The following is a 115,343-nucleotide window of genomic DNA, read 5'->3' as shown; positions in this document are numbered from 1 at the left end:
CAGCGTTTCGAGTAGAGCGCTGTTTACTTGTTTTATTTCGCCGACGAAGCCGTATAATGCTTCATCTAAAATCGTACATGCTAGTAAATTGCCGTCGTATCCGCTTAAGCCGATTGCTGCAATACCGTTTTTATTGAGCTGGTGCACGAGTGCAGGATTGACTTGGCCGACAAGTGTGGACTGGGCGATGCTGATTGCTTCTGCGGAAGTGACGCGGAAGCCGTTAATCGTTGTAGAGGTGACGCCATTTTTTTCGAGTGCTTTATTAATGGCAAGGCCTCCCCCGTGGACGATGATCAGTTCATTGCCAGCAGCTTGAAGTTCCTTGAAATTGGCGAAAAAGTTTTCATTTAGCCCCTCAAGCATGCTTCCACCTAGCTTGATGACGATGCGTTTAGGAGCGGTATGTTGCGTTGATTTGGACGTAGTCATATGTCAAATCGCACCCCCATGCAGTTCCTTGGCCGTTGCCTTGGTTTAATTCGATGACGAATTTCACTTCTGCTTGTTTTAAATAAAGATGGAGTTGCTCCTCCGAAAAGTAGACTGGCTCTCCATTTTCTACGACAGGTGTTGTGCCGATTAGAATTTTGATGGCGTTTGGATCGAGCGTTGCCCCACTATAGCCGACAGCTGCAATAATTCTTCCCCAGTTTGCGTCGCTTCCGAAGACGGCCGTTTTGACAAGTGGTGAGCCGACAACGGTTTTAGCAATCATACGCGCTTCCGCATCTGTCATTGCTCCTTGCACTTCGACTTCAATAAGCTTCGTTGCGCCCTCTCCGTCCTTCGCAATCATTTTGGCTAGATCCTGTGACACAACATGTAAGGTATCGACGAAAGCATCCCAGTCTGGGTGAGCTGGCGTGAGTGTTTTATTTTCCGCTAAGCCATTTGCCATAACAACGACCATATCGTTTGTGGATGTGTCACCGTCGACTGTGATGGCGTTGAACGTTACGTCCGTGATCGATTTGAGCGCAGCTTGGAGATGGTCGGATTCAATGTTCGCGTCGGTTGTAATAAATGCGAGCATCGTCGCCATATTTGGTTCAATCATGCCAGAGCCCTTAGCAGTTCCAGCGATCATGATTTCTTTGCCGTCGATAATTGTTTTGTAAGCCGTATCTTTCGTCACCGTATCTGTCGTCATGATTGCTTGGGAGAATTGGATTGCGCCTTCCAGCTCGTCGATTGGGTGGAGTTCTTTGATTCCTGATAGGACCGGTTCCATTTTCATCGCTTCGCCGATTACTCCCGTGGATGCCACACCGACTAGAGCTGGTGAAATGCCAAGGTGTTGTGCTGTTTTTTCTTGCATGGTATAGGCGTCTATTACGCCTTGCTTGCCTGTGCACGAATTGGCGATGCCAGAATTGATGATGATTGCCTGCATTTTTTTCGTTGTGTACACGACTTCCTTTGTCACAACAAGTGGAGCCCCTTGAATAGCATTTGTGGAGAAAACGCCTGCGACACTTGCGGGCACTTCACTTATAAGTAATGCTAGATCTTTTTTCTTGTGCTTTACGCCGCAATGGATGCCGGTCGCTTTGAAACCTTTTGGTGAAGCGATGTTTTTATATGTGATTCGCTTCATCGTAGTAGTTGCGGTTGTCAAATTGGTTTCCTCCTTGTTTTAAATGAATAGTGGGACGTGCTTGAGACCAGTCGTTTGGTCTAGGTTGAACTGGACGTTCATGTTTTGGATTGCCTGCCCGGCAGCACCTTTTACGAGATTGTCAATAACGGATACAATAGTCGCGCGGTTTGTGCGCAGATCGACTTTGACATGGATATCACAGAAATTGGAACCGTACACCTGGTTTGTTCCGAATTTATTTGTATCTTTAATGATCCGAACGAACGGGTGATTTGCGTAAGCTTCCTGTAGTACGTTGGTGAGTTGTTTTTCAGTTACGCCTTCGTTGACGGGGGCATAGCTGGTTGCTAGGATGCCTCTTGTCATCGGTACGAGATGTGTCGTGAATGTGATTGGTGATGTTTGATTCGCAAAGGTTTGAATTGCTTGCTCAATTTCGGGTATATGTTGGTGTTGATGTAGTTTGTAAATGGCTGTGTTTTCATTCGTCTCGCTGTAATTTGTCATTTGGTTTGGCTTGTTTCCTGCACCTGAAATGCCACTTTTTGCATCGATTACGAGTTGTGTTGCGTCGATCAAGTTTTCTTTGATGAGTGGTAACAATGAGAGCAGAACCGCTGTCGGATAGCATCCTGGGTTTGCGATTAAGGGTGCTTGTACGATTGCGTTTTCATTCCATTCTGTGAGACCGTATTCAGATTTTTCGATTGCTTCCGCTGGAGCCGGTGTTTTTTTGTACCACTGCTCGTATTCAACTGCATCTTTTAAACGAAAGTCACCAGATAAATCGATGAGTTTCGGACCTTTTCCAATTAGAGGTGGTAAAAGTTCAGTAGAAACCCCTGAGGGCGTACTAGTGAAAAGCACATCGTAATCTGTCAGTCTATCATGCTCGATTTTAAGAAGAGGCTCGTCATGGATATTCAAAAGATGTGTATATTTATTCGAAAAGACACTTCCTTCATCAGAAGATGTAAACAGGTCAAGCCTTTCGATTTCAGGATGATTATGTAGAAGTCTTATTAATTCAAGGCCGCCATATCCTGTTGCGCCAATAATACCAACTTTCATATCTATCACCTCTTCACTAAGATAGAAATTAGTATAATACTGCATAAATATAAAGTCAAATGTATTTTTATATATTTATTTAATTTTATAAATACATATTGCAGGTGTGTTACGGGTGCCAGGCACCAGTAACACACTTGTAATTTAGTGGGATGTTTGTCGTGTTCATCGGTGGATTTGTCGTGTTCGTGGCTTGGTTTGTTCCTTTCGTGAGCAGGTTTGTCGCTTTCAGCCATTTTTTCACAAAAAAAAGAGCGATTTGATATCGCTCTTTTGGTAGTCCTATTATTTGATTGGGTTATTACCGTTATTGTTATCTTTGTTGCTGTGCTCGTTTTTGTTTCCGCCGTTGTCATTATTTTTGTTATTACCTTTGTTATTGCTGTTGACGTTGTTATGATTTTCGGATTTCTCTTGGGAAGCTGGTGATTTATTTTGATTCTTATTTTCTTGTTGTTTTTCATTATTGTTATTTAATTGTTTATTAGCTGGAGTTGATTTTTCTTTATTATTATTCGGGTTTGGCGTGTTCTTTTCTTTATCTTTTTCTTTTTTGTTTGATTGGTCAGGTATTTTTTGTTTTTCTGGCTGATTTTTGGTAGCAGGATTTTCAATTTTTTGCTCTACTGCTGGTAGATGCTGTTCTTTTTGCTTGAATTTTTTTATAGATTTGTTATTTTTGTTTGCTTCTTTTCTTTCTTGCACAGTGCTTTCTTGTATACTCCACTTTTTCTCTGCATGGTCATTGCTGATTTTATTCACAGCTTGGTCTATCCGTTTTTTTAATTCCGCCTGACCTTGCTTCTCATACACTGTTGTTACTGCAAGTTCATCATTTTTTGGTGCTATTTCTTTCACTACTTTTGCTAATACGATGCCAATAGGAAGTCCTTCCCAATCTTGAAGCTCTAAATTTGGTGCTTCATCTAGTGATCGTAGCGACACGACATTGCCTTCTCCATCCACGCCAAATTCGATTGCCTGGTCACCTTCTACTTGTACGTATGCGTATGCACTATTCGTTTGAGGAATCAATGATGCTACTAAAAATACCAGTAGCACTGCTGCGATTAGAGCTGGCCCAATGAAAAAGGGTTTCATTCGTTTTCGTCGAAGGTTGGTAGTTGTTACTAAATGGAACTCCACTTCTTCGCCCACTTCTGGATCAGTGACTAGCGGAATGCCATGAACAAATTCTCCTTCGCTCGTCAGAAAAATCATATCGTTAATATTCTTTTCGCAAACAATGCCTCTGTACGCGCGCATCATATGATTTCTCCTTTAACATAGTCTTTTATATAAACGAAGTCACTGTTTAACAGTAGTACAACAGCAATCATATATTTCCGATGCCGCTCCAATGTCTTTCGTGATACCTCAACCAATGCTTCGATTTCTTTCAAAGGTAATCTTTTATTTATCATTAAATAGTTATAGAGTTCTTCCGATTCTGCAATAATTTGAGCTATTTGAAATGCAGTTTTTCGTGCATCTACATGCTTCGGAGCTGCGCGTGTTAGTTCTTCAAAGGACAAGTTAAATTCCTTTAGTGAGTTGTTGTAAACTGAAAGTTCTTCTCTTCTTGCTGCAGATATTTGTTCTTCTGTGTATGTATGAATCGATTTTTCATCGAATAAATAATGTTGCGTTGACGAGGATTCTTCATTCTCCAGGTGAAGTAACATAACTTTTTCATTTCTTACGGATTCTTTCCGAATGTAATCTACTAATCTTCTTTTTATTATTAAGTGAGCGAATGTTTGAAGAGAGGCGTTTTCGTTTGCATCGAAAGCCATAACTGCTTCATGAAATCCATTCATTGCCACACTAAATTCTTCATCGTGTTCATCAATTGGTCGTTTACAAACAAAAGACGCTGTTTTTTTCATAAAAGGAGTATTGGCAAAAAGGAGGTCATTAAGAACCTCCTCATTGCCTGCTTTCGCCTTTTTAGCAAGCTCGCTCATATTTGTTTTTGTTTTGTAAAAACCATGAATAATGGACAAAAGCATACATACCCTCCGTTCTCACTTCATCCGAATGCCTTTTGATTGTATACGGCTTTGCGGAAAATGAAAAGCGGTTCTATATATTTAATAATTATTTATCTTCTTTATTGTTCTTTTTATTTTCGTGTTTTTCAGCTTTGTATTCTTCTTTAAGAGCTTTTCTTTCTTCCTTATGCTCTTCTTTTAGAGCTTTAAGCTCTTCTTTTTGCTCTGCTTGAAGGGATTTGCGTTCTTCTTTTTCAGCAGATTTTTCTTCTTTCTTAGTTGTAGCTTTTGGAGCTTCTACCTTAGCTGGTTCTTCCACTACAGGTTTTTCTACTACTGGTTCTTCTGTTTTTGGTTCTTCTGTTTTTGGTTCTTCTACTTCTGGAGTTTCTGTTTCTTGTTGTTGAGAAGCTTCAAATTTAGCGATAGCTCGTTCAGCGTTTCGTTTAATTGCTGCTTTTGCTGTTTCACTTCCTGCATTTTCATATGCTTTTGAAAGTGCTTCAAGATTACCTGCAGGATATCCTTCAGGAATTTTAATATCCAATCCTACAGAATCTTCTGTTGTAACAACGGATTCAGTGTCTCCAGTTGTTGCTACTGGCGTTTCTTCCGTCTCTTTTTCATTTTGATTCATTACATCTTTTAAATCTACTGTATCAAACAAATTTTCATCCGCCCAAGCGTAACCTGCTCCTGTTAACGTCATTGTCGCAACTAATAAAGCTGCACTAGTTTTCTTGAATTTCATGTTCATTTCTCAATCACCTCGACTAATATTTGTCCTCTATATCTCCGGACACCTTATTATTCGTGGGACAACCACATCTTCTGGGGGTAGAAAGTAAAAAGTATTATTACAGATGTATTACGGGTACCAGGCACCAGTAATAACTCTGTAACAATGAGCAATTCTGTGACTCAGTTTGTAACCACAAAAAGACAAAATTAAAAGGATTAATTCCGGTACAGTACCGAACTCAATCCTTACGAGCCATTTACATTTACTATTAATCTAAAAAATGAGTTATTTTTTTACTTCTCTAACTTCCGTATAAACTCCATTCAAATAGCTTTACCGGTTTTCTAGTTTTTCATTTTTGACTTTTGCTCTTTAAGCATATCATTTTTACGGTGAGTAAAATAACCTACTACCAATCCTACAAATAGAAAGAGGGCAAATTGGAAATAGAAAGAAGTATCGTATAGTAAGGAAACAATTTCTCTACCTTCCAATAGTTTTTCAACGACAAGTAACCCTACCGATAATCCTACCGCTATAATCGATTGTCTGTTTCCGTATATAACCCCTATAACAACGATGTAAAAAATTCCAACATCAAAAGTATTTAGAGTACTTACTTGGTTCGTTAATGTAAGCCACGTGATAAATAAAAATGCTAATAGATTTTCAATATAAGGTTGGATTTTTCGATAGATGGTAGACCTCTTCTTTGTTGTAATAATCGGTTTAGTACTTTCTTGTACTGCTTGCTTCTCCATCGCCCATTTATACGTATTTTCTAAACCTGTTTCCATATCATATGTCGGGCTCCAATCTAATTCGCCCTTCACCTTTTGATTACTTAATACCGATTTGGCAATATCACCATCTTTAGCTGGGAAGGTTTTTACTTGGAATTCCCCATGCATGTTTTTCAACATTCCTAATAGATGATTAATACTATGCTCTTGATTTGTCGATAAATTAAATATTCCCTCTATGTTAGATTTAGAAGCTCTAAAAATAGCATTTGCAACATCTTCTACATAGATAAAATCTCGTGTTTGCTCTCCGTCACCATAGAGTTCTAATGGTTTGTTGTTGATAATTCTATTAAGAAAGATGGAGACTACCCCACCTTCTCCTTCATTACTTTGTCTAGGTCCATATACATTCGAAAATCGAAAACAAACACTCTCAAAATGATGTATTTCCTTCCATTTTTGGCAGTATTCTTCCCCCATCCATTTACTTATTCCATAAGGGGAGATAGGATTGCATCCTTCTTCCTCCTTCAATGGAAGATGATCATTTATGCCGTATACCGCTGCGGAGGAAGCAAAAATAAATTTTTTCACCAGATATTTATGAGAAAGCGTTAGGATATTAACTAGCCCAACAACATTTGTTTCTATATCTTCTCTTGGATTTAAGATTGATCTTGCAACACTTACCTGTGCAGCTAAATGAACAACTACATCAAAACGATACGATTTGAAGATTTCTTCGCATTTTGGATCATCCACTGATAACTCGTAATTTTTATGTTTAAATGAAATATTTTCTTTTTTCCCTGAAGAAAAATCATCGATAATAAAAACTTCATATCCTTCTTTGTAATACTTGTCTGCAACATGAGATCCAATAAAACCGTACCCTCCAGAAATTAATACCCTCATCCCACTTACCTGCCTATTCACTTTTTTTATTAATCACTTTTCTTTTCATCGGACAGGTTCTTTATTTTGGTTGTAATCATTTTGGCTAGAGAAGGTTTTTTGGTAAATGAATAAATGCGATTGTTTATAAATAAATTGCTTCTTCCTTTTTGTTATGACTGTAAATTACGTTATTTATAAATTGATTTTATTATGTATTTGAATGAAGGGTTATTTCTCCATAACCTTCCTTTAATTGATCGTTAAAGTTAAGGATATGGCATTAGTGTATCGGCTGCTTTTTGAATTGTTTTCCATGGAGACTCTAAGGTTCCATCATTTGAATCATTGCCATTTTTGGATACGTAATAAATACTCTTTTCCATATTTGCTGCATTAGGGTGCAATGAGAATGATAAAAATGCATATATGCTAATTAGCACTAATTTAATCTTATGCCAATTGGATTAAAAAGTTTCCTTTTGTGTTCAATTCACATAACCTCTTTCCTATTGTTTACTAGATGAACAGAGTGTTTTTGCATTATAGATGTATAGAGATATTCCAATTTAAAACGCCTGTAAAATCCAATATATGAATTTTACAGGCGTTTCTTTTCCACATTATATAAAGTTTTATACTTTAAGTTGACGACATGTTCGCTTTTCTTTTTTTCCACATATCTTCCGCTGCTCCGGATCCGAGCATAACACCGGCTACGATGAGGATGAGGCCGATGAAGTGGCGGATGTTTAGTATTTCACCTAAGAAAATGGCGGAAAGAAGTAATGAAAATATTGGGTTAAGGTTCATAAAGATGGCCGCTTTTGTTGCGCCAGCTTTACCGACCGCATAGTTGTACATGAGATGCCCAACAGCTGTACAAACGATGGCCGATATTATAAATAATCCCCAGAAGAATGGCGTTGTTTCTGAAAATGCATATACTCCCCCAGGTTCTTGCACAAAGCTGATGACAATTAAAACAATGGAGCCGATCATCATCATATAGGCTGTCAACAGTCTTGGATCAAGCGTTCTTGCAGCTTTACTCACGACCATATAGCTTAGTACTTGCGCTAAAATAGCGAGGAAAACATAGAAATCCCCAAGGTTTGCTCCGCTGGATTCTCCTCCGCCCACTAATATGGACACGCTCACTCCGGAAAGACCCAATACGAGTCCAAGCCACTGAATCCGTGTAGGAGAGTATTTCAATATAAATGCCGCAGAAATAGCCGTTAACATTGGACCTGTCCCTAATATAAGTCCTCCGTGGGTTCCACTTGTAATGGCAAGTCCCATGTTCAGAAAATAGTGATGAGCAACTACATTCGTCAGCGCCCCTAATAATATGTATTTCCATTCTTGTTTTGTTGGCTTACGCAGTAGTTTCATTTGCCATAAAATCACAAGCACTACTAAACCAGCAGTAAGAATTCGAAATGCTGTTAGTGTGACAGGGGGAACTACTGATACTAAGTATTTAAGGATCGGTAGGTTTGCTCCCCAAACGAACATGACAAACACGAGCATTATGTAAATATTTAATTGCTTCATCTGAGGACCTCCTTGTTAGAATACGTATTTTGTTTTTTTGATTAATAAACTGCATATCACATATGCGATAAGCGATAAGATAACTGGTAAAACAACTGTGTGCACACCGAATAGGTTGCCATTTGCTTGATTATAAAAATGTATTGCAATATAAGACATGATACCTGTGACCATCGATGCAATTGCACCGTATTTATTGCCATAAGACCAATAAAGACCAAGCACGACTGGCCAAATAAAGGCCGCCTCTAAACCACCGAACGCAAAAAGATTTAAGAAAATAAGCAGATCAGGAGGATTCAATGCTAATAAAAAGACAACGGAACCTAAAAGAGTCGTCACCCCAAAGCTGAGGCGTTTCACCTTTTTCTCGCTTGCATTTGGATTAAGATAATTGATATAGACATCCTTTACGATAGAAGAACTTACTAAAATTAGGAGTGAGTCGACCGTCGACATAATTGCAGCTAATGGCGCTGCCAGGACAATACCCGCAAGCCATGCAGGAAGAACCTTCAGTGCGACAAGCGGAATGACTGTATCTGCCACTTCCACTCCAGGTAAAATTGGTCGAGCAAAGATTCCGATCAGATGCATGTTCAGCATAATGAAACCAGTGACAATTGTTCCAATTACAAGTGCACGATGCATTGAGCGTGTGTTTTTATACGACATCGCACGCACTGCCATTTGCGGAAGCCCGACAACACCTACTCCGACAAGTATCCAAAAGGAGGATACATATGCAGCGGATAAATTTCCTTCATTGCCGTATGGCGTCACAAGATTTGGATTTTCCGCAAGAAGATCCTGCATAATATTCGGTACCCCGCCACCAGCAATAATAACTGCGATCAATAGAACGAGTGTCCCGACGACCATAACTCCACCTTGCACAGCGTCTGTTACCGCAACCGCGCGGAAGCCTCCGATCACTACATACACCAAAACGGAAACCGCGAAAATAAATAAAGCTGTTGTATATTGCATCCCTGTTAACGACTCGATCAAGCGGCCGCCGCCAACCCATTGTGCCGTCATAGCGGAAAATAAAAAGATAATCATACTAGCGGCCGCAAGTAATACGACTACTGTGCTGTTATAGCGCACTTTTAGAAAATCAATTAACGTGATGGCATTGTACCTACGAGCTAAAATCGCAAACTTCTTACCTAAAATCAGCAACACGAAATAGCCCGTGACAACTTGTGTCATCGCAAGTAAAACCCAGCCAAAGCCCATCGTATAGGCTGTACCAGGCCCACCTAAAAAGCTAGATGCACTTCCATACGTCGCAACCATCGTCATTGCTAGAACAAAACCACCAAGTTCTCGCCCACCTAAAAAATACTCTTGTAGAAATCCGCCAGTGGACTCCTCTAGTTTTTTACTAGACCAAAAGCCAATGAAAAAAATAATTGCTAGAAAAATAATGAGCGGTATAATCACACCGATATTCATAGCTCATCTCCCTCCTCTTCAAACGAAACATCCTTCAACACAAATTTCGCAAGAATAATAACGGTCACAGATACTAAAATGAATCCTATGATACAGCTATAGAAAAACCAATCTGGGAAACCAAGTATATAAGTATACTCCTCTACTGGTCGTGAGCCAAGCCCATAAGCAAAACCAAACCACCAAACAAAATGAACAATCGCAAGTCCTACCCCAATTAGCGCCTCTCGATGTGCAATTTTAAATCCATGATCCATCTTTCATCCACCCTTGTATTTTATAATGATTCCTTTAGTATAACGAAGTTAAATTGACTTGTTAATAGTAGTCATAAAAGTATTATTGGCACCAGGAGTGTTACAGAAGTATTACTGGTGCCAGGCACCAGTAATACTTCTGTAACAAATAGAAAAAACAATCGGGAGCGGTTCGGCTCCCGATTGCTTTCGATGGAACACTATTCTATTTATAAGTTAAGTATTTCATATAGTCCTTCCAGCTGACTGCTTTGATGCTACTCCATGATGGTAGGTCTAGTGGGAAAGGTAGGAATGCTGGAGCATCTACGTTTTTGGGATCGGCGTTTAATACGACACTTTCACTCTGCAGTCCATCTGATAAAATGGCATATTGTTTTACATCGAATGGGACAGTGACAGGTGAGCGCATGATTCGACCTTCATTTGTTAGTGTGTATACTTCTGCTAATTCTTTTGATCGATTTAGAAGCCACTTTGTTTTTACGCGCACTGCTTTCTCTGCTTCATCTGTGATGATGACGGAGTTTATGTTAGCGCCGAATGGTAATGCTATGCGTTGCTCTTCTAATGCGATTTGCATTTCGTATACAGGTTCCTCGGTTTTATTTCCGAATTGTTCGTATGCTGTTAGCCATTTGGACGCGTTCGCTGGTACTTCTGCTTTGGCGAGGATGCTTCCTTCAACAACACCTTCTAGATGGGACGAGTAGTTTTTCACTTGCAGGCCATCTTTGATTTGATGCCATTCAACTTCATTTGCGAACGTGATAACAGATTTTTCATTGCCGTAAATGTCAATGAAATACTTTCCATTACGTTCTTCAATGGCTGCTATGCTGCCTTCTATTGGGCTAAGTAGCGCAAGCTCGCCTGATTCCTGACTTAGTTGGGCGCTGACGATTTGCAATTTTCTAGTTACTTCCGCCAGTTTTTGTTCCGCCTCAGCAATTGCATGTGCAAAGTTACCTTCTTGTGAAACGTTCACGTCTACTTGGACATTTACATCTATCACCTCATCTTCTGTGTTACCTGTTGTCGTGCCATTATTAGATGAGGTAGAGTTTGCTTTCGCGCGCTCTGATTCAAGATTCCCAATGATTTGATTTAGCTGAGATTGCTCTTTCATATATGCTTGTTGCTCCGTTTGCCAAAGCATTCGTTGGTCATCGGCAGATTCTGTTTTTAGTTGGACAAGTTCTGTGCCTTGTTGCACACTGTCTCCTGCTGCGACGAGGATATCATTTACCGCGTCTACATCAATCGTGACCGTGCTCTCATTTACTGGAACGATGACCGATTCTTTTTCTAGTTCTTTTGTAAAGGTGTTTTCGTACACACGATCGTACTCATTCACATAATAAGATCTAGTAATCTCGCTTTTATTTGAAAATAACATTACCGCATTTGCTGCAATGAAGATCGAGACGACAATTGATATACCGATTACAAGCCATTTATTCATCCAGTTGTCCCCCTTTCGAACCATGATGCAATCGGGAGTACTTCGATACCCGCGGTCATGCATGCGAGTAGAAGCTGAATTACTATTAACATAATAAATAGATTGCGAGCCGATATTGTAGTGAATGCACGTAGAAAACGAAACTGAATTGCAATGATTACCCCTGTAATAATCGTTAATTCATTAAAAAAGTAAATAAAGAATTCATTACTTAGAAACGTTGCTGCAAGCGGACCAAAGGATAATATAGAAAAATCCGTTGTGTAGCCGACGATTGCATATAGGAAAAAGGTAAATGCTTTTTCCATCAAGAATAGTGCGACTACAAAAAGTTGTACTACGGTCACTTTTGATAAATCGACACTAGTCATTTTATGTAATAAAAAGGCCATTCCGAAGAAATGAAACACCATATAAAGAAAGGAGCCGATAACTGCCCCTATCAATGATGTAATTCTTGCAATAGTAAATGTATCGTCATAACCGTTGACGAAAATAGATGTGAGATCTTCTGTATGCATCCCCCACATATCTCGGAGTGCAAAAAGAATAACACCACATAACGCGACGAACCATACGCGTTTTTCAAAGTGGCGCATCGTACTGTCCTTCAGCGATACGATTAAGTCATTTTGGCTAAAAAGATATTTCCAAAAGCGAAATTCAAAAAACATTAATTTGTTCCCCCTCTTATGGTTGAACAGTTACTTCCACATATGCACCAGTTTTCATCATCGCTCCAGTTTCCGATTGGAAAGTTGGATGAATGAGTAGTAAGTATGCTGCTCCTTTTTCAAGTGGTGCGTTTGGTGTTGCAATGAACTGGTTGGAGGATTTTTGTTTTATCGTTACTGGAACGCTACTCGTGCCTCCAAGCTTTACTAGCTCCATTTTTTGTTTATTATTGTTTTGTATTTTATTTGAAAATGTTACTGTAAATTGTTTAGTTGTCGGTACGTCTACAAGAGCGGTTAGTTTTTTATAGGTTTTATTTGCTGCGATTAGCGTGTCTAGATGCGCTTTTGTGAGTTCTCGACCTGTTTCTGTAACGATTTGTGGTTTAACACCAGTTTTATGGATAATCGTACCTTTTGGACCAGTAAAGTTGGCAACTGTCAGCTTTAAATAGGAACCATCCGATAAATGATAAAAGGTTTGCATGGAGCCTTTTCCATACGTAGTTTGTCCATAAAGTTTCGCTGACTTTTGGTCTAATAACGCTGCAGCAGTCATTTCTGACGCACTCGCACTGTAGCCATTAATAAGTACTTTTGTATCTTTTGGAAATAAAGAAGATTGTTTTGTAGCTTGTACTAACCCATTCTGATCTCTCGTTTGAAGAATATAAGCGTTTGGGCTATTTGGAAATAATCCAATAAGTTCTTCTGCGGTATGGACATAGCCACCACCATTATTTCGTAAATCTAGAATAAAGGACGTAGCCCCTTGTTTTAAAAGTGCATCTTTAGCTTGTTGCACGAGCGTTGCGCCATTATCCGAAAATGAATTAATACCGATATACCCGACATTGCCGTATAAAAGTTGCTTGGACACAACAGGAACGCTGAATTTCTTGCGAGTTAATGTGTACGTTTCTATTAAATTAGTATTTTTTAAAACTTTTACGCGAACCGTCGTACCTTCTTTTCCAATAATAATAGAAGAAGCTTGCTGAATCGACATATTTTCAGTAGGCACGCCGTCGACTGATAGAATAATATCGCCTGGTACTATACCTGCATCCCATGCAGCCGCTCCTTCAAAAGTACTGACGATTTCTATACCTTTTTCATGTTCCTCAATAACTATCCCAATACCAGTCGTCGTGTTGTTAATAGAGCTTGTATATGATTCAAATTCTTCCTTCGTAAAATAAGTAGAATATGGATCGAGCTGCTCCATGATTGCATCAATCGAATTTAAGTCTTGTAAATTGGATGGAAGCTCGCCTTTATAATTCTCACTAACAAGTTGCTTCACCTCATCGAGAGGCGCAGCCAATGCTGAAACTGGAACCAATAACATTCCAAGTGCTAATAAAATGGACGCTAAAACGGATATCTTCCTCATTCCAATTCCCCTTTCTATAGTATATAAACCTATCTTAACCCAAAAATCTCCATAACGCAGAAAATTCTTCACAATATTTTAATACATTTATAGCAATATAGCCATATCAAAGAAAATTTTATGTGCATTATTAGTAATACTAAAGTGACGATTTGTTACAGAGGTGTTACTGGTGCCAGGCACCAGTAACACCTCTGTAATTAAAATGGATAATTTTGGTTTTATGTATATTTTGTTGCGTTTCAGGGAATGATGATGGTAACTTTTGGATGAATTTTAGTTCAGACCATTAATCGAGTTATTTCCTGGGAAATTTACATGAAGGGGGTTTTGGTACATGAAAATCGACAAATTAGGGTTGAATTGGGGAGACATTTTGTTTGGAGTGCTCGGGTCAAGTGGATTTGTTTTGTTTCTTTACTTTATTACCTCTTCTTAAAATTTGGCTTTGTTAAATTAGGCTGTTGTTTTTTAGAAGAATATATTTTGTGACGAAAATCAGCGAAACTCCTGCGGAAAGCGAGCGTATTTTAGACTGGTAACAACATGATCGTTAACAGAGCCAAAATTTTAAGCACATAAAAACACCTATCGAAAATTGGTTTTTCGTTAGGTGTTTTCTATTTATTGATTTTCAACTTGATAGCCTCCGTTAGAGTCTTTTAATTGTTGTAGCTCTTTAAATAAAGCTGCATTTTTATGAAGTAATGCGTAGTCAATCATTCTCTCATAGTTTTCTTGCTCTAGTTGTCGGATTATTTCTTCGGTACTTTCCAAAAGGATAACACCTGACTCATTCTGATCATCGGCTCCTATTATTGTTTGAAGATGTATATGAATGTCGGAAACGAGTAGTAATTGATATAGTGGTAGACGGATGAATCGATTTCCATTTTGGAATACAAAAACTTCCGATAGGTTTTCTACTTGTAACGACTGTGCATTCACAATAATTTCTTTTCCTTCCACTGGAATAAAGTGAAAGAGATCGTTGTCTTTTTTTATGGAGAAGTATTGATATGCAAACACTAGCTTTATCCGATTTCCTTCAATCTTTCGGCAAAAAGGTTTCATTAACTGAACTTGTAACATCTCATTCCCTCCTCAGTGTTTGAATTTTCTGATTATTTATAGTATATCACAATTCTATTATTTCGTGTAGTGCATTCAACACAAAAAAGCGAAGGCCAACTGCATTCGCTTTTATTATTTATTTCTTTATTTCCTCACATAATTTGGTCTATTTTTCCCTTCCGCATAAAGAAAAAAACCAATTTTATTGGAACTATATCTGACAGCAAACGTTTGAAAAACTTTTTGTAAAATCTCAGACTGCGTATATTCTGTTTCACATTTTAGATAAAAAGAAATAGTCTTTGCATGAAAATCGAGTTTTATATCATAAAGCGCAAAATCCTCTGCCACAATCTGATCGATACAAGTTATTTGTTTTTTGGGATACTCTTTAAAATACTTTATGTTACTTCCTTTTACCCCTACTACTTTTACTTCATCAAGCCCTAATTTTGAATGTTGATCTATTGAGTCCAACAAGTTAGGTATATAAAACTGTATTTTCTCCACATTAACCACTCCATTCTAACTATATATTTCCTAAAAATTACTTATATGTAATAGTAATTATATATTCTATATACACTATAAATCATATAATTATATTAAAATCTCCATTTTGGCGATTTTAATTATTTCCTCCTATTATTTCGATATCCTTGATTGAATATCGAAGGGAAGTGGATAGGATGGCCTTTTACGAGCATATTCGTGCATATCGGGAACAACTTGAAATTACGCAAATGGAAGCTGCCAAGAGCCTAGGTATTGATCATTCCGTCTTGTCGAAATATGAAAGAGGCGATTTGGCAATACCAATTGATTTATTAATGAAATTTGTGGAGGTTTATGCCATCCCACAAGACCTCTTTTTTAATATGCTGAAGGACATTCCTTTTAAAAGTAAAAATCCCGGACTTGAAGCAAGGGAAAGTCGAACAAGGTATATAGAGTCTTTTCAAGAGGAGTACGTCTCGCAAGTAATACATTTGAAAGAATATCGAGACTTCACCATGCAGGTAGTATCCACTTCAACAGATGATAAAGAACGTAAACGCTTCATTACTAATAATATGAAAAAGGATTAAAGCTTTTGCTAATGCTACGTTGGGGTATTTCCTCCAACTTAGGATGGGTAAAAGCTTTTTCGTTTTCCACCGTTTAAGATAAGCGCTGTTCTATTAATTGGCATTGCTAAGCCATTTATAATATGAAGCATTGTGGACACCATCCGTTTTTTTTAAGAAGGATTCGACGTACGGCTTTTATTCGTGACCGTTTATACGTATAATGGAAGGAAAGCCTTTTTTCTTAGGAGAGATCCGTTTGAATCTTACATCATACCAAAAACTTGCAACACATTATAAAAAGTATATCGATGAGTCGATGAAGACAATCGAAAAGAAGCTACATCCTGCTATTATAGAGGATGAGGAGCTCGTTCGACGTGCAACTTTCTTTGTTCGAAATGGTGCTGTTTCTATCACGAATTACTATCCGCAGGATCACAGTGTTGATTTTTCGATTCGTGATGTAAGCAATATTGATGTTACGTATAATTTATTAACCGATTCATTTCACTGCCCTTGCCCAATGCACAAGCCTTGTCGACATATTGTGGCGGCAGTTTTTTATTTGTATCAACAAAATGATTCGTTGTCGAATTGGATTTCAGCTTGGCGTTCCAATGCAGACCACGCCCAGTTGAGCTTACTAAGAGATGAGCGTAGTCCTAGAAGCTGGAATATTCTTGTCGATAATTTTTTCCGTAAGTTTATTTCAAATTACCCACCTGCTAGTTTCTATTTGTTAGAGTTTGCAGTCCATGATTTAAAAACACAGATACGCAAGTCTCGCCCATTTGAGCGCGAATGGCAACCTATCTTTGACGTGTATATAGACCTTTCTATATTAATAAAAATATGGCCGTATTTAGAGCCATTCGCTGAATCTAATATGCGCAACCGAGTCTTCCATTTTCTAAATGAATTTGTAGAAGAAATGGATGATCACTTGTCCCAACTCGCTTCCAAACCTAGAATGTTTGCAGCAGATCCCTTCTACGACGAAATGATGGAACAAGTTCGTACATTTTATTTGGAGACGGAGACGCTTATTCGCTATCGAAAGCATGTGTATTTGTCTTTTTGGGATGCACTTGTGACCGACAAAGCAACCCGCGAAAAAGAAGTGGCATACTTACAACAGCTTGATAAAACAGAAGATGATATCCCTTTAAATATGGTGTTACCGTATTTCTACCTTACCTTGTCTAAGACAGACGAACTGCTGGAAGCGGCTGAACGTATGGAGAGAGAACAACTGCTGGAATGGGTAGAAGTCTGTGAAAAGGCGCTTCATTCCGCTAATAAAGAATTAGTGAATGAACTTGCAAGAAAGCTATTGCCTCATATTTCGTACTATTTAAATGAAGTGATTCAAAACCCATCTCGTGTCATGCTTATACGCAGATTAGAATTATTGTTTGATTCTATACGATTAGAGCCTGAAGAACTTGAAAACCTATACAAATCCTTTGGGCTGTACGGCATACAGTCTTATTCGAATTTGTTGTTAAAAGAGAACCGTTACCGAGATTGGATGGCGCTTCATCAGTCAGCGAATTCTTCTCTTGAATATGCAGAGGCATGTGGACTTTCCATCGTGAAGGAAGAAGCCCCTGAAGTATTGCTTCCGCTTTATCATCATTACGCGATGCGTTTTATCCAAGAAAAAAACCGATACAGCTACAAGCAAGCGGTACGAATTTGGAAGAAAATGAAACAGGTAGCGAAAAAATCTAATGAAACGGAATATTGGAATGCTTACGTCGAAAATGTCCGAGAAAAATATCGCCGTCTTCGTGCATTACAACAAGAAATAGAGAAAGGAAACTTGCCACTATGACTCAGCCTTTATCTATTACAAAAGAATTTTCCCTAACTATTCATAAAACCGAGAACGGAAGCTTCCACTTAACATCTGCTGCCACTCCAGTAGAACAGTGGGTTCCCTCTTTATATATAGACCATCGCGAGAGTTTTTTCGGACTAACCGCGCAAATGGAAGAAAATGCACTAATCGCAACACCCGTTGAAGTGGTTGAACTATTTTCAGGAAAAGCACATCCTTTTATTTCATTTTCAGGAGCAAATGATGATTCAGAGGGATGGATACAGACGTTTAAAGAAACTGCGAGCGTGTGGTCTAATCCAGAATTATGGAGTGTATTACAACTCGATGGAAACATGATTCAAGTAAATGCCGACATAGATGAAAAAGCGAAAGTGCTTATTGAAAATGCAGTGAAACAAAAGCTATTCCAAGCAGGTCTTACGATGGAGGACGTTCCAGCACTTGTACCATTTTTTCAACAAGGTGGTTGGCCAATTAAATCACAATCTACTCACCCTAGTTTGTTAGTCGCATTGCGTTTATCTGAACCAGAGGGACTTGATGATACATGGTTACTAGAAACAGTCGTACGTGGGAAAAAAAGCAGTGTATACTGGACGCCAGCATTTCGGAAAAAATCATTACCAATTAAAGAAGCATTACCAGACAAATGGAATGAATTCGGTAGCTATATTGAAGAAACCCAAGCAAAAATATTTTCACTTATTTCTTCCATTGACCCATCCAATCTTGATACATTCTTCTCATCTACATTAACCGATGAGGAAGTACGAATGTTTCTTCGTGATGACTTAATAAAATTACAAGCACTTGGTTTTGAAGTTGTCCTTCCTGCATGGTTAAAGGCCGTTAAGGAAACGAAAATGAAGGTCAAAACGATTGCCAAAACAGCTAATACGTATAAAACGGCAGCTGGGCTCAACGAGATTTTGCAATTTAACTGGAGCTTCTCTTTAAACGGTCAAGAAATTTCTGCGGAAGATTTTCAGCAAATGGTGAATGAAAATCGTTCTTACATTCAAGCAGGTAATGAGTGGTTCCGTATCGACGCGGCTTGGATGCATCAGATTCGTGAATTAATGAAGAAATCAGAAGATGAAAATTGGACAGTGAAAGAGCTTCTATTCCGAGAAATTCCAGAAGAAATCGCGCTCGCATTAGATGACGATAACGAACAGTCTGAAGAAGATCCGCTATTCCAATTTGAAATGCAGAAATCTCTTCAATCACTTATGGAACAGCTTTCCGAGAAAAAAGGATTTCCAACTGTCGAAGTTTCACCAAATTTATTGACAACCCTTCGACCTTATCAGCAGCTCGGTCTCGAGTGGCTCGTATTCATGCGCAATGAAAAATTTGGCGCTTGTTTAGCGGATGATATGGGACTCGGCAAGACAGTTCAGTTAATTTCTTATTTACTACACGTACATGAAGGTGAACAACAGCAATCACCTTCACTTATCATTTGCCCAACTTCCGTTTTAGGGAACTGGCAAAAAGAGTTAGCCAAATTTGCTCCTTCGCTGAAAGTGCATACACATTATGGATCTGCTCGTACGAAAGAAATAGATTTGACTGCGGATGTTGTTATTACAACGTTTGGTACAGCGATGCAAGATATTGAATCTCTTCAAGAGATTGTGTGGTCTAGCATCACACTAGACGAAGCGCAAAACATTAAAAATATGCATACGAAGCAATCTCGTGCTATTCGCAAGCTAACCGGAGGGCACCATATAGCTTTAACAGGAACACCTGTAGAAAATAGATTATCGGAGTTATGGTCCATTTTCGACTTTATTCATAAAGGCTATCTAGGATCATTCCGTAAGTTTCAGGAAAATTACATCGCACCAATTGAACGCGATGATGCAGATTCCACCAAGCATAAGTTACGCATAAAAATTCAGCCTTTCTTACTGAGAAGAACGAAGCAAGATCCTGAGTTACTGCTTAACCTACCTGAAAAGCTGGAGCAACGTGAATATTGCGCATTGACTACGGAGCAAGCTGCTTTGTATGAATCGCTTATTCAGGAAACAGTGAGCAAGTTGGATACGCTTACTGGATTTGAGAAGAAAGGGCTTATCTTGAAGATGCTAAGTAAGTTAAAGCAACTATGTAATCATCCTGCCCTTTATCTGAAAGAACCATTTGATGACGCAGAGGATATGCTAGAACGCTCCGAGAAGCTTGCACGTATTGTAACTCTAGCTGGAGAAATTGCAGCCCGTGGAGAGCAATGTCTGATCTTTACGCAATACATTGGCATGGGACATCTGCTACAACATTGTCTAGCTGAACTTTATGACATTGATACACCATTTTTAACAGGTAGTATGCCAAAAAATCAGCGTGATCATTTAGTAGAAGCTTTTCAAGCAAAAGAATTCCCTATTTTCCTTCTATCTTTGAAGGCAGGTGGAACTGGCTTAAACTTAACCGCTGCAAGCCATGTGCTACATGCCGATCGCTGGTGGAACCCTGCAGTAGAAAATCAAGCAACCGACCGTGCCTATCGGATTGGACAAACGAATTTTGTCCATGTGCATAAATTCATTACCATTGGGACGATAGAAGAGAAAATTGACAAGCTGCTTGTAGAAAAACAAGCGTTGTCGGAAGAGCTCATTCATTCTAGTCAGTGGATAACTGAAATGTCGGATACAGATTTAAAAGACTTGTTGACGTTATCGATTTGATACTGAGCCACTCTCCAATAGAATAGAACATTTTACGGTAGAATCCGCACAGATTCCTTCCCGCGGAAAACAAACGGATTTTACCAAATAGAAACAATGTAGTTTAACAGCTCCACATAAAAAACCTGGCCGCGCTTCATCGGTCAGGTTTTCCTCTCGTGTTCAGCATTAAATTGGTTGCGGCCATTTAATATTTATACTGGAAGTTGATTGGATTGTGTTGTTGGAAATTCAAAATCGCTCTCCGTTTTCTTGTCTTGTTCCTGTCTATCTTCTTCCTCTTCCCGTTTCTTCGTTGCTAAAAATCGGATATCCTCCACAACTACTTCTGTTACGAATACTCTTGTTCCTTCGCCTTTTTCATATGACCTCGTATTAAGCCTGCCTGTTATCCCAACAAGCGAGCCTTTCCCACAATACTTAACGGTCGTTTCTGCGAGCTTTCCCCAAATCGTGCATAGCACAAAGTCCGCTTCATCATTTTTATAGGCTTTACTGACGGCGACTACAAAACTTGTTTGTACCCTCCCTTCTGATAATTGTTTGAGTTGCGGAGATTTTGTCATTCGTCCGATTATTGAAACTGTGTTCACCATGTCACCTCCTTTTCTTTGATTAGCATTATCATAAAGCCATTGTAAATTGTTAGCAAAAGCCAGCAATTTCATTTTGAAGCGTTTTTACTAGTCAAAATTCCATTTTTGCACGCTCCTTTTTAACTAACTCTTAGAAAACTGTGCAATGGAATAAATCAAGAATGCAATTTTAGTAGTTTTACAATTATTTTTTTCCAAAGTCTCACTATGCTATAATTAGTATTAATTAGTCCTTAAAAGGTGGATTGCCCATGAAAACGTTTAAAATGATTTCGGTTAATCTGATTCGGGAAAACGAAGAAGTACCAATTGCCATTGAAGATGGCATTGTCATTAACCAAGAAAATAGCAGTCGTTCTTGGATTTTAGAATTATTTATTGATCAAAAATTCGAGGATTTTTTTAACGAATTAAAATCAACAAACGAATTGTTTAGAGCAAAAGTTGTCATTTCTTATCCAGAAAACGAACCTGCTCATTTTGAAGTCGCTACCTATTCGGTCAAACGGATTGGAAATCATCTATCCGTATTGCTTCGTGGGACATTGAAGCGGGCTAGAAGACAATATGCAGAATCTCTACTTGCAGACTTAATTGAGGATGGATATACAGGAGAAGAACTTTTAGCTAAATTTGAGCATGACATGAAAACAAGACCTTCTTTAAAAAAAGATTAACGGATATCTTCAGTTTTTTTGCAGCAACTTTTTCTTCATCCTATTTATCACTTTGTAGATTGAAGCGACAGGCGGCGACTCCTGCGGGATGAGTGAGACAGATAAGCCATCACAAACGACGCGTAGTGGCGGTGATGACTTATCGCTCACTCCGCGGAAAGCGTCCGCCTACAGCGGAAATCAACTATACATATATTCCTTTAGTATTTGTTCGTGTATTTTTCATGTAAATTGGAATGATGAAATTGATTCAAAAAAAGAAGAAATTCACCAAAGAAAATCCGGCACTTCCTGTTCAAACTTGAACAAGAAGTGCCGGATTTTTGTTTAAAAAGAATTTACGGTTTTAAAAACGTAAGTTTTTCTCTAACTAGGGTCAGCTTTTTTAAATTTCTATTTCATCGTGCCGTCATTTATAACTTCATCTTTTACGTTTGGCTCTTTAATCCATTTGTTCTCCGCATTAGGAGTTATATTTTGGTTAGTTCCATTTCCATTTATACCATTGTTGATTGTTCCATCATTTACACCATTGTTGGTAGTTCCGTCATTTACACCGTTTACACCGTTATTATAGTTGTTGACATCTCTACCATTATTCGGTGAAGGTGTATTTACATCCGGAGTCGTCACGTCCTCCACGTCTCTCTTAATGTCCTGCATTGGGGTTTCATTATTCGACGGGACGGTATTATCATTGGTGTTACAACCGACTAATAAAAGTGAACATAAAGCCACAGCTGGAACGGTTTTTTTCCACATAAAAAAAATTCCTCCTTTCTTGGTATCTTCATCACCTCTTAGTGACTTACGATAGGTTATCCAAGAAAAGAAGGAACTATCCTCTGACAATTATGCCTGTTTTTCCAATTCTTTTAATACAGATTCAACGTATAATGCTTCCGCTTTACATCCATATTTATAATGAGTATTTAATTTATTTTGCATCACTTCTATAGATGCAATTATATCTTCGTGTACTGGTTCTGTTAAGATTTTTTCAATAGAAGCATTGATTTTTTTAGCAATTTCTTCATGAAAATCTGTACTTTCCTTTACTTCAAGAGGAACTTTGTCGTACCATGAAGCGGATTCCGTTATATACTCCTGCCAACTCTTGACAAAATCCTCCATTGTAAACGAATCTTCATTCCAGCCGATTTTCGCCATATATAATTCAAATGCCTTTGATATCGATCTAGTAATACTACTTTTTATCCCTGATGATAAATCATTATACATGAAGATTTTAATCCTCCCTACATTTAAAAAGCCAATATACCCACTTTAGAATAATTGCTCATACTATTTTATATTATGTAACCAAATATTGCAAATTAGATTTTGTCTTCTACAACTGGTCCTAATGCAAATAGAATGTCAGTTTCGCAAACAAGTTCACCATCAACTGTTGCTATCCCATGACCTTTTCCCATTGGTCCACGAAGCTTAGTAAGTACTACTTCTAGTCTTAATTGATCGCCTGGCTTCACTTGACGTTTGAAACGACAGTTGTCGATTCCTGTAAAGAAAGCAAGTCTTCCTTTATTTTCAGGAATTTGCAAAACAGCTACTGCTCCAACTTGTGCGAGCGCTTCCACAATTAGAACGCCCGGCATTACCGGATATCCTGGGAAATGGCCATTAAAAAACTCTTCGTTTATCGTTACATTTTTTAATCCTACTGCACGTTTACCTTCCTCTACTTCCAACATTCGGTCTATCATTAAGAATGGGTAGCGATGTGGTAAAATCGCTTGTACTTGTTCTGTTGTTAACATGTTATGGTCCTCCAATAGCTTTATTTGCCATTTTTTATATCTAAAATATGCTGATAAGTTTCCCATTTGAGCGCATCTTTTGGTGATCCGTCTCCCAAAACTCCGTAGCCAACCATTAGTCCTAAAGCAGCTGCTCCAGCAAAAAGCACGATGATTAATAGTATGCGTAGCCAAATAGGGAACATGCGAATCTGTACCCACTTTGTTGTTTTCACATCGGTTGCCTGTTCTTTTTCTAATCTACGCTGTTGTCTGCCAGAAATTTTTCCTTCTTCGGTCATAAAGATAACTCCTTTTACGGGAATGATTATCGTATTCCATTTATGAGACCCATCATTTGGTCCGCAATTGTAATAGAACGAGCATTAAATTGATACGATCGTTGTGCCGTCATAAGATCGGTCATTTCTTTTGATATATCTACATTAGACATTTCAAGCACTTGGTTTGTAAGAGCGATTTCGCCTCGGTCTGCACCTTGCAAGTTTTTCATCACGTCTTGTTCATTCACACCTAATGCAGCTAAATTCTCAGGCATCCCAATATACGTCCCAGAAATATGTTCCATCAACTCTGGCTTTTGTAAAACAGAAACTGCTAACTCTCTTTGAACTGTTGCCCCGTCTGAGTAGGTTGCCGTAAGGATGCCCGTTTCATTTACAGAAAAGCTCGAAACGTTTTCCGGAATCGTTATTGGTTGTCCCGTCGAGTCAGCAACTGGATATCCATCTCCGGTTACGAGCATTAATTGTCCGTTTTCAAGTGGAGACACATAAAAAGCTCCTTGGCGAGTATAAGCTGTTTGTTGCCCATTTTCACCGTCTGGCATTAATATATTAAAGTATTGTTTTGGTTCTTGAAAAGCGAAGTCTAAATCACGATCTGTCGATTGAATACTTCCTTGTTTCCAGTTCATCTGCGCTTGAGCAAGTGATGCACCTACTCCGTAACGAATCCCTGTAGGAGATTGTCGATCGACTTTATCTAACTTATCATTATTATATTGCTGATAAAGAAGCTCTTGAAACTTTACATCTTTTGCTTTAAAGCCGTGTGTATTGGAGTTGGAAAGATTGTTTCCAATTACATCTAATTGACTTTGCAGTTGGGACATTGTGTTCGTTGCGGTGATCATTGTACGTAACATTCGAAAGAACCTCCTTCTTAATTAGTTGATGCGCCCAACTTCATTTACTGTTTTTTGCATGCTTTGATCGTATGCTTGCAGTACTTTTTGGTTCGCTTCAAATGCACGGTATGCTGTTAGAAGGTCCGTCATTGTTCTTGCAGAATCGACGTTCGAACGCTCGATAAATCCTTGTTGCATAGAAAAGCTTACGTCAGCAGTGTTGTATGCTGATGGTAAATCTGTGCCATCAGCTGTACGAAATAATCCATTGTCTTGTTTCATTAATTTCTCAGGTTGTGCTGCAAATGATACTCCAATTCGTGCAACGGACGCATCATTTACAAAGATTTGTCCATCGTCCGCAACTCGGAAATCGTCATTCTGTAATTGAATACGTTGCCCTTCTGCATCCAACACGTATAAGCCTTGTGCGTTCGTTAAGAACCCTTCTGCATCGAGCGTGAAATTCCCATTGCGAGTGTATGCTTCCCCTTGTCCAGGATGTTGTAAACGGTAAAATAATGCACCTGTTTGCCCAGTTTCCTCGTCCACTGGAAGACTACCATCTATTAAAGCAATATCCGTATTAAAATCGGTTTGTTGCAGTTGACCTTGTGTTAATAAAGCAATTGTTTCTTGCATATACACACCCGTGCTTAGTCCCCCAACTTCTGTAGCATACTTCCCGTTTATAGGGTTTTCAGTCGGTATTTTTGTTGGTCCAACGCGTGACAAAAGCATTTCTGGAAATGAACGAATTGTTGATTGGTCCGCCTTGTATCCGGGTGTGTTTGCGTTCGCCATATTATTTGTCAGCAATTCCGTTCTACGCTGTTGCGCTATCATACCCGATGCAACTGTATTAAATCCACGAAACATGAGAAAGCCTCCACTCTATAGTTGTTCAGCTTCAGAAAAAGGTGGTCGCAGTAATAAAACCGCATCACACGCTTTTCTTATTTATCTTCGAGATATTTTATCAATATTGTCTAACATTATCCCTGTACCAATCGCAACACAATCCATAGGGTTTTCCGCTACAAATACAGGTACTTTCAATTCTTCCATGAGAAGGTGATCCATTCCATGTAAAAGTGCTCCTCCACCGGTAATAATGACACCACGGTCAATGATATCAGCAGATAATTCGGGTGGTGTTTTTTCTAGTACATTTTTTGCTGATTGTACAATAACGGAAACAGATTCACGTAGTGCTTTTTCTATTTCATCTGATTTAATCGTAATCGTTCTTGGGAGTCCTGTTACCATATCACGTCCACGAATGTCCATTTCTTCATGACGGCTATCAGGGAAAACTGTTCCGATCGTTATTTTAATATTTTCAGCTGTGCGTTCACCAATTAATAGCTTATACTGTTTTTTTATGTATTGTAAAATATCGTTATCAAAAACATCACCAGCTACTTTAATAGATTCAGAAGTTACGATATCACCCATAGAAAGAACTGCAACATCTGTCGTACCTCCACCAATATCCACTACCATATTACCGCTCGGTTGAAAAATATCCATACCAGCACCGATTGCAGCTACTTTTGGTTCTTCTTCTAAATACACTTTTTTCCCACCAGATTTTTCTGCTGCTTCTCTAATTGCTTTTTGTTCAACACTTGTAATATTAGTAGGACAGCAAATTAATATGCGAGGCTTAGATAAAAATCCTTTTACGTTCAATTTATTTATAAAATGTTTTAGCATTGCTTCCGTCACATCAAAATCAGCAATAACTCCATCCTTTAGAGGACGAATTGCTATAATGTTACCAGGTGTTCTACCAAGCATTTGGCGAGCTTCTTCTCCAACTGCAAGCACCTTATTTGTATTTCTATCTATTGCAACCACGGAAGGTTCATTTAAAACAATTCCTTTGCCTTTTACATGAATTAATACATTTGCCGTACCTAAATCGATTCCAATATCCTTAGCAAACATTAACAGTGTTTCTCCTTCCCTATTAAAACCTTTTTATATGTACGTTTCTAACTTTTAATTTTAGCATAGTTTTGTCATAAATACACTGTTTTTAGTGTTAGAATATGTAGAAAAATGGGATAAATTTTAGAAATAAATGGATTAACAGAACGAATATAGTCGGATATGCGAAATGCCTAGTTAATACAGCGATTAATACATTTCTAGACAATAAGAAAAAGTCGTGATTTGTTACAATTCACGACCTTTCCTATCTTCCTTTTTGGTTTTCCATTTTCTTTTCGTAGCTTCTCCACCTCGCAAATGCCTCACTGATTTGTGATACGCAAGTATTTCTTTGACTTCTCTTGCTAACTGCGGATCTACTAAATGGAGTCTTTCCGTTAAATCTTTGTGAACCGTACTTTTGGAATGCCCGGTTGTGCTCGCGATGGCACGAACGGTTTTTTTTGTTTCAATAACCATTTCACCTAAACGTATGCATCTATGACGAATCGTTTCGTGCACTAACTCTTCCTTTCGTTAGTAAAGGAACACTTTCCATCACTTTATGCATACGTATAAGGTATTATGAATTAAAAAGCTAGTAATGATTCCGGATTGATTAGTACTCCGTTTTCAAGTACTTCGAATTGCAAGTGAACTCCTGCATTTGGATTCCATTCATTTTCAGCAGCGGTTGCAAGAGATTGACCTTGTTCTACTACATCCCCAACTTTTACTAGAATGCCAGTGACTGAGCGATATTTTGTTTGCATACCATTTGCATGAGATAAGACGATTTCATCCCCTTCAAATGGGTCTAAATTGACTTCTTCTACTTTTCCACTTAATGCAGCGACAACTTCAAAAGGCTCGCTATTCATAGACAGAGATACACCTGTACTCATGATGTATGATTGTTTGAATACGACTAATGATTTCTCACGTGTCGCTTCATCAGCTTCCATGTCATAATAATGCTGTACAATCTCGACGTTATCTAACATGGTCTCTTTGAAAGGATATTTCATTGACTCTGCTTTAGCGTTCGTCTCAATTGTTACCTTATCGGTTTTACTCGCATCGGTCCATTCTGACTCTTCTGCTGAATCTGTGCTAACAAACACATTGTAACCCCAAATCATTCCTACAAATACTACCGAAAAACCAACATATACTACTGGCCAAAACCAAGGTTTCTTCGGGTCGTTCTTTTTCTTCTGAGAAGGCTTGTTTGATTGTTCTTCTCTCATTTTCATCACCTCAATTGCTATTCTTAGCAAATCATGGAGATTTTAAACATGGAGAAAAACTTTTTATTACTGTTCCTTTATAGTAATGAATTAAAATGTCATGAGCCTCTACAGAATCATTGGCTAAAACCTCTGCTCCATACTGACTCATCCCTACTCCGTGCCCATATCCTACGGTATCGACTACGACTTTATTAGATTGAAAAGATATAGAGAAATCGGTAGAGGGTAGTTCAAGTAAAGTACGCACTTCTCTGCCTGTCCATATTTTTCCGTTCATTTGTATAGACTCCACTCTATTAGAATCCGACTTCTTGACTTCTAGCGTATTTGGTATAGAAGACGACCACTTTAATCCAAATGCGTTCGCCCATTCTTTATTCGTGAATTCAAACTGTTTATTCATATTTTGCGCGTAAAGTTCTTCCTCTTCACTTGGAACGGAAACTAAGTAAGGAATGGCATAGCCACTGTAGTTCTCAGCACTTTCTGTCTGTCCGTTGCTCGTGGAGAAGAACATTGCAGTAATAAGTTGGTCTTTATATACAATGATTTCGCCTTCTGTGGACGCGATAATCTTTTGGAGTTTTGCTTCATATTGCTCGAAGGAACCCCCCCATTTTTTCTTCCGATCTTCTTCACTCGCATACACTTGCTTTTGCACCGTTTTGTCGATGGTTTTTTCTCCGTAATTTGTTGCTTTCAGCACATATGTCCTCGCAGCAATCGATTGTGCCTTTAATGCTTCTTCATGGAAGGTAATCGGCATTTCGGCAGCAACTACTCCTAATACATACGTTTCGAGAGGAATTTTCTCTTTAACCCCTTTCACTTCGATTAGTATTGGACAGGCAATTTCGAGTTTCGGTGTGATTTCTGGTACAGGTTTTACTACTTGCTTTTCTTTGATCAGTAAAAACGGTAAGAACAAGAGGCCAATGCAAAGGATTAATAAAAGGATATTTTGTTTCATAGGGGTACTATATGCTAGCAAGTAGATTCTAATGATTAAGTAGTTTTGAATTAATAGAATTTTTCTGTTGGAAGTAGTTTAGGAGAATTGGTTAGGGAGCCGAGACCATCTCATCCCAAAGCGATAACAATTATATTTTGAATACATTCATCCACGAGCTACTAGAGGTATTATTTTACAATAAATGACTTTATATGGCTTAATGAGACCAATATGTATGTAACCACAACCAATTGACTTCTAACCGAGATCAAATGACGACTAACCGAGACCATTTCATCCCAAATCGAGACCAATTATATTTTGAATACATTCCACGAGCTTCTGGAGGTATTATTTTACAATAAATAACATTATATGGCTTAACGAGACCAATATGTATGTAACCACAACCAATTGACTTCTAACCGAGATCAAATGACGACTAACCGAGACCATCTCATCCCAAAGCGAGACCAAATATGTTTTAAAATGCCAAAATTGAATTTTGAAGCATAAATAAGGATCAGAATTCAATTTTCCCATCATTTTTGTGCAATCTACCGTATAAAAATCGCGTTTTCATCGTTTTATTACACTAATACTATTATGGTATTCTAGCGGCGAGGTGATTTGATGATAGCAAAAAAATATTCCACCACTCTATATGTAGAAGCACTAAAAGCACTGTATAAACGTCTGCCAAGGAAGCATCCAAAGCTTAAATTGATTCAAGATGAATACCATCAAAAGGTTGCAGGTGATTTAGGTGAAGAAGTTGTGATGAAAGTGTTGGAGCAAGTACAATTGCCGTATAAGTTTTATGTATTCCACAATATTTCGTTATACACAGAATCTCTTTTTCAAATGGATATATTAATAATTTCCCCTTATTATGCGGTTATTTTTGAGGTGAAAAATATAAAAGGAGAAATTTCATTTACAACAAATCCCCTACAGCTTGTGCGAAAACTCGAAACTGGCGAAATCAATACATATGATAGCCCAGTTCTTCAACTAGAGGAATACGTATATCACTTAAACCAATTATTACGTGGCAAGCACATTCATTTGCCAATCTATAGTGCCATTGTCTTTGCTTTCAATAGTTATATAAAAACCTCTCCAAGTAATACAATTGTTTTGTCACGAAAAGAAATCAAATCTTTTTTAAGAAAAATCAAGATAGACAAACCTCTCCTTTCAAGTGAAGATCTAGATAAACTCAAAGACTGGATTCTAAACTCTAATTATGATTTTCTTCCCTTCCCTATATGCAACCACTTCTCTATATCACCTGAATCCATTTTAAAAGGAGTAGAATGCGTTCAGTGTGGTTTAATTGGCATGAGAAAGGTAAGTCATAATTGGTTTTGTCCACGCTGTAAAATCTATCACAAAAAGGCTCACGAACAAGCATTGAGGGATTATTTCTTTATCTATAAAAATACGATGACTAACAAGGAATGTCAGCAATTTTTAAAATTAAATAACAAGCATGAAGCAACAAGAATTCTGAAAAACAGCATGCTAATGAAGACCGGTCAATCTCGGAACGCTAAATATAGCATCTTGTTTTCGAAATTAAATGACTTAACGAGAACAATTTAAACTAAACCACAACTTACTCTGAAATTCGACACCATATTTCTTTCTAAGCTTAATCTTTACGAATAACGATTATTGTCTAATCGAGACCAATCACATCGCAAACACACCAGTCACAACCATTCCCTCTATCCTTAAGCAATTGATAAAAGCACTATCCATGTATACTTGGATAGTGCTTTACATATATTATTATACGAATTGTACTGTTTTCTCTGTGCTTTCGCTTCCGATGCGTTCGATATCTGCACCAAGTGCTGCAAGCTTCTTGTCAAAATCGACATAGCCGCGATCTAAGTGATATAGCTCTGTAACACGAGTTATACCTTCTGCGACTAAACCAGCGATGATTAATGCTGCTGCAGCGCGTAAGTCCGTTGCTGCAACTTCTGCACCTTGTAAATTAGATGGAGACTCCATGATCACAGAGCGACCTTCAATTTTCATATTACCATTCATGCGTCTGAATTCTTCCACGTGCATAAAACGATTTTCGAAAACTGTTTCCGTAATGATACCTGTTCCGTGTGCTGTCATCATTAATGCCATCATCTGCGATTGCATATCAGTAGGGAAACCAGGATGTGGCATTGTTTTAATATCTACAGATTTTAAATCGCCTGTAGATCGTATACGAAGACCTTCATCCTCTTCTGTGATTTCGATACCCATTTCTTGCATTTTAGAAATTAGAGCCGTCATATGCTCAGGCACGGCGTTTTCAATCAGAACATCGCCTTTTGTAATCGCTGCTGCTACCATGAAAGTACCAGCTTCGATGCGATCCGGGATAATATGGTGTTCCGTACCGTGAAGTTCAGTTACACCCTCAATTCGAATTGTATCCGTACCAGCACCTTTTACACTGCCGCCCATTTCATTGATAAAATTAGCTAAATCGACAATTTCCGGTTCCTTAGCAGCGTTTTCGATTACTGTCGTACCTTCTGCAAGTGCTGCTGCAGTCATGATATTTTCAGTAGCGCCAACACTTGGTACATCTAAATAAATTTTTGCACCTTGTAAGCGACCATTTGTTTTTGCTTCTACAAAACCATGTCCGAATGAAATTTCTGCACCCATTGCTTCAAAGCCTTTTAAATGTTGATCGATTGGTCTTGATCCGATTGCACAACCGCCTGGAAGAGCTACACGAGCAAATCCATTACGCGCTAAGATTGGTCCCATAACAAGTATAGAAGCACGCATTTTACGTACATACTCAAATTGTGCCTCACTAGAAAGTCTTTGTTGTGAATCAATGATCACTTCATTTTTCTCGGGACTATAGGTTATTTCTGTATTTAAACTTTTTAAAACTTCATTTATTGTCAAAACATCTGCAAGAGTCGGTACATCTTTAATAATATTTTTTCCCTTTGTCGCAAGTAAAGCTGCTGCTAGAACTGGTAGAACAGCATTTTTAGCTCCTTCTACTCGCACTTTACCTTGTAACGTTTGGCCGCCTTTAACAACGATTTTATCCACTTCGTTCCCTCCGAGTTCATTATCCTCATTTGCTTTTATATAAAAGAAATATGTATGATGTCATATTTTAGGTTTACAAAACATTATCATCATACAACGTATTTCGACTATATACAAGCATCTAAAACACTATTTTCAATGGCTTTATTGGTAAATTTTCTTGTTCTATTATACGTAATACCCTGTCTTTTCGTGTAGATAATTATAAATTACCCTACAATGTTTCTCCTAAAACCTATTAGAAAAGAAATTTCCCAGGAAATATGAGGAGATTCTACATGCTCATACAAACTTGTCCATAATTTGCATGAGCATATAGGATCTAATTAAATAGATACTGTAATTGACTTGACCATGCAGTTAGATTTAAGAAAAAATTTGCAACGCTAGAGCCAATCATAACACTAGCTAAAATATAAAAAAGCTGAGCTTGAAACACGTGATTTTTTTTAATAAGCTTGTCTACCATTAATGATTGTAACGCATAAAAGGCAATACCTATAAAGAAAATATTGGCTAAAATTGCAATCACTGCTTGCTCCCCATTCAATAAGCCCATTATATTTCCCTCTCTTTCTATTTCTTAAAGATAAAAAACGGACAGAAATAAATCTGCCCGTTACATAACCATTCAAATTAAATGTTACCCTCATAAACGTTGATACGATTCATTGCACGTTTCAAAGCAAGGTCAGCACGATTGAAATCAATCGAATCTTGCTTAGTTTGAAGACGTTCTTCTGCACGTTTCATCGCTTCTTTTGCACGAGCTAAATCGATCGTTGAAGCAACCTCGGCTGATTGTGTTAAAATCGTAACCTTTTCAGGACGAACTTCTACAAATCCTCCGTTTACTGCAACGTACTCGGTTTTCCCATCTTTTTTCAACTTAACTACACCAATAACAAGTGGCGCAACCGTTGGAATATGACCAGGTAAAATACCGATTTCACCGGATGCTGTTTTAGCGATAATCATGTCTACTTCAGAATCGTATACCGGGCCGTCGGGAGTGACAATATTGACTGTAAGTGTCTTCATATTTTTACCTCCAGGTCCGAATTATTATACTTCTACGCCCATGCTTTTCGCTTTTTCAACAACTTCTTCAATGCGTCCTACTAGACGGAAAGCATCTTCTGGTAAGTGGTCATATTTTCCTTCAAGAATTTGTTTAAATCCTTCAACAGTTTCTTTAACTGGAACGTATGAACCTTTTTGACCTGTAAATTGTTCTGCAACATGGAAGTTTTGAGATAGGTAGAACTGAATACGACGAGCACGGTTAACCGTTGACTTGTCTTCGTCACCTAATTCATCCATACCTAAGATTGCAATGATATCTTGAAGCTCTTTATAGCGTTGTAATGTAGATTGTACTTGACGAGCTACATTATAATGCTCTTGACCTACGATTTCTGGAGAAAGCGCACGAGAAGAAGAAGCTAAAGGATCCACGGCTGGGTAGATACCCATCTCAGATAATTTACGCTCTAAGTTTGTTGTTGCATCTAAGTGAGCAAAAGTTGTCGCTGGAGCTGGATCCGTATAGTCATCGGCTGGTACATAAATCGCTTGGATTGATGTTACAGAACCAGTATTAGTTGACGTGATACGCTCTTGCAATTGACCCATTTCAGTAGCAAGTGTTGGTTGGTAACCAGCTGCAGATGGCATACGACCTAAAAGAGCCGAAACCTCAGAACCTGCTTGTGTGAAACGGAAGATATTATCGATGAATAAAAGTACGTCTGCACCTTGCTCATCACGGAAATATTCAGCCATTGTAAGACCAGTTAAAGCTACACGCATACGTGCGCCAGGTGGCTCATTCATTTGACCGAATACCATTGCTGTTTTCTTAATAACGCCTGAATCGCTCATCTCGTGGAATAAGTCATTTCCTTCACGCGTACGCTCACCAACACCAGCGAATACCGAAATACCACCATGTTCTTGAGCAATGTTGTTAATAAGTTCTTGGATAAGAACTGTTTTCCCTACGCCGGCACCACCGAATAGACCGATTTTACCACCTTTAATATATGGTGCTAAAAGATCTACTACTTTGATACCTGTTTCAAGAATTTCAACTTCTGTTGAAAGGTTTTCGAATGTTGGAGCTTGACGGTGAATTGGATCACGACGGTCTTCCGCTGAAATCTCTTCCCCTAAGTCAATAACATCACCTAGTACGTTGAATACACGTCCTAATGTTACGTCACCAACTGGAACAGAAATTGCTGCACCAGCATCGATTACCTCTGTACCACGCTTAAGGCCGTCAGTTGATGCCATAGCAATAGTACGAACAGAGTCATCTCCTAAGTGTAAAGCTACTTCTAATGTTAACGTTGAAGGCGCTTGGTTTGGACGTTCAATCGCTACAGTTAATGCATTATAGATAGCTGGTAAATGGCCATTGTCAAACTTTACGTCAACAACTGGACCCATTACTTGTAGTACTTGTCCTTTGTTCACTACTGTTCCCTCCTGTCTTACTTTTCTTCACTATTCTAGAGCCGCTGCGCCGCCTACAATTTCTGTAATTTCTTGCGTAATTGCTGCTTGGCGTGCTCGGTTATAAACTAATGTTAAGTTGCTAATTAAATCAGCTGCGTTGTCTGTCGCACTCTTCATGGCGGACATACGTGAAGCATGTTCACTGGCTTTACCATCGAGTAATGCACCAAAAATTAGGCTTTCCGCATATTGAGGAAGTAACACTTCAAGAATTGCTTCAGCTGAAGGTTCAAATTCATAAGAAGCTGTTGTGCCTGTTTCTACTGCAATATCCGTAAGTGGCAGTACCTTTTTCTCTGTAACTTCACTAGAAATGGCACTGACAAAGTGGTTGTAGTACATATAAAGTTCATCATATGTACCATCCGTGAACATACCAACAGCTTTGCGCGCTATTTCTTTAATATCAGAAAAAGCAGGTTGATCTGGTAAACCTATAACTTCTCCGATTACATTCGAACCACGTTTTTGGAAGAAGTCACGTCCCATACGACCAATTGCTAAAACTACATACTCATCTTTTGACGAATGTCGCTCCGCTATAGCATTTGCAACAGCACGTATAACGTTACTGTTGTAAGCTCCAGCTAAACCACGATCTGAAGTAATGACAAGATATGCTGTCTTTTTCACAGGACGAGAAGTTAACATTGGATGTCCACTATCACTTGTACCTGATGCAATTGCACCTACTACTTCTTGAATTTTCGCCATGTAAGGAACATATGCTTTCGCATTTTCTTCCGCACGGCTCAATTTAGATGCAGAAACCATTTGCATGGCTTTCGTAATTTGACTTGTTTTCTTTGTAGACGTAATTTTACTTTTAATGTCGCGTAATGATGCCACTGGTATTTCACCACCTTATCGTTTTTTTCACTTAGACAAAAGAATTATTCAGATTTAGCGAAAGTCTTTTTAAACGCAGTAATTGCATTATTCAAGTCTTCTTCTGAAGGAAGATCTTTAGTCGTGCGAATATGATCTAAAACGTTTGTGTGGTTTGAATCTATCCAGCTGTTTAATTCAGCTTCAAAACGAGTAATATCTTTAACTGGAATATCATCTAAATGGCCACGTGTTAGAGCGTATAAAATAAGTACTTGTTTTTCCACTTTAATAGGGCTATTCAAGTCTTGTTTTAATACTTCTACTGTACGTACACCACGATTAAGTTTTGCTTGAGTTGCAGCGTCAAGATCTGATCCAAATTGAGAGAATGCTTCAAGTTCACGGAATGCAGCTAAGTCAAGACGTAGTGTACCCGCAACTTTTTTCATTGCTTTAATTTGAGCTGAACCACCAACACGAGATACAGATAAACCAGCATTGATTGCTGGACGTACGCCCGAGAAGAATAGATCAGATTGTAAGAAGATTTGACCATCTGTAATAGAAATTACGTTTGTTGGAATATAAGCAGAGATATCTCCAGCTTGCGTTTCAACGAACGGTAATGCTGTGATAGAACCAGCACCAAGTGTTTCATTTAACTTCGCAGCGCGCTCAAGAAGACGGCTGTGTAAGTAGAATACATCCCCTGGATATGCTTCACGACCTGGAGGACGACGAAGTAGTAATGAAAGTTCACGGTATGCAGCAGCTTGTTTTGATAAATCATCATAAACGATTAACACATGCTTGCCTTCAAACATGAACTCTTCAGCCATTGTTACACCAGCATAAGGAGCTAGGTAAAGTAATGGAGCTGGTTGTGATGCAGATGCAGTTACAACGATTGTGTAATCTAAAGCACCTTTTTTACGAAGTGTTTCTACAACGTTACGAACAGTCGATTCTTTTTGACCGATAGCAACATAGATACAAATCATATCTTGGTCTGCTTGGTTAAGAATTGCATCAATCGCAACAGATGTTTTACCTGTTTGACGGTCACCGATGATTAACTCACGTTGCCCACGTCCGATTGGTACAAGAGCGTCAATTGCTTTAATACCTGTTTGAAGTGGCTCATGTACTGATTTACGCGCCATAACTCCTTGTGCAGGGCTTTCGATTGGACGAGATTTAGTAGTTGCAATAGGACCTAGTCCGTCAACTGGTTGGCCAAGTGGATTGACAACGCGGCCAATCAATTCTTTACCAACAGGAACTTCCATAATACGGCCAGTTCGACGTACTTCATCGCCTTCTTTGATGTCTGTGTATGGTCCAAGGATAACGATACCAACGTTATTCGCTTCCAAGTTTTGTGCCATACCTAACACACCAGTTGAGAATTCTAATAATTCTCCAGCCATGACGTTGTCGAGGCCATGAGCAAGAGCGATACCGTCACCAATTTTAATGACTGTACCAACGTCGCTAACTTTCATCTCAGATTCATAATTCTCAATCTGCTGTTTAATCAAGACACTGATTTCTTCAGCTTTGATGCTCATGTATGTCACCTCTCTAAATTCATAATATTAACCGATCAAGTTACGTTTTAAGCGATCTAGTTTTGTACTTAGACTGCTATCGTAAATGCGGTTTCCGATTTGAACACGCATTCCACCAATGATTGATGGATCTACAATGTTTTGAATACGTAAAGATTGTTTCCCTACATTTTTTGCAAATACAGTAGAGACGTTTGCACGCTCTTCTTCTGTTAATTCACGTGTAGTATATACTTTCGCTTCTGCAACACCTTGTGCATCGTACGAAAGTGCCATAAATTCAGTAATAATGCCTGAAACTTCACCTAATCTTTTCTTATCAATAAGCACTAAAAGTGTATTAATAACAATTGGATTAGCATTGTTGAAAACTTCGCGGATTAACTCTTTTTTCTTGTCTAATGAAAGCTTTGGAGATGTGAATAAAGTTTTCAAATCTTTATTGCCATTCCAGACAACTTTAAGTTCGCGTAGATCATTTTCTACTGATTGAAGCTCATTTTTTTGTTGTGCTAATTCGAATAAAGCGATTGCGTAACGTTTAGCTGCAGTTGAATTACTCACTTAGCTTCCCCTGCCTTCGCAATCGTTGCCTCGATTAGCGCACGGTTATCTTCTTCCGAAACTTCTTTTTCAAGAACTTTGGACGCTGCAAGTACTGAAAGTGAAACTACTTCTTCACGTACTGCTGCAATCGCTCTTTCTTTTTCTGTATCGATTTCACGGATAGCAGATTCTTTCAAACGCGCTGCTTCAGTACGAGCAGTTGTGATAATTTCTTCACGAGATGCTTCGCCTTGCTTTTTCGCATTTTCTACAATCGCTAATGCTTCTGTACGCGCTTCTTTTAATAAGTCACGTTGTTCTTCAAGTAATCGCGCTGATTCATTGCGGCTATTTTCTGCTGCTTCGATTTCGCTTGCGATTAACTCTTCACGTTGATTCATAATACCCATAAGCGGGCCCCATGCTACTTTCTTCAATAAAAACATAAGTAGTGTAAAGAAGAATAAAGTAGCTAAGATATCCCATATATTCAAGCCATGGCCACTCGCACCAAGTACAAGGTAATCAAAAGACACGATTGTTTCACTCCTTTCAAACGCTAATAAGAGATCTTACTTCTATAATGTAATGTTATACTCATTGTTTTCTAATTCATAAAGAGAATGGCGGAAATGTTTCCGCCATTTCATCCTGTTGAAGTTGTTCTTATTTGTTTAATACGATGAACGCGATAACTGCTGCGATGATTGGAAGTGCCTCAACTAATGCTACCCCAATGAACATAACTGTTTGTAAAGATCCACGCGCTTCTGGTTGACGAGCGATACCCTCTACTGTTTTTGAAACGATTAAACCGTTACCGATACCTGCACCAAGTGCACCTAAACCGATTGCTATAGCTGCTGCTAAAAGACCAACTGAACCTACCATTGTGTAATTTCCTCCTTGGAATGTTGTTTTATTTATTTCTGCTTAGTAATACTGAGCAGTTATATTAATGGTCAGACGACACTTTATGTGACATATAAACCATTGTTAACATAACGAAAATGAATGCTTGGATTCCACCGATAAATAGTGAGAAACCTTGCCATGCCATTGCTGGAATAATTGCTCCAACAAAGCCAAAAATATTAGATGTTGCTAAGCCTGCAAGTAGTCCTAAAAGAACTTCCCCTGCATAGATATTTCCGTAAAGACGTAGACCGAGTGTCAACGTATTTGCGAATTCTTCCATTACTTTTAAAGGAGCTAAAAAAGGAAGTGGTTTTAAGTAATCTTTACCATATTCTTTTATGCCCTTCGCTTTGATACCATAGTAGTGCGTTAATAGAATAATCATTACTGCAAGTGTCATCGTTACCGTCGGATCTGCTGTTGGAGATTTCCACCAAAGCACACCATCATACGATATCGAAAATGGTAGACCTAACACGTTTGCTACAAAAACAAACATGATTAATGTGATACCAAGAATATGGAATCTTCCACCTGTTTGCCAGTCAAAGTTACTTTTAATAATGCCTTTTACGAAGTCCATAATCCACTCCATGAAGTTCTGCATACCAGTTGGCTTCAGCTTCAAGTTTCTTGTCGCTATAAAAGCGATCAAAAATACGATGAGTGTTGTGACTGCAAGCATCAGGATATTCGACCAGTTTCCGTGCATCCCTAAAAACTCAAAAGTGGGATTTTTATGTTCCACGATTAATTCACCTCACTTTCACAATCTCATTGTTGGTGTCTTGCATAATACATAATTCGTTCTACTAAAAGCAGAACATAGGGAATCATTAATCCAATGACTGTGCTTATAACATGAATATACTGTGGAAGTGCAAGTGCTATTGCAACAGCTGCAACGCCAGATGCGAAGCGGAATGTTGTACCGAGACCTGCTCGTCCTTTTCCATTTGTTAACACACGGTCAAATTTCTCCATTCTACGTACTAGAATCCAGAAATTATACAGACCAAACAAAGAACCTAGTGCTAAGCCTGCAAAAATTGTCGAATACGGGGTAAACCCCCAACCTAGCGCACATACTGCGAGCAAAAAAAATATGTACTTTTTCTGCTTTTTATAGATATGTTGCATTTCATGCATTGGTCTTTAGTCTCCTGAATCATATTTTCGAATGGTAGCAATAAGTGCTATCACGCCAACCGAGAGGCCGAGTAATAGGCATATTACTAAAAATACTGGAGTGGTTCCATAAGTATTGTCAATCCACATTCCTGTGAATGTACCTATTAAGATAGAACCAACAAGCTGTGAGAGAATCGCTGAATACATAGCTATCCCTTGTAACGGACGTCTTATTTGACGCATAAAAGTTTCCTCACGTTTTTCCTGTTAAAGTAAAAACTGTGAATCTAGTAGAAAGTTGATACATCAAGTGTTTCAAGCACGAAACACCTATATTGATTATCCTTTGTAAGCATACAATAGGGCCAATTTGATGTCAATTAGTAGAAGTGAAAAACTTCACAAATACTTCTCATTTGACATCTTATCGACAAATTTAAAAAATTATTTTTGTTTTAAATATTCTTTTAAAGCATCCACTATCTTTTCTGAAGCTTTGCCATCCCCATAAGGATTACTCGCTTTCGCCATTTCGTTATAAGCAGTTGGGTTAGATAAAAGCTCATTTGCTAATCGGAAAATAGTTTCTTCTTCAGTTCCTGCTAGTTTCAACGTTCCAGCTTCAATTCCTTCTGGTCGTTCTGTTGTATCGCGAAGAACGATTACTGGTTTCCCTAACGAAGGCGCTTCTTCTTGAACTCCACCAGAATCCGTCAGAATAATAAATGATCTAGCCGCGAAATTGTGAAAATCTAATACTTCTAACGGTTCGATTAAATGAATACGATCATTTTCTCCAAGAATGTCGTTTGCTATTTCTCTTACCGCTGGGTTCATATGAACCGGATACACTACTTGTACATCCTCATGTTCTACTAATAATCGATTAATAGCTCGGAACATATTGCGCATTGGCTCTCCCAAATTTTCTCGACGATGGGCTGTTAAAAGAATTACTCGACTATTTTGTAGCTTCTCTAAAATAGGATGCGTATAATCTTCTTTTACAGTTGTTTGAAGTGCATCAATCGCTGTATTACCAGTAACAAAAATCCGATCACTTAGCTTATTTTCAGCAAGTAAATTTGCTCGAGATTTTTCCGTTGGCGCAAAATGTATATCTGCCATTACTCCCGTTAGTTGTCTATTCATTTCTTCAGGAAAAGGAGAATATTTATTCCATGTACGAAGTCCTGCTTCTACATGACCGATTGCAATTTGGTTATAAAAAGCCGCTAGACTAGCAACAAATGTTGTAGACGTATCTCCATGAACGAGCACGATGTCTGGTTGTGCTTCTTTCATGACTGCGTCAAGACCTTCAAGTGCTCTAGTTGTTATATCAACTAAAGTTTGACGATCCTTCATCATATTTAAATCATAATCCGGCTTTATATTAAATGTTTCAAGCACTTGGTCAAGCATTTGACGATGTTGAGCCGTCACTGTAACGATTGATTCAATTTCTTCTTGATGTTTTTGAAGTTCAAGAACAAGAGGAGCCATTTTTATCGCTTCTGGTCTCGTTCCAAATATCGTCATTACTTTCCATTTACGCATGAAATTTATACACTCCTTTTATTTCGTACCGAATAAACGGTCACCAGCGTCACCTAAGCCAGGCACGATATAGCCATGGTCATTTAGTTTTTCATCAAGTGCAGCAATATAAATATCTACATCTGGATGTGCTTTTTGAAGAGCTTCTACACCTTCTGGAGCTGCGATTAGACACATAAACTTAATACTTGTTGCTCCGCGTTTTTTTAGTGAATTAACAGCTTCTATTGCAGAACCACCCGTTGCAAGCATTGGATCCACTAGAATGAAATCACGATCTGCAACGTCTGCAGGAAGTTTTACGTAGTATTCTACTGGTTGCAATGTTTCTGGATCACGGTAAAGACCAATATGCCCAACTTTTGCAGCAGGAATCAGTTTTAATATACCATCAATCATTCCAATTCCAGCTCGTAGTATAGGAACAATCCCTAATTTTTTCCCAGCTAATACTTTCGATTTTGTGGTCTGTACAGGTGTTTCTACTTCCGTTTCTTCTAATGGAAGATCACGAGTAATTTCAAAGGCCATGAGTGTAGCTACCTCATCTACAAGTTCACGGAATTCCTTTGTTCCAGTGTTTACATCACGGATATATGTAAGTTTGTGTTGAATAAGCGGGTGATCGAATACAAATACTTTTGGCATATTGCATAACTCCTTTATCTTTTAATTTAAATTCTATTAATTATAACAAAAAAAGCAGTTCACATACTAGTAAACCCAAGTTTTAATATTGCGTCTATTTCTCCAGAGTTCCTCGTTTGTAAAAACATACCTAAAGAAGAAAACAAAGTATGGCTTCACAGTGGATAATACAAAAATCAGTGTTCCTTTTAAACTCCATATTATGCATTTAAGGTTATTATTTTTTTCCAATGTATTGATTTCCGTTCCAGACGGACGCTTTCCGCGGGCATGGCTTCAGTCTCCTCAGGCCAACACGATGTTGGTCACGAAGGCGTTGAGGCCCAAAGGATGTGGGTCATGCAATCGTTGCCGCAGGACGCGGCGAACTTAGATTGCCTTCCATTGGAGGTGGCGTTCTTAGCCTTTGTCCCTTTGTTCGCTCCGGCCTTCAGCTCACGCTATTCCCGCTGGAGTCGTCGTCTTTCACTACAATCAATTGCCTACAAAAATAGTAGTTTAATAAAAAGTATACAAAAAACAGGTGTAGAAAAAGACTCGTTTTTCTACACCTGTTTCAATTTATGGGCTTATTGGACAACCCCCATTTAAATTATTCTATTAGATATATAATGGGTATTTATTTGTTAAAGCTTCTACTCTATCTTTTGATTCTTTTAATACAGTAGCATCTTCATGGTTTTTCAATAGTTTTGCAATAATTGAAGCAATTTCTTTCATTTCTTCTTCTTTAAACCCACGGGAAGTAACAGCTGGTGTACCAATACGAACTCCAGATGTAATAAACGGACTAGAAGTATCGAATGGAATCGTGTTTTTATTCACGGTAATACCAACCTCATCTAGTACATGCTCCGCAACTTTACCAGTTAAGCCTAAAGCAGAAACGTCTAGCAGCATTACATGGTTATCCGTTCCACCAGAAACGATACGAATGCCTTCAGCCGTTAAACTATCAGCTAATGTTTGAGCATTTGCAATTACTTGCGCTTGATATTCTTTAAATTCAGGTTGTTGTGCTTCACCAAAAGCTACTGCTTTTGCAGCGATAACGTGCATTAATGGGCCACCTTGAATTCCAGGGAAAATTGTTTTATCAATTTTCTTCGCAAACTCTTCTGTTGTTAAGATCAACCCACCACGTGGTCCGCGTAATGTCTTATGTGTAGTAGATGTAACGAAATGTGCATATGGAACTGGGTTAGGATGAAGACCCGCAGCCACTAAACCTGCGATATGAGCCATATCTACAAATAAGTATGCTCCTACTTCATCAGCAATTTCACGGAATTTAGCAAAATCAATAATACGAGAGTATGCACTTGCTCCAGCAACGATCATTTTTGGTTTGTGTTCTAACGCTTTAGCACGAACATCTTCATAATCGATCATTTCTGTTTCTTTGTTTACTCCATAATCAATGAAATTATATTGAATTCCACTAAAGTTTACAGGAGAACCGTGTGTCAAATGCCCACCATGGGACAGGTTCATACCTAAAATCGTGTCACCTGGTTGTAAAGCAGTCATATATACAGCCATGTTCGCTTGTGAACCAGAATGTGGTTGTACGTTTGCATGCTCTGCTCCAAAAATTTCTTTCAGACGATCACGAGCAATATCTTCTACTACGTCTACATGCTCACAGCCACCATAGTAACGTTTACCAGGGTAACCTTCTGCATATTTGTTTGTCAGTACAGAGCCTTGTGCCTCCATTACTGCTTCTGATACGAAGTTTTCTGATGCGATTAACTCAATATTCGCTTGTTGACGTTTTTTCTCGGCAAGCATTGCCTCGTAAACTGCTAGATCTTGTGATTGAATTTTTTCCACTTTAGTTCCTCCTCTAATATCATCCATAAAATGCACGCGTCCCGCCAATGAGCTTTGGACGCGTTTTCGCAATCGTTACGACTGCTTCCCCAATTTGCTTAATAGACACACGAATTGGCACAGCTACAGGTTGTAGCTGCATACCAATCATAGTTTGTCCTATATCAATGCCAGCCTGTGCTTGAACATGCTCGACTACTACAGGGTCTTGAAATTGAGTGTATGCGAAAGCCGACATAGAGCCGCCCGCTAGAACAACCGGAATAACAGAAACTTCCGATAGTCTATATAGTTTTTGTGTTTTTCTTTCCATTGTAATAGCCCGATTAATATGTTCACAGCCTTGAAAAGCAAGATGCACCTTATTACGCTCTGCAAATACTCTTAATGGATCGAATAAAACTTCCGCTATTTCTAAACCACCAGCAGTTCCTATTTTCTGTCCTTTTACTTCAGAGGTCGAACAGCCAATGACGAAAAGATCATCTTCATGTAAGTCTATTTGCTGCTCCACTTCCAGGAGAAGCTGTTCGATTTGTTGTTGCCACAAATTTTTTGCTTCCATCTGAAATCCCCTTTACTTTAGACTGTTTTTTTATTAATTAATTTTCTAATGCTGAAATTTTTTCCACACGGCGTACATGACGACCACCTTCGAAATCTTGTGCAAGCCATGTTGCTACAATTTCTCTAGCAAGGCCAGGACCTATAACTCGTTCGCCCATTGCAAGAACGTTCGAGTCATTATGACATCTTGTAGCTTTAGCAGAAAATACATCATGTACTAAAGCGCAACGAATGCCTTTTACTTTGTTAGCAGCAATCGACATACCAATACCTGTACCACAAATTAAGATTCCACGATCAAACTCCCCACTAACTACTGCTTCAGTAACAGGTATTGCATAGTCGGGATAGTCAACTGAATCGTCGGTGTTTGGACCAAAATCCTCATAAGAAAGTCCAAGCTCTTCTATCTGTTGAATAATTTCCTTACGAAGATTATTACCTCCGTGGTCGGAAGAAATTGCAATTTTCAATTTGTTCCCTCTTTTCTGTTTAGTACTCCATCTTATCATACCATTTTTCTGCATAAAAAAATACAATTCACACAAAGTGAATTGTATTTAAATGAACTATTTTGACGAATTTCTGTCAAATTGCGAAATAACCTTGAATAATTCTTCCGATTGACGCTTTAATCCGAACGATAATTGATCTATTTGCTCAATTGATCGTGCTTGTTCATCTGTTGCACTTCTTACCTCTTCTGCTCCAGCAGACGTTTCTTCTGCAATTGCCGCTACGTCTTGTGATTGACGAGCAGTACTCTCTATATTCGTCAGTTGTCTTTCAATGAGCGTAGAAATCTCAACGACAGATTCAGCCATTTCATGTATTTTATTAGACATACCTTCCACCGCTGCATTTGTTTCTGAAACGCGTTTTGCTTCTCCCACTGCGAAGCTTACCTGATTAGTCATTTGTTGCACCACTGTCTGTACATCCGTTTGAATAGCCAGTATTAACTCTGAAATACCTTGAACTGCTTTCGCACTCTCATCTGCTAGTTTACGTACTTCTTCAGCTACCACTGCAAAGCCTTTACCATGTTCGCCAGCACGAGCGGCCTCAATGGAAGCATTTAATGCTAGTAAATTTGTTTGCGCTGCAATATCCCCTACTAGTTGAATAATACTTTCCACTTTTCTTGCATTTTCTTCTAATTGATGGACATTCCCTAATGCAGATTCACTACCAGAAGCAATTTTTTGAATCCCGTTTACAAGCGATTGGATGACATCTGTTGTTTGTGCAAGTCCTCTAATCATCTCTTTGGATTGAACGGAAGATCTTTCCGCACGTTTATTAACTTCTGACGCAAGCACACGTACATCTTCTACTGATTCTGCAGTTTCTTGAACTGCTACAGCTGATTGTTCTGCACCTTCAGATATTTGAGCTATCGTATGTGCAATCGCTTCTGCTTGCTCTGAAGCAACCGAAGATTCTTTTGAAAGGCTTTGCACTGTATTATTTGTTTTATCAAAATTTTCTTCTATACTTTGAACCACTTCTCTTAAGTTCACTAGCATTGCTTGGAATGCAACTGCTACTGATTGAATTTCATCTTTTGACTTTGGTACTTCCACGTCCACACCAATTTTTCCTTCTGAAGCAAGTATGGCAACTTTTTCTAAATTAAATAAAGGTTTTATTATAAGACCACTGAATATATAAGCTAATAAACCAGACCAAAAAACTCCCGCAGCATAAGTTAGAATTTCAAATGTGATAGACCCTGTTGTCTTATCTAATAAAAAAGGTTGTACATAATTAATAAACAATGCACTTGTAGAGTACGTAATTACTGCTAATACTGTTACAAATAGCACAATCTTCTTTTGGATTCCAAAAGCGTGCTTCTTTTTCTTTTCTTTCATCGCTGTTCCCCCTGAAGTTTTTTTACTAGTTCATCTGTTAATGCAGATAGTTCTTTAAACGTGTGTTCATATGTACGTAAGCTTCCACCATATGGATCGGTTACATCTTGCGTATTTCCAGGTACTACAAATTCTTTGTACATATACACTTTCGATATCGCCTGTGGAAATGCCTGAATAATTGTATGTTTGTGAGATCCAGTCATCGTTAAAATGAGATCCGCCCAATCTATTAATGATTCATTTATAGAAGTTGATTTATGAGCGAAAGATATAGACTCATTTTCCAAGACTATTTTCCCATTTGAAGACATATTTCCTCCATCCATCGCATAGATACCTGCCGATCGAACCTCTACGCTCTCTAGTTTTCGGTCTTTCAGTATCGCTTCTGCTATAGGGCTTCTACATGTATTTCCAGTGCAAACAAATAAAATATTCATAGCTACATTTCCTCATCTCTAGTATATATTAATTAGTCTGATAAAAGTTTGAAAATTTCTAAATATTTTTCAACGTAATGATTCCCATTAGTAAAATTAACAAACCAGCTACTTTCATTAAGATACCCCTACCCATAAATGCATGTTTAAAAATAAATTTTTGCGCAAAAATAACTCCAAAAAAGGAAAATAAACCTGCGCTTAATATAAACATGACTTTTTCCACTCTAAGCATACCAAATGAAATACTGACTGAAAAGGTATCAAAGCTCGCGACAACCGCAAGAATATATGGAGATAATAGTGGAACTTGTTTTGGAGATTGAGTCAGAATCATTTGTAGCCCAACTAAAGCTAATAGCACTCCAGATAAATAAGGACTTGCATTTTGCAAATAACTTTGCACGAGAATACCTGCATAATACCCTATTAAAGGGAAAAGCATATGTAAGGATGCCACCCATGCTGCAAGAGTTAATAGTTGTTTTCTATAGGATACAAGAGAAAATAATATTAATACATCTACTGACATTAGTCCGCCTGCCAAAATTTCACGCCACAAAAAAATCTCCCCCGTCTATTCGCATAATTAAATGTATGCAAAAGATTAGGAGAGAATACAATCTAATATTATCAACCGTGTTGATTAACCAAAAGTACCCAGTAAATTGCTTATTAAAATGGCGATAACACACTAGACCCTCTAAGTATAGGTGCTTTTGCAGTGCTTGAACTAAACGAGTTCTACACCATTAACTGGATTTCTTGATGCGAAATGGGCTGTCCCTAAAGTCATATAGTGACTGAGAGATGGTCCCTTTTCCAATGTATTGATTTCTATTCAAGACGGACGCTTTCCGCGGGCATGGCTTCAGTCTCCTCGTCGCTTTCGCTCCTGCGGGGCCTTCAGCTCATGCACCTGCCGCTTCGCTTTCGGTGCAGAAAACATCTGCTATTCCCGCTGGAGTCGCCGTCTTTCACTACAATCAATTGCCTACAAAAAATAGTAGTTTTAATAAAAGTATACAAAAAACAGGTGTAGAAAAAGACTCATTTTTCTACACCTGCTTCAATTTATGGGCTATTGGACAGCCCCTCCGTATTTTTTCGATAATCGTGTGGTAGTCGTTCGTCCGTCATTCTCCAGCTACACTAGCCCTGGGTACTGATGCAGTAACCATTTCGTCCAAAGCGAACCAAAAACGTACAAGGGGAAATTGGATAATCAACAGCCGTTTAATATTATTTATATGTTAGTTGAAAAATAGTTACCATTCGCAGCTTTCTCTAGACGATTCATAATTGCAGTACCGACACCTTGTTTGGAAAAGGTTGGTACTAATACGATGTCCGCATCTGTTTCGTCACAGCTTCTAAGCGCTTCGTATAATAGCTGAGCTGCATCTTCTAATTGATGCTCTTTTCCTAATGAAAAGAAGTAATCGACGTGAGTAGTTTTAAACTGTTCTGTTGCGATTAATGCTACTTTCTTCTGTTCGCTATGTATACTTTCAATTGCTAGCTGTACTTTTTGTAGGCTCGCTTCAATTAAATAAACAGGTGCATTTGGTGCATAATGAGCATACTTCATACCTGGTGCACGAGGTGCTTCTGCATGATCTGTCAGTTTGGATTCATGGACTGGTCCTATCACTCGTTCAAGCATTTCTTTCGTTACTCCACCTGGGCGTAGAATAGTTGGAATTTCAGAAGTAAAATCTAAAACGGTCGATTCAAGCCCCATTCCCGTTGCTCCACCATCTAATATAAATGGCACTTTTCCATTTAAATCGTGGAAGACGTGAGATGCTTTTGTTGGACTAGGCTTACCACTTCGATTTGCACTAGGAGCAGCAACTGGTTGTTTTAAACGACTTAGTAGTTCTAGCGCTACTGGATGATCAGGCATTCGAACACCTACTGAATTAAGTCCAGCAGTAACATTTTTTGCTAAAGATCCTTGCTGTAATGGTAATACAAGCGTCAGAGCACCTGGCCAAAAAGTATCCATACACACTTTCGCTAGATTGGGAACATTATGGGTGAAGGCTTGTAACTCTTCTTTTGAACCAATATGCACAATTAGCGGATTATCTTGTGGTCTACCTTTTGCTTCAAATATTTTGGCAACTGCGGATTCATTTGTTGCAATAGCACCTAAGCCATAAACTGTTTCAGTTGGAAAAGCAACTGTATCTCCAGCAATCAATAAATTAATAGCCTGTGTATAACCTATCTCTTTTGTGGAAAAGTTATCCACCAAAATAATTTCCGTTTTCACGCTTATTCTCTCCTTTCTATTGTGTTTATCCACAAATTGTTTATAACTTTCTGAAAATTGTGGGTAACTATGTGGAAAATTTCTTTTTTAACCATTCCCATACCCAAAATTTCGGCTTTTCTTCTTTTACTTCTTTCGCTTCTTCTTTATAACAAACTTTTGGAAATAGAGCGCACCACCAATTATCTCCTCGACCTTTTCCGATTGTAATAACAATGGATTCTACATTTGTTTGAGAAGTGATTCCTTCATTCCACATTTTTGGTGGAAAAATAGCTTGTCCCTTAGTTATCGTAATCTTCTCATTTAGCGAATGTGATAATTCCCCCACAGCTTTTTCCAGTTCCTCGTACGTTTGGTGCGGATCATTTTGATATTCTAATAAAATTGGTGCTATATTGTCTTTCACTTCATTTTTAATTCGCTGATCTTGCACCGTATTGCTATTTGCAATTAGGCGAAAGCGCATCCCTTCTGCTGCATCTGATTCTTGAAATAGGAAAAATAAAACCGTTTGCATCATAAGTAGCATCCATACAAAAAGAATAATAGAATCTATTTTTCGGCCAATACTTGGCACTCTCTTTATCTCGTAATCTGGTAACATGTAACATTCCTCCTTAGGAACATTATTACCAATAGATTCATAACTTATTCAGTTATTGTACAAAAAACAAATCTATTTTTTTGATTAATATCTTTCACAATTTCCACTGTTGCATTTGGAAATGCAGATTGTAGCATATTTTCAACAGCTGGACCTTGTTCATAGCCAATTTCAAATCCAATAAAACTTGGAACATTCATCATATGTGGAAGCTGCTCCGTCATTTTTCGATAGAGTTGCAGCCCATCTTCCTCTGCAAATAGAGCAAGATGTGGTTCAAAATCAATTACTGTGTCTGAAAGAGATTCAGCTTCGTGCTGTCCAATATAAGGAGGATTCGATAAAATAATGTCCCATTTTTGATCGGCTATTGGAGCTAGTAAATCTCCTTGTTTAAATTGGATTTCTGCTTCTAGAAGCTGTGCATTTTTGCTTGCTACTTGAAGTGCTTCCTTTGAAATATCAGTTGCCGTAACAACAGCATCCGGTATTTCTTTTTTTATCGTTATTGCGATTGCACCGCTTCCTGTTCCAATGTCTGCAATCATTAAGCGTTTATTGGGTTCAAAAACAGTGTTCATGCGTTTTTTTACTTCTTCTATTAACTCTTCTGTTTCTGGACGAGGAATTAAGACATGTTCATTGACGACAAAATTTCGATCGTAAAATGTTTCCTGTCCAATTATATATTGATAAGGCCTACCTGTTGTATGCTCTTCCACGTAATTCCAAAATATTTGGAAGTCTTCTTTGGATATTTCATCATACATGGCCATCATTAATTGTGAATAATTTTTCCCAAGCACGTGCTGCAGTAAATAACGAGCGACTTCTTTTTCCCGATTATTTTCCTCTAAAAAAGAAGAAGCCCGGTTTAGGGCCTCATAAATTGTCTTACACATTGGTGTCATTCAATCTTTCTAATTTTTCCGCTTGATCTTCTACGATTAGTGCATCGACTACTTCATCTAGCTTACCTTCCAAAATTTGGTCGAGTTTTTGTATCGTTAAGCCAATCCGGTGATCCGTCACACGATTTTGCGGATAATTGTAGGTGCGAATTCGTTCAGATCGGTCTCCAGTACCTACTGCTGATTTTCGTACAGCATCATATTCTGCTTGCGCTTCTTGACGGAATTTATCAGCAACGCGCGCTCGAAGAATCTTCATTGCTTTTTCTTTGTTTTTAATTTGCGATTTTTCATCTTGCATCGAAACCGTAATTCCGGTTGGTAAATGCGTTAAACGGACAGCAGACATGGTTGTATTAACCGATTGTCCACCTGCACCTGATGATGCAAATGTATCGGTACGAATATCCTTGTCATGGATTTCCACTTCTACTTCCTCCGCCTCTGGAAGTACTGCAACTGTTGCAGTTGACGTATGAATACGGCCACCAGATTCTGTTTCCGGAACGCGTTGTACACGATGTGCACCATTTTCATACTTCATTTTGGAATAGGCATTGCTTCCATTAATCATGAAAATGATTTCTTTGAAGCCCCCAAGTCCTGTTGGAGAGGAATCCATAATATCAATTTTCCAGTTTTGCGTTTCAGCATAGCGACTGTACATACGGAATAAATTACCTGCAAATAATGCTGCTTCGTCTCCTCCAGCTGCTCCGCGAATCTCCATGATAACGTTCTTATCATCATTAGGATCTTTTGGAATCAATAAAACCTTGAGACGTGCTTCCAGTTCCACGATCTGAGTTTCCAAATCATTTACTTCTTCTTTCACCATTTCACGCATATCCGCATCTAGCTTATCATCTAGCATAATCTTCGCATCTTTATACTGGCTTTTTACTTCTTTGTATTCGCGATAGGCATCTACTGTGTTTTGTAGGTCCGATTGTTCTTTTGAATATTGTCTCAGCTTATTTAAATCATTAACCACATCTGGGTCACTAAGCAATTCATTTAATTTATCATAACGATCTTCTACCGATTGTAATCGATCAAACATCGAGCTCACCTCGTTCGTTTAAGTGTCTAATAGTACTATTATAAAGAAAAAGTGATGTCACCGCTACTTTTTCTGAGTGATTACTTAAGTGCATGTCATTAATTCTACCTATTTTTACGTAAAATGGCTAAACACTACTTATTTCATTCCAATCGAGACCGATTTACAAATCTAGACCTCGACCATTGATCCGCATGAAAAAATTCACTAACCCCTATAGAAATTAGTGAATTTTTGCATGGCATTTTTATAATGGTGGGTTGGCATGGCACTTCCGACAAACCGGATAGTAAGCATCATTGCCGCCAATTTGAATTTGTTCACCAGTATAAACTGGCTTCCCATCTTCATCTACCCGTAAATTCATAATCGCCTTTTTATGGCAGAACCAGCAAATGGTCTTCATTTCTTCAATCTTATCTGCGTAAATTAACATATAGCGACTTCCTTCAAACATTTCATTTTGAAAGTCATTTTTTAATCCAAAGCCCATTACTGGTATATCTAATTCATCTACTATTTTCGTTAATTGTAAAACATGTTCTTTTTTTAAAAACTGTACTTCGTCGATGAGAACGCAGTATGGTTTTGGCGAATGCTCTTCTACGAGATCATATAAATTAGTCTCATCGAAAATTGCAGTAGCTTTTCTTTTTAAGCCTATTCTACTGGAGACATGTCCCACTTCATCTCGAGTATCAATTCCAGGTGTAAAAATAATGACGGGTTTATTTTGTTCTTCATAATTATGTGCCACTTTTAGAATTTCAATAGATTTTCCACTATTCATTGCACCATGCTTAAAAAATAATTGCGCCATTATATATATATCCCCTTATAAATCGTTTATGTAACTTTCATTTTCCTCTATCTATTTATAACATATGGTGCTGTCTAAATGTAAGTAATGTCGAAGTGAGATCAACTGAAACATCTCATCATGTATGACTTTTAAACAAAAATACCTGTAAAGCACAAAGTGCTCTACAGGTATTTTGCTTTTAGTTTTCTTCTTGAGTTCCGTATTTTTTGTTGAAGCGAGCGACACGGCCATCCGCTGCTGCGAATTTTTGACGTCCTGTATAGAATGGGTGACAATCGTTACAGAACTCGACTTTAATGTCTGATTTTACAGAACCAGTTGTGAATGTGTTACCACATGAACATGATACTGTTGCTTCTTTGTAATCGGGATGAATTCCTGCTTTCATCTCTATCTCTCCTCTCGCCCTGAACCATCTGGAACAGAGTTGGTTATGAAACTGATACCTTACACGATCCGATTGATGTCAATCGCATATGTAGCAGAAATGTATAAACTTACGTTAAATATAATAACATGTCTATCTTGGATATACAAGTCGTTAGTTTTTAATTCCTTTTCTGACTTGCTAAAAATTAGTACAAAGACGTAAGAAACCACACGTGTTGATTAACCAAAAGTACCAGTAAATTGCTTATTAAAATGGTGATAACACACTAGGCACTTTAGTATAAGTGCTTGGAACTAAACGATCTCTACACAATTACCTGGATTTCTTGATACATAGGGATGCGACAAAGTCTCATCCCTACGCACTTTTTCGATAATCGTGTGGTAGTCGTTCGTCCGTCACTCTCCATAGTTACTTGTAATAGAAAGAAGTGCCAAAGCTTTTGGAAATGAAAAAATAGCCACTTTCCTATTTATACAGTAAGCAGCCAAAGAGTCCAATAAGCTCATAAATTGAAGCATGTATAGAAAAACGAGTCTTTTTCTACACCTGTTTTTTGTATACTTTTCATTAAACTACTATTTTTTGTAGGCAATTGATTGTAGTGGAAGACGGCGACTCCAGCGGGAATAGCAGATGTTTTCTGCACCGAAAGCGAAGCGGCAGGTGCATGAGCTGAAGGCCCCGCAGGAGCGAAAGCGACGAGGAGACTGAAGCCATGCCCGCGGAAAGCGTCCGTCTGGAACGGAAATCAATACATTGGAAAAGGGACCATCTCTCAGTCAATATATGACTTTAGGGACAGCCCCTCCTCTTCTAAATTCATCTATAATGAATATCGAATTTAAAACTCACATGTAGATTACAGCGTTACTTTTCCACTACGGTGTGCTTTCATTTCTACAGCTAATTGTTCAAAAAATGCTTCGTTTGTTTTGCTTTGGCGAAGCTTTTTCAAGAAACGTTCCGCAAAATCGGATGAATCGGAAAATGTTTTGCGAATTGCCCATAATTTGTCGAGCTGGTCTTTTGGAATAAGAAGTTCTTCTTTTCTCGTTCCAGAACGACGAATGTCGATTGCAGGGAAAATTCGGCGCTCTGCAAGATGTCTATCTAAATGAAGTTCTAAGTTACCTGTTCCTTTGAACTCTTCATAGATAACTTCATCCATACGTGAGCCTGTATCAATTAAAGCAGTCGCAAGAATTGTTAAACTTCCGCCTTCTTCAATATTTCGTGCTGCTCCAAAAAATCGTTTAGGACGGTGGAATGCAGCGGGGTCAATACCCCCAGATAATGTACGACCGCTTGGTGGAATTACTAAATTGTATGCACGTGCAAGGCGTGTAATAGAATCCATTAGAATGATAACATCGCGCTTATGCTCTACTAAGCGCATCGCTCTTTCTAACACTAGCTCTGCTACTTTCACGTGGTTTTCTGGTACTTCATCAAATGTTGAACTTACTACATCTGCTTTAACTGAACGTTCAATGTCTGTTACTTCTTCAGGACGCTCGTCTATTAATAGCACAATTAGTTCTGCATTCGGATGATTCGTTGTTATCGCATTTGCAATCTCTTTAATTAATAAAGTTTTACCTGCTTTTGGAGGCGCAACAATTAAGCCACGTTGTCCATACCCTACTGGTGCTACTAAATCCATTATACGTGTTGATAATTTATCTGGTGTTGTTTCAAGCGTTATATGACGATCTGGATATAATGCTGTAAGTCCTGGAAAATGCACACGTTCTTTTGCAATTTCTGGGTCTTCACCGTTTACCAATTCTACATGTAGAAGACCATAGTAACGTTCACTTTCTTTTGGTGGGCGAACTTTTCCTGTTACTTTATCTCCGTTACGAAGGTCAAATCTTCTAATTTGAGATGCAGAAATGTAAATATCCTCGGAACTAGGAGAATAGTTGATTGGTCGTAAGAAACCGAAGCCTTCTTGTTGGATAATTTCTAGAACGCCTTCCATGAAGAAAAATCCTTCTTGTTCTGCACGAGATTTTAAAATAGCAAAAATAAGTTCTTTTTTTGATAACTTACTATAAGCAGCAACTTTATATTTGCGCGCTAGTGTATAGAGCTCTTTCAGCGTCATATTTTCTAATTCGTTAATTGTTGTTTGTGTCATAAGCAACGCACCACTCTTTATTATATTTTATTGTTTACTATTTTCAGGATTTATAAGGGAAAGAAGTTTAATAAGAGGATACCCGGCAGTATTTCACCGGGTATACATTAGGAAGTTTCACTATTATAGAACTAAATTCGGTTTTTTGTTTAAGCTATGACGTCCTTCTACAAATCGAATAGTTCCTGATTTTGCACGCATAACGATGGAATGTGTAGATCCAAAAGCGCCTTTAAATTGTACTCCGCGAAGAAGTTCTCCGTCAGTTACTCCAGTTGCCGCGAAGATTGCATCGTCACCTTTTACTAAGTCTTCCATACGTAAAACTTTATTCACATCTAGACCCATTTTAAGACAACGCGCAAGCTCTGCATCATCTTGTGGGACAAGCTTCCCTTGGATTTCTCCACCTAGACATTTTAAACCTACAGCTGAGATTACCCCTTCAGGAGCTCCACCCATACCAAATAAAATATCAACACCCGTGTTATCAAATGCCGTATTAATAGCTCCTGCTACATCGCCATCCGTAATTAGCTTGATGCGAGCGCCAGCGGCTCTAATTTCGTCGATAATTTTTTGGTGACGTGGACGACCAAGGATTGTTGCTACAACGTCTTCGATATCTTTGTTTTTTGCACGAGCTACTGCTCGTAAATTATCAAGTACGGATGCGTTAATGTCCACTAGACCTACAGATTCAGGACCTACAGCAAGTTTTTCCATATACATGTCAGGAGCATGAAGAAGATTTCCGCGATCTGCAACCGCAAGAACTGCTAGTGCATTCCATCCACCAGAAGCCACGATATTTGTACCTTCTAACGGATCTACTGCTACATCTACTTGAGGTCCTCCAGATCCATGTCCAAGCTTTTCTCCGATATATAACATCGGTGCTTCGTCCATTTCACCTTCCCCAATTACAACGACACCTTCCATTGGGATTGTGTCAAATACTGTACGCATTGCAGTAGTTGCTGCGTCATCTGCTTCATTTTTTAATCCGCGTCCCATCCAACGTGCAGATGCAATTGCTGCTGCTTCTGTTACTCGGACTAATTCCATTGATAAACTACGTTCCATCTAATATGTGCCTCCCGTTTTACGGTTTATATATTCTAGAATGTGTTTCTTCCTGTATCATTGTAGCATATTTGTCAAATAGGATTTACTGGTATATTATTCGTTATTTACTTCGACTTCTTTTATTTCCACTCTGCGAATGTCTGCTCCAATTCCTTGAAGCTTTTCAATAATGGAACTATATCCACGCTCGATATGGAAGATATCTTGAATTTCTGTTTCGCCATCCGCAATTAATCCTGCAAGAACTAATGCTGCGCCCGCTCTCAAATCACTTGCACGAACTGTGGCTGATTCTAGCTTTGCCGGACCTGTAATAATCGCTGTTCTACCATCTACACGCCCGTTAGCACTCATCCGGCGCAATTCATCAATTTGTTTAAAACGTGCCGAATAAATCGAATCCGTAATGACAGATGTTCCTGCCGCTTGCGTCATTAATACGGAAAAAGGTTGTTGTAAATCCGTTGGAAATCCAGGATAAACAAGTGTTTTAACATCCACAGCCTGTAAATTCTTCGGCTTTGCAATGTAAATTTTTTCTTCAAATTCTTCTACTTCGACACCCATTTCACGAAGCTTCGCAGTTAATGCTTCCACATGAAAAGGGATGACATTATCGATCGTAATGCCGTCTCCAGCAACCGCAGCCATAATCATAAATGTTCCAGCTTCAATACGATCTGGAATAATTGTGTGCTTCGTGCCATGCAGTTCTTTCACACCATCAATTCGAATGACATTTGTTCCAGCACCTTTAATATTCGCACCCATATTACTTAAAAGGGTTGCAACATCAATGATTTCTGGCTCTTTTGCCGCATTTTCGATGATTGTTCTACCTTTTGCTAGGACTGCAGCTAGCATAATATTAATGGTAGCTCCCACACTTACGACATCTAGGTATATTTTGGAGCCGACTAATTCGTCTGTTCGCAAATAAATAGCTCCATGTTCATTGGTTACAGATGCACCTAATGCTTCAAAGCCTTTAATATGTTGGTCGATTGGACGTGGACCTAGATGGCATCCACCTGGTAGCCCAATCGCCGCTTTCTTAAATCTTCCAAGTAAAGCACCCATTAAATAATAAGAGGCCCGAAGCTTTTTAATATTCCCGTTAGGAAGCGGCATATCCACTATATGTGTTGGGTCAATCGTCATCGTACCGTTTTCAAATGTAACGGTTGCTCCCACTTCTTCTAAAATCTCTTTCAATGTCCATACGTCTAAAATTTCTGGTAAGCCTTCAATTGTAACAGGAGAGTTCGCCAATAAAGAAGCGGGAATAAGCGCTACTGCGCTATTCTTCGCTCCACTTACTTTTATCGTTCCTTGGAGGCGATTACCTCCTTTTATTTTATAAACTTCCATAAAGTTTCTCCTTCATCTTGTTACTCGCTTTTACGATTGTTCCAATCTGCTAGAAATCCTTCAATCCCTTTGTCTGTTAGAGGATGATGAAAAAGTTGTTTTAATACTTTAATAGGCGTTGTAGAAATATGCGCACCATTTAGTGCTGCATCTGTAATATGTTGAGGATGTCTAATCGAAGCGGCAATAATTTCTGTATCGATTTGGTGGATATCAAAGATTTGAGCAATTTTTGCAATCAATTCCATTCCATCATGACCAATATCGTCTAGGCGTCCTAAGAAAGGAGATACATATGTTGCACCTGCACGGGCTGCAAGTAGCGCTTGGTTTGCACTAAAAATAAGTGTGACATTTGTTTTAATTCCTTCTGAACGGAATACTGAACATGCTTTCAGGCCTTCTGGTGTCATCGGGAGTTTCACTGTAATGTTTGGTGCAATTGCAGCAAGTTCTCTACCTTCTTTAATCATGCCTTCAGCGTCTAATGCAATTACTTCTGCGCTGACAGAACCATCTACTAGTGCTGTAATTTCGCGAAGGCGATCATGAAATGAAATGTTTTCTTTCGCAACAAGTGATGGATTTGTCGTTACACCTGATAAAATCCCCCAAGCGTGTGCTTCTTTTATTTCGTCAAAGTTAGCTGTATCGATAAAAAATTTCATATTAATAATATCCTCCTCATAATGGAAAAACAGGAGAAGGTTCTAAACTGAACACTTCTCCTAAGACTGTTGATAAATAATGTTTTAAATGCACTCTTGCACAAAGCTCGTCACAGAAAAACGGTAAAAGTTCCGGCAAGAATTTCTTTAACTTAGGTTACCTCGACTGCCCAGCGTTTTCAAGACAGTCTAAAGTGGCACTTTCGAAGTAATATTTGTCTATATTCTAAGAAGAAGGTTTTAATTAAAATACTCCTCCTTGTATCTATTTATATTGCATTATGCTCTATTCGAACTTCCAAATACACGCATTTTGCCCATAACAGTTGTTTTAATTGCATCTCGTGCTGGAATTAGGTATTTGCGTGGATCATATTGGTGTTCATTTTCCGCCAAATACGCACGAATTGCATTTGTCGCAGCAATTTGGTTTTCAGTGTTTACATTAATTTTAGCTGTACCTAGAGAAATAGCACGTGTAATATCATGCGTTGGAATTCCTGTACCACCATGTAGAACTAGTGGAAGTTCTGCTAATTGAGAGATTTCTTCCATTTCTTTAAATCCTAAGTTCGGTTCACCTTTGTATGGCCCATGAACAGAGCCTAGTGCTGGCGCTAAGCAATCAATAGCTGTGCGTTTTACTAGTTCGGCACATTCTGCTGGATCTGCATATATAACACCATCAGCGATTACATCATCTTCTTGTCCGCCAACGGTTCCAAGTTCAGCTTCCACAGATACATTGCGTGCATGTGCATATTCTACAACTTTAGACGTAATTTCTACGTTTTCTTCAAATGGATGATGAGAAGCGTCAATCATAACAGACGTAAAACCTGCGTCAATTGCAGCTTTACATTTTTCAAAGCTAGAGCCATGGTCTAAGTGAATTGCCACTGGTACAGTCGTTTGATAGTCTTCCATCAAACCTTTTACCATATGTACAACCGTTTTGAAACCACCCATGTATTTGGCTGCACCTTCAGAAACACCTAAAATTACAGGTGATTTTTCTTCTTCAGCAGCTTGTAATATAGCTTGTGTAAATTCTAAATTGTTAATGTTGAATTGTCCTACTGCATAGCCTTCTTTTTTCCCTTTTTCAAGCATTTCTTTCATAGATACTAAAGCCATTCAAATGGACCTCCTCTATTCGCTTTTTCACTCATTTATTTTCTTTTTATACCTCTCTTATCATAACAAAAACAGGCGATGTTTTCCACTGCCTGCTTGCGAGGTACTTATTTTATTAAATTATTCACAGCATCCCGTACTTCAAAGATATCAAATGGTTTTGTAAAATAATGACTGGCACCTAAATTCTTTGCTTCTTGGATTAAATTGAGTTCTCCATATGCTGTCATCATCATGACTGGTAAATCGGGATGACTTATTTTTAACTTAGTTAAAATTTGAATCCCATCCATGCCTGGAATTTTCATATCCAATAAAACTCCGCCAATCTCTCTTTCATTTACAATTTCTAATGCTTCAAACCCATTAGAAGCTAGACTTACTTCGTATCCTTCCTGCGAAAAAACTTCTTTTAAGAGCATTCGTATGCCAAGCTGGTCGTCTACAATTAAAATGTGCTTCATGATGAACAAACCCCTTTTTAAAATTTTCCCCATATATCCCTACTACTATATCTATTCTATACTCCCCTTCACATTCCTGCTAAAAATTCGAATTATTTTCCATTTATAAATATTTAGAGATAATTATTCCGTTTATCAGGGACTATCTTACGTAATACTCACTAGTAACTATGTATATATTGAACTTTCTTATATAATAATACCGAGGTGAATTTACTTTGAAAATGCTAACAACACAACTTTCTGGACTATTACAACGTATTGCAACTTCAGAAGAAGAAAATATGGAAGAAACAGCTCGACTGCTAGCGCAAGCTGCTGCAGGCCAAGGGAATATTTATTTCGCAGCGTTTGGAGAAATGAAAAGTATTTCTATTAATGCTCAATTTGCTGCAGAACCATTTCCAAGTTTCCAGGTGTGGACATCAGATGTCCAACTAACTAGTGCTGATCGTATTTGGATAATAACTAGATCTTCTGCAAACTCAGAAGCCATTACTTTAGCAGAAAAGTTAGCGGCCGACTTTATTCCATTTAGCGTGCTTGCAAGCGAGCCTGCTAGTGAAGAAAATAAGCTTTCAACCCTTGCTTATACATATATTTCACTAAAACTAACGAAGGGGTTACTTCCTGCTGAAGATGGTTCTCGGATTGTCTTACCGTACGCATTGAGTACGATGTTTGTTTATGAAGCTGTGAAAATGAAGCTCGACGAAATACTTTTTGGTGAAGAATAAAGAGAAAATCGAAAAAGCACAAGGAAATTTGAAATTTCCTTGTGCTTTTTTAATTTGGTTGCGGTTGCTTGTGAATTGGTCTCGGTTGCTTGTGAATTGGTCTCGGTTGCTTGCGAATTGGTTGCGGTCGCAAGTGAATTGATCTCGTTTAGCCGCTTTCTAACATATTATGAATAATAATTACAGTTAATTATTATACAATCCGGCCTGTCCAGTATCATTCAGTCATTTATCCTCTTATAAAACATAAAGAAAAAGCAGCTCGACGAGTCGAACTGCTTTTCACTATTTATTCACCTACGGAAGCTTTGATGAACTCACGGAATAATGGTTGTGGACGTTGTGGACGTGACACAAATTCCGGGTGGAATTGAGAAGCTACGAAGAATGGATGTTCTGGAAGCTCGATGATTTCGATTAAACGACCATCTGGGCTTGTACCAGAGAACACAAATCCTGCTGCTTCGAATTGCTCACGGTATTCGTTATTGAACTCATAACGGTGACGGTGGCGTTCATACACAAGCTCTTCTCCGTATGCTTGGTGTGCTTTTGAGCCAGGAGTTAACTTACATGGATATAATCCAAGGCGAAGTGTTCCACCTAAGTCTTCTATGTCTTTTTGTTCTGGCAATAAATCAATAATTGAATGTGGAGTAGTTGGGTCTAACTCTGTAGAATGAGCACCTTGAAGTTCTAGAATTGAACGTGCAAATTCAACTGTTGCCAATTGCATACCTAAACAAATACCTAAGAACGGCACGTTATTTTCGCGAGCAAATTTAGTAGCAGCAATTTTCCCTTCTACACCACGATCTCCAAATCCGCCAGGAACAAGGATTCCATCGACATCAGCAAGAACTTCTGCAACGTTTGCATCATTCACATGCTCTGCATTTACCCATTTCACTTCTACGTCTGCATCAAATTTATAGCCGGCATGCTTCATCGCTTCTACTACAGAAATGTACGCATCTTGAAGCTCTACATATTTACCAACTAAACCAATACGAACTTTTTTCGATAATGATTTCACTTGATCCACTAATACTTTCCAATCTGTCATATCCGCTTCTGGAGTTTGCAGTTTGAAATGATCTACTACGATTTGATCTAAATGTTGTGCTTGTAGATTCAATGGAATTTCGTATAAAGAATCTGCATCAATACATTCGATTACTTCTTCCGGTTTAATATCACAGAATAGCCCGATTTTATCTTTCATATCTTGAGGAACTGGCATTTCCGAACGAAGTACAATAACGTTTGGTTGAATACCTAGGCTACGAAGTTCTTTTACACTATGTTGTGTTGGTTTTGTTTTCATTTCACCAGCAGCTTTTATAAATGGAACTAATGTACAGTGAATGTACATTACGTTATCGCTACCTACGTCACGTTTCATTTGACGAATTGTTTCTAGGAATGGAAGAGATTCGATATCTCCTACTGTTCCACCAATTTCTGTAATTACGATATCTGCATGTGTTTCTTTTGCTGCTAAAAATAAACGTTGTTTAATTTCATTTGTGATATGAGGAATAACTTGTACTGTCCCACCGTTGTAATCACCGCGACGTTCTTTTCTTAATACAGAAGAATACACTTTTCCTGTTGTAATATTCGAGTATTTATTCAAGTTAATATCAATGAAGCGCTCGTAATGACCTAAATCTAAATCCGTTTCTGCACCGTCATCTGTTACAAAAACTTCCCCATGTTGATATGGACTCATTGTTCCTGGGTCTAAGTTAATATAAGGATCAAATTTTTGAATCGTTACATTTAGCCCTCTGTTTTTCAATAAACGACCAAGTGACGCCGCTGTGATACCTTTACCAAGTGAAGATACAACTCCACCAGTAACAAAAATAAATTTAGTCATTGTTAGTTCCTCCTAATGTAATATCAAATTCGCCTTGGCGTATTGCGTCCAGATTTACAAAATCTATGGCATCCGCCGGAGGCTTTGGGCCAACAGGATGTTGGTTACTGTGGTGTTGCCGTAGGACGCGGCGATCTTAGCCAGAGTTCTACGATTCAGCAGGTAGTTGTGTGTACACAATAGGATGAATCATTTGCCTTCATCTTACCACTTATAAAAGTGGGAAACTTTCGCTCCTACTCAAGTTCCTTCCAAAAATACAACTGCTTCTATTGTTTCACTTTCATAGCAAAAACCTTTTGCTGAATAAGGTTAAGCAATAACAAAAAGCGCTCCTCCTGCTGTTTTGCAGGGGAGCGCATATGCACATAAGTAATGTCTCTTTAAAAAGAGCCCAATAAAATCTTATAGCGTTTAGATTTAGAAGTCAAGAATTATTCTTCGTCTTCTAAATCTTCATCGTCCAAATCTTCATCAATAATTTCAAATTCATCCTCATCTTCGTCGATTAAGTCTTCTTCAATCACTTCATCGATTTCTGCTCCAACAAAGTCAATGACTGCTTCATCTTCGTCATCTTCGTCTTCGTCGTCGTCTTCATCAATAAATTCATCAAATTCTTCTTCGAAAATGATTTCATCCTCATCAAGATCATCTAGCTCATCATCTACGACTTTAGCTTTCTTTTTACGTACCTTCACCGTAGGGGCTGATTCTTCTTCGATTTGTTCCACTGGGTACCATTCTCTTAGCCCCCATTGGTTTTCTGCAATCGCTAAAAAGCGACCATCGATATTCATATCTGTATAAAATTGAGGTTTGCGGGACGCCATTTCTTCATCTGTAAATCCGTTTAAATTTTGGATTTCATCAAATAGTTCTGTTAATGTTAGTGAGTTTTTCTTATCTTCTAAAATCGCAAATCCGATATCGATTAACGATTCTTCTTGTAGTTGTGCTGTTGTCATTTCACGAAAATTCAAATCGTGCACGTCCTTTCTATGTCCGTTTGCATACTTACCATTATATACAAACAATTATGTAATATGCTACATTCATTTATTCTTTTTGAAAAGAGAAATTTTCCTACCTACTATTGAAAATAAATAAAAAGATAGCAGGAGTAATGGAATAGATGCCAGTCTTCTATTATACAGAAAAGTGGCCAGTAGTAGGAGTATTATAATGACCATTATGTGAATTGATTTTTTCATGCCATTGCTCCTTTATTACATAATCAAATTCGCCTGGGCGCATTTCCGTCCAGATTTTGGAATGAGTATACACAATCAATTCCTGTCCAAAATCTGTAACATCCGCCGGTGGCACTAACCTTATTCAGCAAAAGTCGGGACTTCCGGTGAATAAGGTTAGTTTCATTATACAAAAAATTAGGAAAAAAGTGTCCCATTTTTACATGGAGACACAGTTTTTTTTAAAAGTATTTCTTTTCTATTTTTTACATGTTTCGTCTATATTGCCCGCCAACTTCGTATAAGGCGTTCGTAATTTGCCCAAGACTTGCTTTTTGAACCGTGAACATCAATTCTTCAAAGATGTTGCCACCTGTTACGGCAACTTGTTTCAAACGATTGAGTGCTTCGGTTGTTTCTGACTTATACTTAGCTTGGAAGCTTTGTAGATTCATAATTTGTGTTTCTTTTTCTTCCTTCGTTGCACGTGCAATTTCCATATTGTCAATGTCCTCTGCAGAAGCAGGTGTTGGATTTAAATAGGTATTCACACCGATAATTGGTAGCTCTCCCGTGTGTTTTTTCATTTCGTAGAACATCGATTCTTCTTGAATTTTACCACGCTGATACTGTGTTTCCATTGCACCAAGCACTCCGCCACGATCGTTAATACGATCAAACTCAGAAAGCACTGCTTCTTCCACTAGGTCTGTCATTTCTTCTATTATAAAAGCCCCTTGTAGCGGATTTTCATTTTTTGATAGTCCATGCTCTTTTGTAATAATCATTTGAATCGCCATTGCACGGCGTACAGATTCCTCGGTTGGTGTTGTAATTGCTTCATCGTATGCATTTGTATGAAGCGAGTTACAATTATCTTGCAATGCCATTAATGCTTGAAGTGTTGTGCGAATATCATTAAAGTCAATTTCTTGTGCATGTAGACTTCTTCCTGATGTTTGCACATGGTATTTCAGTTTTTGACTGCGATCATTTGCGCCATATTTATCGCGCATGACAACTGCCCAAATACGACGAGCCACTCTACCAATTACGGTATATTCTGGATCCAAGCCATTGGAGAAGAAGAATGATAAGTTTGGTGCAAAATCATCTATATGCATACCGCGGCTCAGATAGTACTCCACATAAGTGAAGCCATTTGAAAGCGTGAATGCAAGTTGCGAAATTGGGTTAGCACCGGCTTCTGCAATATGATAACCAGAAATGGAAACCGAATAATAATTGCGAACCTTTTGGTCAATAAAATATTGTTGAATATCGCCCATCATACGTAGTGCAAATTCGGTTGAGAAAATGCATGTATTTTGACCTTGATCTTCTTTCAATATATCTGCCTGCACGGTTCCTCTCACAACTTGTAAGGTGGTAGCCTTTACTTCTGTGTATTCTTCTATTGTAAGTATGCGTCCAAGCTTCTCTTCCTGCAGACGTACTTGCTGATCAATCGCCGTATTCATGAACATCGCTAATATAATGGGAGCAGGTCCGTTAATGGTCATAGATACAGACGTAGAGGCTGCACATAAATCAAACCCTGCATACAGCTTTTTCATATCATCCAGTGTACAGATGCTTACTCCAGACTCCCCAACTTTCCCGTAAATGTCCGGTCGATAATCTGGATCTTCTCCGTACAGTGTTACCGAGTCAAATGCGGTAGAGAGACGTTTTGCATCGTCATCTTTCGATAAATAGTGGAACCGTCGATTGGTACGTTCTGGCGTTCCTTCTCCAGCAAATTGACGTTTTGGATCTTCCCCTTCTCGTTTAAACGGAAATACACCTGCTGTGAATGGGAATGAACCAGGTATATTTTCTTTGTACACCCATCTTAAAATTTCGCCATAATCAACGAATTTCGGAAGTACTACTTTCGGTATCTTCAACCCTGAAAGACTTTCTGTACGAAGGATCGTACGAATTTCTTTATCACGTATTTTCGTGATAAACTCATCTCCAGCATACGCTTCTTTTAAAGCAGCCCAGTTCTCCAGTATGCGCTTTGATTCTGCAGTTAATTCATTACGAACTCCAGTAGCTAAGGATTCCAATGATTGTACTAAAGCGTCATCAGCCGCTTTTTCTTTCACTGCCTCCATTGCACCTTCTAATTGGAACAGTCTTCTCGCGAAAGCCACTTGCTCTTCAGACTTTTTATGGTATCCACGAACTGCATCTGTTATTTCACGCAGATAATAGCGTCGGTCATTCGGAATAATTACATTTTGCTTTTGTGTTTTAACAAAATGTTCGTACGACGTTTCCCAGTCAGTACCTGTCTTTTTATTCAACACAGCTACTAATGCTGCGAACAAAGAATTTGTTCCTTTATCATTAAATTGACTAGCAATCGTTCCGTAAACTGGCATCGTATCCAACTCATCATGCCAAAGTTCACGGCTACGTTGATATTGCTTTTGCACTTGGCGAAGTGCGTCTTCTGAGCCTTTTCGTTCAAATTTATTGATAACAATTAAATCTGCATAGTCAATCATATCGATCTTTTCTAGTTGAGATGGCGCACCGAACTCGCTTGTCATTACATACATCGAAACGTCCGATACATTGGTAATTTCCGCGTCCCCTTGCCCGATACCACTTGTTTCAACCATAATTAAATCGTATCCTGCTACTTTGACTACATCTAGTACATCAGCAAGCGCCCCAGATAATTCCGTACGAGATCCACGTGTTGCTAAACTCCGCATGAATACACGCTTGTTAAAAATAGCATTCATACGAATACGGTCACCTAGCAATGCTCCACCTGTTTTTTGCTTCGTAGGATCGATCGAAAGAACCGCGATTTTTTTGTCTGGTAGCTCCTGTAAGAAACGGCGAATTAATTCATCTGTTAAGGAACTTTTCCCCGCTCCTCCCGTTCCAGTAATTCCAAGGACAGGTGTGCCTTTCGACAAGCTTTTCGCTTGTTCGATCATGGCTTTTGTTTCCGCATCTCCAGTTTGAAGAGCCTCTTCCGCTAACGTAATTAAATGCGCTAACTTCTCTGGATTTTCCGTGGAAACATTAGCAATCTCATCTCCTGCTCCCGACGATTTCGTTGGCACATCACATTCCATTAGTATTTGATTGATCATACCTTGAAGCCCAAGTTTACGGCCGTCTTCCGGCGAGAAGATTCCTGAAACACCGTAATCTTGCAGTTCTTTTATTTCTTTCGGAATGATTACTCCGCCGCCTCCCCCATATATGCGAATATGAGGTGCACCCCGTTCTACCAGTAAATCCTTCATATATTTAAAATACTCAACATGCCCTCCTTGATAGGAAGATATTGCGATCCCTTGCACATCCTCTTGAATAGCAGCGTTTACCACTTCTTCTACGGAACGATTGTGTCCTAAGTGAATAACTTCCGCACCACTTGCCTGTAAAATACGACGCATAATATTTATTGACGCATCATGTCCGTCAAAAAGACTGGATGCGGTTACAAAACGAACATGATTTGTTGGACGATATACTTCTACCTTAGACATGTTGTTCCCCCTTTGTTTGTTAGCAATCGAAACTATTTCTTCATCCCATAGAGTAATACTTGTATTTGTAGTTCTGTAAATTGTTCGATTGAATATTCCTTGCTCAAAGCCCATCTTCTAAATGCCCACATTTGTCCTTGAACGACAAGTGTATGTGCATAGAGTTTAGCTTGTGCCTCCGTTAGCTCAAGTTCCCCAGCTTGTATACAACCAACGAGAATTTTATGAAAGATCTCAACCATTTCTAGTTCTTTTTTTAGTACATATTCAAGTGCGTTTTTCGGTAAGGACTTAGATTCTTGGTACATCACAACAAACTCATCCGACATGTCATCAATTACACCGTAATAATGACGTACTGCATTTTCCAAGTCCTCTAATGTCCCACTTTCAGGTGTAAATTCTGATAGTTTTGTGTGCACTTCATTGTAGATACTATCGCAAACTAAATAGAGGACATCTTCCTTTGTACGAATATATTCATAGAGTGTCCCAATGCTAAATCCGGCTTCCTTTGCAATTTCTCTTGTTGTCGCTCGGTGAAAGCCTTTTACCTTGAATAGTGAAACAGCTGCTTGAATCATTTGCTGACGTCTTTTTTCAATGAGATTTTCATCTTTTACAGTAGTCAGTACTTCATGCTTTTTGTCCATATGCATCTATTATTTTGTCAGCATACGAGAAATAACAAGACGTTGAATTTCTTGTGTTCCCTCGTAAATTTGAGTTATTTTTGCATCGCGCATATAACGCTCTACTGGGTAATCTTTTGTATACCCGTATCCACCAAATACTTGCACTGCCTCTGTTGTCACTTTCATCGCTGTGTCTCCAGCCATTAGTTTTGCCATAGCAGATTCTTTTCCATATGGAAGACCATTTGACTCCAGCCATGCAGCTTGATATGTCAGTAAACGAGATGCTTCTATGGAAGTTGCCATATCCGCTAGTTTGAAGGATACCCCTTGGTTTGCAACGATTGGTTTTCCAAATTGGACACGATCTTTTGCATAAGTCACAGATGCATCCAGTGCACCTTGCGCAATTCCTACTGCTTGCGCAGCAATCCCGTTACGTCCGCCATCTAATGTTTTCATTGCGATAATAAAACCTTCTCCTTCTTCCCCAAGAAGGTTTTCTTTCGGAATTCGGCAGTTATCAAAAATAATTTCTGTAGTTGGTGAAGAACGAATTCCTAGTTTCTTTTCTTTTTTCCCAACAGAGAATCCTGCAAAATCTGCTTCTACGATAAATGCACTTGTCCCTTTATGTTTTGATTCTGGATCTGTTACTGCAAACACTACATAGATGTCAGCAATCCCACCATTTGTAATGAAAATCTTAGAGCCGTTTAATACGTAGTGATCACCATCTAATTTAGCAGTTGTTTTCATTCCACCTGCATCCGAGCCTGATCCCGCTTCTGTTAAGCCATAACCACCAATTTTTGTTCCCTCTGCCATTGGACGAAGGTATTTTTGTTTTTGCTCTTCATTGCCATATTTAAAAATTGGCCATCCAGCAAGTGATGTGTGTGCTGAAAGTGTTACGCCAGTCGACGCACAAACACGAGATAGTTCTTCTACTGCGATGCAATACGCAAGATAATCGGAACCGATTCCACCGTATTCTTCTGGCCAAGGAATACCTGTTAAACCTAGCTCTGCCATTTTGTCAAAAATCTCACGGTCAAAGCGTTCTTCTTCGTCACGCTCAGCAGCTGTTGGACCTACTTCCTTTTCTGCAAAGTCACGTACCATTTTCCGAATCATTTCATGTTCTTCTGATAGTTGAAAGTTCATTGTTTATCCCGCCTTTTTTGGTAGTAGTGTTTTGGTTTTTCGCTTGTTCTCAGATGAATTGTGATTGCTCTCGTATGGCTGGTGAGTGCTCTCTTATTGAGTCGATTTTGTCACACTTAGCCATTTGTTTGAAATTTATTTGATCAAATGCTTGCTTATAACGATTCGTTGGATTTCGCTTGTTCCTTCGTAGATTTCTGTAATTTTAGCGTCTCGGAAATAACGTTCTACTGGATAATCTTCTGTATAACCATATCCGCCAAATACTTGAACTGCTTCAATTGCAACGTCTACAGCTGTCTTCGAAGCAAATAGCTTTGCCATCGACGCTTCTTTTCCACATGGAATTCCCTGATCTCGTAGGCTAGCTGCACGGTAAATAAGTAGTCGTGCTGCTTCTACCGCAGTGCCCATATCTGCAAGCTTGAAGCCGACCCCTTGATTTGCAGCAATAGGCTTACCGAATTGCTCACGCTCTTTTGCGTATGCAACTGCTGCCTCAAACGCCGCCTCTGCAATGCCTAGCGCCTGCGTTGCAATTCCAATACGACCTGTATTTAAGTTGGCCATCGCTATTTTAAAGCCTTCTCCTTCTTCACCAAGAAGGTTTTCAACTGGAATTTTCATATCTTCAAATGTCATTTGCACAGTTCTCGAGCCGTGTAAGCCCATTTTATGTTCATCTTTCCCGATAATAAAACCCGGAGTGTCTTTCTCCACAATAAAAGCAGAAATCCCTCTAGATCCTTGTGATGCATCCGTAGAAGCAAAGACGATATTCACATCTGCTTCACCACCATTAGTAATAAATACTTTGGAGCCGTTCAGTATATAATGATCACCTTGTTTAACGGCTTTTGTTTTCAATGCACCCGCATCTGATCCTGCTGACGGTTCCGTTAAGCAAAATGCTCCTAAATATTCGCCCGAAGCCAGCTTTGGTAGGTATTTATTTTTTTGTGTATCATTCCCAAAATAAAGAATTGGATTTGTTCCAACAGATGTATGAACAGATAGAATGACACCGATAACTGCACTCACTTTTGACAGTTCGTTAATCGCGATAACATAGCTTGTAAAATCCATCTCAGAACCGCCATATTGTTCCGGAACTGTAATTCCCATTAACCCAAGTTCGCCCATTTTTTTAATAATTTCACGAGGGAACTCCCCTTGTTCCATTCGTTCAATAAATGGTTCAATTTCTGTTTTAGCAAAGTCTCTAACCATATTGCGCATCATTAGTTGTTCTTCGGTGAATTTCAATTCCATCCTAATTACCCCTTTATCCCGTATTAACGGTCTGGCCGACTAAATTCGGTTTATTCGTAGCTGTAAAATCCTCGACCTGATTTTTTCCCCATCCAACCAGCCTTTACATATTTTCTAAGCAGTGGACACGGACGATATTTACTGTCTCCAAATCCTTCATGTAGGATTTCCATAATGTATAAGCAGGTATCTAAACCGATAAAATCTGCTAACTGAAGTGGTCCCATTGGATGATTCATTCCTAGTTTCATCACATCATCGATTGCTTCTTTTGTTGCGACCCCTTCATAAAGCGTATAAATGGCTTCGTTGATCATCGGCATCAATATACGGTTAGAAACAAATCCTGGGAAATCGTTTACCTCCACTGGTACTTTGCTCAATTTTTTCGTCATATCTTCAACTGATGTATACACTTCGTCGGATGTTGCTAATCCGCGGATGATTTCCACTAGCTTCATTACTGGAACCGGGTTCATGAAATGCATTCCAATTACTTGCGCTGGACGATTTGTGGCAGCAGCAATTTCTGTAATTGGAAGCGATGATGTATTGGTTGCTAAAATCGTATGCTTTGGTGTAATTTCATCTAGTTGTTTAAAGATAGATTGCTTGATTTCCATATTTTCAATAGCAGCTTCAATGACGATGTCTACATCTTTCGCATCTTCGATTGACAGTGACATTGTAATATTTTTTAGTACTGCTTGTTTTTCATCTTCTGTCATACGACCTTTTTCCACTTGGCGTGAAAGGTTTTTGGTGATTGTTTGAATTCCGCGATCGTAAAATTGTTCTTCTCTGTCATTTAGCTTTACTGTGTATCCTGCTTGTGCACAGACCTGTGCAATTCCTGATCCCATCTGTCCTGCTCCGATTACCATTACTTTTTGAATTGTCATACGTTACTTCCCCCTGTTTTTGGAACTTCAATCATAATAGCGTCGCCTTGCCCGCCACCTGAACAAATTGCTGCTACTCCAATCCCACCGCCACGGCGTTTCAATTCATATGCAAGCGTTAAAATAATACGGGCTCCAGAGGCTCCAATTGGATGACCTAGCGCTACTGCTCCGCCATTTACATTTACCTTTTCCTCTTCTAACCCTGCAATTTGGCTACTCACCAGTGCTACAGCTGCAAAAGCTTCATTAATTTCAAATAAATCAATATCTGCAAGTGTTTTCCCTGCTTTATCAAGCAATTTATTAATTACTATACCGGGTGTTTGAGGGAAGTTTTCCGGCTCAATTGCTATTTCAGCGTGACTCAAAACATAAGCAAGTGGCTCTTTACCAAGTTCTTTTGCTCTTTCTTCATTGGTTAAAACGATTGCGCAAGCTCCGTCATTAATACCAGGTGCATTCCCTGCTGTAATCGTCCCATCATTTCCGAATGCAGGCTTTAGCTTTGCAAGTGATTCGATAGAAGTATCACGGCGTGGCGCTTCATCTTGATTTACAATGACTGGATCTCCTTTTCGCTGTGGTATCTCCACTGAGATGATTTCCACTGCAAAAATACCGTTATCAATTGCTTTTAAAGCACGATCGTGACTTCTATAAGACCATTCATCCTGCTTTTCACGTGATAACTCGAACACCTCAGCAGTAGAATTTCCGTATGTCCCCATATGCACATGCTTTGGATGGAAGGAGCAGGAAAGCCCGTCATATACCATCCCGTCTACCATTTGGGCATCTCCCATTCGAAGTCCAAATCTACCTTTAGGTAAATAATAAGGAGCATTAGACATCGATTCCATTCCACCTGCAACAATGATTTCTTCATCCCCAAGGCGAATTAATTGATCAGCCAACGTGACACTACGCATTCCAGAAGCACACACTTTATTGATTGTTTCTGTTTTCACAGACCAAGGAATTCCTGCTTTTGTTGCCGCCTGTCTAGAAGGAATCTGACCTTGCCCTGCTTGTAAAACTGTCCCCATAATTACTTCGTCAACCTGATCAGCTAGTACGCCTGCACGATTTAATGCTTCTTTTATTGCTACCCCACCAAGATCCGAAGCTGTTAAACTACTAAATGCTCCACCGAACTTACCAAAAGCTGTACGTGCCCCATCCAAAATTACTGTCTTTTTCAACACAGCCACCCCTTTGTTTTGTATACGCTTTCATTGATTGTAAAATAAAAAAATTAGTTGACTGAACGCTCGCTCGACTTCACTTGTTAGAAAAAAGGGAGTACTTTTACTCCCTCTCTTGTTACTTTTAGTTTACTGAATGTTCTTTTTTTAATCAATAGCTCTGTTAAAAGAAAAGATTGTTATCTTCCGAAAACCCGCTCGCTTTCCGCTGACGAACCGCAAAATATTTTCTTCTAAAAATCAACAACCTAATCTATCAAAGCCTAATCAATAGAGATACGTCTATTTATTGAACGTTTACCTCGATTTGCTCTTCTACTGCCTCTTCTACTGTTGGAGTTTGTTCTCCAAAAATAGATTTCTCTAGTAGTTCTGCGATATCGTATGTTCCAACCGTACCCTCTACTTCTTTTGCTTTCGTACCATCGGATAGCATAGTTAAACAGTATGGACAACCTGAAGAAATAACGGTTGGATTTACTTCTAATGCTTGTTCTGTTCGAGCAACGTTAACACGGTTTCCTACATGCTCTTCCATCCACATTAGTCCCCCACCTGCTCCACAGCACATCCCTGATTCACGGTTACGGTTCATTTCCACTAGCTTAACGCCAGGTATTGCTTTCAGTACTTCACGTGGTGCATCGTATACATCATTGTATCGACCTAAGTAACAGGAATCGTGGAACGTAATTGTTTCTTCCACCGCATATTGTGGTTTCAAGCGACCTGATTTTACTAAATCGTATAGCATTTCTGTATGGTGAAGCACTTCGCCATTCCAGCCAAAATCACTGTATTCATTTTTAAAGATATTGTATGCATGTGGGTCAATTGTTACGATTTTTGTTACGCCAGTTTTTTCAAATTCGGAAATATTTGCAGTAGCCAGCTCTTGGAATAAAAACTCATTTCCTAGGCGACGTGGTGTGTCTCCAGAGTTTTTTTCTTTATTTCCAAGAATCGCAAATTTTACTCCAGCCTTGTTCATTAAGTTTGCAAAGGATAAGGCGATTTTTTGTGAACGACTATCAAACGATCCCATCGAACCTACCCAGAATAGGTATTCAAACTCTTCTCCAGCCTTAGATACTTCTTTCACTGTTGGAATATGGACCTCTGGAAGAGCATCTCTCCAGTTCTCTTTCTCTTTACGGTTCAAGCCCCATGGATTTCCTTGACGTTCAATGTTTGTCATTGCGCGCTGTGCATCCGGGTTTACTTTTCCTTCGGTCATTACTAAGTAACGACGAAGGTCAATAATTTTATCGACATGCTCATTCATTACTGGACATTGGTCTTCACAGTTACGGCAAGTCGTACATGCCCAAATTTCTTCTTCTGTGATAACATCTCCAATTAATGAAGGGCTATAAATATCTTCGATTACTGCGCCTTCTGCTCCAGCAGCCATCGCAAGCTGGTTCCCCTTTGTCCCTTGGAAAGCAAGTGCAGGTACCCAAGGCTTTTTCTTCGTTTCAACTGCTCCAGTCATTGTTAAATGATCACGAAGTTTAACAATCAAGTCCATCGGTGACAGCATTTTACCTGTTCCCGTTGCAGGACACATATTTGTACAACGTCCACATTCTACACATGCGTAGAAGTCGATCATTTGCGCTTGTGTAAAGTCCTGAATGCGACCTACACCAAATGAAGGCATTTCTTCTTCATCCGCGTCTTCCTCTTCTGCCTCTTCAAAATTGATCGGACGTAGTTTACCAACATTATCTAAACGATGGAAATAAACGTTTGCTGGACCAGTGATTAAGTGGAAATGCTTGGATTGTGGTACATACACTAAGAATGTGAGTAGGAATAATAAATGCGCCCACCACATGATATAGAATACAGCTACTGCCGCCGTTTCCGGTAAGAATCCAAAAATAGTTGCAATAGAAGATGCAATCGGCTCCGTCCAAACTGCTTCATGGCCATGCCAAATCATTCCCATACCGTTACCAACTAATACAGAAACCATTAACCCACCGATGAAAATAAGCACAAGCCCATTTTTCCATCCTCGTTTTAATCGAACTAACTTCTCTACGTAGCGGCGATAGAATGCCCATACAACTGCTACCAAAATAACTAATGTCACGATTTCTTGGAAGAATGTAAATGCCGGATATAGCGGCCCAAGTGGTAAATGCGAATCCGGTGCTAATCCTTTCCAAATAAAATCGATTGCCCCAAGTTGGACAAGTAAGAACCCATAAAAAAACATAACGTGGATTGTTCCACTTTTCTTATCTTTTAAAAGTTTCTTTTGTCCGAATACATACACCCAAATTTTGCGAAGTCTTTCCTTCACATTGTCTTCAAATTCAACTTTTTTCCCTAATTTAATATATGCATACCTCGTTTTTAACAAATATGCGAATAAACCAATTGCATACAAAGTAACTGCTATAAACATTACCCAGTTTGCTATTAACAATGGACCCATCTTATTCTCCCCCTCTAAGATGTAAAATGATTATATGGATAGAATACCATTATATAAATAGAATTATAAGAATTAACTATAATATTAGAACTGAGTGAGCATTCAGTCAACAATTATTTATTGGAATTGCTAGAATTTTATTTCATGAAAACTGAACTTATTTTCTTTTATTAGTTTGGATGAGGGGTAGAGAGGTTACAGGAGGAGATGTAATAAATTTGCAGGTTATCGAGAACAGAAGGATGTTAACCGAGATGTCATCTCACAATAAAGAGCTATTTCTTTTGTAGATAAGCCTTTCTTCACTGGAATATGAATCTTTCAGATGGAATTATTATACATAATTAGTTAGAATACGGCTTAACGAGACCAGTTCGCTCGGAATCGCAACCAATTTACTCACAACCGCAACTAGTTGTCCATGAATCGAGACTAATTTACATGAAACCGAGACCATTTCTCACAATAAAGAGTTATCTATATGCGAGATAACTCTTTCTTCATTAGTATATGAATCTTTCAGTTGGAATTATTATACATAATTAGTTAGAATGTGGCTTAACGAGATCAATTCGTCTGAAATCGCAACCAATTTACTCACAACCGCAACCAGTTCTCCATGAACCGAGACTAATTTACCTGAAACCGAGACCAGTTCCAACAATAAAGAGCTATCTCTATGCGAGATAGCCCCAATCCCTTACTTTATTGCTTCAAAGTATTGCCCAAAGTGCATTTTTGCTTCTTCAATTCGATCTAGTGGGATGCCTAGTAAAACAGAGGTTGCTGGTCCCGCAGATTTCCCTAAGTCCCAGCCATCTACTTCTCCGAGCAATCCTAGTCGATGGCATTCCTCTAATATTCCAGTAGAGCCGACTGGCCAAACACGATGGACTAGTCCGTTGTTAATGCCATTCCATATTTTTTTCATGTTAGCAATTTTCTCTGCTTCCTCGAGAACTTCATTGCCAACACAAGGTTTCCCATAGATAAACCAGTCGTATGAATCGAGTCGTTCTTCTTGTCTCTCACCGATCATCGTGACGGCCATTGCTGATTGCAACGTTTCCATGTTGGTTTCGCTACTCCCCGTAATGACTGGACCCTCTACCTCAATCTCTTGAAATAATCTCTCTATGCCTGCAATATACTGGTCCCAGCTTTTATTACCAGAAAAATTATGCACAATAATGGAAGATGGATATGCCAGGGCTGCCCACTGCTCTAGCAACGTTACTCGAGCTGCAAAATAGGAAACTATGTCATCAGCAGCAGGAACGATATCATGTTCTTTTTCACCGATACCAGCAGAATTATCCGTTGTTAATACAAATCCATTTGGCAATAAAACTGCATTACGCATGGATTTTCAAACGCTCCATTACTCGCTCGACCATTGGTGAGACAATCATTGCGATTCCCGCATTCAAAACAGTTGCAATCGTAATTCCTGGTAGTGCTCCTACGAAAAATGCTGGTGAGATAATCCAGTAAAATGGAAGTGTTGCAAGAACACTGTTCGCAAAAATGAAAAATACCCACTTCAGCACTTTACGTCCTGCTTGATGAAGCTTAGTAAATACGAATAATATAATAAACATCTCCACCGCAATGATGATATGCAGCGGTCCCAATGGGAAGCCTACATAAAGAGACGATGATAAATGACCGATTAAAGATGCTGCCCCCGCATAAACAGGGGGTAAGAATGCGGCTGAAACAAGTGCTGGCACCGTATCCAGTGCCGCGCTTCCGATACCAACTGGAATTTTAACGAATGCGCCGATTGCACAAAGTGCTGCAAACATTGCTGAGAGTGTTAGTAAACGAAGCTTCATCGTTCTTACTCCCCCTCTTTCTTCACACTTCCTACGTTTTTAAATACTTTTGCACTGCGTACGTATTCTACATCTGACACATTTTCACGTGAATTTGCTACGCGTGCTGCTGCGAATAAATAGTCGGATAAGCGATTCAAATAGCGTTGCACAACTGCTGGAACATCTTCTTCCGTTTTCATCAATGTCACCATTTGTCGCTCTGCACGTCTTGTAATCGTACGCGCAATATGAAGTGTTGCCGCTGCTGGTGTTCCACCAGGTAAGATGAAGCGTTCTAGTAATGGGCCTTCTTCTACCAGCACATCAATACGTTTTTCCATTGCTTCAATTGGTTCGTCCGTCATTTTATACACTCGACGATTGGATACGTTTGCTAAATCTCCACCGCAGTCGAATAATTCGTGCTGAATCGTTTCTAAATCCTCTAACATATCCGCAAAGATGGCTGGATCTAGTTCGGTCACTGCTTTTCCGATAAATGAATTTACTTCATCAATCGTTCCGTACGTTTCTACGCGAATATCATCTTTGTCTGTTCTTCCACCTATTAATCCTGTTTGCCCTTTGTCACCCGTTTTTGTGTAAATCTTCATTCCAATCATCTCCCTTTATCGTTTGTGGAATTCCGTACCAAATTCGTGTTACATGGTCTGCCCTTGTAAAAAGCTGTTGATAAAACCTTCCGACATCATCTCGCAATTTGCGCATGCTTGCTTCAACAGGGACTATGCCACGTCCAATTTCTGTTGCAATGACTATTACTTCTACTGTTTTGTTCCACTGTTCTAATCGTTCGTGTAACTTACTGAGAGCTGGTTCCAAAAGGTTCTCCACTCCAAAAACAACGATTACTTCCGTTGCTGGCAATAAAACAACGGCATCTGCTGCGGCATCAACCCACTGCACACTTCGCCTCTGGACATACTTTTCTACATACGCTCTTTTTCCATTAAATGCTCCACCGAAAATGACGTGCACCGTTTCCCCTCCAGTACGTCTTTTTTATCTGCCCATTGCAGCTTGTAGCTACTACCATGGGGAACTTCCCAATCCCAAAAATTCTTTTCAATAGGTCCAAATTTTGTTAATAAAAATCGAATAGGTCCACCATGTGTTACCATAATTGGCTGTTCAAAATCTTTCACCACATCATAAAAAGCCTGTAATACTCGCTCTTCCATGTCGACTAGTGACTCTCCGTTTGGAGGTACTACTGCTCGAAAGTCATTTAGCCATTCCTTATATAAAGGAACTTCTTTTAATTCATTATATGTTTTTTCTTCCCAATCACCAAAGGAGCATTCTCGCAGTTGTCTATTTGGAATATAAGGAACCTCTTTGAATATTTGTTTTGCCGTTTGCTTACAACGTAGCAGATCACTGCCGATAACTTGTTTCATTTCCTGTGAAAGGAATTTCGTTTTTATTCCAGAAATGATCGGTTCATCGGTCCAGCCAATATACTTTTTCTCACGATTACCTTGTGTCGGCAAGTGCCTTATGAGAGTAATAATAAAAGCGTCAGCCATAGTGCCACCTCCGAAACTTCCACACTCGCACCAAGCAGATCACCTGAAACACCGCCGAAGTTTTTCATGACCCAATTGCGGAATACACAAATAAATAATACGAAGACGACCGCAAAAGTAAGTGCAATCATCCCATTTGTCAGCCATCCTAGTACGAAGAGACCGACAAATAAATTACATGCAGTTGCTAGTAGGACTATGTTCGCATGCATCTTCTGTTTAAAAAAATATGCCAAGCCACTTTCCTTTGCACTTCTAGTTAACCCAAATAGCATCACCAGTGTAGCCCTTGAGAAAAAAGGAATAAGTAATACAAAAACCCAATGAAACGTGTCAGTTGCCAGCACTTCCGCTACAATAATTACTTTACCTACGATTAATAAAACCACTGCCATCACACCAAAAGCCCCGACTCGTGGATCGTCTAAAATTTCAAATCGTTTCACTCGATCTCTGTAGGAAAAGAACGCATCCGATGTATCAATAAACCCATCCATATGGAGACCTCCAGAAAAGAGTATCCCTAGAAGTACAATGCCGAATCCCGTCATTAATGGACTCCATTCGAAGTAGAGCAGTGCACAAGTAATCGCCCCTATGCTAGCACCTATCCATGGAAAAAAACTGTACATGCCTGTAATTTGTCGCTTTTCCATTGGTAAATTTTTATGAACAGGAACGATGGTGAAAAATTGAAGTGCTAGTAAAAGGCTTGTCATTTATTCACCTTATCGCCCTCTAAAATAGCTACTATTTCTTCCCACTTTACGTGCTTTTTAAAATGATTTGCCCAATCATTTATTTGTTCATCGGAGGAAGCTTTAGTACCTTTTGCTACACCGTCTTCTTCCTCCAGTTCATTCGGAAAATAAGGGACAACCCCTAATACGTCGACTCCTGTATACGATTTGATGTAGTCAATGCCATCTTGGAATAGCGAGATATCTCCTTGAAACTTATTAATAATAATCCCCTTCACTCGGTCTCTCTGTGCTTCTGGCAGTAGGGCAAGGGTACCAACGATGGATGCAAACACACCACCATATTCGATATTTGCTACTAATATAACCGGAACATCTGCCAAATCGGCAACCCGCATATTGACTAATTCTCGATCTTTTAAATTCATTTCAACAGGACTGCCTGCACCTTCTAAAATGAGGTATTCATAGGAATCGGATAGCTTTCTTAAACTGCTTTTTATAAGCTGTTGGCCTTCTTCAAAAAACTGTTCGCGATAGCGCATTCCATTCATTCTATTTTCTTTTTTCCCAAGGATAATTAGGTCTGTTTCCATATTCCCAGAAGGTTTTAATAATATCGGATTCATGTCCGTTAAGTAGGGAGTTTTGGCAGCTCTAGCCTGCAATGCTTGCGAAACACTAACCTCAAAGCCTTCTGCTGTATGAATGCTTAAGCTGGACATATTTTGTGATTTAAAAGGTGCCACTCTTTTTTCTTCATTTGCAAGCAGTCGACAAATAGCCGTACAGACCAAGCTTTTCCCTACACTAGAAGCGGTTCCTTGCACCATTAATCCTTTCACGTATATCCCTCATTTCCACTGATGGCTTATGCCGTATTCCATTTCAAATGCGTAATCTGCTTTTGCCACAAGCTGCTGATGAATTTGGCCAATCCACTTTTGATAGAGGACGACACTTTCATAAGTAGACAATGGTTCATCGAGCACTTCATTCGAAACGATGACGACTACCTTAGCTTTTTCTAATAATTGATCGATTGCATGGTAAAGTTGTTTTTCCACTTCTTCCATATTGCTTTCGTAAAGTTCGTTGGCAAGCCATGTAGTAACACAATCCCAAAGGATGCCGTCTCCTACTTGAATTTGCGAAACGATTTGTTCGAAGTGTCTTGACTGCTCGATTGTCATCCATTTGACTGGATAATTTTCACGATCCTCCTGATGTCTTTCAATTCGTTTCGCCATTTCACCATCTACCGCAACTCCAGAAGCAACATACACATTTCGCCTTGCTTGCTCGTTCATCAAATAATGTTCGGCGAAGCTACTTTTTCCACTCCGCACACCACCCGTTATGAAGACAAGTTTTCCTCGAACCATGCGGTCATCTCCTTTTGCAATTGCTCCATTTGCAGCTTCTCTTTCATGCCAACACGAAACCATTTCCCGTCTAAACCTTTAAAATTCTCGGTATGGCGAAGGACACAGCCCTTTGCTAATAAATATTCGAAAAACCCTTTCGATCGCGCAGGATTAGGAAGCTGAAAACAAATAAAATTCGTCTGAGATGGAAGAACAGTACAGTTCCACTTTTCAAGAAATACTCTGGTTTGCTCTCTCATTTCTTTCGCAAAGGTAATTGTCTGCATTCGATATTCTTCTTCCTTTAAGCAATCGGCACCAATCGTCGTTGCAATAGCATTACTATTCCAGTGCGGCATTCTGCTGCGAATTTCTTTAATGATTTGCTCGTCCGCAATAGCATATCCAAGTCGCAAACCAGGAATCGCATACATTTTTGTCATCGAACGCACGACAATGACATTCGGGAAATCCTTTAAATACGGTATAAATGATTCGCTTTCATCAATAAAATCTAGAAACGCTTCGTCTAAAATAACTTCACATTTATATCTTCTCGCATACTCTGCTATTTGTAGGATCTCTTTTAACGGGATCAAGTAGCCGGTTGGATTATTCGGTCTGCATATATAAATAACTTCTGCAAATTCTACTTCATCTAACACTTCGTCCAAGGGAAGAGCTTGTGGTGCAATTATTTCTTTTATGTACACATGATAAGGTGTAAGCGTGGCTGCGTATTCCGAAAAAGTTGGGTGAATCAACACAGCCCGCTTGTTTTCATATCGTTTTGCAAGGCTTGCGAATATTTCTGCTGCACCATTTCCTACTATCACCTGATTGACATCTACTTGATGGTATTGTCCAGCTGCAGATAGAAATGGTTCTCCATGCGGATCTGGATATTTAGTTATTAACTCTGCATATGTGGACCATTTTTCATTTACAAATGCAGGCGGCCCTAATGGATTGACATTTTCACTAAAGTCAATCACCATTTCTGGTATTTTCATACCTAGACGTTCATATACGTGATGCGCGTTTGCCCCGTGATTAGGTAATGACAAATAAAACTCCTCCGATCACCATCATCCAAAGCCAAAATAGAAATACAGCTGTTTTTAGATGGGAGATGGCCCCTAAAATATGGCTAGGATTTAGCGGAACTTCTCCAACTCCCATTAAAGCTCGATTGGATACGATTCCTTTATATGTATTGATTCCACCGAGTTGTATACCTAGCTGATAGGCTGTAGCAGCTTCTAAGTAGCCGCTATTTGGACTTGGGTGCTTTTTCGCATCAAGCCACCAGCCTTTCATTCGCTGTCTAAAAGGTAATGCACTTTCTTTCTTGCCCCATAGCATAATAATATAGCCCGTCAAACGGCTCGGAATGTAATTTGCAATGTCATCCAGCTTTGCAGATGCATAGCCAAATTCTTCATATTTCTCGTTTTTGTAGCCAACCATAGAATCGAGCGTGTTAATGGCTTTATAAAGCCACAACCCAGGTGCACCTGCTAAAAGAAATGCATAGAAAAGTGGAGCAGTAATCCCGTCACTAATATTTTCAGATACCGTTTCCACGACACCTCTCGTAATCTCTTTTTCGTCTAGTTTTTCTGTATCTCGTCCAACAATCCACGAAAGTTTTTGTCTCGCAGCAGGTAAATCTTTCTTGATTAAAGGTCTATACACATCCATTGCCGCAACCTGCAAGCTTTTTTGAGCAAGTCCTGATGCGATGAGAATACTTTCCACAGCAATTCCAACGCCCATATGCATCGAATAAGCTCCAATTAAAATGGCTAATATAGCGAAAAATGTGATACCTACTACAATAAAAACTAGTAGAAATCCTTTTGCTTTCCTTGCTCTTCCTTTATTCAACCGAGCGGTTAGCTTTAAAATAAGCGATCCGATCCATCGGACTGGATGCGGCCAATTCGGCGGGTCTCCGATGATTCGGTCCAGTAATAGGCCAATTGCTATGGCAATAATATGCGGACCCATCCTATACCCAACCTTTTGCTATTTTGTATATTTGAATTGCTTCTACTGTGCACTCAAATACGCCTAATCCAATTTTTTTACCGATTTCCGTAATTGGACCAGCGTATGGAATATGCGTTCCTTTTTGAGTCGCAGCAACTAAAACACTATCCGTGGATGTTCCAGTTGCAATTGTACCTGTCCGTGGATCTTTTACTTCTTCAAAAGCTAGCGCTTTCGTTTTTGCTTCCGTTGCAGTAATAACAGACTGGATAAATGCTTCATCGGAAAGTTCTCCGTTGATAATAATCCATGTATTAATCGTACCGATAGCAGGCAGCATCTCAATTTCATGTGCTCTTGAAACATCTACCGCATTTCCGACTCCGGCAGTAACCATGATGACAATACTTCCAAATGGCGTGTCATACTCTTTTATAACTGCGTCTTTTGTTTGGACCGCAGTCATCATTCCAATGGTATCTGCTTCCGAAAACCCCTTATCAGCTAAGTACGCTAACATTTCTTCTTGCACATTGTCGCAAGCATAATTAGCAACCACTCTTCGATTGACGAAGTTTCTATACCAGCCACTTCCCGCATTTATTACGGCAGAGGACCATGTTTTTAGCTGCGTTTCCGCTTGAAATACGACCAAATCTCCCGTGACTTGAAAGTTTTCTGTTGTAATGAGTTGTTCATCCTTCTGTTCCTTCACGTCTGGAAGAATTGTAATTTGTGGTTTTGGTCGCTCAGGATGTGGATTTGTGCTAACTCTAGCTTTGTACACCGTTTCAACCTGACTTTTCTTTACTACTTCATGTGGCTCACCGATTGCTTTTATTTCCCCTTGATCCATTAATAACAATCGATCACAGTATAGAGAAGCAAGATTTATATCATGAAAGACACTAATAATCGTGATGCCTTTTTCAATAGCTTGCGTTTTAATCGTATCGAGTAATTGCTTTTGGTGTGCAATGTCTAAATGATTCGTCGGTTCATCTAGTAATAAAATAGGAGCTTGTTGTGCAAGCGCTTGGGCAACAAATACGCGCTGTTGCTCCCCTCCTGACAATAGGTCTAACAACTGATGCTCATATCTTTCTATTGCGGTCAGTTTCATTGCCTCGGCAACTGCCGCTTCATCTTCACCCGACCACGAGGAAAACCAGCCACTTTGATGAGGATACCTCCCGAGTGAAATGGTATCTCTAACTGTGTGTGAAAATGCATGACTATGTAATTGTGGAAGAACCGCCATTTTCCTAGCTAGTTCTTTGGGAGAATAAGATTGGAGAGATTTCTCGTCGATCAGAACGTCTCCTGATTTCATCGGTAAAATTCCACTCATCACTTTCAGTAAAGTGGATTTCCCGCTTCCGTTAGGTCCTAGGATGCCTAGCATTTCTCCTTTTTCAACTTCGAAGGAGACGTTTTTAACGATTAGTTGGTGGTCGTAACCACCAGATAATTTTTTTATTTTCAACATATTAAACGCCTCCTTTTTTCCGTTGTCTAAAGAAAATAAATGCAAAAACTGGCGCACCAATAAATGCTGTTATGACACCAATTGGCAACTCGGTTGGCGAAATAATGGTGCGAGACACTAAATCACAAATGATTAATAACGCAGCTCCATTAATGAAGCTTAACGGTAACACATGTCTGTTATCTGAACCAAATAAAAGCCTTGTCATATGCGGAACGACAAGTCCCACAAATCCTATTGTTCCAGACACAGCAACCGCCGTTCCCGTTAGCATCGATCCTCCGATTAGTATCATCATTTTTCGCTTTTTCACATCGACTCCTAAATGCTTTGCACGCTCTTCTCCAAATAGCATCGCATTTAATTCTCTTCTGTTCCATGCTAATAAAGCCGAGCCAATCACAACAAATGGTAAAGCCATTTGCACAAAATCCCACCCACGCATCGATACACTACCAAGCAGCCAACCAATAATTTGGCGAAGCTCTTCCCCAGTTAGTGCAATCATCAAGGAAATAACCGAACCTAAAAAGGAACTAACAATAATCCCAGTTAAAATAATGGTCTCCATCTTCATGGAACGGTCGACCAGTTTAGCAAATGTAATAACAAGGAGCATCGTAAGGAATGCACCAATCATACTAAAAACAGGTAATGTGTATATTCCTAAAAAGGGTACCGAAATACCGAAAAAGAGCGTAGCCACGGCACCTACTGAGGCACCGGACGACACTCCTAACGTATAAGGATCTGCAAGCGGGTTTTTTAATAAACCTTGAAACGCGGCACCTGCAATGGCTAGTGAGGCACCAACTAGCCCTGCAAGTACAACCCGTGGCATACGAATTTTCCAAACTATATTGGTCGCGATTTCATCTGCTCCCGTATTCCATAATGTGCTGATCGGTACCTGTACGGATCCGACCGATACACCGAGCCAAATTGCTACTAATAGAGCAGCAATCGACAGGATGTAGCCGATCATGACTTTACTCACCAAATGCCTCTGGATAAATTGCTTTTGCTACTTCTTCTAATCCTTCTGCAAGACGTGGACCTGTACGACTTGTTAAGTTTTCATCTACTTGAACAACTGCATCATTTTTCACAGCAGAAATAGAAGCGAATCCATCACGAGCTTTTACGCTCTCTACAATTCCAGGTACATAGCTATACATAACAATAATCACATCAGGATTGCGGCTTACGATTTCTTCTGGCTCAATTTTGAACCAACCTTCTTGATCTGCTGCAATATTTTCAGCATTCACCATATCTAAAATCTCTTGCATAAATGTTCCTTTACCAGGTGTGTAAATTTCAGGAACATCCGATGTTTCTACGAATACTGTTTTCTTCGTTTCTACTTTTGCAACTTTCTCTTTTACTTCTTCTACTTTTGCTTTCATATCTTCTACAATTTTTTGTGCTTCTGCTAATTTACCAGTAGCACGACCAATTTCTTCGATGGTTGTATAAGTTTCATTGAAATCTACTGCATTTTTTACAACGAAAACTTTCACACCAGCGTCACGGATTTGTTGTAATCCTGCTTCGCCCATTCCAAGGCTTGACTCATGTGCGAATACGATGTCTGGATTCATGGATACGATTTTCTCAACATTGAATTCCATACCGCCAATTTTCTCTTTTTCAAGTGCTTCTTCTGGATAGTTATCGTAATCATTTACACCAACAATTTCTTCATTTAATCCAAGTGCAAACAAAATTTCTGTATTGCTTGGCATCATTGAAACGATTGTTTTTGGTGCTTCTTCTAATGTAATATCATTGCCAACTGCATCTGTGATTGTGATCGGGAATTCTGTTTCTTCTACCGCAGTTTCTACTTGTGGACTTTCAGTGTTTTCAACAGGTTTTGCTTCTTCTTGTCCACATCCTACTAATAGTAAAACTGCTAATGCGGATGCCATCCATAATTGCCATATTTTCTTCATTTGTCATTCCTCCTAAGTTTTTGCAACAAAAAATCTCCCATCCATAGAATGAGAGATAGATATAGGTATAAATCTGCGAGGAAAAAATGGCCAAGCCGATCTACACCAAACCTATCCTCGTAGGCAGTGGGTGTAATTTCATAAAGGCAGGTTTTCTGACTCATGATACAACCGTATCATTTACAGTGGCGGGACCGCGCTGGACTTTAACCAGCTTCCCTTTTAACTCTAGTAATCCGTAACTTGAGCACCTCTATGCAATAAAATATGTATTGTGCAATGCACTTATTATACCTTAAATTAAATGGTTGTCGACAGAGGTTTTCATATTATTTGACCGATAATTAATACTATTCTACCAAATTCCGATGTTATTCGACCGATTCACATCTATGCTATGGAGAAACTTTTTTATTGTAAGCCATCATCGAGAAAAAAAGGGGCTGTCCCTAAAGTCATATAGTGACTTAGAGATGGTCCCTTTTCCAATGTATTGGTTTCCGTTCCAGACGGACGCTTTCCGCGGGCATGGCTTCAGTCTCCTCGTCGCTTTCACTCCTGCGGGGCCTTCAGCTCACGCTATTCCCGCTGGAGTCGCCGTCTTCCACTACATTCAATTGCCTACAAAAAATAGTAGTTTTATAAAAAGTATAAAAAAACAGGTGTAGAAAAAGACTCGTTTTTCTACACCTGCTTCAATTTATGAGCTTATTAGACAGCCCCTTTAATACTACAAATTACATTTTCTCTGGAGCATTTACACCAATCAAACGAAGTGCGTTTGCAATTGTTTGACGAGCAGATGTTACTAATGCAAGACGCGCTTCTGATAGAGCTACGTTTTCTGCATCTAAAACTTTATCCGCATTATAGAAGCTATGGAATGTTGCAGCTAATTCTTGAATATAAGTTGCTACACGGTGAGGTGCACGAAGTTTTGCAGCATCTGCCACGACTTGTGGGAAATCACCGATTTTTTTCAATAAGTCTAATTCTTTTTCACTCTGTAATAATTCAAGTGAATCCGTTGAAGCTTTCAACTCTTGTGTTTCAGCAGAACGTAGAATTGAGCAAATACGTGCATGGGCATATTGGGCATAATACACAGGGTTTTCATTTGACTGAGAAACTGCTAAATCTAAATCAAAGTCCATATGTGAATCGCCCGAACGCATACCGAAGAAATAACGAACTGCATCCAGTCCAACTTCCTCTACAAGCTCGCGCATCGTAACAGCTTTCCCTGTACGTTTACTCATTTTCATTTTTTCGCCGTCTTTATACAATTGAACCATTTGAATAACGGAAACTTCTAATTTCTCACGCTCGTATCCAAGTGCTTCAATAGCAGCTTTCATACGTGGAATATACCCGTGGTGATCCGCTCCCCAAATATTGATCAGTTGATCGAAGCCACGAACTAATTTATCTTCATGGTACGCAATGTCTGGCAATAAATACGTGAATGATCCATCACTTTTAATCAAAACACGGTCTTTGTCATCGCCAAAAGTAGTAGAACGGAACCATGTAGCTCCCTCTTCTTCAAAGATATGACCATTCGCACGTAATTTATTTAATGCTACCTCGATTTTACCATCTTCGTATAATGAAGTTTCAGAAAACCAGTTATCAAAGCCAACACGGAAATCCGCTAAGTCTTTTTGTAGCTTAGCAAGCTCAACTTTTAACCCATGTGCACGGAATGCTTTGTAACGCTCTTCATCCGACATATGAACAAATTTATCGCCATGCTCTTTTACAAGATTTGCTGCGATATCGATAATATCTTGCCCACGGTAACCATCTTCTGGCATTTCTTTTTCTAAACCTAATGCTTCAAAATAGCGTACTTCAATCGAAACAGCTAAATTGTGGATTTGATTACCAGCATCATTAATATAATATTCACGAGCTACGTCGTATCCAGCAAAGTCCAAGACGTTACATAATGAATCCCCAACAGATGCCCCGCGCGCATGCCCTAAATGTAAATCACCAGTTGGATTGGCAGAAACAAACTCTACTTGAATTTTTTCTCCAGCTCCTGAGTTCGTACGTCCGTATTTTTCTTCTTCTGTTAGTACAGCTTTAATTACTTCTTGTAAATAATCTTTACGAACGGTAATATTCATAAACCCAGGTCCTGCGATGTCAATTTTCTCCATCATTGTTCCTGACATATCAAGGTTTGCTACAATTGCTTCCGCGATTTGACGAGGATTTTTTCTCGCAAGCTTAGTCAGCTGCATCGCAATATTAGTTGCATAGTCACCGTTTGCTTTATCTTTTGGTGTTTCTAAATGGATAGATGGAATTTGCTCTTCTGTTACAAGTTCCGCCTTTAAAATAGCTTGTTGTAAAGCTGTTTTAATCGATTGTTGTACTTTTTCTACTGCGTTCATTTACTTCGCCTCCGTATAAATTAGTTCTAATGTATATGTACCAGCAACTTCTTCGTTTATAAGCAATTCGTATTCCACTTGAAAATGGCCATCTTCGAATTGCAGTTGCGTTGTATTTGTTGTAATCATCATTGTGCCATATCCCGTGTCATAGCTTCCTGTTTGAAGCTCACCTAGTTGAAATGGCAAACGCATTTTCACTCCACCACTGCGTAAGATTAAAGCGGAATTATTATCTAACTTTACGGTTGTTCGAACTGCCTTTTCATTTTGCATTTCTTCATAAACTAAATAAGGCTGCTCTCCTTTTAAAGTTAGAACACCTGTCGTTTGCATATCAAATGATTCTTTTGCAATGTCTGGATGTTTTATTGTTGATAATAAACGAACATTGACTGATTTCTTTAGTGGTTGAGACATTGACTTCACCCTTTAGAGCATTTTCATAGTTAATTTACGTCATTAAAAAATAATCGTTAATAATAAACGATTAATAAGCACTTTTTTTATGGTGCATGAATATATAACAATTTTTCACCGTTTTTTACTATAACCTTCACATTATATCTTAAAGTTTGCTTATGTGACAACTAATCAAAAAGGAATCTATTATAACATTACAATCCTCCCCCAGTAAATGGATGAACAAAACGATTTTACTCAATAAAGAGCTGACTTCACACTAGATAATTATTCTGACAATAGTTTGGTTTTTTATAATTTGGAATTATTATACATTATTAGTTAAAATACGTCTTAATGAGACTATTTTTATGCTAACAGAGACCATTTCAATCCTAACCGCAACCATTTTTCGACAAGCGAGACCAATTTCGCCATAACCGAGACCAAATTTCACATTAATAAGTTTACTTGAAGTGAGATACCTTGGTTTTAAGAGGAATTTAGTGCATACGAGAGGAATCGGCAGCTATCCGAGAGCATTTAGCGTCTATTCGAGAGCGGCCGGCACTACAAATCCAATTGATAATCCTAATGAAAGCCAGGTTCTTTTGCTATGGAACCTGGCTTTCTCATATCGGATTTCCTTACGTTAAATCATCATTTTCTGACTGGAGCCTGAAAAACAAAAAAAACGTAATGCCCATTTAAGGACATCACGCTTATTATTTAACCCAACCAAGTATCATTTCTCTAAGTAATTTACTAGCTGTATTAGCAGTCTGTTCAGATGAATCATAAATTGGTGCAACTTCTACTAAGTCAAAGCCTACAACGTTTACTCCCGAGTTTGCGATTGCATGGATAGAAGCTAGTAGTTCACGGCTTGTAATACCGCCACAGTCTACTGTTCCAGTTCCAGGTGCATGCGCAGGATCTAACACGTCGATGTCGATTGTGACATAAACTGGTCGACCTGCTAGAGTTGGAAGCACTTCTTTCAAAGGCTCCAATACTTCAAATTTGGCAATTTGCATACCGTTTTCTTTTGCCCAGTCAAACTCTTCTTTCATTCCAGAACGAATTCCGAATGAATAGACGTTTTTCGGACCAATGTATTCGGCAATTTTACGAATCGGAGTGGAGTGAGAAAGCGGCTCTCCTTCGTATTCCACGCGTAAATCCGTATGCGCATCCATATGAATAATCGCAAGATCTTTATAGTTGTCTGCCACTGTTTTCATAACAGGCCAAGACACTAAGTGTTCGCCACCCATACCAACAGGAATTTTCCCATCTTGCATTAATTGACGAATAAAATCTGCAATTAAATCCAAACTTTTTGATGCATTACCAAAAGGAAGCGGAATATCACCAGCATCAAAATAGTTCACATCATCTAGCTCGCGGTCTAAATACGGGCTATATTCCTCTAAACCAATCGATACTTCACGAATTCGCTGCGGGCCAAAGCGTGAACCTGGACGATAGCTTACTGTCCAGTCCATTGGCATACCGTAAATCACCGCTTGTGCTTCTTCGTAATTTTGCTTACTTTTAATAAATACATTTCCTGAATAAGCTTCATCAAATCTCATCGGCTTATTCTCCTGCTAAGTCTTTCACAAATTTCGGTAATACGAATGCCGCTTTGTGAAGCTCTTTTGTATAATATTTTGTTTCAATATCAAAGAATTGCTCGTCCGGAACTTGAAGTGGATCGTATTTTTTCGAACCAATCGTGAAGCACCAAAGTCCACTTGGATACGTTGGGATATTTGCCAAGTACATATTTGTAATTGGGAAAATTTCTTTTACGTCCTTTTGTACTTGTCGGATTAAATCTGCTTTGAACCAAGGGTTGTCCGATTGTGCAACGAAGATACCATCTTCTTTTAATGCTTTTGAAATTCCAGCATAGAAACCTTTTGTAAATAAATTCACAGCTGGTCCAACTGGTTCAGTAGAGTCTACCATGATTACATCGTATTCGTTTTCTGACTGTGCGATATGCATGAAGCCGTCGCCAACTTGAACGTCCACACGTGGGTTTTCTAACTCACATGCAATTTCTGGTAAATAAATCTTCGAATACTCGATAACTTTTCCATCTATGTCAACAAGTGTTGCTTTTTTCACTTTTGGATGCTTCATAATCTCACGAATTACTCCACCGTCTCCTCCTCCAACAACTAAAACGTTCTCAGGATTTGGATGTGTAAATAAAGGAACGTGCGCAACCATTTCATGGTACACAAACTCATCTTTTTGTGACGTCATTACCATTCCGTCTAAAAAGAGCATATTCCCCCACTCTTCTGTTTCTGCCATTTCTAACAGTTGAAAATCCGTTTGCTCTGTATGAAGTGTACGTTTTACCTTCATTGTGATGCCAAAATTCTCGGTTTGTTTTTCCGTAAACCAAAACCCAGCCATGTATCTATCTCCCTTACCAATATGATTTAAGTGTAATGTATCAAAAAATTAAATACAAAGAAAGTATAGAGGTTTTTGACGAAAGTGCAATAGTTTTTTCTTTTTCCGTTTAATTTGAATCTATTGTTCTCATACTAATGAAAACATCAATTAGAACTGGGGAGATATTATGAGGCGCGCACAATACAAAAAAAAAACCACACGATCCAAACGTATAAAAAGGTTTTTTCTACTAAGTATTGTTGCTAGCTGTGCCTTTTTTAGTGCGTTTGTAACGCTTCGCATATATGCACAAATCGTTGGTGCGCCTATTATACAGGTACCCATCTCCTCTGTATTTTTAGATAATCAAGGGAATGTCATCGGTGACCGATTTGAGGAGCAGCGACGCTATTGGGTATCTCTAGACGAAATCTCACCATTCATACCGCAGGCCACAATTGCAGTAGAAGACCAGGAATTTTATGAACATCATGGATTTGATTACACCCGAATCGCTTCTGCACTTTTAAAGGATGTAAAAGCAGGAAAAAAAGTAGAAGGTGCAAGTACAATTACACAACAATACGCTCGGAATCTATTTTTAACACATGACAAGACTTGGGCTCGAAAATTAAATGAAGCATTGTACGCTTACCGGTTAGAAATTTTTTATGAAAAGGAGGAATTACTAGAAGGATATTTAAATACAGTTTACTTCGGACACGGAATGTACGGAGTCGAAGCTGCAAGTAGGTTTTATTTCGGTAAGAGCGCGAAATCTCTGACTCTAGCAGAATCAGCATTATTAATGGGAATTCCTAAAGGACCTACTCATTATTCTCCATTAGTAAATGAAGAAAAAGCGAAAAATCGTCAACAATTAATTTTGGCATTAATGAACAATCAACAATTTATAACCGACGAGCAGAAGGAACGTGCAATAGAGGAAAATTACGTATTAAAAACGGAAGATTCTGTCGTAACGAAAAAAACAGCTCCATATTTTTTAGAAGAGGTATGGAAAGAAGCATCGCAAATCATTAAAGAAAAAGGTCATCGAATTGAAGAAGGTGGTTGGACAATTACCACTACTTTAAATAAAAAGCATCAGCAAGCTGCAGAAGAAACCATTCAAAAATGGATGCCAGAAGGAGAGCTACAAATTGGTTTTATCAGTATGGAACCGAGAACGGGCTATGTGACAGCAATGGTTGGTGGTAGAGATTTCTCAGCAAGTCCATTTAATCGTGTGACTCAGGCAAAAAGGCAGCCAGGATCCATCATAAAACCATTGTTATATGGCGCAGCACTGGAAAATGGATTCTCCCCCCTTACGTATTTGAAAAGCGAACGAACTATTTTCACTTATGATAATGGACGGAGAGAATATGAACCGAAAAATGTAAACGGAGAATTTGCTGAAAATCCGATCTCGATGGCACAAGCTCTTGCAATTTCGGATAATATTTATGCAGTCAAAACATTAGAACATATTGGATACAAACCGTTTCAACAACTCATTGAACGATTTGACATTAAAATGAATATTGATGATACACCTGCGACAGCACTTGGCACATCAGAAGTTTCCCTTTTCGAAATGACAAAAGCATACAATTCGATTTCTGCAAAAGGAATTCAGAAAAAACCAACTTATATTACGAAAATTACAGATAATGAAGGCAATACCTTATACGATGTGTCGAAAGAAAAAGTGAAAGATAAAGTGGTAATGCAGGAACAAGATGCCTTTTTGTTGTCTCATTTGCTTACAGGCATGTTTGATCCAATTTTCAATGACTATTCCCCTGCAACTGGAATTAGTATTCGTGCCAAACAAACACGACCATATGCTGCAAAATCTGGGACTACTATTTCCGATCAATATTTAATTGGATTCTCTCCTCAGCTGACTGCAGGTGTTTGGAACGGGTATGACCAAGGAAAACAAGTAAGTGATGCGGAAGCAAAGCAAGTGACGAAGCAAGTATGGATTGAATTTATGGAATCTGTTCATCGAGGTTTGCCTGTAGAACCATTTATTGCCCCACCTGGCGTTCGTGGAGTCATTGTCGATATTAAAACAGGTGGAATAGCTACCTCTGCTTGCGAAAAACAGCGTCTAGTATATTTAAAAGAAAAAGATGTCCCTACAAAACTGTGCACAGATCCAAGCTTAAAGCAGCACACATTTGAAGAAAGCGATCCCGAAGAAGATAATTGGTCCATTTTCCCGTTCTCGTTCTTTGGAGAATAAATATTGGAAGAATGCGCTTTTGGCCGCAGTAAATCTCTCCATTTACATTCCAATAAATGGCTGAATGAGACCGAATTGGCGTCAACCGAGACTAATTCCTTGGAAACCGAGACCAATTCGTCTGAAAGCAAGACCAATTCCCTTCTAACCGAGACCAAATTCAAAAATCAATTTTTGCCACAATATAAAAAGCTTTCTAGTACCTAAATTAGGTAATAGAAAGCTTTTTCTTAGTGTCGCGTTCTGCAAAAAGTATGCAATTATTGGATTGGGTTGTCGCAATTCTTCCACATTCTCTACTTACTTGTTTGACTAAGTGTCCTAGCATTACTGTGAAGTAAGCTTTAAGTAAATTGTACTTTCTTTTAAAGATTAATTCAACCACTTAAACAGACTATATTGAGTTATGGCTATTTTTTTATTTAGCATTCAAGTCATTATGTAGCTTCTCGTCGCTTCTAGCCCACATTTCTCGATTATGAGATTGCAGAAATTCACTTAAAATATTTTTAGAACGTTCGTCCATAAAATCAACTAAAATTTGACGCTTCATTGATTTGTCCATTCGATTTACATGATCCGCAAGAATTTTAAAGCCTCGACGTTTTTCTCGATTTACGACCATTTCACAAGCGGTAACGCCCGCATAGTAAGGACCATCTGCCTTGTGGTCAATTGTCACCCAAACGAGCCAATAAGGTTTTCCACCTTCTGAATCTTCTCGGTTCGTAGTAAATTTAATGCCACGCTCTGTATCACTTCTTGCATGCATCGCACCAATCTCTACTTTTGCAATACCTTCTTCTATATCAATAATGACTGGAGACACGTTCTCTAGAGATAAAGCTCCAATGCCAAAGCCTTTGTGTCCGTCCGTCGGATCATTTTTTATAATGGTGAATCCCATTTTTTGTTTCGGTTTTTCTTCATTTGTCATTCGATTGTTCCCTCCGTTCTGTTATTATAACTAGTATACAGATAATTTCACTAAAGGAGGAAATGAAATGCCATACGTAACAGTAAAAATGTTAGAAGGCCGTACAGAAGAGCAAAAAAAAGCCTTAGTTGAGAAAGTGACTGCAGCAGTAGTAGAAACGACTAATGCTCCAATTGAAAATGTCGTAGTATTCATCGAAGAAATGCCTAAAAATCATTACGCAGTAGCTGGCACACGTTTCAGTGATAAGTAAATTTAGGAACAAAAGCGCAAGCGCCCTTTAAGTGCAATACCTGTTTGCAGACGTTTCCGGATTGCTTTGGAATGGACACTAGCTTACACCATTACCGAGCGACTTTTAGGAGAGGAGGATCGTGACTAGCGTCACGATCCTCCTCTCCTTTTTCGGTAATCTTGTGGCTTTTTTCCTTCCGTCGCCCTCCTGCAACTTTAGACAACAGATTTGTTAGTGCTGTTTTTGATAACGAGAGAATAAATTCTTTCTTACTCATGTTGGAGGCTCCCGAAGATGCAATTTCGGGAGCTCTAGTACCGATTTATAAGATGGATGCTATCTATTTTTCTGTCGTTTGCTCTTTTTACATTTATCATAAACTAGGGAGAAATACTTTTCTTAAATGCATTTCTTTCAAGTTCTTGCTACCAGATTAATACCTCTTTTTGGGAGGGAAAGTATTCGAGTTTCATCTCGTTCAAAACACCAACCATGAACTCTGAGTTCTTAGTAGGCTTTCTTATCTATAAAAAAAAGAAAGAGCAACCCTTATTGGATAGCTCTTTCATTCATTAAATTCATGACAAATAAAAAGGCTTCGTCAATTTCGGCCTTTGTAAAATTTAGTTTTCCTTTTACCACATGGAGCTTTTCAATTTGCTCTTCTTTTGGCAAATGGTCGAAATATAAAAGTGTCGAAACTAACTCTAAAAAGCGGGAGCTTTTATCTTTCATTTGTTCAATGCACGCTTGTAATGCACGGCTTGCCGCTGGCACTTGGGCCATCTGCGTAAAATGCTCACCTGCATCTGTCATTTGATATTTATACTGTACATAAGAGCCTTTGTCTTGTCTTTCTTCGTACAAAAAACCCATGCTGCAAAGCTCATCTACTCTCAATGTTAGCTCATGAGAATAAGGACCATAAATATGAAATTCGTATTTTTCTTTATAGGGAAACTGCAACTTTTTTGCGATGTAAACCATTTTTTGTAGTTTTTTTCTTCCGGTGATACCACCGTCAGCTGCTCCAATAAATTGTACAATTTTTGCATGTTCTTCTAGCAATATAAACCCACCTCTACTATCAAATTCGCTTTGGCATATTTGGCGTCCAGATTTTACTTCCGCTTCACTTCGCTTAGATCGGCAGAAAATAATTGTCCCTTCGCAAGCTCATCGCAGAAAACTGTAAACCTTGCTTGCCAGGTTAACTCCATACAGAATCTGTGACATCTGCCTGAGGCTATGGCCAACTGGATGTCGGTTACTCAGACGTTGCCGCAGGACGCCTCATACGGAATCAAGTTAACAATTCCAGTATTTGTTTTTTCAATACTTTCTTTTTTCCGTCTGCTGTTAAGAAATCTTCTGGGAAATACAATTTATGATCAGTTCGGCGTTTTCCAGATATCGCTTCTACTACATCTGATTCTCGTGATAACTCTCTAATTTCTCCGGAAGGCATTTGTAAATGAATTGGGATTCGTTCTCCCTCTTCTCCAGGTCGATAAAAATCGTATGGTAAATCCGATGACGAATCGAACACTAAATAATACTCTGGATCGATACCTGCTCTTTTGAATAATTGTTCAAGTTCTTTCATTTTTACGTAGTCCTTCGCTAAATCGAACTCAATATATTGAAATAATTTACGATTAACAAATCGACTGGATAAATCAGCTAAAATCGGATCTTTTTCAGACATCCAAAGCTGAAAATAGGTCAATAAAACTCCTTCGTCTAAGGCAAGATAATCTTTTAGTGTATATGTTCCATCAAAAAATCCTCGAAAATGAGTTGGTTGTTGTTCAAAGTGATATCCTATTTCACTTAATGCTTTCGCACGATGTAAAATTTTTGTTAGGATAACTTCTGCACTGCGCGACACAGGATGGAAATACACTTGCCAATACATTTGGTATCTACTCATAATGTAGTCTTCCACTGCATGCATTCCACTCGATTTAATCACCACTTGATCCTCTAGAGGACGCATGACACGCAAAATTCGCTCCATATCAAAATGACCATAGCTAACTCCCGTAAAATAAGCATCTCTTTGTAAATAATCCATGCGATCGGCATCAATTTGACTAGAAATTAAACTTACTACTTGTTTGTTTGGGTACGTTTTTGCGATTACATCCGCTACTTTTTGAGGGAAATCCTTGCTTACCCTTTTTAAGATTTCATTTACTTCCGTTTCCCCAAGTAAAATCGCTCTCGTAAATTCTTCATGGTCTAAATCAAATACATTCTCGAAAGCATGCGAAAATGGTCCATGTCCTAAATCGTGAAGAAGAGCCGCACATAATACTACTAGTCTCTCTGAAGCATCCCATTGCGGACGCTCCTTAAAACTATCATCTACGATTCGACGAACAATTTCATATACTCCTAGCGAGTGATTGAAACGGCTATGTTCTGCACCATGAAAAACTAGATAGGCAGTTCCAAGCTGTTTAATGCGGCGAAGTCGTTGAAATTCTTTTGATCCAATAACATCCCAAATAACTTGATCACGAACATGAATATAACGGTGAACCGGGTCTTTAAACACTTTTTCTTCTGCTAGCTTCTGCGTAGCATAGCTCATTTTCCCACCCCCATAATTTTATAGCTTTAGCTCATTTCAATCTCCAAACAAAGAAGACTCTGAAGCTAAATATAAATTCAACTAAATAGTGTGCATTTTATTTTTAGTATAAAGAAAAAAGCCGCTTCTGGAAAGGCGGCATTTTTTTGAAAGATATGCAAGTATAACTTTTCGATTTAGTAACTTTCTAGTCTTAAGAAGTCAGTCGATGAGGTCAAATGTCATCATCTTTGACTGTATTCCTATTAGATGGGCGCCTTGCGCTATTTTTAGTCTTCTAGCTTAGCGCGTACTTTATCCATTAATTCGTCTTCTGATAAAGCTGCCACTGGACGATTATTAATAAAAGCAAACGTCTTCTTTCGTCCTGGTCCGCAGTATGATTGACATTCTTTTACTTCAATTTCTGCCTCTGGATCAACCGCTTTTAGCTTTGGAATTAATGTTTTTAAATTAACGGCCTGACACTCATCGCAAACTCGAAAATGGTTTGCCATCTGTCCACAACCCTTTCTATAAATAGTAATTGTCTACAGGTCATTGTATCTTAAAGTTTATATTGCTATCAAGTGTATTTTACGTGAATAAAAGAGCGATATGTTGACCATCATGTTAGTAGAACAACGAAACTATGAACATGGTAGGAGGACAAACATGGTAAAAATTAGGCAAGATGCATGGATGAATGAAAATGATGAGATGTTAGCAGAAATGGTGCTTAGGCACGTTCGTGAAGGAAGTACCCAGTTAAATGCGTTTGAAGAAGCAGGTGATGAATTAAATCGAACTGCTGCGGCATGTGGCTTTCGATGGAATGCGGTCGTTCGTCATCAATATGAAACAGAATTAAAAGAAGCAAAAAAAGAACGGAAAGAAAAGCTTCGTATACTTGGGAAAGACTATCGTCGAAGAGGAAACGGTATTTATTTAGCCAAGCCTCAAGAAGAAGGAGGAGAACGTACTTCTTCGATCCCCGTTTCAGCATTATCCATTGATATTATTATTGCGTATCTCGTAAGACTACAGCATAGTGATTCCGATATTACTAGGTATCGTCACTTAGCAACGATCTCAACAGAAAAAATTCGTAAATTAGAAAGTGAACTTGCAAAACTAGAAAAAGAAAATGCTGCAATTAAACAAGATTACGAGCAATTTGTGCAGATTATGAACCGTGCAAGACGTCTCGTAACATTAAATGACGAAGATTTACCGACTGTTCCTGTTTTCCAAATGGAGAAGAACGGTAATCTCGTATCTAAAGAACCACCAACCGTCTAATGGATTGGTGGTTTTTTTCATTTTTCATTTAGCATCTTTTTATTTCTATCTACTACGCGCTGCATATAAAATTGGTAGAGATCCATCTCATCTTGCGTGACAGATTGGGATACTACATTAGTAGACAGCTGTTGCAACAACTGTTGAATGCGTATAACAATATCTTCCACTGCAAAGGAAGCATTTAGCAACTCATTTAAAGAGGCCATTACTTCTGGTTTTATTTCTGGATAGCTAAATTTGGTTTCTTCCCCTTGCACACCGATTTCATAAAACTGACGAATTAATTCTGCTCGCTCACTTCCACTACCCTCCACACATAAATACACCTGCACGGCGATACCTTGTCGAAGTCTGCGTTGCGAAATGCCAGCGAATTTTTTACCGTTAATACTTAAATCATACGAACCCGGGCAGTACGACCCTACAATTTCATAAGCTTCTATTTTCCCTTCCGCTTCTGGGAATAAAAGCTGTATGAAAGCAAGCATCACTTCATATCCCGTTGGAATATCAATAGATTGTTGAATTTCGGACAAAACAATCGATAGATTGAGTACTCCATCATCTAGCACAACTGCAAGTCCCCCAGAATTTCGCACGATTGGCGTATAACCTTGTGTAAGTAAGAAATCCTGCGCATCTTCTACGAATGGAAGTCGATGATCTTGAATTCCTAATACAATCGTCTGACTATGCACCCAAGTTCGAACGGTTGCAGGTGATTGGCCCTGCCCAACTAACTGGCAAAGCAAATCATCCGCCGCAAAGGATTCTAATGCTGAACGACTCTTACCACTAAGCGATTGATCCCAAAATCGCCACGTTTCTTGCTGTAATAAAACATCTATATCTGACATGCAATATACTCCTTAGTCTCAGTCTGTCTACAATCCTGAGAATACTCTTTATTCTAACGCTTGTGCAGCTGTAATATAGGAAAGTTTATAGACATCCTCAGCTGAACAACCACGAGATAAATCATTTACTGGTGCATACAATCCTTGTAAAATTGGGCCAATTGCTTCGAACCCACCTAAGCGTTCTGCAATTTTATAGCCGATATTTCCTGCTTCAAGTGATGGGAACACAAAAACATTGGCATCCCCTTGCACAACTGCTCCAGGTGCCTTCTTTGCAGCAATTGCAGGAACGATACTAGCATCAAATTGGAGTTCCCCTTCAATCGCTATTTCAGGTGCTAACTGTTTTGCAAGTTTAGTTGCTTGTACCACTTTTTCTGTTTCCTTTGATTGTGCAGAACCCTTTGTAGAGAAGGAAAGCATAGCGACTTTTGGTTTTATTCCAAAGGCAGCCGCTGTTTTTGCACTTTCCACTGCTATTTCTGCTAAATCCTCACTAGTTGGAGCGATCGTTATGGCGCAATCTGCAAACACATAGCGAAGTTCATCTTTTACCATAAGAAATGCGCCGCTTGTTTTGGAGATACCTGGCTTTGTTTTGATGATTTGTAGTGCAGGTCGAACGGTTTCAGCCGTCGTATGTACTGCTCCGCTTACTAATCCATTTGCTCGCATTGTATACACGAGCATTGTTCCAAAATAATTAACATTTTTTAAAATCTCTCTCGCTTCTTCTGTTGTTACTTTTCCTTTGCGACGCTCAACAAATGCTTCTACAAGCTCGTCCATTTCTTCAAATGTCTCTGGATTTATAACAGTCAAATTGCTCGGGACCTCTTTTTCGGATCCAATGACAATCGGTGTAATAATACCTTCTTTTTGGAGTTTTAAAGCAGCTGCAATAATTCTTTCATCGTTGCCTTCTGGTAATACGATGGATATATTCGCACCCCGCAACTTGTCTTTGATTTCTTGAAATAAATCAGCCATTTTGCCGCCACCTATCCTTGTTTTTAATATGTTAAGCATACACGAGTTTGTCACAGATTGTCATGTGTTAATCGTGGCAAAAGGGGAAATATTGGAGGTTGTATGATACACTGAAGATGCGAAATTTTTATTCAAAGGAGTGTCTTATATAATGAATGAAGCAGCAATTACATTAGATGGTTGGTACGTTTTACATGATTTCCGCCAAATGGACTGGACATCATGGAAGCAAGTCGATCCAGAACTTCGTAAACAAGCAACAGATGAATTCGTAGCATTTTTAGATGAATTACAACAAGCAGACGACGCTAAAACAGGAGCGCATGCTTTTTACACAATCGTTGGTCAAAAAGCAGACTTTATGTTAATGACATTACGTCCAACAATGGATGAACTTCAAGAATTAGAAGCGAAATTCAATAAATTAACTATTGCAGACTTTACTATTCCTGCTTATTCTTATGTGTCAGTAGTGGAATTATCTAACTACCTAGCTGGTGAATCAAACGAAGATCCATACCAAAACCCACATGTACGTGCTCGTTTATATCCAGAACTTCAACGTTCACAGTACATTTGCTTCTACCCAATGGACAAACGTCGCGATGGCAACGACAACTGGTACATGCTTCCAATGGAAGAGCGTAAGAATTTAATGCGCAGCCATGGTTTAATTGGTCGCAGTTATGCTGGCAAAGTAAAACAAATCATTTCTGGTTCTGTAGGTTTCGACGATTTCGAATGGGGCGTAACTTTATTCTCAGATGATGTTCTTCAATTTAAAAAATTAATTTACGAAATGCGTTTTGACGAAGTTAGCGCACGTTATGCCGAATTCGGTTCATTCTTCATCGGTACAATCCTTGAAGCTGAAAAACGCGAAACATTTTTTAATATTTAATTTTGGGAAAGGCTGCAGCTTATGTGGCCTTTTTTCGAACGCAAAATTTGGCATGATTGGCTATTTATTTGCATAGTGTAATGTAGGAGGTGATGCATTGGCAGTAGTTCGTTCTACGGCAAAAGAATTGGATCTACTTGCAAGGCTAATGCGTGCTGAAACTGAAGGTGAAGGCGAGCTTGGAATGCTTATGGTTGGAAATGTTGGTGTGAAACGAGTTCGTGCTGCTTGCTTAGACTTACTTCAATGATATCCTAAATTTGGAACAGATGGTTTTTCAAAGCCCCGGTGGATTTGAAGCAACGCAGAAATCGTATTTTTATCAACGCGCACGGGAGGTTGATAAAAGATTAGCAAGGCGGGTTATTAACGGCGAACGCTTTCATCCAGCAACACGCTCATTATGGTTTTTTGACCCATCTGGCGATTGCCCAGCTCAGTGGTATAACCAATGGAACACTGGCCGCTATAAAGCACATCGCTTCTTCTCTCCTTCAACAGCAGATTGCCCAGAACTCTAAAAAGAAAGGATGTATGAATGGTTCAATATTATTGGTACCCTGGAGGCTATCCACAACAGCAGCTACCACAGCAACAGCAACAACCAATAGGTCCACCGCAGATACCCGCAGCCGCTCGTCAACAAGAAGAGTCCTACATCGAAAATATTTTAAGAATGAATAAAGGAAAACTAGGCACATTCTATTTTACATTTGAGGCTAGTAAAGTGCATAATTCCGTAATAATTACAGGATACGTAGAAGCAGCTGGTCGAGATCACATTATCCTGAGTGATCCAAATGGTAAGAGATACTTAATGCTTATGATTTATTTTGATTATGCAACGTTTGATGAAGAGATAAACTATATATAAGGAAGAATGGGCTTATTCGATTATGAGGATAGGCCTTTTTTTGTTTGAATGGGTTTAGTGCTTAGTCGCTTTCAGTCGTAATCTACCTAATAATGTATGAGAAGTCATATTACTATAATAAGTAATATCTCGCGTGGAGACAGCTCTTATTATGAGAATTGGTCTCGGTTATGAAGCAATTGGTCTCAGTTTTCGAGAATTGGTTGCGATTCTGGCTGAATTGGTCTCGGTTGTGCAGCAACTGGTTGCGCTAAGCTATATTCTAACTAATAATGTATAATAATTCCATCTAACGAGCTGTCACTAACCCCACCTTCTGTACAAACCAAAAAAAGGCCAAATCTAAAGATTTGGCCTCTCACTTAATTAATTTGTATACTTCACTGTTGCCACGATTAGCATAACCCAACCTACTAAAAAGGCTACACCACCGATTGGCGTTATTGCTCCTAGAATGCTAATACCCGTTAAACTAAGTACGTACAAGCTTCCTGAAAATAGAATAATTCCAGCAAGTATTAAGTACCCTGCTGTATTCAAGGAAGAAACGTGTCCCAATAATTTACTGCTCATTAGTATTCCGATTGCCACTAAAGCCAATGCATGAAACATTTGATATTGAACTGCTGTAGCCCATGTCGATAAATATTTGTCGGCAATTCTTCCTTCTAGTGCGTGTGCGCCAAATGCCCCTAGTGCAACGGCTAGAAATCCATTAATAGCACCTGCTATAATAAAAAATTTCATGTAATTTTCCTACCTTCTATTAAAAATCAAATAATGACTCTCCATTTGCATCGTCTTCCTTCAATGCTATTGGTTGTGCAGGACTAATTTGCACCTTAGACAAGTCGCGGCTCACTGGTGCAGGAGATGGTGACGAATCTAATGCAACATCACATAAAGCCCTAATTGCAGCTAATGACTCTCTTACGGATTGTTCATTGTCCATCATTTTTGCTTGATAAAGTTGTTTTTCTATTTGCATCAAGATTTGTTCATTCGATATCATCGATTTGGCCCCTCCTCTTGCTTCGGTTCAAATTTTAAGCATTCCATGCCAGAGGTACGTTTTACCAATGCGGATGGGAGCTCTTTCGTTTTAAACCCATAAGCCTTACAGCCACGTGGATGACTTGCATCCCATGTAGTAAAAAAGTGTCGGCATTTAAAACAGTTAACAGCCATGTACTCTCCCTACTTTCCACTTGTTATCGTAGCATAATCACAAGGAAAAATCGATTGGCTTATCGCCCCACGAGATGAGCTGAGCATTTATTTTGGAATATGGTTTACTTCCGAAAAATCCTCTATGCGCGCTCAATGGACTTGGATGAGGAGCTTGTAAAATCAAATGTTTTGTCGTATCGATTAGTTTCATTTTCGATTGTGCTGGCTTTCCCCAAAGTACAAAAATAACTGGTTTTTCTCGTTCCGATAATTTTTGAATTACTGCATCCGTCAATGTTTCCCAGCCCATCCCTTTATGTGAGTTCGCATCTCCTGCACGGACCGTTAAAACCGTGTTTAGCAATAAAACCCCTTGCTTTGCCCAGTTTTCTAAATAGCCACTCTTTGGAATGGAACAACCAATATCCTCCGACAATTCCTTAAACATGTTGCGTAAGCTTGGTGGAATCGCAACTCCAGGCTTTACAGAAAAGCTCATTCCATGGGCTTGTCCAGGGCCGTGATATGGGTCTTGCCCCAAAATGACCACCTTCACTTCAACAAATGTAGTTAATTGAAATGCACTTACTATATCATTTCGAGCAGGATATATCGTATGTTCTGCATATTCTTTATCTAAAAATGATTGTAGTTCTACAAAATACGGCTTCTTCATTTCTTCGGCTAAAACTTCTTTCCAGCTTGTCAACGATGTCACTCCTTAAACTCTACTTGCACGTCATAATCGACTAATTGAAACATTTCTTTCACAGATTTTGCTGCATTCTCTTCTGCTAATTGAAGAATACCTTGTCCAGTTGTTTCTTCGATCATCATTTCCTTAGCTGTCTCTGCAAGTTCATACGCTTCCTCGATATCTGCTTTTTCCCGGAACAATCCTTCATATGAAAATACTTCTACTTGATCAAACAGTATCTCTGGCCCACCTAAAAATTTTGGCTTCGGTAATGTTAGCTTAGCAGTTTTATTGTCTTCATCTACTTTTATATCTGACTCTGTCACTTGCGAAAAATCTACCCCTGCTTTGACGGATCCAGGTACAACAACTAGAAGCTGTCTTTTTGTTCCTGGTAAATCAACCCCAATTTCTTTTCCGAATAACGTATTATCTTGTCGTTCAATAATTACTTTTGTGTAGGCTTGTGCTGTCGAAAGTTCATTTAAAGCTTGAACTTGTTCAACAAACGAGCCTTTTGTTTCTGTAAAAGTACTGCCTTTAATTGCCCAAAAAGCGGTAAATGGCAAGGCTATTAATAGAAGAACGACTAATCCAATCGCAAGGAAGAATGATTTAGGGCCAAATTTGAATAAATATAAGGGCAGCTTCCAATAACTGAAGCCTCGTCTAGCTGGACTTTCGACAATTGTTGCAGCTGTTTCATTTTGGGCTTTTAGTTCTTCCAAAAGCTTTTCCATTTCGCGGATTTTGTCATCTTGTTGCATATCATCCCTCTTTTCCTCTCATTCTCTTACGTTAACAGTAACGAAAAGTTTCGCTATTAACAACTATTCCATACGTGGTACGATGAAAAAAAGGAGATATGCACAATGGCTGATTTACATTATCGTGAAAAGTTGAGAAGTATTGAAAAAGCAGCTAGTTCGAGTCAGGTTTCAGATAAAGCTAAGAACATTGGAATGGGCTGCTTCTCATTAGGGACTCTTATATTCATAGGATTCGTCATTTTTTTAGGTATTTCACTCTTTATTAATGGTATTATTTTTGGTTCTATTTTGTCATTTATTGTCGCTGCTTTTTTCATTTTTATTTTAATAAAACTATTGGCTGCACCAATGCTTCCTTGATTGAAAATTTGCATCTATCTGATACAATTAGTTGAGATTAATTTCTATATAAAAGGAGATCTTTGAAATGTCTATTAAAAAAACATTAACAATTGCAGGCTCTGATACTTCAGGTGGAGCTGGAATACAAGCAGATTTAAAAACATTCCAAGAACACGGAACTTACGGCATGAATGTTCTTACTGTTGTTGCAACAATGGACCCCGACAATGGCTGGAGCCACGGCGTATTTTCTTTACCTGTAGATGAGATTAAACGACAAGCTAAAACGGCGTTATCTACAAATGTAGATGCGATTAAAACAGGTATGCTAAGTACAGAAGAAATTATTGAAACTGCAGGTAATATCATTGAAGAGTCTGGAGTTACAAGTGTAGTAATTGACCCTGTTATGGTTTGCAAAGGAGAAGATGAAGTACTTAACCCTGGTACAGTAGATGCTATGATTGCTTACTTACTTCCTCGTGCATTAGTCGTTACTCCAAATCTTTTTGAAGCTGGACAACTTTCTGGGCTTGGGGCACTTAAAACAATTGAAGATATGAAGGCTGCTGCTGAAAAAATTCATGCACTTGGTGCTAAAAATGTTGTTATCAAAGGCGGAAAGCAATTAAAACATGAAAAAGCTGTAGATTTATTCTTTGATGGACAAGTACATACCCTACTTGAAACAGAAAAAACAGATACAACTTATAACCACGGTGCTGGTTGTACGTTCGCGGCTGCTGTTACTGCTAACTTAGCTAACGGATTCACAGTGGCAGATTCGGTATTTGAAGCGAAAGAATTTGTTTCCGCTGCAATTGCACACGGATGGAAGTTAAATCAATACGTTGGACCAGTTCTTCACGGAGCAAAAGGAAAATTTGGTGCACCAACAGTAACTACAACAATTGTTTAATAAATATTACATTCAACTTGCAAAGTCATTTCCGACTTTGCGAGTTTTTTTTATTAAGGCTCTATTAAACAATCATGTTGTTACGTGCCGAAAATCCGCTCGCTTTCCGCGGACGAACTGCCAAGCCTCCTCGGGGCACCAGGATGTTGGTCACACCACCACTTCTGCGTCGAAAGGCGTAGCCGACAGACGCCAATCCGTTGCCACCTGGATGTGGCGAAATGTATGATTTGTTCTTATAAGCCTGCTTGGGGGTCTTGGCAGCCCGTTTTTCCGCAGGAGTCTCATGAATTTTCGTCGTAAAATATATTCTTAAAAAACAACAGCCTAATTTAACTGAGTTTAGCCTCAATGGTTCAATCATTCGCTTCATGAACTTTTTTTCTTTATACTAATAACAGACAGTATGCTAGGAGGCAATATAAGATGGAACTTGTGAATGTGGAAAGATTACAAGAGCTTTTGAATAACTTTGCAAATGAAGATGTTTATATACATTTAGAGACTACAAATGGAGCTTATGCATCCCACTTTAATGAAAGTGTGTTCAATGCCGGAGCTTTTATCCGAAATGTGATGCTACGCTATGAGCTTGGAAAAATAGCAGGAGAAGCTCCACATCGAGTAGGACTTAAGCTTCCACACGGATGGGTATATGCACAAGGCATTACGCATTTTGAATTAGATGAGCACGATCGTTTATTAATGGCTGGTCATGATCAAAGTGGAAAACTTGCAGTTGCACTTCAAATAAGCAAAACACCTTTTACCTATTAAGGAGGAAGAAAAATGACTTTACCAATGGAACGACATGTACTAGTCGTATTCCCTCACCCAGATGATGAGGCTTTCGGTGTTTCTGGCACGATTGCTACTTATATTAAACAAGGAATTCCAGTAACATATGCATGCTTAACATTAGGAGAAATGGGAAGAAATCTAGGAAATCCTCCTTTTGCTACACGCGAGACACTACCTCAAGTTCGTAAACAGGAGTTACTTGCTTCTGCGGATGCAATGGGTGTAACCGATCTTCGAATGATGGGCCTTCGCGACAAAACGATTGAATTTGAGGACGACGAAAAAATGGTAGGTATGATGGAACAATTAATAGTAGATACTAACCCATCTCTAGTAATTACCTTTTATCCAAACTATGCGGTACACCCTGACCACGATGCAACTGGCCGTGCTATGATTCGTGCTATTCGTCGCATGCCTGAAGAAACGCGCCCAACTATTTATGCTTTAGCTTTTTCAAATAATTCCAAAACAGATCTGGGAGAGCCAGATGTTGTTCATAATATTAAAGAGGCAAAAGAAGAAAAAATGGGCTCTATGCGAGCACATATATCACAAACTGCATGGATGTTAGAAGAAATGGATAAACGTTTAGCAGATGGTGAACCAGAAGCAGAAAATTGGCTCCATTTTGAACGATTCTACACGTACGATTTCAACAAAGATTTTGAATAGTAGAACATAATCTCTTGCTATAGACTTCCCTTTCTAATTGAATTATTATGTATCAATGTCACTTGTATACGTATAATTATTCAAATATAGAAAGTTGGTCTTGAACTTGAAAAAGTTTTCCTTATCTACCTGGCTTTTATTCCTCCTACCATCAATAGTAGGAGTTACTCTTTTTATGATTCCAGTGCCAATTGCTGGTAGCTCGCAAATTCCAATAGCATGGTTAGCAAAAGAACTTTCTAAAATACTAGAACCGGTTGTGCAATGGATTTCACTGGCTACATTGCTAATTGCAGCAATTGGTTCACTTGTATACTTATTCATACCTAAAAAGAATACTTTTGTTAACAACTTATTTAAAGTATCAATTTTTTGGACAATCACTCGTGTTGTTGGGGCGATTTTTGCCGTTCTAATTATTTTCCAACTTGGTCCAGAGGCTATTTGGAGTGATAATACAGGGGCATTATTATTAAGCCCAGATGGCTTAGTATCTTCTCTATTTTCACTTTTCTTATTTGCAGGTTTGTTATTACCTCTTTTGTTAAACTTCGGTTTACTTGAGTTTTTTGGAACGATGATGGTCAAAGTAATGCGTCCGTTATTCAAGCTTCCTGGACGTTCTGCTGTAGACGCACTTACCTCTTGGGTTGGTGATGGAACAATCGGAGTACTCCTAACTAGTAGACAGTACGAGGAAGGTTATTACACGAAAAAAGAAGCAGCGATTATTGGTTCTACTTTTTCCGTTGTTTCTATTACCTTCTGTATCGTTGTGCTTGAAGAAGTTGGATTAGGTACATATTTTGTGCCTTATTATTTAACGGTTTTACTTTGTGGGATTGTTCTAGCATTTATTATGCCTAGAATTTATCCACTTGCTAATAAAGAGGACAAGCATATTGACGGTCGTCCATTAGATTTAGACGCAGAAAAATATCCTGATAGCTATAATGCTGTTTCACATGGTCTTGAAAAAGCACTTGAAATGGCCGATAAAAACAGATCTGTTTCTAAATTATTCTCAGATGGATTTAAAAATGTGATTGATATGTACATTGGCGTTACACCAGTTGTACTAGCATTTGGAACAACTGCTTTAATGCTTGCAGAATACACTTCTGTCTTTGTCATTTTAGGAAAACCATTTGAACCATTATTAATGTTATTTGGAATTCCAGAAGCTGCTGCTGCGGCTCAAACATTGGTTGTTGGGTTCGCCGACATGTTCTTACCTTCTATTTTAGGTGGGTCCATTGAATCTGAAATGACGCGTTTCTTTATCGCGACAATGTCTGTGACACAGTTGATCTATATGTCGGAAGTTGGTGGATTGTTACTAGGTTCGAAAATCCCGGTTAATATTAAAGATTTAATCATTATTTTCTTGCTACGTACTCTTATTTCCTTCCCAATTATTGCATTGGTTGCACATCTATTATTTTAACTATTGAAAGAAGCCTTCGTCTGAAGGCTTCTTTTTTATGGCAATTTAAGAAAAGCACAAGCGTCCATTAAGTGCTGTTCAATCCTATTGCTTTCCGAAGCAAGAGCTTACTTTCCGATGACAGTCTAGTCTTGCAAATGCTTCTACAAGCACTAAAATAACTTCAAGATAATGAAACTATACTAAATATGCATAGAAAAATATTTTTTGTACATCACGGTCAAGGAATACCATGTTATTCAGTCCTGCTGTTTTCCGAAGCAAGCACTCGCTTTCCGCGGACTAGTAAATGAAATTCCTCCATTCTCATAAAAGAAAAGCGGCACTAGTGGCCGCTTCCAGACAATTATTTTTGATACGCTTTACTCAATTCATTTCGTAGGGTAGCTTTTAAGAATTTCCCTACAGAAGTTTTCGGGATTTCATTTAGGAAGACTACATCGTCTGGTACCCACCATTTTGCAAATTCCCCTTCTAAGTAGGTTAACAAGTCTTCTTTCGTAACTCGATTCTCAAATCCTGGTCGTAATACTACACAAGCTAACGGACGCTCCTGCCATTTCTCATCTGGAATAGCAATTACTGCCGCTTCAGCTACTGCTTCATGTGTCATCAATGAATTCTCTAAGTCAACAGACGAAATCCATTCGCCACCGCTCTTTATCAAATCTTTTGTACGATCTGTAATTTTAAGATAACCATCTTCTGTCATGACTGCGATATCACCTGTATATAGCCAACCGTCTTTGAATGCCTCTTGCGTTCGTTCATCCTTGTAGTATTCACTTGCAATCCATGGACCTCGAACTGTTAATTCGCCCATCGTCTTGCCATCCCATGGCACCTCACCATGTTCATTCACAACGCGAGTTTCTATACCAGAGACAGTCAGCCCTTGAAGTGCACGCATGTTAATTCGCTCATCCATCGTTAGATTATCCATCGATGAAGTAAATGTCGATAAGCTAACAATTGGCGTCGTTTCCGTCATGCCATACCCAACAATAAACGGGACATTGTATTTTTCCTCAAAAGCACGAATCAACCCTTTCGGAGAAGCAGACCCACCACATACAACTGCACGTAATGACGACAGATCTCTCGGCCTTTGCTCTTGTTCATTCAAAACACCCATCCAAATAGTAGGTACACCTGCAGTAAGCGTCACTTTTTCTTGTTCGATTAAATCAAGCAATATAGCGGGATTAAATCCTGGACCAGGCATTACTTGCGTCGTTCCAAAGTTCACCGATGCAAAAGGTAGCCCCCATGCATTGACATGGAACATCGGTACAACAGCCATCGCAACATCGCTTTCACGTACTCCAAGCGAATCCGCAAGACCAAGTGCATAACTATGAAGCACAAGCCCACGATGCGTATATACTACACCTTTTGGATTTCCCGTAGTTGCAGATGTGTAGCACATTCCTGCAGCCATATTCTCATCTAAATCCTCTGGGAACTCATACTTATCTGATGCCTCTTCTAACAACTGTTCATAAGAATAGACATTTTCTAAATTCGTCTCAGGTAAATCCATTCCATCCTTCATAATGACATAATGCTTAACAGTTTTTAACATAGGAGCAATCTTCTCTATAAGTGGAAATAAATCGGCATCAACTAGTAAAATCTCATCTTCCGCATGATTTATTATATACACAATATGCTCAGGGGATAATCGAATATTGATCATATGCAGCACAGATCCAGCACAAGGTACTGCAAAATATGCTTCTAAATGGCGATGATGATTCCATGCAAAGGACCCGACTTTCATCCCACGGCTCATCCCAAGTTTTGTGAGTGCATCTGCTAGTTTTCGAGTGCGTTTCACATACTCCTTATAAGGAATGCGATGAATCGAGTTTTCTCCTGTTCTAGAAATAATTAGCTTATTAGGAAAATATCTTTCTGCTCTCTTTAAGAAATCCGTTAATAAAAGTGGCGTTTGCATCATATCTTCTCATCCTCCAATTAATAATTAGAATCTACAGAATATTCTTACATTAATATTGTACATAAGTTTTATTGTAAGCGCCACCAGTATTTTTGTATTAATTTCCAATAAAAAGTCGACTCACCAATTGGTAAGTCGACTTTTATTTATTATGCATATTTTGCTTTTAATTTCTCCAACATATCTATCGTCATAGAATCGAGGTCATACTTCGCTTGGAAGCCCCACTCTTCTTTTGCAGCAGTAGCGTCAATTGAATCTGGCCAACTATTTGCAATTGCTTGGCGTACAGGATCCACATCATAGTCTAGTGTAAAGGTTGGAATCACTTTTTTGATAGATGCAGCAATTTGCTCTGGCTCGAAACTCATAGCCGTCACGTTAAATGCATTTCGGTGAATTAATTTTGAAGGATCTGCCTCCATTAATTCTACAATTGCTTGTAGCGCATCTGGCATATACATCATATCCATAAATGTTCCTTCTGCAATGAAAGACGTATATTTTCCTTCTTCTAATGCTTTATAGTAAATATCCACTGCGTAATCCGTCGTTCCCCCACCTGGTAATGTTTCATTAGAAATCAAGCCTGGAAAACGCACGCCACGCGTGTCTAAACCAAATTTTTGGAAATAATAATCACAAAGTAATTCTCCAGATACTTTGTTTACACCATACATTGTTGTTGGTCGTTGCAGCGTATCTTGTGGTGTATTTTTTTTAGGTGTAGAAGGTCCAAAAGCACCAATAGAGCTTGGTGTGAAAAACTGCATACCTAATTCACGGGAAGCTTCTAGTGCATTCACCAATCCACCCATATTTAAATTCCATGCTAATAGCGGTTTCGCTTCTGCAGTCGCCGATAAAAGAGCTGCCATATGTATCATCGTATCTGCTTGAAAATCACTCGCAAGCTGATGCATTTTTTCACCATCCGTTACATCGAGAATCTCAAACGGACCGCTTTCTGTTATTGGAGATGAAATATGTCGAATATCTGTTGCTAATACGTTACCTGCCCCATACTCTTTTCGAAGTTTCGTGATTAATTCAGATCCTATTTGTCCTAATGCTCCAGTAACCATAATTTTTTTCATGATACCTTCCCCCTTCTAAAAACATTTGTATTTTTCGAGAGTACAATTAAAACTTACAAAACGTTGATATAACAATATTTACATTTTTATCATTATACGATGTTCTGTGGTAAAATACAACAATGAGAAGATGGAAGTTTTTGATATTATAGAAAATTAAAGGAGTGTCAAATGAAAATACTTAAATATACAGTTACCTTTATGCTTGGGATAGCGCTAACAATTATTCTATTGTTTTTGGAGGTTCCTTTTTGGCTAATCTATGTAAGCATGCTCTTTGTGTCCCTAGTGTTGTTTGTTGCCCCACATATGTATACTCTCTACAAATCTAATAATCTCAAAAAAATAGAACGCTACTTAGAACAAAATAAACATAAGCCGATACCGGCCTACGCGCTTGCCGTTAAATCTGGTGATCACGATAAAATTATTGAGTCCGTTCAACGCATTTTAACCAAGCATAAACAAGCTTCCATACAAGAAGTGTATAAAACAAATTTAGCTTTATACGAACGTAATGTTTCTAAATTAGAACAGCATGCGAAACAAATTAGTAAGTTGCCCCTTCGAACGTATTACATAGCATATGCAGAAGCATTAAAAGGAAACTTCGAGGAAGCCCGTACTTTAACAGGATATCTAACTGTCGACTGGATGCATCATGCAATCGAAGCAATAATTGCTCAAACAAAAGGAGATATGCATACATATCGTAAAGAAGCTGATGCTAGCATCGAACACTCGCGGGGCATTCAGAAGTTCATGAATGTATATGCATTTAAGAATATGGAGAATAACTATACTAAAAAGTCATGAATTTTTAGGATTTGTAGCTTTTACTGACCATTCTAGCTCTTTTGTATAGTTGAACAATAATAAATTGTTAGCCACTGAAAACTGTTTAGTTTTTTTGAAGTACAACAATTTCAGCGAAATCTTGTATTGTAAAAAACATCCAAGCCCCAAAGACTTCGGATGTATGAGAGTGTCGACTCCTGGCGGGAAAGGCGGGACAGTCGAGACCCTGTACTGAGCGCCGCGAGGGAAGCGGCTAGGCCCGCGGAAAGCGCCAACTCGCAGTGGCAATCAACTGTCTGATTTATCTATATTTATTGAAAAAAAATGTAGACACAATCGAATTTCTTCGAGTGTGCCTACAGTCTAAAACATTCGGAGTCGCTATGACTTCGGATGTTTCTTTATATTATGAAATTACCCCAAGCTCTTTACCAACTTTTTCGTAAATAGCTAGTGCTTCGTCTAGCATTTCTTTTGTGTGGGCTGCTGTTGGCATGTTACGAACGCGGCCAGTTCCTTTTTGTACTGTTGGGAAGACTATCGATTTTGCGTATACGCCCTCTTCAAATAGTCGTTTAGAGAATTGTTGTGTTAGCTTTTCTTCTCCGATGATACATGGTGTAATTGGTGTTTCCGATGCACCGATGTTAAAGCCTAGTTTGGCAAGTCCAGCTTTCAAATAATCACCATTTTCCCATAGCTTATCGTGAAGCTCTGTTGAGTCGATAATGATCTGAACTGCTGCTGTAATTGCTGCTACATCACCTGGTGGTAGAGCTGTTGAGAATAAAAACGGACGTGAGCGAACTTTTAACCAGTCGATTAAGTCCTTTTTCCCTGCAACGTATCCGCCTACAACACCAATAGCTTTTGATAAAGTACCGATTTGGAAGTCGATTTCTTTTTCCAAGCCAAAGTGTTTCACAGTTCCTTTTCCTTTTCCAGTAACACCTGAACCATGTGCATCATCTACATATGTGATTAAGTCAAATTCTTTTGCGATTTCTACGATTTCAGGAAGCTTAGCAATATCTCCATCCATTGAGAATACGCCATCTGTAATAACCATTACTTTATTATACTGGCCTGATTCTGTTGCTTGTTTTGCTTTAGCACGTAAATCTTCCATGTCGGAGTGGTTGAACGGGATAATTTTTGCTTTAGAAAGACGGCACCCGTCAATAATGGATGCATGATTTAATTGATCTGATAAGATCGCATCGTTTTTATCCATAACCGCAGAGATTGCTGCCATGTTACAGTTGAATCCGGATTGATAAGAAATGGCAGATTCTGTTCCTTTAAATTCTGCCAATTTTTCTTCTAGTTTGATATGAAGGTCCAGTGTGCCATTAATCGTACGAACCGCTCCTGCTCCAACTCCGTACTTGTCCACTGCTTCTTTTGCAATACGCTTAAGTTCTGGATTAGTTGCCAGTCCTAAGTAGTTGTTGGAAGATAAATTGATAAGCTCAGAGCCGCGAACATTTATCTTCGCTCCATTTGGTCCTTCTACAGGGTCGATTTCGTTATATAAACCTTGGCTTTTTAATGCATTTAAGTTTTCTGTTAAAAAATTATTTAATATGTTAGACAAAGTCATCTTCCTTTCAAACAAAATTAGTCTCCTCTATCTTATCATGACTGTGTCAAAATACGAATAAAAAGCGAGTAGGAGTTTCCCCTACTCACCCTAAAGTTTCGATCATTTTATTGTGCAGTGCACTCCACTCTTCTTCATCTATAGCAGAATCGTAAAGAGTTTTAATCACTTTTGATTCTGCCGCATACGTAGAAAGATAATTTTGAGCAATTTCCATTTCATTGGAATACGCTTCATGTACTTTTGCTATTGCCTCTTCATCCAGCAAAGTCTGATCGATATAAGGAAAGAAATCGACTATTTCATCTCCCTCCCGTTCCGGCTCGTAGACATGCGGACTTGTCGCATCTACTAAACATAATTGAAGCTCCGGAACAACAATGCCATCTACACTATTCGCATCCAATCCGCACCAAATGAAACGAACATCTAAACCATGCGTCTTTGCTTCTTCTCCAAACTTTTTCATAAAGGAAGACTTTCCACTGCCAGGTAAGCCTTTTATATAAAGTCTCGATTTCAAATTTTTAGAAATGGAGCTTAGTGTATCCTTTGCTCCAAGTGGCGTAAGAGAACCCATTAGACGATGCGTCACTTTTGCATTCTTTTGAAGCTGAATGTTGCCTATGCCATTCTTTTTTAATTCCTCTAATAGCGTATTTATTCCATCCCAATTAATTGCTGGCTGTATCAGCTGTTCCCAATCATCATGAATAACCTTTGCACGAGATAGTGAAAGAAGCCCTTTTGTTAACCAAACATCATTTGCAATTTGCTTATCACGAATTAGAGGACCTATATCTTTCAGTCTACTTTCCTTGTATGCATTATAATAAGGTACCCATTCATGCCCTGCCCCATAATAAGAAGGATCTACTGCGTCCGTCTGTAAATAAAGTGTTTTTGTATCAATAATGTATATTCCCTCTACTACTTCTTCGTGCAGTGGATCATAAAACCATTCCATATTTTTTCCTCTTCGAATCGCTGCGTATCCTATTTCTTTTAATATCTCTGATAATCGATAGGTTGTTGGTCCTTTGAAAAAGTAGACCCTTTTTGCTTCTTGAATGATTTCCTTGTAGAAGTTTTTAACACCTTGACCTGTATACGACTTCCCCATATAGTGCGTAATTGTTCCGTTCAAATTGTCACCCTTTCTATAATTCATTCAGTGGATAATATATGTGAACGAACACATTTATATGAATAAGGATCTGTTAAACGATTATAATTTTATCTACCGAAAATCCGCCCGCTTTCCGCGGACGAACTAGCAAGCCTTCTTACTCGCGAGACCTAATTTAATTGAGCCATGAAAAAAAAGCCCTAAAAATCATTTCTGATTTTCAACGCTCTTATTCGTAAATGGTAATGAGTACCCACAGATTTTAAATAATAACTTTTGAGCCATCGGCAAAGTGTAATGAACTAATTGTCCTAATAAAACCGCAATAAGTACTGTACCTAATCCTACTGGTCCTCCAAGTGCCCAACCAGCAAGGCCTGCAATAACCTCTATTCCAGTACGAACTTTTTTAATACTCCAACCCTTTTTCTTCATGATTAATAGCATAAGAGAATCACGAGGTCCCGCTCCAACATTCGGTGATACATAGACACCAACCCCAATTGCCGTGACAACAATTCCAAATATGAAACTAATCAATT

117 protein-coding genes, 1 pseudogene and 1 riboswitch (2 of these 119 running past the window's edge) are annotated in these 115,343 nt (G+C 38.8%); of the genes and pseudogenes, 18 read left to right on the top strand and 100 right to left on the bottom strand.

All coding sequences use genetic code 11. The features are described 5' to 3' along the window. The 15 genes from argB to MHH81_RS03435 form a co-directional block, all read right to left on the bottom strand. A protein-coding gene (gene argB, locus MHH81_RS03505; protein ID WP_340917923.1) for an acetylglutamate kinase crosses the window boundary here: on the bottom strand, window positions 1–432 show its 5' portion. It extends 348 nt beyond the left edge of the window; the window shows 432 of its 780 coding nt (coding positions 1–432); its start codon is at window positions 430–432; its stop codon lies off the left edge, out of view. Then, window positions 395–1,600 carry a bifunctional ornithine acetyltransferase/N-acetylglutamate synthase gene (gene argJ / locus MHH81_RS03500; protein WP_340925105.1) on the bottom strand — a complete coding sequence of 402 codons (1,206 nt, stop codon included), beginning with the start codon at window positions 1,598–1,600 and terminating at the stop codon, window positions 395–397. The genes argB and argJ overlap by 38 nt, the downstream gene beginning before the upstream one ends. A 39-nt stretch (window positions 1,601–1,639) precedes the next feature. Beyond that, window positions 1,640–2,674 (bottom strand): N-acetyl-gamma-glutamyl-phosphate reductase, encoded by a 1,035-nt coding sequence (argC, locus tag MHH81_RS03495; protein ID WP_340925104.1) that lies wholly within the window; start codon window positions 2,672–2,674, stop codon window positions 1,640–1,642. Window positions 2,675–2,959: 285 nt separating this feature from the next. Further along, window positions 2,960–3,943, bottom strand: coding sequence for an anti-sigma factor domain-containing protein (locus MHH81_RS03490; protein ID WP_340917921.1), 984 nt, complete (start codon window positions 3,941–3,943; stop codon window positions 2,960–2,962). Then, window positions 3,940–4,686, bottom strand: a complete 747-nt coding sequence (sigI, locus tag MHH81_RS03485; RefSeq protein WP_340917919.1) for an RNA polymerase sigma-I factor — start codon at window positions 4,684–4,686, stop codon at window positions 3,940–3,942. Before sigI ends, MHH81_RS03490 begins: the two co-directional genes overlap by 4 nt. Before the next feature lie 88 nt (window positions 4,687–4,774). Beyond that, window positions 4,775–5,425 (bottom strand): hypothetical protein, encoded by a 651-nt coding sequence (locus tag MHH81_RS03480; RefSeq protein ID WP_340917917.1) that lies wholly within the window; start codon window positions 5,423–5,425, stop codon window positions 4,775–4,777. Window positions 5,426–5,754: 329 nt separating this feature from the next. After that, on the bottom strand, window positions 5,755–7,071 hold the full coding sequence (locus MHH81_RS03475) for an NAD-dependent epimerase/dehydratase family protein (RefSeq protein WP_340917914.1): 1,317 nt from the start codon (window positions 7,069–7,071) through the stop codon (window positions 5,755–5,757). Between the two features lie 621 nt (window positions 7,072–7,692). Further along, window positions 7,693–8,610, bottom strand: coding sequence for a DMT family transporter (locus MHH81_RS03470; protein ID WP_340917912.1), 918 nt, complete (start codon window positions 8,608–8,610; stop codon window positions 7,693–7,695). A 15-nt stretch (window positions 8,611–8,625) separates the two neighbouring features. Beyond that, window positions 8,626–10,071, bottom strand: a complete 1,446-nt coding sequence (panF, locus tag MHH81_RS03465) for a sodium/pantothenate symporter (RefSeq protein WP_340917910.1) — start codon at window positions 10,069–10,071, stop codon at window positions 8,626–8,628. Beyond that, window positions 10,068–10,328 (bottom strand): YhdT family protein, encoded by a 261-nt coding sequence (locus MHH81_RS03460; protein WP_340917908.1) that lies wholly within the window; start codon window positions 10,326–10,328, stop codon window positions 10,068–10,070. Before MHH81_RS03460 ends, panF begins: the two co-directional genes overlap by 4 nt. Window positions 10,329–10,533: 205 nt before the next feature. After that, window positions 10,534–11,793 (bottom strand): efflux RND transporter periplasmic adaptor subunit, encoded by a 1,260-nt coding sequence (locus MHH81_RS03455; protein WP_340917906.1) that lies wholly within the window; start codon window positions 11,791–11,793, stop codon window positions 10,534–10,536. Continuing rightward, on the bottom strand, window positions 11,790–12,467 hold the full coding sequence (locus tag MHH81_RS03450) for a hypothetical protein (protein WP_340917905.1): 678 nt from the start codon (window positions 12,465–12,467) through the stop codon (window positions 11,790–11,792). Before MHH81_RS03450 ends, MHH81_RS03455 begins: the two co-directional genes overlap by 4 nt. Before the next feature lie 16 nt (window positions 12,468–12,483). Beyond that, on the bottom strand, window positions 12,484–13,863 hold the full coding sequence (locus MHH81_RS03445; protein ID WP_340917903.1) for a S41 family peptidase: 1,380 nt from the start codon (window positions 13,861–13,863) through the stop codon (window positions 12,484–12,486). A gap of 624 nt (window positions 13,864–14,487) precedes the next feature. After that, window positions 14,488–14,955, bottom strand: coding sequence for a transcriptional regulator (locus MHH81_RS03440; protein ID WP_340917901.1), 468 nt, complete (start codon window positions 14,953–14,955; stop codon window positions 14,488–14,490). Between the two features lie 126 nt (window positions 14,956–15,081). Then, window positions 15,082–15,447, bottom strand: a complete 366-nt coding sequence (locus MHH81_RS03435) for a hypothetical protein (protein WP_340917899.1) — start codon at window positions 15,445–15,447, stop codon at window positions 15,082–15,084. A 179-nt stretch (window positions 15,448–15,626) separates the two neighbouring features. On the opposite strand from MHH81_RS03435, the gene MHH81_RS03430 reads away from it, so the two are divergent. From MHH81_RS03430 to MHH81_RS03420, 3 genes are all read left to right on the top strand, one after another. Then, entirely contained in the window at window positions 15,627–16,025 is a 399-nt protein-coding gene (locus MHH81_RS03430) for a helix-turn-helix domain-containing protein (RefSeq protein ID WP_340917897.1), read from the top strand. 238 nt (window positions 16,026–16,263) lie between these two features. After that, window positions 16,264–17,844 (top strand): hypothetical protein, encoded by a 1,581-nt coding sequence (locus MHH81_RS03425; protein WP_340917895.1) that lies wholly within the window; start codon window positions 16,264–16,266, stop codon window positions 17,842–17,844. After that, complete coding sequence (locus tag MHH81_RS03420; protein WP_340917893.1) at window positions 17,841–20,555, top strand: DEAD/DEAH box helicase; 2,715 nt, start codon at window positions 17,841–17,843, stop codon at window positions 20,553–20,555. Before MHH81_RS03425 ends, MHH81_RS03420 begins: the two co-directional genes overlap by 4 nt. Window positions 20,556–20,749: 194 nt before the next feature. Here MHH81_RS03420 and MHH81_RS03415 read toward each other — a convergent pair whose 3' ends face one another. After that, window positions 20,750–21,151 carry a single-stranded DNA-binding protein gene (locus MHH81_RS03415; RefSeq protein ID WP_340917891.1) on the bottom strand — a complete coding sequence of 134 codons (402 nt, stop codon included), beginning with the start codon at window positions 21,149–21,151 and terminating at the stop codon, window positions 20,750–20,752. Between the two features lie 251 nt (window positions 21,152–21,402). On the opposite strand from MHH81_RS03415, the gene MHH81_RS03410 reads away from it, so the two are divergent. Beyond that, a complete protein-coding gene (locus MHH81_RS03410) occupies window positions 21,403–21,828 on the top strand; it encodes a YwpF family protein (protein ID WP_340917890.1) in 426 nt (141 codons plus the stop codon). Between the two features lie 393 nt (window positions 21,829–22,221). Here the strand turns inward: MHH81_RS03410 and MHH81_RS03405 are convergent, their stop codons facing one another. From MHH81_RS03405 to spoIID, 10 genes are all read right to left on the bottom strand, one after another. Continuing rightward, entirely contained in the window at window positions 22,222–22,590 is a 369-nt protein-coding gene (locus MHH81_RS03405) for a hypothetical protein (RefSeq protein WP_340917888.1), read from the bottom strand. A 90-nt stretch (window positions 22,591–22,680) separates the two neighbouring features. Next, window positions 22,681–23,070, bottom strand: a complete 390-nt coding sequence (locus tag MHH81_RS03400; RefSeq protein ID WP_340917885.1) for a hypothetical protein — start codon at window positions 23,068–23,070, stop codon at window positions 22,681–22,683. Between the two features lie 95 nt (window positions 23,071–23,165). Next, window positions 23,166–23,609, bottom strand: coding sequence for a 3-hydroxyacyl-ACP dehydratase FabZ (gene fabZ, locus MHH81_RS03395; protein WP_340917883.1), 444 nt, complete (start codon window positions 23,607–23,609; stop codon window positions 23,166–23,168). Window positions 23,610–23,629: 20 nt separating this feature from the next. Beyond that, window positions 23,630–23,890: a DNA-directed RNA polymerase subunit beta gene (locus MHH81_RS03390; protein WP_340917880.1), complete on the bottom strand. Its 261-nt coding sequence runs from the start codon at window positions 23,888–23,890 to the stop codon at window positions 23,630–23,632. Between the two features lie 26 nt (window positions 23,891–23,916). Beyond that, window positions 23,917–24,756, bottom strand: a complete 840-nt coding sequence (locus MHH81_RS03385; RefSeq protein WP_340917878.1) for a flagellar hook-basal body protein — start codon at window positions 24,754–24,756, stop codon at window positions 23,917–23,919. A 21-nt stretch (window positions 24,757–24,777) separates the two neighbouring features. Next, window positions 24,778–25,617, bottom strand: a complete 840-nt coding sequence (locus MHH81_RS03380) for a flagellar hook-basal body protein (RefSeq protein WP_340917876.1) — start codon at window positions 25,615–25,617, stop codon at window positions 24,778–24,780. Window positions 25,618–25,698: 81 nt separating this feature from the next. Then, the gene (locus MHH81_RS03375; protein ID WP_340917874.1) at window positions 25,699–26,691 is read right to left on the bottom strand and encodes a rod shape-determining protein; all 993 of its coding nucleotides are present in this window, start codon (window positions 26,689–26,691) and stop codon (window positions 25,699–25,701) included. Window positions 26,692–26,922: 231 nt separating this feature from the next. Continuing rightward, entirely contained in the window at window positions 26,923–27,198 is a 276-nt protein-coding gene (locus MHH81_RS03370; protein ID WP_340917872.1) for a sporulation transcriptional regulator SpoIIID, read from the bottom strand. A gap of 68 nt (window positions 27,199–27,266) precedes the next feature. After that, window positions 27,267–27,926 carry a M23 family metallopeptidase gene (locus MHH81_RS03365; protein WP_340917870.1) on the bottom strand — a complete coding sequence of 220 codons (660 nt, stop codon included), beginning with the start codon at window positions 27,924–27,926 and terminating at the stop codon, window positions 27,267–27,269. Between the two features lie 31 nt (window positions 27,927–27,957). Next, window positions 27,958–28,899 (bottom strand): stage II sporulation protein D, encoded by a 942-nt coding sequence (gene spoIID / locus MHH81_RS03360; RefSeq protein WP_340917866.1) that lies wholly within the window; start codon window positions 28,897–28,899, stop codon window positions 27,958–27,960. Between the two features lie 615 nt (window positions 28,900–29,514). On the opposite strand from spoIID, the gene MHH81_RS03355 reads away from it, so the two are divergent. After that, complete coding sequence (locus MHH81_RS03355) at window positions 29,515–30,489, top strand: nuclease-related domain-containing protein (protein WP_340917864.1); 975 nt, start codon at window positions 29,515–29,517, stop codon at window positions 30,487–30,489. A 189-nt stretch (window positions 30,490–30,678) separates the two neighbouring features. Here the strand turns inward: MHH81_RS03355 and murA are convergent, their stop codons facing one another. From murA to MHH81_RS03195, 32 genes are all read right to left on the bottom strand, one after another. Continuing rightward, a complete protein-coding gene (murA, locus tag MHH81_RS03350) occupies window positions 30,679–31,974 on the bottom strand; it encodes a UDP-N-acetylglucosamine 1-carboxyvinyltransferase (protein ID WP_340917861.1) in 1,296 nt (431 codons plus the stop codon). Between the two features lie 322 nt (window positions 31,975–32,296). Continuing rightward, entirely contained in the window at window positions 32,297–32,533 is a 237-nt protein-coding gene (locus tag MHH81_RS03345; RefSeq protein WP_340917859.1) for a DUF1146 family protein, read from the bottom strand. A 77-nt stretch (window positions 32,534–32,610) separates the two neighbouring features. Continuing rightward, on the bottom strand, window positions 32,611–33,015 hold the full coding sequence (locus MHH81_RS03340; protein WP_340917856.1) for a F0F1 ATP synthase subunit epsilon: 405 nt from the start codon (window positions 33,013–33,015) through the stop codon (window positions 32,611–32,613). A gap of 24 nt (window positions 33,016–33,039) precedes the next feature. Further along, complete coding sequence (atpD, locus tag MHH81_RS03335; RefSeq protein WP_340917854.1) at window positions 33,040–34,455, bottom strand: F0F1 ATP synthase subunit beta; 1,416 nt, start codon at window positions 34,453–34,455, stop codon at window positions 33,040–33,042. Between the two features lie 30 nt (window positions 34,456–34,485). Further along, window positions 34,486–35,346, bottom strand: coding sequence for a F0F1 ATP synthase subunit gamma (locus MHH81_RS03330; RefSeq protein ID WP_340917852.1), 861 nt, complete (start codon window positions 35,344–35,346; stop codon window positions 34,486–34,488). Window positions 35,347–35,390: 44 nt separating this feature from the next. Next, window positions 35,391–36,899 carry a F0F1 ATP synthase subunit alpha gene (gene atpA, locus MHH81_RS03325; RefSeq protein WP_340917850.1) on the bottom strand — a complete coding sequence of 503 codons (1,509 nt, stop codon included), beginning with the start codon at window positions 36,897–36,899 and terminating at the stop codon, window positions 35,391–35,393. Between the two features lie 27 nt (window positions 36,900–36,926). Next, window positions 36,927–37,463 carry a F0F1 ATP synthase subunit delta gene (locus tag MHH81_RS03320; RefSeq protein ID WP_340917847.1) on the bottom strand — a complete coding sequence of 179 codons (537 nt, stop codon included), beginning with the start codon at window positions 37,461–37,463 and terminating at the stop codon, window positions 36,927–36,929. Further along, entirely contained in the window at window positions 37,460–37,981 is a 522-nt protein-coding gene (gene atpF / locus MHH81_RS03315) for a F0F1 ATP synthase subunit B (protein WP_340917845.1), read from the bottom strand. The genes MHH81_RS03320 and atpF overlap by 4 nt, the downstream gene beginning before the upstream one ends. 130 nt (window positions 37,982–38,111) lie before the next feature. Continuing rightward, window positions 38,112–38,336 (bottom strand): F0F1 ATP synthase subunit C, encoded by a 225-nt coding sequence (gene atpE / locus MHH81_RS03310; protein ID WP_340917842.1) that lies wholly within the window; start codon window positions 38,334–38,336, stop codon window positions 38,112–38,114. Between the two features lie 64 nt (window positions 38,337–38,400). Further along, window positions 38,401–39,111, bottom strand: a complete 711-nt coding sequence (gene atpB / locus MHH81_RS03305; RefSeq protein WP_340917840.1) for a F0F1 ATP synthase subunit A — start codon at window positions 39,109–39,111, stop codon at window positions 38,401–38,403. Window positions 39,112–39,137: 26 nt separating this feature from the next. Then, complete coding sequence (locus tag MHH81_RS03300) at window positions 39,138–39,512, bottom strand: ATP synthase subunit I (RefSeq protein WP_340917837.1); 375 nt, start codon at window positions 39,510–39,512, stop codon at window positions 39,138–39,140. 6 nt (window positions 39,513–39,518) lie between these two features. Then, on the bottom strand, window positions 39,519–39,737 hold the full coding sequence (locus MHH81_RS03295; protein ID WP_340917835.1) for an AtpZ/AtpI family protein: 219 nt from the start codon (window positions 39,735–39,737) through the stop codon (window positions 39,519–39,521). A 201-nt stretch (window positions 39,738–39,938) separates the two neighbouring features. Then, window positions 39,939–41,054 carry a non-hydrolyzing UDP-N-acetylglucosamine 2-epimerase gene (wecB, locus tag MHH81_RS03290; protein WP_340917833.1) on the bottom strand — a complete coding sequence of 372 codons (1,116 nt, stop codon included), beginning with the start codon at window positions 41,052–41,054 and terminating at the stop codon, window positions 39,939–39,941. Between the two features lie 18 nt (window positions 41,055–41,072). Next, window positions 41,073–41,702 carry a uracil phosphoribosyltransferase gene (gene upp / locus MHH81_RS03285; RefSeq protein ID WP_340917830.1) on the bottom strand — a complete coding sequence of 210 codons (630 nt, stop codon included), beginning with the start codon at window positions 41,700–41,702 and terminating at the stop codon, window positions 41,073–41,075. Between the two features lie 600 nt (window positions 41,703–42,302). Next, window positions 42,303–43,565, bottom strand: a complete 1,263-nt coding sequence (gene glyA, locus MHH81_RS03280; protein ID WP_340917828.1) for a serine hydroxymethyltransferase — start codon at window positions 43,563–43,565, stop codon at window positions 42,303–42,305. Further along, a complete protein-coding gene (locus tag MHH81_RS03275) occupies window positions 43,558–44,103 on the bottom strand; it encodes a TIGR01440 family protein (protein ID WP_340917826.1) in 546 nt (181 codons plus the stop codon). The genes glyA and MHH81_RS03275 overlap by 8 nt, the downstream gene beginning before the upstream one ends. A 37-nt stretch (window positions 44,104–44,140) precedes the next feature. Next, window positions 44,141–44,578: a ribose 5-phosphate isomerase B gene (rpiB, locus tag MHH81_RS03270; RefSeq protein WP_340917823.1), complete on the bottom strand. Its 438-nt coding sequence runs from the start codon at window positions 44,576–44,578 to the stop codon at window positions 44,141–44,143. Between the two features lie 96 nt (window positions 44,579–44,674). Continuing rightward, complete coding sequence (locus tag MHH81_RS03265) at window positions 44,675–45,982, bottom strand: methyl-accepting chemotaxis protein (protein ID WP_340917820.1); 1,308 nt, start codon at window positions 45,980–45,982, stop codon at window positions 44,675–44,677. Next, complete coding sequence (locus MHH81_RS03260) at window positions 45,979–46,425, bottom strand: low molecular weight protein arginine phosphatase (protein ID WP_340917816.1); 447 nt, start codon at window positions 46,423–46,425, stop codon at window positions 45,979–45,981. Before MHH81_RS03260 ends, MHH81_RS03265 begins: the two co-directional genes overlap by 4 nt. A 58-nt stretch (window positions 46,426–46,483) precedes the next feature. Continuing rightward, window positions 46,484–46,987, bottom strand: coding sequence for a manganese efflux pump (locus MHH81_RS03255; protein ID WP_340917814.1), 504 nt, complete (start codon window positions 46,985–46,987; stop codon window positions 46,484–46,486). A 684-nt stretch (window positions 46,988–47,671) separates the two neighbouring features. Then, on the bottom strand, window positions 47,672–48,706 hold the full coding sequence (locus tag MHH81_RS03250; protein ID WP_340917812.1) for an L-threonylcarbamoyladenylate synthase: 1,035 nt from the start codon (window positions 48,704–48,706) through the stop codon (window positions 47,672–47,674). Window positions 48,707–48,773: 67 nt separating this feature from the next. Then, entirely contained in the window at window positions 48,774–49,313 is a 540-nt protein-coding gene (locus MHH81_RS03245; protein ID WP_340917810.1) for a stage II sporulation protein R, read from the bottom strand. A gap of 44 nt (window positions 49,314–49,357) precedes the next feature. Continuing rightward, window positions 49,358–50,215, bottom strand: a complete 858-nt coding sequence (gene prmC, locus MHH81_RS03240) for a peptide chain release factor N(5)-glutamine methyltransferase (protein ID WP_340917808.1) — start codon at window positions 50,213–50,215, stop codon at window positions 49,358–49,360. Beyond that, window positions 50,208–51,287 (bottom strand): peptide chain release factor 1, encoded by a 1,080-nt coding sequence (gene prfA, locus MHH81_RS03235; protein WP_340917805.1) that lies wholly within the window; start codon window positions 51,285–51,287, stop codon window positions 50,208–50,210. The genes prmC and prfA overlap by 8 nt, the downstream gene beginning before the upstream one ends. 247 nt (window positions 51,288–51,534) lie before the next feature. Next, a complete protein-coding gene (locus MHH81_RS03230; RefSeq protein ID WP_340917803.1) occupies window positions 51,535–52,107 on the bottom strand; it encodes a thymidine kinase in 573 nt (190 codons plus the stop codon). 181 nt (window positions 52,108–52,288) lie between these two features. Beyond that, a complete protein-coding gene (gene rpmE, locus MHH81_RS03225; RefSeq protein WP_340917802.1) occupies window positions 52,289–52,498 on the bottom strand; it encodes a 50S ribosomal protein L31 in 210 nt (69 codons plus the stop codon). An 865-nt stretch (window positions 52,499–53,363) separates the two neighbouring features. Further along, the gene (gene rho, locus MHH81_RS03220) at window positions 53,364–54,647 is read right to left on the bottom strand and encodes a transcription termination factor Rho (protein WP_340917800.1); all 1,284 of its coding nucleotides are present in this window, start codon (window positions 54,645–54,647) and stop codon (window positions 53,364–53,366) included. 123 nt (window positions 54,648–54,770) lie between these two features. Beyond that, the gene (gene glpX, locus MHH81_RS03215; RefSeq protein WP_340917798.1) at window positions 54,771–55,733 is read right to left on the bottom strand and encodes a class II fructose-bisphosphatase; all 963 of its coding nucleotides are present in this window, start codon (window positions 55,731–55,733) and stop codon (window positions 54,771–54,773) included. A 96-nt stretch (window positions 55,734–55,829) separates the two neighbouring features. Continuing rightward, window positions 55,830–57,107, bottom strand: a complete 1,278-nt coding sequence (locus tag MHH81_RS03210) for a UDP-N-acetylglucosamine 1-carboxyvinyltransferase (protein WP_340917796.1) — start codon at window positions 57,105–57,107, stop codon at window positions 55,830–55,832. A 20-nt stretch (window positions 57,108–57,127) separates the two neighbouring features. Then, window positions 57,128–57,775, bottom strand: a complete 648-nt coding sequence (gene fsa / locus MHH81_RS03205; RefSeq protein ID WP_340917792.1) for a fructose-6-phosphate aldolase — start codon at window positions 57,773–57,775, stop codon at window positions 57,128–57,130. Between the two features lie 279 nt (window positions 57,776–58,054). Further along, complete coding sequence (locus MHH81_RS03200) at window positions 58,055–58,912, bottom strand: class II fructose-bisphosphate aldolase (RefSeq protein WP_340917789.1); 858 nt, start codon at window positions 58,910–58,912, stop codon at window positions 58,055–58,057. A 107-nt stretch (window positions 58,913–59,019) separates the two neighbouring features. Next, complete coding sequence (locus MHH81_RS03195; protein ID WP_340917786.1) at window positions 59,020–59,376, bottom strand: response regulator; 357 nt, start codon at window positions 59,374–59,376, stop codon at window positions 59,020–59,022. 224 nt (window positions 59,377–59,600) lie between these two features. Between MHH81_RS03195 and MHH81_RS03190 the strand changes: the two genes are divergently transcribed. After that, the gene (locus tag MHH81_RS03190) at window positions 59,601–60,113 is read left to right on the top strand and encodes a DUF2529 family protein (RefSeq protein WP_340925103.1); all 513 of its coding nucleotides are present in this window, start codon (window positions 59,601–59,603) and stop codon (window positions 60,111–60,113) included. A 289-nt stretch (window positions 60,114–60,402) separates the two neighbouring features. On the opposite strand, the gene MHH81_RS03185 is transcribed toward MHH81_RS03190, so the two are convergent. The 26 genes from MHH81_RS03185 to speE form a co-directional block, all read right to left on the bottom strand. Further along, window positions 60,403–61,998, bottom strand: a complete 1,596-nt coding sequence (locus MHH81_RS03185; RefSeq protein ID WP_340917784.1) for a CTP synthase — start codon at window positions 61,996–61,998, stop codon at window positions 60,403–60,405. 434 nt (window positions 61,999–62,432) lie between these two features. Then, window positions 62,433–62,981, bottom strand: a complete 549-nt coding sequence (rpoE, locus tag MHH81_RS03180) for a DNA-directed RNA polymerase subunit delta (protein ID WP_340917782.1) — start codon at window positions 62,979–62,981, stop codon at window positions 62,433–62,435. A gap of 476 nt (window positions 62,982–63,457) precedes the next feature. Further along, window positions 63,458–66,715: a fused isobutyryl-CoA mutase/GTPase IcmF gene (icmF, locus tag MHH81_RS03175; protein ID WP_340917780.1), complete on the bottom strand. Its 3,258-nt coding sequence runs from the start codon at window positions 66,713–66,715 to the stop codon at window positions 63,458–63,460. 32 nt (window positions 66,716–66,747) lie between these two features. Next, entirely contained in the window at window positions 66,748–67,368 is a 621-nt protein-coding gene (locus MHH81_RS03170; protein ID WP_340917772.1) for a TetR/AcrR family transcriptional regulator, read from the bottom strand. A 9-nt stretch (window positions 67,369–67,377) separates the two neighbouring features. Then, window positions 67,378–68,517, bottom strand: coding sequence for an acyl-CoA dehydrogenase (locus MHH81_RS03165; protein ID WP_340917770.1), 1,140 nt, complete (start codon window positions 68,515–68,517; stop codon window positions 67,378–67,380). A gap of 135 nt (window positions 68,518–68,652) precedes the next feature. Beyond that, window positions 68,653–69,789 carry an acyl-CoA dehydrogenase gene (locus tag MHH81_RS03160; RefSeq protein ID WP_340917767.1) on the bottom strand — a complete coding sequence of 379 codons (1,137 nt, stop codon included), beginning with the start codon at window positions 69,787–69,789 and terminating at the stop codon, window positions 68,653–68,655. A gap of 50 nt (window positions 69,790–69,839) precedes the next feature. Further along, window positions 69,840–70,691 (bottom strand): 3-hydroxybutyryl-CoA dehydrogenase, encoded by an 852-nt coding sequence (locus tag MHH81_RS03155; protein WP_340917764.1) that lies wholly within the window; start codon window positions 70,689–70,691, stop codon window positions 69,840–69,842. Further along, on the bottom strand, window positions 70,688–71,896 hold the full coding sequence (locus MHH81_RS03150; protein ID WP_340917762.1) for an acetyl-CoA C-acetyltransferase: 1,209 nt from the start codon (window positions 71,894–71,896) through the stop codon (window positions 70,688–70,690). The genes MHH81_RS03155 and MHH81_RS03150 overlap by 4 nt, the downstream gene beginning before the upstream one ends. A 289-nt stretch (window positions 71,897–72,185) precedes the next feature. After that, complete coding sequence (locus tag MHH81_RS03145) at window positions 72,186–74,348, bottom strand: (Fe-S)-binding protein (protein ID WP_340917760.1); 2,163 nt, start codon at window positions 74,346–74,348, stop codon at window positions 72,186–72,188. A 700-nt stretch (window positions 74,349–75,048) separates the two neighbouring features. Beyond that, on the bottom strand, window positions 75,049–75,711 hold the full coding sequence (locus tag MHH81_RS03140; RefSeq protein WP_340917759.1) for a hypothetical protein: 663 nt from the start codon (window positions 75,709–75,711) through the stop codon (window positions 75,049–75,051). Further along, window positions 75,704–76,186 carry an ECF transporter S component gene (locus tag MHH81_RS03135; RefSeq protein ID WP_340917757.1) on the bottom strand — a complete coding sequence of 161 codons (483 nt, stop codon included), beginning with the start codon at window positions 76,184–76,186 and terminating at the stop codon, window positions 75,704–75,706. Before MHH81_RS03135 ends, MHH81_RS03140 begins: the two co-directional genes overlap by 8 nt. Window positions 76,187–76,191: 5 nt before the next feature. Then, complete coding sequence (locus MHH81_RS03130) at window positions 76,192–76,782, bottom strand: cob(I)yrinic acid a,c-diamide adenosyltransferase (RefSeq protein ID WP_340917755.1); 591 nt, start codon at window positions 76,780–76,782, stop codon at window positions 76,192–76,194. Beyond that, window positions 76,757–77,167 (bottom strand): bifunctional adenosylcobinamide kinase/adenosylcobinamide-phosphate guanylyltransferase, encoded by a 411-nt coding sequence (locus MHH81_RS03125; protein WP_340917752.1) that lies wholly within the window; start codon window positions 77,165–77,167, stop codon window positions 76,757–76,759. The genes MHH81_RS03130 and MHH81_RS03125 overlap by 26 nt, the downstream gene beginning before the upstream one ends. Then, window positions 77,119–77,718 carry a histidine phosphatase family protein gene (locus MHH81_RS03120; RefSeq protein WP_340917748.1) on the bottom strand — a complete coding sequence of 200 codons (600 nt, stop codon included), beginning with the start codon at window positions 77,716–77,718 and terminating at the stop codon, window positions 77,119–77,121. Before MHH81_RS03120 ends, MHH81_RS03125 begins: the two co-directional genes overlap by 49 nt. Continuing rightward, window positions 77,688–78,437, bottom strand: coding sequence for an adenosylcobinamide-GDP ribazoletransferase (locus MHH81_RS03115; RefSeq protein ID WP_340917746.1), 750 nt, complete (start codon window positions 78,435–78,437; stop codon window positions 77,688–77,690). Before MHH81_RS03115 ends, MHH81_RS03120 begins: the two co-directional genes overlap by 31 nt. Next, the gene (locus tag MHH81_RS03110; RefSeq protein WP_340917743.1) at window positions 78,434–79,264 is read right to left on the bottom strand and encodes a cobyric acid synthase; all 831 of its coding nucleotides are present in this window, start codon (window positions 79,262–79,264) and stop codon (window positions 78,434–78,436) included. The genes MHH81_RS03115 and MHH81_RS03110 overlap by 4 nt, the downstream gene beginning before the upstream one ends. A gap of 9 nt (window positions 79,265–79,273) precedes the next feature. Beyond that, window positions 79,274–79,804, bottom strand: coding sequence for a bifunctional adenosylcobinamide kinase/adenosylcobinamide-phosphate guanylyltransferase (locus tag MHH81_RS03105; protein ID WP_340917741.1), 531 nt, complete (start codon window positions 79,802–79,804; stop codon window positions 79,274–79,276). Further along, entirely contained in the window at window positions 79,777–80,853 is a 1,077-nt protein-coding gene (locus MHH81_RS03100; protein WP_340917740.1) for a pyridoxal phosphate-dependent aminotransferase, read from the bottom strand. The genes MHH81_RS03105 and MHH81_RS03100 overlap by 28 nt, the downstream gene beginning before the upstream one ends. Continuing rightward, a complete protein-coding gene (gene cbiB, locus MHH81_RS03095; protein WP_340917738.1) occupies window positions 80,840–81,799 on the bottom strand; it encodes an adenosylcobinamide-phosphate synthase CbiB in 960 nt (319 codons plus the stop codon). The genes MHH81_RS03100 and cbiB overlap by 14 nt, the downstream gene beginning before the upstream one ends. A gap of 1 nt (window position 81,800) precedes the next feature. Further along, window positions 81,801–83,270 (bottom strand): adenosylcobinamide amidohydrolase, encoded by a 1,470-nt coding sequence (locus tag MHH81_RS03090; protein WP_340917736.1) that lies wholly within the window; start codon window positions 83,268–83,270, stop codon window positions 81,801–81,803. 1 nt (window position 83,271) lies between these two features. Beyond that, window positions 83,272–84,255 carry a FecCD family ABC transporter permease gene (locus tag MHH81_RS03085; RefSeq protein WP_340925101.1) on the bottom strand — a complete coding sequence of 328 codons (984 nt, stop codon included), beginning with the start codon at window positions 84,253–84,255 and terminating at the stop codon, window positions 83,272–83,274. Window positions 84,256–84,259: 4 nt separating this feature from the next. Next, window positions 84,260–85,228, bottom strand: coding sequence for an ABC transporter substrate-binding protein (locus MHH81_RS03080; protein WP_340917734.1), 969 nt, complete (start codon window positions 85,226–85,228; stop codon window positions 84,260–84,262). A 128-nt stretch (window positions 85,229–85,356) separates the two neighbouring features. Further along, window positions 85,357–85,498, bottom strand: a riboswitch (cobalamin riboswitch). 467 nt (window positions 85,499–85,965) lie between these two features. Further along, window positions 85,966–87,633, bottom strand: a complete 1,668-nt coding sequence (argS, locus tag MHH81_RS03075) for an arginine--tRNA ligase (RefSeq protein WP_340917732.1) — start codon at window positions 87,631–87,633, stop codon at window positions 85,966–85,968. Beyond that, window positions 87,634–88,053: a DUF1934 domain-containing protein gene (locus tag MHH81_RS03070; protein WP_340917730.1), complete on the bottom strand. Its 420-nt coding sequence runs from the start codon at window positions 88,051–88,053 to the stop codon at window positions 87,634–87,636. Between the two features lie 707 nt (window positions 88,054–88,760). Then, on the bottom strand, window positions 88,761–89,633 hold the full coding sequence (speB, locus tag MHH81_RS03065) for an agmatinase (protein ID WP_340917728.1): 873 nt from the start codon (window positions 89,631–89,633) through the stop codon (window positions 88,761–88,763). Between the two features lie 4 nt (window positions 89,634–89,637). Beyond that, on the bottom strand, window positions 89,638–90,471 hold the full coding sequence (gene speE / locus MHH81_RS03060; RefSeq protein ID WP_340917727.1) for a spermidine synthase: 834 nt from the start codon (window positions 90,469–90,471) through the stop codon (window positions 89,638–89,640). A gap of 169 nt (window positions 90,472–90,640) precedes the next feature. On the opposite strand from speE, the gene MHH81_RS03055 reads away from it, so the two are divergent. Beyond that, window positions 90,641–92,710, top strand: coding sequence for a transglycosylase domain-containing protein (locus MHH81_RS03055; RefSeq protein ID WP_340917725.1), 2,070 nt, complete (start codon window positions 90,641–90,643; stop codon window positions 92,708–92,710). Between the two features lie 418 nt (window positions 92,711–93,128). Here MHH81_RS03055 and MHH81_RS03050 read toward each other — a convergent pair whose 3' ends face one another. Next, window positions 93,129–93,647 (bottom strand): YwhD family protein, encoded by a 519-nt coding sequence (locus MHH81_RS03050; RefSeq protein WP_340917723.1) that lies wholly within the window; start codon window positions 93,645–93,647, stop codon window positions 93,129–93,131. A 67-nt stretch (window positions 93,648–93,714) separates the two neighbouring features. Here MHH81_RS03050 and MHH81_RS03045 point away from each other — a divergent pair, with 67 nt between their 5' ends. Then, window positions 93,715–93,900: a 2-hydroxymuconate tautomerase gene (locus tag MHH81_RS03045; RefSeq protein ID WP_340917722.1), complete on the top strand. Its 186-nt coding sequence runs from the start codon at window positions 93,715–93,717 to the stop codon at window positions 93,898–93,900. Window positions 93,901–93,991: 91 nt separating this feature from the next. Here MHH81_RS03045 and MHH81_RS03040 read toward each other — a convergent pair whose 3' ends face one another. The 4 genes from MHH81_RS03040 to MHH81_RS03025 all read right to left on the bottom strand — a co-directional run bounded on the left by MHH81_RS03040 (window position 93,992) and on the right by MHH81_RS03025 (window position 96,978). After that, window positions 93,992–94,159, bottom strand: a complete 168-nt coding sequence (locus tag MHH81_RS03040; RefSeq protein ID WP_340917720.1) for a hypothetical protein — start codon at window positions 94,157–94,159, stop codon at window positions 93,992–93,994. A gap of 272 nt (window positions 94,160–94,431) precedes the next feature. Continuing rightward, a complete protein-coding gene (locus tag MHH81_RS03035) occupies window positions 94,432–94,950 on the bottom strand; it encodes a YwgA family protein (protein ID WP_340917718.1) in 519 nt (172 codons plus the stop codon). A gap of 235 nt (window positions 94,951–95,185) precedes the next feature. Continuing rightward, window positions 95,186–96,481 carry an HD domain-containing protein gene (locus MHH81_RS03030; protein ID WP_340917716.1) on the bottom strand — a complete coding sequence of 432 codons (1,296 nt, stop codon included), beginning with the start codon at window positions 96,479–96,481 and terminating at the stop codon, window positions 95,186–95,188. Window positions 96,482–96,750: 269 nt separating this feature from the next. Continuing rightward, window positions 96,751–96,978, bottom strand: a complete 228-nt coding sequence (locus MHH81_RS03025; protein ID WP_340917714.1) for a DUF1450 domain-containing protein — start codon at window positions 96,976–96,978, stop codon at window positions 96,751–96,753. A gap of 157 nt (window positions 96,979–97,135) precedes the next feature. On the opposite strand from MHH81_RS03025, the gene MHH81_RS03020 reads away from it, so the two are divergent. Further along, window positions 97,136–97,762 carry an RsfA family transcriptional regulator gene (locus MHH81_RS03020; RefSeq protein ID WP_340917713.1) on the top strand — a complete coding sequence of 209 codons (627 nt, stop codon included), beginning with the start codon at window positions 97,136–97,138 and terminating at the stop codon, window positions 97,760–97,762. A 17-nt stretch (window positions 97,763–97,779) separates the two neighbouring features. Here the strand turns inward: MHH81_RS03020 and MHH81_RS03015 are convergent, their stop codons facing one another. Further along, window positions 97,780–98,622, bottom strand: a complete 843-nt coding sequence (locus MHH81_RS03015; protein ID WP_445678065.1) for a lipoate--protein ligase family protein — start codon at window positions 98,620–98,622, stop codon at window positions 97,780–97,782. Between the two features lie 48 nt (window positions 98,623–98,670). Then, window positions 98,671–99,615, bottom strand: coding sequence for a phosphate acetyltransferase (gene pta, locus MHH81_RS03010; protein WP_340917711.1), 945 nt, complete (start codon window positions 99,613–99,615; stop codon window positions 98,671–98,673). Between the two features lie 151 nt (window positions 99,616–99,766). On the opposite strand from pta, the gene hemQ reads away from it, so the two are divergent. The 3 genes and pseudogenes from hemQ (at window position 99,767) to gerQ (ending at window position 101,390) form a co-directional block, all read left to right on the top strand. Next, a complete protein-coding gene (gene hemQ, locus MHH81_RS03005) occupies window positions 99,767–100,516 on the top strand; it encodes a hydrogen peroxide-dependent heme synthase (RefSeq protein ID WP_340917709.1) in 750 nt (249 codons plus the stop codon). Between the two features lie 148 nt (window positions 100,517–100,664). Continuing rightward, a pseudogene (locus tag MHH81_RS03000) lies at window positions 100,665–101,037 on the top strand (cell wall hydrolase). 17 nt (window positions 101,038–101,054) lie between these two features. After that, window positions 101,055–101,390, top strand: coding sequence for a spore coat protein GerQ (gene gerQ / locus MHH81_RS02995; RefSeq protein WP_340917706.1), 336 nt, complete (start codon window positions 101,055–101,057; stop codon window positions 101,388–101,390). Between the two features lie 366 nt (window positions 101,391–101,756). Here the strand turns inward: gerQ and MHH81_RS02990 are convergent, their stop codons facing one another. The 4 genes from MHH81_RS02990 to MHH81_RS02970 all read right to left on the bottom strand — a co-directional run bounded on the left by MHH81_RS02990 (window position 101,757) and on the right by MHH81_RS02970 (window position 104,024). Beyond that, window positions 101,757–102,137, bottom strand: coding sequence for a DUF423 domain-containing protein (locus MHH81_RS02990; RefSeq protein ID WP_340917703.1), 381 nt, complete (start codon window positions 102,135–102,137; stop codon window positions 101,757–101,759). A 19-nt stretch (window positions 102,138–102,156) separates the two neighbouring features. Beyond that, window positions 102,157–102,402, bottom strand: a complete 246-nt coding sequence (locus MHH81_RS02985; protein WP_340917701.1) for a YwdI family protein — start codon at window positions 102,400–102,402, stop codon at window positions 102,157–102,159. A 213-nt stretch (window positions 102,403–102,615) separates the two neighbouring features. Then, complete coding sequence (locus MHH81_RS02975; protein WP_445678064.1) at window positions 102,616–103,278, bottom strand: uracil-DNA glycosylase; 663 nt, start codon at window positions 103,276–103,278, stop codon at window positions 102,616–102,618. After that, a complete protein-coding gene (locus MHH81_RS02970; protein ID WP_340917695.1) occupies window positions 103,275–104,024 on the bottom strand; it encodes a DUF4230 domain-containing protein in 750 nt (249 codons plus the stop codon). Before MHH81_RS02970 ends, MHH81_RS02975 begins: the two co-directional genes overlap by 4 nt. A 105-nt stretch (window positions 104,025–104,129) precedes the next feature. On the opposite strand from MHH81_RS02970, the gene MHH81_RS02965 reads away from it, so the two are divergent. From MHH81_RS02965 to MHH81_RS02945, 5 genes are all read left to right on the top strand, one after another. Then, window positions 104,130–104,387, top strand: coding sequence for a hypothetical protein (locus tag MHH81_RS02965; RefSeq protein ID WP_340917693.1), 258 nt, complete (start codon window positions 104,130–104,132; stop codon window positions 104,385–104,387). Between the two features lie 67 nt (window positions 104,388–104,454). Beyond that, entirely contained in the window at window positions 104,455–105,288 is an 834-nt protein-coding gene (gene thiD / locus MHH81_RS02960) for a bifunctional hydroxymethylpyrimidine kinase/phosphomethylpyrimidine kinase (RefSeq protein ID WP_340917691.1), read from the top strand. 426 nt (window positions 105,289–105,714) lie between these two features. Further along, a complete protein-coding gene (locus tag MHH81_RS02955) occupies window positions 105,715–106,065 on the top strand; it encodes a YojF family protein (protein ID WP_340917689.1) in 351 nt (116 codons plus the stop codon). A 12-nt stretch (window positions 106,066–106,077) separates the two neighbouring features. After that, a complete protein-coding gene (gene bshB2 / locus MHH81_RS02950; RefSeq protein ID WP_340917687.1) occupies window positions 106,078–106,764 on the top strand; it encodes a bacillithiol biosynthesis deacetylase BshB2 in 687 nt (228 codons plus the stop codon). 106 nt (window positions 106,765–106,870) lie between these two features. Beyond that, window positions 106,871–108,211, top strand: a complete 1,341-nt coding sequence (locus MHH81_RS02945; protein WP_340917686.1) for a YjiH family protein — start codon at window positions 106,871–106,873, stop codon at window positions 108,209–108,211. Between the two features lie 346 nt (window positions 108,212–108,557). On the opposite strand, the gene MHH81_RS02940 is transcribed toward MHH81_RS02945, so the two are convergent. Together MHH81_RS02940 and MHH81_RS02935 are read right to left on the bottom strand one after the other, a co-directional pair. After that, window positions 108,558–110,174, bottom strand: coding sequence for a long-chain fatty acid--CoA ligase (locus MHH81_RS02940; RefSeq protein WP_340917684.1), 1,617 nt, complete (start codon window positions 110,172–110,174; stop codon window positions 108,558–108,560). Between the two features lie 149 nt (window positions 110,175–110,323). Next, window positions 110,324–111,271, bottom strand: coding sequence for an L-threonine 3-dehydrogenase (locus tag MHH81_RS02935; RefSeq protein ID WP_340917682.1), 948 nt, complete (start codon window positions 111,269–111,271; stop codon window positions 110,324–110,326). A gap of 171 nt (window positions 111,272–111,442) precedes the next feature. On the opposite strand from MHH81_RS02935, the gene MHH81_RS02930 reads away from it, so the two are divergent. Next, the gene (locus tag MHH81_RS02930) at window positions 111,443–112,087 is read left to right on the top strand and encodes a hypothetical protein (RefSeq protein ID WP_340917681.1); all 645 of its coding nucleotides are present in this window, start codon (window positions 111,443–111,445) and stop codon (window positions 112,085–112,087) included. 388 nt (window positions 112,088–112,475) lie between these two features. Here the strand turns inward: MHH81_RS02930 and MHH81_RS02925 are convergent, their stop codons facing one another. The 3 genes from MHH81_RS02925 to MHH81_RS02915 all read right to left on the bottom strand — a co-directional run. Continuing rightward, on the bottom strand, window positions 112,476–113,672 hold the full coding sequence (locus tag MHH81_RS02925; RefSeq protein WP_445678123.1) for a glycine C-acetyltransferase: 1,197 nt from the start codon (window positions 113,670–113,672) through the stop codon (window positions 112,476–112,478). 85 nt (window positions 113,673–113,757) lie between these two features. Further along, complete coding sequence (locus MHH81_RS02920; protein ID WP_340917678.1) at window positions 113,758–114,819, bottom strand: hypothetical protein; 1,062 nt, start codon at window positions 114,817–114,819, stop codon at window positions 113,758–113,760. 189 nt (window positions 114,820–115,008) lie between these two features. After that, window positions 115,009–115,343, bottom strand: partial view of a YczE/YyaS/YitT family protein gene (locus MHH81_RS02915; RefSeq protein WP_340917676.1) — the 3' portion only. It continues 313 nt past the right edge of the window; 335 of the gene's 648 nt are visible here — the last part of the coding sequence; its start codon lies beyond the right edge, outside the window — the gene reads right to left on this strand; the stop codon is at window positions 115,009–115,011.

The organism is Psychrobacillus sp. FSL H8-0484 (assembly GCF_038005325.1).
Lineage (GTDB): Bacteria > Bacillota > Bacilli > Bacillales_A > Planococcaceae > Psychrobacillus.
The sequence above is the reverse complement of the archived record's forward strand: the minus strand, read 5'-3'. Positions and strand labels throughout refer to the sequence as shown.

Bases quoted from the DNA above. Each gene is read 5' to 3' on its own strand.
- fsa (WP_340917792.1), bottom strand. From the start codon at position 57,775: ATGAAATTTTTTATCGATACAGCTAACTTTGACGAAATAAAAGAAGCA.
- MHH81_RS02985 (WP_340917701.1), bottom strand. From the start codon at position 102,402: ATGATATCGAATGAACAAATCTTGATGCAAATAGAAAAACAACTTTAT.
- argJ (WP_340925105.1), bottom strand. From the start codon at position 1,600: ATGAAGCGAATCACATATAAAAACATCGCTTCACCAAAAGGTTTCAAA.
- MHH81_RS02940 (WP_340917684.1), bottom strand. From the start codon at position 110,174: ATGATGCAAACGCCACTTTTATTAACGGATTTCTTAAAGAGAGCAGAA.
- MHH81_RS03145 (WP_340917760.1), bottom strand. From the start codon at position 74,348: ATGGGTCCATTGTTAATAGCAAACTGGGTAATGTTTATAGCAGTTACT.
- prfA (WP_340917805.1), bottom strand. From the start codon at position 51,287: ATGTTTGATCGATTACAATCGGTAGAAGATCGTTATGATAAATTAAAT.
- MHH81_RS03190 (WP_340925103.1), top strand. From the start codon at position 59,601: ATGCTAACAACACAACTTTCTGGACTATTACAACGTATTGCAACTTCA.
- MHH81_RS03160 (WP_340917767.1), bottom strand. From the start codon at position 69,789: ATGGAATTGAAATTCACCGAAGAACAACTAATGATGCGCAATATGGTT.
- MHH81_RS03135 (WP_340917757.1), bottom strand. From the start codon at position 76,186: ATGAAGCTTCGTTTACTAACACTCTCAGCAATGTTTGCAGCACTTTGT.
- MHH81_RS03195 (WP_340917786.1), bottom strand. From the start codon at position 59,376: ATGAAGCACATTTTAATTGTAGACGACCAGCTTGGCATACGAATGCTC.
- MHH81_RS03230 (WP_340917803.1), bottom strand. From the start codon at position 52,107: ATGGCGCAATTATTTTTTAAGCATGGTGCAATGAATAGTGGAAAATCT.
- MHH81_RS03410 (WP_340917890.1), top strand. From the start codon at position 21,403: ATGAAAACGTTTAAAATGATTTCGGTTAATCTGATTCGGGAAAACGAA.
- atpA (WP_340917850.1), bottom strand. From the start codon at position 36,899: ATGAGCATCAAAGCTGAAGAAATCAGTGTCTTGATTAAACAGCAGATT.
- MHH81_RS03055 (WP_340917725.1), top strand. From the start codon at position 90,641: ATGAGGCGCGCACAATACAAAAAAAAAACCACACGATCCAAACGTATA.
- atpE (WP_340917842.1), bottom strand. From the start codon at position 38,336: ATGGTAGGTTCAGTTGGTCTTTTAGCAGCAGCTATAGCAATCGGTTTA.
- MHH81_RS03340 (WP_340917856.1), bottom strand. From the start codon at position 33,015: ATGAAGACACTTACAGTCAATATTGTCACTCCCGACGGCCCGGTATAC.
- MHH81_RS02930 (WP_340917681.1), top strand. From the start codon at position 111,443: ATGAAAATACTTAAATATACAGTTACCTTTATGCTTGGGATAGCGCTA.
- MHH81_RS03380 (WP_340917876.1), bottom strand. From the start codon at position 25,617: ATGTTTCGTGGATTTAATACAGTTGCATCGGGTATGATAGCGCAACAG.
- hemQ (WP_340917709.1), top strand. From the start codon at position 99,767: ATGAATGAAGCAGCAATTACATTAGATGGTTGGTACGTTTTACATGAT.
- MHH81_RS03355 (WP_340917864.1), top strand. From the start codon at position 29,515: ATGATAGCAAAAAAATATTCCACCACTCTATATGTAGAAGCACTAAAA.
- MHH81_RS03140 (WP_340917759.1), bottom strand. From the start codon at position 75,711: ATGCGTAATGCAGTTTTATTGCCAAATGGATTTGTATTAACAACGGAT.
- MHH81_RS03475 (WP_340917914.1), bottom strand. From the start codon at position 7,071: ATGAGGGTATTAATTTCTGGAGGGTACGGTTTTATTGGATCTCATGTT.
- MHH81_RS02970 (WP_340917695.1), bottom strand. From the start codon at position 104,024: ATGCAACAAGATGACAAAATCCGCGAAATGGAAAAGCTTTTGGAAGAA.
- prmC (WP_340917808.1), bottom strand. From the start codon at position 50,215: ATGTGTAAGACAATTTATGAGGCCCTAAACCGGGCTTCTTCTTTTTTA.
- MHH81_RS03085 (WP_340925101.1), bottom strand. From the start codon at position 84,255: ATGATCGGCTACATCCTGTCGATTGCTGCTCTATTAGTAGCAATTTGG.
- MHH81_RS03440 (WP_340917901.1), bottom strand. From the start codon at position 14,955: ATGTTACAAGTTCAGTTAATGAAACCTTTTTGCCGAAAGATTGAAGGA.
- argC (WP_340925104.1), bottom strand. From the start codon at position 2,674: ATGAAAGTTGGTATTATTGGCGCAACAGGATATGGCGGCCTTGAATTA.
- cbiB (WP_340917738.1), bottom strand. From the start codon at position 81,799: ATGGGTCCGCATATTATTGCCATAGCAATTGGCCTATTACTGGACCGA.
- MHH81_RS03165 (WP_340917770.1), bottom strand. From the start codon at position 68,517: ATGAACTTTCAACTATCAGAAGAACATGAAATGATTCGGAAAATGGTA.
- wecB (WP_340917833.1), bottom strand. From the start codon at position 41,054: ATGCGTAAATGGAAAGTAATGACGATATTTGGAACGAGACCAGAAGCG.
- MHH81_RS03365 (WP_340917870.1), bottom strand. From the start codon at position 27,926: ATGAGAGAAGAACAATCAAACAAGCCTTCTCAGAAGAAAAAGAACGAC.
- MHH81_RS03120 (WP_340917748.1), bottom strand. From the start codon at position 77,718: ATGGCTGACGCTTTTATTATTACTCTCATAAGGCACTTGCCGACACAA.
- MHH81_RS03260 (WP_340917816.1), bottom strand. From the start codon at position 46,425: ATGAATATTTTATTTGTTTGCACTGGAAATACATGTAGAAGCCCTATA.
- spoIID (WP_340917866.1), bottom strand. From the start codon at position 28,899: ATGAAACAAAATATCCTTTTATTAATCCTTTGCATTGGCCTCTTGTTC.
- rho (WP_340917800.1), bottom strand. From the start codon at position 54,647: ATGACACAAACAACAATTAACGAATTAGAAAATATGACGCTGAAAGAG.
- MHH81_RS03070 (WP_340917730.1), bottom strand. From the start codon at position 88,053: ATGTCTCAACCACTAAAGAAATCAGTCAATGTTCGTTTATTATCAACA.
- MHH81_RS03045 (WP_340917722.1), top strand. From the start codon at position 93,715: ATGCCATACGTAACAGTAAAAATGTTAGAAGGCCGTACAGAAGAGCAA.
- MHH81_RS03455 (WP_340917906.1), bottom strand. From the start codon at position 11,793: ATGAATAAATGGCTTGTAATCGGTATATCAATTGTCGTCTCGATCTTC.
- speE (WP_340917727.1), bottom strand. From the start codon at position 90,471: ATGGCTGGGTTTTGGTTTACGGAAAAACAAACCGAGAATTTTGGCATC.
- MHH81_RS03345 (WP_340917859.1), bottom strand. From the start codon at position 32,533: ATGGGCTTATTGAATGGGGAGCAAGCAGTGATTGCAATTTTAGCCAAT.
- MHH81_RS03400 (WP_340917885.1), bottom strand. From the start codon at position 23,070: ATGTATAATGATTTATCATCAGGGATAAAAAGTAGTATTACTAGATCG.
- thiD (WP_340917691.1), top strand. From the start codon at position 104,455: ATGTCTATTAAAAAAACATTAACAATTGCAGGCTCTGATACTTCAGGT.
- MHH81_RS03460 (WP_340917908.1), bottom strand. From the start codon at position 10,328: ATGGATCATGGATTTAAAATTGCACATCGAGAGGCGCTAATTGGGGTA.
- icmF (WP_340917780.1), bottom strand. From the start codon at position 66,715: ATGTCTAAGGTAGAAGTATATCGTCCAACAAATCATGTTCGTTTTGTA.
- MHH81_RS03030 (WP_340917716.1), bottom strand. From the start codon at position 96,481: ATGAGCTATGCTACGCAGAAGCTAGCAGAAGAAAAAGTGTTTAAAGAC.
- rpmE (WP_340917802.1), bottom strand. From the start codon at position 52,498: ATGAAAGCAGGAATTCATCCCGATTACAAAGAAGCAACAGTATCATGT.
- MHH81_RS02990 (WP_340917703.1), bottom strand. From the start codon at position 102,137: ATGAAATTTTTTATTATAGCAGGTGCTATTAATGGATTTCTAGCCGTT.
- fabZ (WP_340917883.1), bottom strand. From the start codon at position 23,609: ATGTTAACAACAGAACAAGTACAAGCGATTTTACCACATCGCTACCCA.
- sigI (WP_340917919.1), bottom strand. From the start codon at position 4,686: ATGCTTTTGTCCATTATTCATGGTTTTTACAAAACAAAAACAAATATG.
- MHH81_RS03480 (WP_340917917.1), bottom strand. From the start codon at position 5,425: ATGAACATGAAATTCAAGAAAACTAGTGCAGCTTTATTAGTTGCGACA.
- MHH81_RS03130 (WP_340917755.1), bottom strand. From the start codon at position 76,782: ATGAAGATTTACACAAAAACGGGTGACAAAGGGCAAACAGGATTAATA.
- pta (WP_340917711.1), bottom strand. From the start codon at position 99,615: ATGGCTGATTTATTTCAAGAAATCAAAGACAAGTTGCGGGGTGCGAAT.
- MHH81_RS02965 (WP_340917693.1), top strand. From the start codon at position 104,130: ATGGCTGATTTACATTATCGTGAAAAGTTGAGAAGTATTGAAAAAGCA.
- MHH81_RS03430 (WP_340917897.1), top strand. From the start codon at position 15,627: ATGGCCTTTTACGAGCATATTCGTGCATATCGGGAACAACTTGAAATT.
- MHH81_RS03210 (WP_340917796.1), bottom strand. From the start codon at position 57,107: ATGGAAGTTTATAAAATAAAAGGAGGTAATCGCCTCCAAGGAACGATA.
- MHH81_RS03185 (WP_340917784.1), bottom strand. From the start codon at position 61,998: ATGACTAAATTTATTTTTGTTACTGGTGGAGTTGTATCTTCACTTGGT.
- glyA (WP_340917828.1), bottom strand. From the start codon at position 43,565: ATGGATGATATTAGAGGAGGAACTAAAGTGGAAAAAATTCAATCACAA.
- MHH81_RS03105 (WP_340917741.1), bottom strand. From the start codon at position 79,804: ATGGTTCGAGGAAAACTTGTCTTCATAACGGGTGGTGTGCGGAGTGGA.
- MHH81_RS02955 (WP_340917689.1), top strand. From the start codon at position 105,715: ATGGAACTTGTGAATGTGGAAAGATTACAAGAGCTTTTGAATAACTTT.
- MHH81_RS03405 (WP_340917888.1), bottom strand. From the start codon at position 22,590: ATGTGGAAAAAAACCGTTCCAGCTGTGGCTTTATGTTCACTTTTATTA.
- MHH81_RS03390 (WP_340917880.1), bottom strand. From the start codon at position 23,890: ATGACCGAAGAAGGAAAAATTTCTGGCAGACAACAGCGTAGATTAGAA.
- MHH81_RS03265 (WP_340917820.1), bottom strand. From the start codon at position 45,982: ATGAAAGAAAAGAAAAAGAAGCACGCTTTTGGAATCCAAAAGAAGATT.
- MHH81_RS03115 (WP_340917746.1), bottom strand. From the start codon at position 78,437: ATGACAAGCCTTTTACTAGCACTTCAATTTTTCACCATCGTTCCTGTT.
- MHH81_RS03385 (WP_340917878.1), bottom strand. From the start codon at position 24,756: ATGTTACGTACAATGATCACCGCAACGAACACAATGTCCCAACTGCAA.
- MHH81_RS03445 (WP_340917903.1), bottom strand. From the start codon at position 13,863: ATGAGGAAGATATCCGTTTTAGCGTCCATTTTATTAGCACTTGGAATG.
- MHH81_RS03470 (WP_340917912.1), bottom strand. From the start codon at position 8,610: ATGAAGCAATTAAATATTTACATAATGCTCGTGTTTGTCATGTTCGTT.
- MHH81_RS03090 (WP_340917736.1), bottom strand. From the start codon at position 83,270: ATGTTGAAAATAAAAAAATTATCTGGTGGTTACGACCACCAACTAATC.
- MHH81_RS03200 (WP_340917789.1), bottom strand. From the start codon at position 58,912: ATGGCTTTAGTATCTATGAAAGAAATGCTTGAAAAAGGGAAAAAAGAA.
- MHH81_RS02935 (WP_340917682.1), bottom strand. From the start codon at position 111,271: ATGAAAAAAATTATGGTTACTGGAGCATTAGGACAAATAGGATCTGAA.
- argS (WP_340917732.1), bottom strand. From the start codon at position 87,633: ATGAACGCAGTAGAAAAAGTACAACAATCGATTAAAACAGCTTTACAA.
- speB (WP_340917728.1), bottom strand. From the start codon at position 89,633: ATGAGATTTGATGAAGCTTATTCAGGAAATGTATTTATTAAAAGTAAG.
- MHH81_RS03275 (WP_340917826.1), bottom strand. From the start codon at position 44,103: ATGGAAGCAAAAAATTTGTGGCAACAACAAATCGAACAGCTTCTCCTG.
- MHH81_RS03080 (WP_340917734.1), bottom strand. From the start codon at position 85,228: ATGAAGAAAATATGGCAATTATGGATGGCATCCGCATTAGCAGTTTTA.
- MHH81_RS03295 (WP_340917835.1), bottom strand. From the start codon at position 39,737: ATGCGTCAAATAAGACGTCCGTTACAAGGGATAGCTATGTATTCAGCG.
- bshB2 (WP_340917687.1), top strand. From the start codon at position 106,078: ATGACTTTACCAATGGAACGACATGTACTAGTCGTATTCCCTCACCCA.
- MHH81_RS03300 (WP_340917837.1), bottom strand. From the start codon at position 39,512: ATGCATGAAATGCAACATATCTATAAAAAGCAGAAAAAGTACATATTT.
- panF (WP_340917910.1), bottom strand. From the start codon at position 10,071: ATGAATATCGGTGTGATTATACCGCTCATTATTTTTCTAGCAATTATT.
- MHH81_RS03420 (WP_340917893.1), top strand. From the start codon at position 17,841: ATGACTCAGCCTTTATCTATTACAAAAGAATTTTCCCTAACTATTCAT.
- MHH81_RS03450 (WP_340917905.1), bottom strand. From the start codon at position 12,467: ATGTTTTTTGAATTTCGCTTTTGGAAATATCTTTTTAGCCAAAATGAC.
- MHH81_RS03490 (WP_340917921.1), bottom strand. From the start codon at position 3,943: ATGATGCGCGCGTACAGAGGCATTGTTTGCGAAAAGAATATTAACGAT.
- glpX (WP_340917798.1), bottom strand. From the start codon at position 55,733: ATGGAACGTAGTTTATCAATGGAATTAGTCCGAGTAACAGAAGCAGCA.
- MHH81_RS03155 (WP_340917764.1), bottom strand. From the start codon at position 70,691: ATGACAATTCAAAAAGTAATGGTAATCGGAGCAGGACAGATGGGATCA.
- MHH81_RS03375 (WP_340917874.1), bottom strand. From the start codon at position 26,691: ATGTTTGCTAAGGATATTGGAATCGATTTAGGTACGGCAAATGTATTA.
- upp (WP_340917830.1), bottom strand. From the start codon at position 41,702: ATGCCAAAAGTATTTGTATTCGATCACCCGCTTATTCAACACAAACTT.
- MHH81_RS03245 (WP_340917810.1), bottom strand. From the start codon at position 49,313: ATGTTACCAGATTACGAGATAAAGAGAGTGCCAAGTATTGGCCGAAAA.
- MHH81_RS03050 (WP_340917723.1), bottom strand. From the start codon at position 93,647: ATGACAAATGAAGAAAAACCGAAACAAAAAATGGGATTCACCATTATA.
- MHH81_RS03025 (WP_340917714.1), bottom strand. From the start codon at position 96,978: ATGGCAAACCATTTTCGAGTTTGCGATGAGTGTCAGGCCGTTAATTTA.
- gerQ (WP_340917706.1), top strand. From the start codon at position 101,055: ATGGTTCAATATTATTGGTACCCTGGAGGCTATCCACAACAGCAGCTA.
- MHH81_RS03040 (WP_340917720.1), bottom strand. From the start codon at position 94,159: ATGAGTAAGAAAGAATTTATTCTCTCGTTATCAAAAACAGCACTAACA.
- MHH81_RS03015 (WP_445678065.1), bottom strand. From the start codon at position 98,622: ATGTCAGATATAGATGTTTTATTACAGCAAGAAACGTGGCGATTTTGG.
- MHH81_RS03415 (WP_340917891.1), bottom strand. From the start codon at position 21,151: ATGGTGAACACAGTTTCAATAATCGGACGAATGACAAAATCTCCGCAA.
- MHH81_RS03020 (WP_340917713.1), top strand. From the start codon at position 97,136: ATGGTAAAAATTAGGCAAGATGCATGGATGAATGAAAATGATGAGATG.
- MHH81_RS02925 (WP_445678123.1), bottom strand. From the start codon at position 113,672: ATGACTTTGTCTAACATATTAAATAATTTTTTAACAGAAAACTTAAAT.
- MHH81_RS03170 (WP_340917772.1), bottom strand. From the start codon at position 67,368: ATGGACAAAAAGCATGAAGTACTGACTACTGTAAAAGATGAAAATCTC.